We start from the raw sequence: 115343 nt of genomic DNA on the forward strand, positions 1-115343 counted from the left end.
AGATGGACGGCGCCTTCGTCAGCACCCCGGGCGCGACGCCGCTGACCCTCAAGCGCGGCGACCGCTTCGCCCTGTCGCTGTCCGGCGACCGGATCACCTCCTACGCCGAGAGCGGCGGGACCTGGCGCCGGCTGGGCACCGCCGGCATCGGCGACATGCTCACGACGGCGGGGGCACGGCAGCAGTACCGGTACGGCTTCGGCCTGCGCGGCACGACCGGCACGATCGGCATCACCAGAACGGAAGGCCGCAGCGCCCAGGACTAGGGCATGGGAGTCGGTGGGCGACAATCGGGGTTGTGCGGTTTCGGGTACTTGGTCCTTTGGCGGCATGCCGTACCGACGGGAGCCCGATGGCGACCGGCGGGCCACGGCTGCGGGCGCTGCTCGCCCTGCTGCTCCTGGACGCGGGCCGGATCGTCACCGGCGAACGCCTGATCGACGGCCTGTACGGCGAACAGCCCGGAGCCGTGAACGCCCTGCAGTCCCAGGTCTCCCGGTTACGCAGGGGGCTCGGGTCGGACGCGCCCGTGGAGTTCCATCCGGCGGGATACCGGCTGGCCGTCGATCCGGCCGAGGTCGACGCGCTCGTCTTCGAACGGCTGGCCGCCGAAGGCCGTGCGGCGGGGTCCGCCGAGGAGCGGGCCGCCGTGCTCGGCCGGGCGCTCGGGCTGTGGCGCGGGCCGGCGCTGGCGGACGTACGTGACGCGCCGTTCGCGGCGACGCAGGTCACGCGGCTGGAGGAGCTCAGGCTCGACGTCACGGAGGAGCGGATCGAGGCGGAGCTGGCGCTGGGGCGGCACCGCGAGCTCGTCCCCGAGCTGCAGGGCCTGGTCGCGGCCCACCCGGTGCGGGAACGGCTGCGCGGGCAGCTCATGCGGGCCCTGTACGGGAGCGGGCGCCAGAGTGAGGCGCTGGCCGCGTTCGAGGCGGCCCGGAGCACGCTGGCCGAGGAGCTCGGGGTGGATCCGTCGCCGGAGCTGGCCGCCGTCCACCTGGCCGTACTCCGGGGCGAGCTGTCCGTTTCGCCGGTACCTGCCGAGCCGCCTCCGGCTTCTCGGGGTGCGCCGTCCCAGTTGACCAGCTTTGTGGGCAGGCAGGAGGATCTCGGCGCGCTCGCGGACCTGCTCACCGCCGCCCGGCTGGTCACGCTGATCGGCCCCGGGGGCGCGGGTAAGACCCGGCTGGCGATCGAGGTCACCGTACGGCATCCGGGTGAGGTCGCCTTCGTCGAGCTGGGCGAGCTGGCCGAAGGCGGTGACGTGGCGCAGGCCGTACTGGCCGCGCTCGGCCTGCGCGACGGCCTGCTCTCCGCCCAGGAACAGCGCTCTCCCGGCGAACGGCTCGTCGGGGCCCTCTCGGACCGCCCGATGCTGATCGTGCTCGACAACTGCGAACACCTCATCGAGGCCGCCGCGGCCCTCGCCCATCGGCTGCTCAGTGCCTGCCCCGGCCTGCGTGTCCTCGCCACGAGCCGGGAGGCGCTCGGTGTCACGGGCGAGACGCTGTTCCCCGTCAGCCCGCTGGCGCTGCCGGAAGAGGGCGCTCCGCCGCTGTCCGCGCCCGCCATCCGCCTGTTCGCCGACCGTGCCGCCGCCGTGCGCCCCGGGTTCGCCGTCGACGGGGGTAATGCGGGTGACGTGCTGCGGATCTGCCGGGCGCTCGACGGGCTGCCGCTGGCCATCGAGCTGGCCGCCGCCCGGCTCCGCTCGCTGCCGGTGGCCGAGGTCGCCGTGCGGCTGGACGACGCGTTCGGCCTGCTGTCCCGGGGGAGCCGTACGGCCCAGCCGCGGCACCGGACGTTGCGCGCGCTGGTCGAGTGGAGCTGGGAGCTCCTGGACGTAGCGGAACAGCGGCTGGCCAGGAGGCTGAGCGTGTTCGCGGGCGGAGCCACGCTGGAGTCGATCGAGGCCGTGTGCGGGGATGCCGATGCCGATCCCGTGGAGGTGGTGGCGGGGCTCGTCGACAAGTCGCTGGTCGATGTGGTCGGCGATCGGTATCGGATGCTGCGTACCATTCACGCCTTCTGTGCTGAGCGGCTCGCCGAGGCGGGGGAGACCGAGCGGCTGCGGCAGGCGCACGCCGAGCACTTCCGGGCCCTGATGAGCACGGCCGCGCCGCACCTGCTCCGTGCCGAACAACTCGGCTGGCTCGCCCGCATCGACGCCGAACACGACAACCTGCTCGCCGCCGTCCGCTGGGCCGTACCGGCCGATCCCGAGCTGGGGTTGCGGCTGGTCGCGGACCTGATCACGTACTGGTGGCTGCGTGGTCGCCGCGCGGAGGGCGTGGGTCCCGCCCGCGCGCTGCTGGCCGCCGTCGGCACCGAGCCGCCCGCCGAGCTGGCGGCCGAGTACGTCCTCTGCGTCCTCAGCGCCGCCCACGGCGGCGGCGTCGAGCCGTGGCCGCACGTGGCGACGGCCAAACGGCTCATGGCCTCGAGGAACCTGGTCGAGCACCGCCCTCAGCTCATCTTCTTCTGGGCGACGTTCGCCGGTCCGTCGGACGCGGCCTACCGCGACGCCATGGACGAACGCATCCGGACCGGTGCTGATCCCTGGACGGACGGTCTCGGCCACCTCGGCCGCGGCGTGCTCGCGCAGCTACTGGCCGGTGACGTGGCGACGGGGGAACGCGAGTTCGAGCTGGCGCTGGTGGGCTTCCGGTCGCTCGGGGAACGCTGGGGCCTGCTGACCACGCTCTCGGAGTTCGCGGAGCTGGTGTGCTGGCGGGGGGACGGCGAGCGGTTCGCGGCGCTGGTGGCGGAGGCGTTGCGGCTGGCGGACGAGCTCGGCGCTGTCGAGGACCGGGCCGACCTGCTCTGCCGGCGCGGGGAGGGCACAATCCTGCTGGGCGACCTGGACACGGCCCGCGCCGACTACGAGGAGGCACTGGACCTGGCCCGCCGGACCGGTGCCCTGGAGGTCGCGGGGAAGGCCCGGCACGGGCTCGCGGAGGTCGCCCGGCTGAGCGGGGACGTGGCAGGGGCGCGGCGCGCGTACGAGCAACTGCTGACCGAGCACCGGACCGGTACCGGACGTCTGACCGAGCATCGGACCGGTACCGGACGTTTGGACGAGCCCGCGGACCCGGTGCCGGTGGCGGGGCCGGACGGTGCGTCCGGGAGGTCGTTCGGGGCCGACCTCGGCCATGTGCGGGTGTTGATCGCGCTGGGGTGGATCGCCGTGCAGGAGGGTGCGGCGGTGCGGGCGGCGGCGCTGCAGCGGGAGGCGGTGGACCGGGCGCTCGGTCTGCACAGCCGGCCCCTCATGGCGTTGGCGGTCGAAGGGCTCGCGGGTGTAGCGGGGCTGACGGGGGATCACGAGCGGGCCGCCGCGCTGCTGGGCGCCGCCCGTACCTGGCGGGGCACGGCGCTCACGGGTGATCGTGACGTCGCCCGCGTGTCGGCCCTGGCCCGTGAGCGGCTGGGTGACGCGGCTTATGAGAAGGCGTACGGCCGTGGCGACAGGTTCGACCGCGACGGCCTGTTGGCGATCATCACCTCGGATGGCCCGCCCCGGAACTCGCAGGCTGACCCTGGCTAGGGTGTCTGGCGATGAGTGGTGACCGGGTCATAGGCGGGTACGCGCTGCGGCGCGTGCTCGGGCGGGGTGGCATGGGTGAGGTGCACCTCGCCACCACGCCTACCGGTGGCCTGGCCGCGGTCAAGGTGATCCATCCCGAGCTGGCTCGCGATCCCGCGTTCCGGCGGCGGTTCGAACGCGAGGTGGCCGCGGCTCGCCGGGTGGCCAGGTTCTGTACGGCTCCGGTGCTGGACGCCGGGATCGACGGAGATGTCGCCTATCTCGTCACCGAATACGTCAAAGGGCCGGATCTGGCGCAGGCCGTACGGGAGCAGGGGCCGCTGTCCGGCTCCGACCTGGAGGCGCTGGCGGTGGGCATCGCGACCGCGCTCGGCGCCATCCATGGGGCGGGGGTCGTTCACCGGGACCTCAAGCCGTCGAACGTCCTGCTGTCGCCGCTCGGTCCGCGCGTGATCGACTTCGGCATAGCGCAGCTCGTCGACGCCGACAGTCTGGCCAGCCAGGCGATCCTGGGGACGCCCGCATTCATGGCGCCTGAGCAGGTACGCGGGGAGCCGCTCGGGCCGGCGGCCGACGTGTACGCGTGGGGTGGGGTGATCGCTTTCGCGGGGACCGGGCGGTTGCCGTTCGGGGGCGGGGCTCCGGCTGAGGTGCTGTACCGGATCGTCAACGAGGGGCCGCGGCTGGACGGCCTTGATGCGGGTCTGCGGGATGTGGTGGAGCGGGCGATGGCCAAGGAGCCGCGCCTTCGTCCTACGGCTCAACAACTGCTGGCGTCCCTGATGGGAGGCACGCATCTCACCCCGGCCACAGCCACGCAGGTGGTGGAACGCACCTGGACCGGGCCTCGTGGCTTGGCGGGACCGGTTGACGGCGCGTCCGCGCGGAGCGCTCATGGCGTTGGCGCTTCCACCCAGGGGCCGCCAGATGTGAGCGGAACCGCCCGGATCGCTCCTGATGCGAGGACGTCCGGACGGATCGCTCCTGATGCGAGCGTTTCCGGCCTTATCGCACCTGGTACGAGCGCGTCCGCTCTGATCGCTCCTGGTACGAGCGTGCCCGCACGTATTGCTCCTGGTACGAGCGCGCCCGGCCAGATTGTTCCAAGCGCGAGCGGTGATGTCCGGGATACGGCTGTGCCGAGCGCACCTGGCTGGAATGCGCTGTCGGACGGAGGATCCCCGCAGGCCAAGCGGGCCCGTGGTGGGGTGGTGCGGCGGCGGTGGCCGTGGGTGGCAGGGGTTGTCGCCGTTCTGGCAGCTGTGGTGGGGGTTGTCGTGGTGGTGCCTTGGGTGTGGGAGGGGCGGCCGTACACGGCGGGGTTCGGCGACTCCTGGGCTACCGGGGCGTCCGATGGCGGGGACGCGCGGGTTGCCGGGAGCGACTACGTGCTGACCGCCAAGCCGGGCTGGCGGCTGTGGAAGTCGGCGCCCGCTCGGGAGCCGGACGGCGGCGTGGTGGTGAGCGCGAAGGCGCGGCGCGAACAGGGGTCCGGCGATTACGGCGTGTGGTGCCACGGCTCGGCGAGCTCGGGGGACCGCTACGAGTTCGGGGTGAGCGGCTCGGGGCAGGCCACGATCGTCAAGCGCCGTACCGGGCAGAAGGGCACGCCGTTGTACGGTCCGGCAGCGATCAAGGGGGCGACCGGAAGCAGCCGGATCGTCGCCGAGTGCGCCGACGCCGGCGGCAAGGTGGGACTGCGGATGTGGGTGAACGAGAGGCTCGTAGCCGAGGTGTCCGATGCGAGCGATCCGCTCGGGTCCGGTGAGGCCGGGCTTTATGCGGCACCGGACGCCAAGGAGGCGCTGCGCGTACGCTTCGAGTCGTTCGCCATCGACCACACGAAGGACTAAGCCCCCCAAATGCCGAATTTCCCGGCACCGCCCGACGAGGAGGGCCGCAGTCCTGTGCGGTTCCGGGTACTGGGTCCGCTCCGCGTCGAGAGCGGACCGCAGTCTGTGCCGCCCTCTGGGCCGGAGCCGGGGCCGGGACCGCAGTTGCAGCCGGGGCCGGCGAAGCATCGGGCGGTGTTGGCTGCGTTGCTGGTTTCCGCCGGGCGGGTGGTGCCGATTGAGCGGCTGATGGCCGTGGTGTGGGATGACCGGCCGCCGGCCTCCGCGGAGTCGGTGCTCAGGGTGTACATCAGCGCCCTGCGCAAGCTCATCGACGGCATCAGGACCGTGCCCGGTGGCTACCTGATCGACGTCGAGCCGGATGAGGTCGACTGCCACCGGTTCGAGCGGCTTGTCGGCGAGGCCCGGCGGGCCAGGGAGGCGGGCCGGGCGGAGGTGGCCGTCGAGGGGTTCCGGGCGGCGCTGGCGCTGTGGCGAGGGGACGCCATGGCCGATATCGAGTCCTCTTACCTGCGCAGGACGCGGGCCGTACCCCTGGAAGAGCTTCGCCTGACCGCGCTCGAAGAACGTGTGGAGCTGGACCTGCTGCTGGGCAGGGGCGGTGAGGTGGTCGGCGAGCTGCGGGCGCTCGTCGGGGCGTACCCGCTGCGCGAGCGGGCATGGTCGCGGCTGCTCGACGCACTGTGCCAGGCCGGGCGGCGAGCGGAGGCACTGGCGGCCTACCAGGAGGCCCGCCGCGTGCTGGTGGATGAGCTCGGCTTGGAGCCGAGCACCGAACTGGTCGAGGCACACCGGCGAGTGCTGTCGAGCGAGGAACCGCGGAACACGCCGATGAGCGAAGAGGCGCACCCTGGGTCGGGAGACGAGGGGCTACGACATTCGCCGATAAATGATGCGCCGCCGGATATTTCGGATTTCACGGGGCGGGTGGCTGTCCTCGACTGGATCGCCGCCGGAGTGCCCGAGCAGGGGAACGCCCCCGTGCACCTGGTCGTCCACGGGCCGCCGGGATGCGGCAAGTCCGCCGTGGCCGTGCGTGCCGCCACCATGATCGCCCTCCCCGGCGGCCGCCTCTACGCCTCGCTGCGCGACCGGCAGCCGGGCGCCGTGCTGGAAGACCTGCTCCGATCCCTGGGCTGCCCCGACGGTGCTGTGCCCGCCGCGCTGGATGAGCGTGTACGGCTATATCGCGGTATGACGGCCCCCCGCAGCCTCCTCGTCGTGCTCGACGACGCCACGGACGAGGCCCAGGTACGCCCGCTGCTCCCCACCGGTCCGGGCAGCCTGACGCTGGTGACCAGCCGTTCCCCGCTCGCGGGGTTGGAGGCGGCCAGGGCGTACGAGCTGGGTGTCTTCGAACCCGGCGAGGCCGTGGCCATGCTCGCCGAGGTGGTGGGCCGTGAACGGGTCGACGCCGAGCCGGCGGCCGCCGAGCGCATCGTACGGCTCTGCGGCGGTCTGCCCCTGGCGCTGCGCATCGCCGGATCCCGCCTGGCGAGGAAACCGGGCTGGACCCTCGAACACCTGGCCGGACGGCTGGGTGACGAGCGGCGACGACTGGACGAGTTGAGCGCGGGCGATCTGGCCGTACGTGGCAGCCTGGCGCTCGGTTACCAGGGGCTGGCCGACTCCGAGCGGCGGCTGCTGCGCAGGCTCGGTGCGCTGTCCGCGCCCGACTTCGCGTCCTGGGCGCTCGGCGCTGATCTGGAGCCGCTGGCCGAGGCGGGCCTGCTCCAGTCACGCGGCCTGGACGAGGCGGGCGACGAGCGGTACGGCTGGCATGACCTGACCCGGCTGTACGCCGCCGAACGCCTGGCCGCCGAGGACGGAGGCCCGGCAGCAGTGCTGGCCGAGATCGCGGGCGAGATCCTCGACCGAACCCGGCAAGCCAGAACGGCCCTGCTCCCCGCCGAACCCGGCTCAGGCCGCACCCTGGCCCGCACAGCGGAACAGGCGCTGAAGCCTGGTTCGGGGTGGGCGGGAGAGTCGAGCCTGGGGTGGACGGGTGATGGCTGGGCGTTGGAGACGGGGCGGTTGCGGGCGGACGCTCGGTGGTTGAGTGCCGAGCGGCGGTTTCTCGTGGCGACCGTAGGGGACTTTCATCGGGCCGGGCTGCACGAGGCGGCCTGGCGGTTGGCCTTCTATCTGACTCCGCTGTTCGAGTTGGGCGCGCATCACGACGACTGGCACGTCACCGCCGCCACCGGTCTCGACTCGGCGCGGGCGGCGGGGCATCGGGAGGGTGAGGCGCTGCTGTTGCGGGGGCTGGCCGATCTCCATCGGGCGGAAGGCCGTCCCGAGTCTGCCGCGGCCGCGCTGAGGGCCGCTCAGCCGCTGGTCGAGGGGCTGGAGCTGGCCCGGATCATGCTGCGGCTCGGCCTGGTCGAGCGCCGTCCGGCCGAGGCGGAACGCGCGCTGGTCAGGTGCCTGCGGGTGTTCGAGGAGGCCGGTGATCGGCGCGGCACGGCCGACGCGCTCCGGGCCCTGGGTGCCGTACGCGGCGATGCGGGGTTGGTCGAACGGAGCCTGGACGCGTACGGCGACCTGGGTGACCCGCGCGGAGAGGCGGAAGCCCTGCTCGATCTGGCCAGGCTGCACCTCGACGCCCACCGATACGCCCGGGCGCGCGACTGCGCCGAGCGGCGGATAAGGATCAACCGGCGCCTCGGTGACCGGCTGCCGGAGGCGGCCGGTCTGCTCGTGCTGGCCGAGGTCGCCGGCGCCGAGGGCGATCCGGAGGGGGCGGCCAGGCTGGCCGGGGAGGCCGAGGCGACGTTCACGGCGCACGGCGACCGGAGAAACGCCGCAAAAGCCCTGATTATCCGGATAAAAGCGCTGCTCGACCTTGATGAGATTGATGCTGCGGTTGATGGTCTTGCGCGTGTTATGGGAGAGTCTGACAGCTTCGGTGAGCCCCGGAGCGCCGAGGTCGAGCTTCTGTCGCAAGAACTGCGCAGACGCCGCGGCCTGCGGATTTAGACACGGTCTGCGGGTGAAGCGGTGTGCGAAGTCCGTGGCCTGCGGATTCAGTCGCAGTCCGACGGACTATGCGGATCCTGAAGGTCGCCCGGCTACCGTCGGCCCACGAGTTACACCCCTACCGGCAAAGGTGATCAGAACATGCGGAAGACGATCGCGCTGGCCGTCGCGGCCGCCGCGTTGACCGGCTGCGGGATGCTCCCTGCCCAGCAGGGCGGCAGCGGCGAGGAGCAGACGGGCCAGACCAGCGAGACCGCGCCACCCGCGCACCCCATCGAGCAGACCACACCCGCCGAACAGCAGCAGACCGCGCCCCCGCAGGAGACCAAGGCGATCGCGAGCCGGGAGACCAAGGTCGGATCGGCCGGTCAGTACGGCAAGGCCCGCGTCGACATCACCTCGCTCAAGCGGCAGGGCCGGACGATCAGCCTCAACTGGACCGTCACCGCCACCGACGGCAAGGTCAACCTGCACAACGGCATGGGCAGCGGCACGCTCGACTACACGGTGTCGGCCGTCTCCCTGATCGACCCGGTCAACGCCAAGCGCTACCGCGTCGCCCGCAACGGCACGGGCGAGGACGCCACGTGCGTCTGCTCGGGCACGCAGGGGCAGTTCCTGGAGTCCGGTGACGCCACCACGCTCTACGCGGTCTTCGCCGCTCCGCCGCCGGACGTCACGAAGATCAATGTCGAGATGCCGATGATGGGCGTGTTCACCGATGTTCCGATCTCTTAGCGTCGCGCTGGCCCTCCTCCTGTCCCCGACCCCCGCTCCGCCCGCCAACGCCACCGGCCCGGTGGAAGACCTGGTGCTCCCCGTCGAGGACATCATCGGCGAGGTCGAGTCGCTCGACGGCACCGAGAGCGAGACCAAGCTCGGCAAGCAGGTCACGGTCGCGCTCACCAGTGACGTGCTGTTCGCGGTGGACAAGTGGGTGCTGACCGCCGAGGCGAGAAAGCGTCTCCAGGAGGTGGCGCGCAAGATCGACGCGGAGGGCGCCGGGGGTGTCGTGCAGGTCGAGGGGCACACCGACGACCAGGGCACCGACGCCTACAACGTCACGCTGTCACAGCGCCGGGCGCAGGCCGTACAGCAGGCCATGCGCGGCCTGCTGACCGGCGGCGACGCGGACCTCCAGGCGAAGGGGTACGGCGAGAGCCGCCCGAAGGTGCCCAACATCGTCGAAGGCAAGCCCGTCGCCGCGAACCGGGCGAAGAACCGCCGGGTGGAGCTGGTCTTCACCGTCAAGCAGTGAGCTCGGCCAGCCCGTCGCCCATCGGGGTGCGGCTGTAGAGCACCGACCGGCCGCTGCGCGTACGCGAGACCAGGCCCGCCCTGCGCAGCACGGCCAGATGGCCGCCCACGCCCCCGAGCGTCATCGAGAGCTGGGCGACGAGCTGGCTGGTGCTGGCCGGGCTGTCGAGCGCGGCGAGCACGGCCGCCCGGCCCCGCCCGAGCAGCGCGACCAATCCGTCGGCGGCCTTGCCGAGCAGGATGCGCTCCTCCTCCAACGCCATGTCGATGCCCAGGCGGCCGAACACCTCCGCCCAGCCGTACCCCGCGAGCCGGCCCGCCCGCCGCACGATGTCGCGCTCCAGCAGGGCGCGCAGCCGGGGCCAGTCAGGGGCGAGCAGCTCGGTCCAGAACGCTTCGAGCGCGTCGGCGACCCGCACGGGAACGTCGGGAACGTCGAGCGCCGGATCGACCGGCCGGCCCCGATGGCTGAGCCGCAGGTCGGCGGCGGCCCGGCCGGTGGGCGTACGCCGGACCGCGGCCAGCTCCCGCTCGAAGGTGACGCCCACGCCCTTGGGCGGCACGCAGTAGAAGTCGGGCGCGTAGTCGGTCACCCGGTGCAGCCGGATCAGGGCCCGCAGCACCGGGCTGCCCGCCAGCAGCCGCTCGTACCGGTCGCGCACGCGGGCCGTCCAGATGGGCAGGCCGGGCGGTACGCTCTGGCCGCTCAGCACGTTCAGCGCGCCGACGACCTGGCTCATCGGCGACAGGCCGAACCTGACCTTCGCCAGATCCTCGGGCGTGCACTCGAGATGAGCCATCCGTTTCGCCTCCCGACGAAAGAGACGAAAGAACGGTCATCCTAGCGAGGCTCAATCGCCCGGCAGCACGCCCAGGGTGACGGTGATCGTCTTGCTCGAGCCGTCCTCCTTGACGACCTCCACCTTGGCCTGCTGCCCCGGCTTGAGCGCGGACAGCGCCTCGGCGAGTGCGGGCATCGTCGCCGTGTCCTCGCCGTTGATGGAGATGATCACGTCACCGGGCCGGATCCCGGCCTTCTCGGCCGCGCTGCCCTTGTCGACCTTGGCCACGGCGACCCCGGCCGGCTCGCCGTCGTCGCCGATGAGCGTGCTGCCCCTGATGCCGAGCGCGGCCCGGTGGCTGTTGGTGACCTTGCCGTTGCGGACGATCTGAGCGGCGATGTCCGTCGCGGTGTTGCTCGGGATCGCGAACCCGATGCCCGGCGCGGCCCCGCCGCCGAGGTCCGGGTCCGTCGCCGCGAGCGTCGGGATGCCGATGACCTGCCCGGACAGGTCGACGAGACCGCCGCCGCTGTTGCCGGGATTGATCGCCGCCGACGTCTGGATCGCGCCGCTGATCGTCGCGCCGGGTGAGCCGGGCTCCTGTGGCTCGCTCACGGTACGGCCCAGCGCCGAGATGATGCCGTCGGTGACGCTGCCCGACAGCCCCAGCGGGTTGCCCATGGCGAGGACGAACTGGCCGACCCGGAGCTTCGACGAGTCGCCGAACTTGGCCGGTGTCAGCCCTTTCGGGTCGTCCACCTTGATGATCGCCAGGTCGCCGCCGCTGAAGCTCTTGACGAGCCGGGCGCTGCGCGAAGTGCTGCCGGTGGCCAGCGTCACGTCCATCTTGGTGGCGTTACCCACGACGTGCGCGTTGGTGAGGATGTGACCCGCCGAGTCGTACACGACGCCCGAGCCGAGCCCCGTCTTGGTGGTGATCTGCACGATCGACGGCAGCACCCGCTGGATGACGCGCTCGTAGGACTGCTCCAGTGGCGTCGCGGGCACCGGGGAGGGGGGCGAGGCCGTGGGCGTCGCCGACGAGGGCGTGATAGTGGCGGTGGGCGCCTGGGCCGAGCATGCGACCAGCAGCATGGCGGCGGCGGTCGCCACGGCGACCTTGTTCATGCAGAGCTAGTGCCCCGCTCGGTGAGGCTCATGCGGAGGCGGTGCCCCGCTCAGCGAGAAAGGTGGGAAAGATATGTCTCACGGACGTTACGCCTGCTCAGCTTGCCCGTGGGCGTACGCGGCAGCGTGTCGCGGAACTCGATGACACGCGGGTGCTTGAGCTTGGCGAGCCGCGGTTCGCAGTGCCGCATCAGCTCGGCGGTGAGCCCGCCGGTCTCGGCCCCCGCGATGGGCTGGACGAGCGCGACGACCCGCTGGCCCCACTCGGGGTCGGGCACGCCGATCACCGCGACGTCGGCCACGGAGGGGTGTTCGAGAAGTGCCGCCTCGATCTCGGCGGGATAGATGTTGACGCCGCCCGAGATGATCAGGTCGGTCCTGCGGTCGAGGAGGAACAGGTAGCCCTCGTCGTCCAGATAGCCGATGTCACCGGGCGTGTAGGCGCGCCCGCGCATGGCGGCCGCCGTCTTGCCGGGGTCGCCGTGGTACTCGAAGCGGTTGACGCCGCCGATGTAGACCAGCCCTGGTTCGCCGGGCGCCACCTCCTCGCCGCCGTCGCCGACGATCGTGAACGTCATGCCGTCGAGCGCCCGGCCGACCGTGCCCGGCCGGGCCAGCCACTCCTGCGACGACACCATGGTGGCCACGGCCGCCTCGGTGGAGCCGTAGTACTCCCACAGCACGGGCCCGAGCCAGTCGATCATGGCCTGCTTGGTCGCGGGCGGGCACGGCGCCGCGCCGTGGTAGAGGTGCGTGAGCGAGGACAGGTCGTACTTCTCCCGATCCGGTACGGCCAGCAGCCGGTGGAACATCGTGGGCACCATGAACGCGTTCGTCACCCGATGCCGCTCGACCAGCCGCAGGGTCTCGGCCGCGTCGAACCGCTCCGGCGCCACGACCGAGTGCCCGAGCTGCAGCGCCATCATCGCCTGCCCGTACGGCGCCGAGTGGTAGAGCTGCGAGCACACCAGGTGCACACCCCCGACCGGCAGCCCGAAGTGCGTCCAGCTCTTGCGCATGAGGATCGGGTACAGCTCCTCGGGCGTCAGATCGAGCAGCCGCCTGCGCACGCCCTTCGGCCGCCCCGTGGTCCCTGAGGTGTAGAGCATCATCGACCCGGCCCGCCGGTGCTCCGGCGCGGTGCCCGGCTGACCGGCCACGAGCTCGCCGACGGTGAGCGCGGTGGGGGAGACCACCGCCTTCGCGCCGCAGTCGGCCACGATGTAGGCGATCTCCTCGTCGGTGAAGTGCCAGTTGACCGGTACGAGGTAGGCGCCGATCTGGTACGTCGCGAGCATCATGGTCAGGGCGTCGAGCCCGTTCCTGAGCACGGTCACCACCGAGTCGCCCCGCGCCACCCCGCGCGCGGCCAGGCCGTGAGACGCCTGGTTGGCGCGGGAGAGCAGCTCGCCGTACGTCGCGCCGTCCGGGCCCAGCAGGGCGGGACGTCCGGCGTCGGCGGCGGCGATCTCGTAGAAACCCCTCATGCCCGTGACCATACAGAACTAGATTCTGCACAGGGAATAGCGGAATTATCCCGCTGCTTCGTGACGTAACCTGAAAGCCATGGCGGACGTCGGTGACCAGATACCTTCCTCGGACTCTCCCACCACCCCGTTCCGGAAGATCGTTCTGCCTACGGACGAGACGGTCGCGGTCTCCCGGCCACCGGAGCCGCTCGCGCCGCTCCCCCCTCTGCCTCCACCGCCCCCGCCGCTCAAGGGCGGGCTGCTCGCCCGGATCGGCGACGTCCCGATCAAGGTCGTCTACCTGCTCGGCGCCATCATCGCGACCGTGCTGGCCGTCATGCTGGTGTTCGTGATCTTCTCTGGGGACGTGCCGAAGGACGCGCAGGAGCCCCCGCGGCAGGTCGTCCCGATCTCCCCGGTGCCGGGGACCTCCGCCTCGCCCAAGCCGTCGGCGACCGCGGTTCCGGCGGCGCCGAAGAACCTCGCCTACCCCCAGCAGGCCGGTACGGCGACCGTCACGATCGGCACGATCTCCGACCTGGCGACCGGGATCAGCTACCCGCGCCTGGGCCTGCCGTGGACGGCCAAGTCGTTCGCGCCGTTCGCCATCGCCCAGCGCGTCGGCAAGGTGGCCATCCCGCACACGGTGATCGCCTCGACGATGCTCCCCGGCGCCACCCCGAAGACCAAGCCGGCCAAGACCGCCGACTACCGCGAGCTCGCCGTCAGGGCCGTCAACTGGTCGCTGCGCACGCAGTATCCGGCGGGCGCCACGCTCACCTGGACCGGATCGCAGAAGGTGCCGGCGGGCAAGGGCTGGATGCTCGGCTACAAGGTCACCTACACGGTCTCCGGCAAGCAGAAGACGTCGCAGGCCATCGTGTCGATCCACGAGGTGGGGAAGACCAAGCCGGCGATGCTGCTCGCATCGATCCCCCAGAGCGGCAAGTCGCACTACCGTGACCTGAACACGATCGTGCAGGGCGTCCGGACCCTCTAGGTCAGAAGCATGCTCTAGAATATGGTTCTGGCATGTGTCGGGCCTGGCTGGAGGATGTGCGATGGCGATCGGGTTGAGCGAGGAACACGAGGCGCTCCGCGAGTCGGTGAGCGGCTGGGCGGACCGGAACATCCCTGCCGAGCTGCTGCGATCCGGGTCGGATGAGCGTCCCGCCTTCTGGCCGGGGCTCGCCGAGCAGGGGCTGCTCGGCCTGCACCTGCCCGAGGAGGCCGGCGGCTCCGGTTACGGGCTGCTGGAGACCGCGGTCGCCGTCGAGGCGCTGGCCGAGCGGATGGCGCCGGGGCCGTACGTGCCGACCGTGCTCGCGAGCGCGGTCATCCACGCCTCCAAGCGCCACGAACTGCTGCCCGCACTCGCCGACGGCACCCTGACCGGCGCGGTCGCGCTACGCGGCTCGCTCAGCGGCACCCGCGACGACGACGGCGCCCTGGTGGTCTCCGGCACGGCCGAGCCGGTCCTGGGCGGCTCGCTGGCCGACGTGCTCGTGCTGCCGGTGTCCACCCCGGAGGGCGAGGAGTGGATCGCGCTCGACGCCTCCGCCGCGACCGTCACCGCGCTCAAGTCGCTCGACCTGACCAGGCCGGTGGCGAAAGTGGAGCTGGACGCGGTGGCCGTGCCCGCCGATCGGGTCCTGGACGGGGTCGAGGGCCCCGACGTGCTCGACCTGGCCGCCATCCTGCTCGGCGCGGAGGCCGCGGGGCTGGCCTCCTGGTGCGTCACCGCCGCGTCGGACTACGCCAAGGTGCGCGTGCAGTTCGGGCGGCCGATCGGCCAGTTCCAGGGCATCAAGCACAAGCTGTCGCGCATGCTGGTCGCGCTGGAGCAGGCCCGCGCCACGGTCTGGGACGCCACCCGCGCCAGCGGGCGCGAGCTGGAGTACGCCGCCGCGATCGCCGCGGTGATGGCTCCCGACGCGGCCGTCCAGTGTGCCAAGGACGCGATCCAGACCTTCGGCGGCATCGGCTACACCTACGAACACGACGTGCACCTCTACTACCGCCGCGCGCTCACGCTCCGCGCGGTGCTCGGCTCGTCGGCCGAGTGGGCGGCCACCGTCACCGCGCTCGCCCTGCAGGGCGTCGCCCGCGAGATGGAGATCGATCTCCCCGAGGACGCCGAAGAGCTGCGCGAGTCGATCCGCGCGGAGGTCGCGTCGCTGAAGGAGCTGGAGGGCAAGGAGCAGAAGCGGGCGCTGGCCGCGCGCGGCCTGGTCATGCCGCACCTGCCGAAGCCGTGGGGCCGCGGCGCCAAGCCGCTGGAGCAGGTGCTGATCGCGCAGGAGCTCAGGGCCGCGCGGGTGAAGCTGCCCGCGATGATCATCGGCGCCTGGGTGGTGCCGTCCATCGTCTCGTACGGTACGCCCGAGCAGCAGGAACGCTTCCTGCCCACGACGCTCAGCGGCGAGATGATCTGGTGCCAGCTCTTCTCCGAGCCCGGCGCCGGGTCCGACCTGGCCTCGCTGCAGATGAAGGCGGACAAGGTCGAGGGCGGCTGGAAGCTCAACGGCCAGAAGGTCTGGACCTCGGTCGCGCACGTCGCCGAGTGGGGCATCTGCATCGCCCGCAACTCCTCCGAGGGCTCCAAGCACGAGGGCATCACCTACTTCCTGGTCGACATGAAGGCGCCGGGCGTCACGGTCCGGCCGCTGACCGAGATGACCGGCGAGAACCTGTTCAACGAGGTATTCCTGGACGACGTGTTCGTGCCCGACGAGCTGGTCGTGGGTGAGGTCGGACAGGGCTGGAAGGTCGCCCGCAACACGCTGTCGAACGAGCGGGTCTCGCTCTCGTCCGGGTCGGGCGGCACGGGCGCGTCCGTGCCGGACCTGCTCGGGCTGGTGGGGCGGCTCGGGCGGGAACTGTCCCCGGTCGAGGCCTACCAGGTCGCGCAGGTGATCTGCGAGGGGCACTCCATCAACGCGTTGTCGCTGCGGGTGACGCTCAAGCAGTTGGCGGGCGGCGAGCCCGGCGCGGACGCCTCGGTACGCAAGCTGCTGTCCACCGCGCACGCCCAGCACGTCTCGGAGTCCGCGGTGGAACTGCTGGGGGCCGCGGCCGTGGTGGCCGCCGACATGAGGCTCGGCGACGCCGGCTACTGGAACCGGGCGGTGCTCGCCACCCGGGCGATGACCATCTACGGCGGCACCACCGAGGTGCAGCTGAACATCATCGGGGAGCGCATGCTCGGCCTGCCCAGGGACCCTGAGCCGGGTAAGTGACGGCGGGGGCCGGGCTCGGGAAGCGGCCCGGCCCTCCACGGGGATCAGGAGGGGTTGACCGGCTGTAGCGGGCTCGGCGTGCCGTCGCTCCACGGTCTCGGGATGCCGATCTTGATCTCCCCGAGGCAGGCGGCCGGGCCGTTCACCGTACGGATGACCAGCTCGGTCCCACCGCCGTTGACCGGGGCGAACGTCCAGCCGAAGCCCTTCTCCGCCGGCACGTCGGCCCGTGCGGTGCCGAGCCGTACCGACAACTGGGTGGCGGCCGGGTTGAGGTAGCCGACCTGGACCGTCCACTCGCCCTGGGGCAGCCGCACCGGCAGCGGGAAGCGGACCGCGCGGGCGCCGACCGGCGTGCAGCCGTCGGCCCGCGCGGGGACCGTCAGGCCGTCGATGCTCACCGGGCGCAGCCGGCCCTGCTGGTCGAAGATCAGCGGGCTGCGTATCGGGCCGCTGAGCCGCCTGGTCCAGGTCACCGGGTGCGGCGCGATCGGGCCGAGCACCTTCGAGGCCAGCGCGTAGTCGTAGAAGAAGAGCGGATAGACGACCTTGGCGGGCACGTGCGTGTCGAGCACGACCGCGTTGTCCGGGACGCGCTTGAGCGCCAGCCTGCCGGTCTCGACGTAGCTCTTGACGTGCGTGCCGAGCGGCAGGCGGGTGTACGCGGTGACCGACCAGACCGAGCCGAGCGCGAACGCGGCGGTCAGCGGCAGCCAGGCGAACCTGAGGCGCGGCCAGGCCCGCAGCCAGGGGCGTTCCTCACCGGCGAGCGGGATGAACGCCAGCCCGATGGCGATCGCCACGACCATGGCCGTGGAGGAGACGTAGCGTAGTTCGGCGCCGCTCAGGTCCGGGCCGAGCTGCTGGATCCGGCCGATCATGACGGGCACCACGTCGGCGAGCGTGAAGTAGGCGAGCAGCACCAGCCACGCCAGCCAGGCCCGCCGCCTGAAGAGCACGGAGACCGCCAGCACGACCACCGCGACGCCGAGCCCGGCCCAGACCGCCGCGGGCGGCGTCGCCGCGGTCGCGTAGTCCTCGCCGATCGGCAGCCACTGCCAGGGCCCGCCCAGAGACGTCGGCACCAGCGAGGTGGACAGCAGCGTCCAGGCGAACCGCGCCGCCAGCCCCGTGTCGGGCAGGGTGGGCTGGATCGTGTCGTTGGTGAGCTGCACGGAGGTGAGGAGCTGGCGGAAGAACACGCCCGCGTAGACGGCGAGCACCCCCGCGTAGAGCAGCCAGGCCCGCCACCGCCCCCGCCAGCCGAGCCAGCCCACGCTCAGCGCGAGGGCCAGCAGCAGGATGAACGGCGCCTTGACGAAGAACGCCATCCCGAACACCGTCCAGCCCGCCGCGGCCAGCGCGTGCCTGAACCGGCCCGTCCTGGTGTAGAGGACGTGCGAGCAGAGCGCCATCGGCAGCGCGATCTGGAACGGCAGCGTCTCGATCACCACCGCCCACCACGACAGCGACGAGATCGTCATCGGGGTCAGCAGGTAGAACGCCAGCGGCACCAGGATGGCCGGGCGCGCCCCGAACAGCAGCCGCAGCAGCCGAAGCAGGGCCAGGCTCGCCGCGCCCAGCAGGCTGATCGTCACGACGTGCGCGAGAACGTCGTTGTAGACGCCCAACCGGCCCATCGCCCACTGGATCGCGAACGGTCCGGGCACCAGATGGCCGTAGTCGACCCGCATGAGGTAGTCCCACGTCAGGTCGTGCTCCAGGCCGCGGGCGATGAAGGTGAAGTCGTCCTGGCGGAAGTACGTACGCCTGACCAGGCCGAACTTCCACACGAGCTGCACGGCGATCATCACCAGGGCGGCGGCCACCACGGCGTCGCCGCCACGCAGCCAATGACGGGCGCCCACCGTCGTCTCGCTCGTCGCCACCCCGCCCCCCTCAGCCGGAAGCGTAGTCATTGGTGGGATTTATGCGGAATGGTCGTTGTGTGGTTGTGATGTCATAGCGGGATGCCGAACACGACCCGAGCAGGACCGCTGTCGGCCGTGCTCGGTCTCGCCCTCGGCTGCCTCGCCCTCGGACCCGCTCTGGGCTGGGGTTTCGTCCTCGTGCAGGACATGGTCTTCGTGCCGGACCCGGCCTTCTCGCGTTTCACGTTCGGGCTCGCCGGCGGGGCGCCGCGGGTGGTGCCCAGTGACGCCGTGGTCACCGCGCTGGCCTCCGTGCTCCCGGCCGAGCTGGTGCAGAAGGCGATCCTGCTGGGCATCTTCGTGCTGGGCTGCTCGGGCGCCGCGCTGCTCGTGCCGGCGGGCTTCCTCGGGGCCCGGCTGGTGGCCGGGGCGTACTACGTGTGGAACCCGTACGTGGCCGAGCGGCTGCTGATGGGGCAGTGGGCGCTGCTGCTGGGGTACGCGGGCCTGCCGTGGGTGGTGCGCGCGGTCCGTGCGGGGCGCGGGCTGCTGCCCGCCGTGCTGCCCGCCGCCGTGGGGGGCTTCGCGGCCATGACCGTCACGGCCCTCACGGCGCTGCCCGTCGCGGGCCGGCGGGTCCGGGTGGGAGCGGTGCTGCTGGCCGTCAGCCTGCCGTGGCTGCTGCTCGCGCTCCTGCGGCCGGGCGGGCTGAGCGGGGACCCGGTGGGCGTGGACGCGTTCGCGGCCAGGGCGGACGGGCCGTTCGGGGCGGTGGGCAGCCTGCTGTCGCTGGGCGGGATCTGGAACGCCGGCGCCGTTCCGGCCGGGTACGAGACCGTGGTGGGCTCGGTGGCGCGGCTGGCGCTGGCCGTGGCGGGGATCGTGGGATTCGTCCTGATGAAGGACCGGTCGAGGGGGCTGGGGGTGGCGGCGGCCATCGGGTTCGGGATCGCCTGCCTGGGGGTGACCGAGCCGGGGCGCGCGGCGTTCAGGTGGCTTGTGGGGGTGTGGGGCGGGTTCGCGGTGTTCAGGGACGCCCAGCAGTTCGTCGCGCCGCTCGCCCTGCTGGCCGCGCTCGGGCTCGGCGCCTTGACGGAGAAGGCGGGGCTGGGGCGGTGGGCGGGTGTGATGGTGCTCGTGCCCGTGGCCGTGCTGCCGACCATGGCCTGGGGCGGGGCGGGGGCGCTGCGGGCCGTGAGCTACCCGGAGAGCTGGAACCAGGCCCGCGAGGTGATCCGGCGGGATCCGCGGCCGGGGGACGTGCTGGTGCTGCCGTTCGAGTCCTACCGCCGGTTCCCGTGGAACGGGGACCGGGCGGTACTCGACCCGGCGCAGCGCTACTTCGCCGTGCGGGGGCGGAACGTGGTCGCCAACGACTCCGTACGCGTGGGGAACATGCTCGTCGGAGCCGAGGACACGAGGTCTCGCGAGGTAGAACGCGTACTAGAAGCACCCTCGCCAGACCTGGCCGCAGCGGGCTTCCGGTACGTTGTGGTCGACGCGGGCACGCCGGCCGAGCGGCGGCGGTTCGAGAGCCGGCTCAGCGGAGCGAGCCTGCTTGTGGGCACAGATGAGCTGAGACTGTACCGGCTCGACGGGTAATTTGTACGGTTTTGATAAGACTCAGTCCGTTGATCAGCGGATTTATTAAGATTTCGTAGAGCTACTTCCGAGTAGCAAGAATTGGTTCTAGGTTTGTGACGCCCGTTCATTTGCCGCTCGAGGAGGAACCCCCCGTGATCAAGATCCTCTTAGCAGCGATCATCGGTGTCGCCGTCGCCGCGCTCGTCGCGACGGTTACCACCGTCTCCTTCACCGGGGCCACCGCGACACCCGTCAACCGGCCGCTCTACAACTACGGCGACCGGTAGTCCGAGCCGTTATGCCGCCCTCCCCCCAAGGGGACGAGAGGACGAGCCGACCACCACTGCTCGAGATCGTCGTTCCCGCCTTCAACGAGGAGCGGCGACTTCCCGGGGGCCTCCTGCAGCTGTGCGCGAAGCTTGCCCGCATGCCGTTCCCGACCGCCGTCATCGTGGTCGACAACAACAGCACGGACAGCACCGGCGAGATCGTCAGGACCTGGCCGCGGGGGCCGGTTCCGGTCCGGCTCGTCGAGTGCGCGACTCCCGGCAAGGGGGCCGCCGTCCGCGCGGGGTTGCTCGACACCCGTGCCCCCTTCGTGGGCTTCTGCGATGCCGACATGGCCACCGACCTGAACGCCATCGACGTCGCGTTCGGGCTGCTGCTCTCCGGTGAGCGCGTGGTCGTCGGCTCGCGGGCGCACGCCTTCTCCGACGTGGAGAACCGGCACAGCCGGGTCCGTGAGCTGGGCGCCGTCGGCTTCCGCGCGCTGGCCAGGGTGCTGGTACGCGGGGTGAGCGACACCCAGTGCGGCTTCAAGTTCTTCGACGGCGCGCTCGTCCGCGAGGCCGTCGCCGGGCTGCGTACCTTCGGCTTCGCCTTCGACGTCGAGCTGCTGGCCCGCTGCGTCGCGTTCGGCTCGACCGTGCTGGAGATCCCCGTCAACTGGCGGGACATGCCTGGCTCGCGCTTCTCCCCGGCCAGGCACGGCGCCGGCATCCTGCTGGAGCTGGGCCGGATCTGGCTCAGGCTGCGCGCCGCCCCGCGCCCCGGTGTCAGTCCGAGGTGGGAGCAGCCGCTCGACCCCGTCGGCTCTCCGTGAACGTCGCCGTCGTCAACTGGCGTGATCCGTGGCACCCGGCCGCCGGTGGCGCGGAGACGTATGCCTGGGAGATGGCCCGCCGCTTCGCGCGCGCCGGCGACGAGGTGTGCTTCGTCACGGCGCGGGCGCCGGGTCAGCGCCGGAAGGAGACCATCGAGGGGGTACGGCTGGCTCGCATGGGCGGGCCGTTCACCGTCTATCCCCTGGTGCTGGTCTGGCTGGTGTTCCGCCGTGGTGTGTTCGACGCGGTGCTCGACTGCCAGAACGGCATCCCGTTCTTCACCCCGCTGGTGCTGCCTCGCCGTACCAAGATCATGTGCGTGGTGCACCACGTGCACGACCGGCAGTTCGACGTGCATCTGTCCCGGTGGCTGGCGGTGTTCGGGCGGTTTCTGGAGGGGCCGGTGTCGCGGTGGGCGTACCAGGGGCACGAGAGCGTGGCCGTGTCGCCCTCGACCGTGAGCGCCATGCGCGAGCGGCTCGGCTGGATCGGCCCCATCCACATCGTGCCCAACGGGGTGAACGTCTCCACGAGCGGCGACTTCCCCCGGAGCCGGACGCCGCGGCTGGTCTGCGTCGGCAGGCTGGTCGCGCACAAGCGCGTCGACCTGCTGCTCGACGCGGTGATCCAGCTCAGGAAGCAGTGGCCGGAGCTCACCGTGGACGTGATCGGCCGGGGCCCGGAGGAGGCGCGGCTGCGCGCCCGGCTCCCGGAGGGCGTCACCATGCACGGCTATCTGCCCGAGGCGGAGAAGGAGCGGCTGATTGCCGCCGCCTGGCTCCAGGTCAACGCCTCGCAGGGCGAGGGCTGGGGGCTGTGCGTGCTGGAGGCCGCCGCGCTCGGGGTGCCGACCGTCGCGTTCGACGTGGACGGGCTCAGAGACGCGGTACGGCACGGCGAGACGGGCTGGCTGGTGCCCGAGGGCCTCGGCAGCACTGGCCTGGCCAAGGGCATCGCTGCGGCCCTCGACGAACTAAACGACACCTATAGCGTGAAATGTCGGGAATGGGCGGGGAAGTTTTGCTGGGACCGGAGCGCGGAACGGCTGGCCGCGCTGGTGCATGGCCGGATGGCGGGACCCGGCTGGGAGGAGCCGTGATCGAGAGGGTCCGGCACAGGCTCTGGCTGGCGCTGTGCTGCCTGGGCTTCGCCGTGCTGACGTTCACCACCAAGCCGGGCGACGTCATCTCCGACACCAAGCTCGACCTGGCGCTCAACCCGCTCGGCTGGCTGGAGCGCGCCGCCCACCTCTGGGACCTCCAGCACTTCGGCCAGTTGCAGAACCAGGTGGCCGGCTACCTGTTCCCGATGGGCCCGTTCTTCGCGCTCGGCGACCTGGCCCACCTCGCGCCCTGGGTGACCCAGCGGCTCTGGCTGACGGTGCTGCTGTGCGTGGCCTTCCTCGGCGTGGAGCGGCTGGGCAGGCAGCTCGGCGTCGGCACGCCGGGCACCCGGATCGTCGGCGCGCTGGCGTACGCGCTGGCGCCGCGCACCCTGTCGATCATCGGCGAGATCTCGATCGAGTGGCTGCCCGCCGCGATGCTGCCGTGGATCCTGATTCCGCTGCTCACCGCCACGGAGACGGGCCAGCGGGCCAGGGCGGCGGTCAGATCTGGGCTCGCCGTCGCGCTCTGCGGCGGCGTGAACGCGGTCGCGGTGCTGGCCGTGCTCATCGCCCCGGTGCTCTACATCCTGACCCGTCCGAGCCCGGTGCCCCGCTGGCGGATGCTCGGCTGGTGGAGCGGCGCGGTCGCCGTGGCCACCCTGTTCTGGTGGCTGCCGCTGCTGCTCGTGGGCCGCTACGCGTTCTCCTTCCTGCCCTACACCGAGACGGCCTCGACGACCACGCAGGTCACCTCGCTCACGAACGTGCTGCGGGGCGCCTCCGACTGGGTCCGCTACCTGACCGTCGGCGGCGTCACCGACCAGCCCGCCGGCTACGCGATCGCCACCTCGGCCGTGCTGGTCGTGATCACCGGCCTGCTGGCCGCGCTCGGCCTGGCCGGGCTGGCCCGGCGCGACCTGCCCGCGAAGGGCTTCCTGCTCGTGGTGTTCGTCGTGGGCGTGGCCGCGCTGGTCGCCGGGCACACGAGCGCGCTGGAGCCGGTCGTCGCCGAGCCCGTGCGATGGCTGCTGGACGGGCCGCTCGCGCCGCTGCGCAACCTGCGGAAGTTCGATCCGCTGGTCCGGCTGCCGCTCGCGTTCGGGCTGGCGCACCTGCTGGCCGGGGCCCGGTTGCGGCTGCGCTCGGTAGCCCTGGTGGCCCTGGCCGGGCTCGTGCTGCCCGTCTTCAACCAGGGGCTGGGCGCTCCCGGCGACTTCAAGGAGGTGCCGCTCTACTGGCGGCAGGCGGCGGCCTGGGTGAACGAGAACGCCGGAGACGACGGCGTGCTGGTCGTGCCCGGCGCCAAGTTCGGCGAATATCTCTGGGGCCGGCCGATGGACGACCCCATGCAGCCGCTGTTCACCGCCCGCTGGACCACCCGGCAGGTCGCGGCCGCCGGCTCCGTGGGCCTGACCAGACTGCTCGACGCCATCGACCAGCGGCTCACGGCCGGGTACGGCTCACCGGGACTGACCGAGGTGCTGCGCAGGATGGGCGTGCGCTACCTGGTCGTCAGGAACGACCTGATGCGGGCGAACCTCCAGGGCGCCTGGCCGTCCAGGATCTACGAGGCGCTGCGCGAGTCGCCGGGCATCACGAAGGTGCGCTCGTTCGGTGGGGAGGTCGGCGACACCGTCACCGACGACGTGATCGACTCGGTGGACTGGCCGTTCCCCGCGCTGGAGATCTACGAGGTGTCGGGCAGCTCCGACCTGCTCAGCGTGCAGTCGGCGGGCGATGCCGTACAGGTGCGCGGCGGCCCGGACTCCCTGCTCACGATGGGCGATCTCGGGCTGCTCGGTGACGGTCCCGTGCTGGTGAACGGCGACGCGGGCAAGCGCGAGACGCCGGCCGTGGTGAGCGACGCGCTGCGGCTGCGCGAGCGGCAGTTCGGTGAGATCCGGTCGAACTGGACGCCCACCCTGACGGCCGACCGGCGCGACGACTTCTCCGGGGTCAAGACGCTCGACCTGCTCGAAGACGGCTGGCTGCGCGACACCGCCACCGCCGAGTACGACGGCATCTCCAGCATCACCGCCTCCTCCTCGGTGGCCGACGCCGACGCGGTGCCCGGCCTCAGCGCCACCGGGCGCAGCCCGTGGGCCGCCATGGACGGCGACTACGAGACCGGCTGGGAGAGCGGCGGCTGGCACCGGCCCCAGGGCGAGTGGCTGCGCGTGGACCTGCCCAGGCGGCGGGTGATCCCCGCGTTCCAGGCGACATTCACCAACAACGTGCTGCTCGGGCAGTCGGTCAAGCGCGTGGCCGTGGAGACCGAGGGCGGCCGGATCGAGCAGGACGTCCAGCGGACCAACAGCCCGCAGAGGCTGCGGGTCCCGCCCGGCGCGACGAGCTGGCTGCGCGTCCGGATCCTGGCCACGTACAACGCCGACTGGAGCTTCGTGCAGCGGGTGGGCATCACCGAGCTCACGATCCCCGGCATCCTGCCCGGGCGGACGATCCGGCTGCCCGGCGAGGGCGGCGACGCCTTCGTGATGGACCGGGGGCTCGACTCCCGCCCCTGGTGCATGCGGAACCAGAGCCGCTGGATCTGCAACCCGCTGCTGGCCCGGCCGGGCGAAGAAGGCGCCGGATTCGACCGGACTTTTACCGTTAAGCAGGGACAGAAGGCTGCGGTGCGCGGCTCCGCCATTCTGCGGGATTCCAAGCTCGTCGACCGCTTCACCCGGTTGGGCGGCGGACTGACCAGGGTGATCGGCTCGTCGCAGGCGAGCAAGGACGCGGTGTCGGCGCCGAGGTCGGCGTTCGACGCCGACGCGGCCACCACCTGGATCCCGGCCGCCGGCGACCCTGAACCCACGCTCACGCTCGGCTGGCAGCCCAGGCGCGTGCTCTCGCGGATCCAGATCGCCCGGCCCGGCGGCGACAAGCAGCCGCTCGACGTGGTCCTGACCGGCGACAAGGGCGCCGTGCGCAGCGGCCGGGTGGACGCGAACGGCTACCTGAGCTTCAAGCCGCTCGCCACGACCCGGCTCAAGCTGCGCTTCTATGCCACCTCCAAGCGGCTGCAGGTCACCGAGCTGGTGATCCCCGGCGTCCAGCCGGCCAGCCGGCCGGAGGGCGTGCCGTTCCGGCTGGCCTGCGGGCAGGGACCGAGCCTCCAGGTCAACGGCGTGACCGTGGCGACCAAGGTGACCGGTACCTTCGCCGACCTGCTGGAACAGCGGCCGGTGAGGTTCACCGGCTGCTCGAGGGCCGCGCTCACGGCCGGCGACAACCGGGTCAGGGCCGCCGGCTGGGACCCGTTCGCGGTCGAGAACCTGGTGATCGGCTCGCTCCCCGCCGAGCCGCCGGCCGTGGAGGGCGCGGCGGTCCCGGGCACGTGGACGTTGTCGGCGCGCGAGGCGAAGGTGACCGCGCCGAAGGACGCCTTCCTCGTCGTCAACGAGAACTACAACGCGGGCTGGCGCGCCGAGCTCGACGGGAAGGAGCTGCGGCCGGTCCGGATCGACGGCTGGAAGCAGGCGTGGGAGCTGCCCGCCGGCACGTCGGGGACCGTGCGCATGGAGTACCTGCCCGACCGGCCCTACTGGCTCGCGCTCGCCCTGGGACTGGCCGGGATCGCCCTGCTGACGCTGCTCGCCCTGGTGCTGCGCGGACCGCGTCCCGAACACGTCAGAGCGACCGCCGTCGCCGGCGAGTCACGGCTGTCCCGCTGGCGGGTGCCGTACGTGATCGTGCTGGGGCTGGCCTTCGGCGGCTGGGTGGCGGACTGGCCGGGCATGCTCGCGGTCCTGGCCGCCGTCGTGACGGTGCTGCTGCTGCGGGTACGGCGGGCGGCGGCCGTGCACTGGGTGGCCGGCTGGCTGTTCGGCGGGGCGACGGCGGCGCTGGCGGCGGCCATGGCGCTGCGGGATCACGGAGTGGACGTTGGGCCGCTGATGGATCAGGTGCCGCAGCTCGTGGCCTGCGCGGCCATGGGCGTGCTCTTCGGGCAGCTCGTCACGGAGCAGGAGCCGCCGGCTCCGGAGCCGGAGCCGGCGAAGGCGGAGCAGCCGCTGGCCGACGCCCGGCGAGCCTGAGCGCGTTCTCCTCGACGAGGTGATAGCTGGCGGCGCTGATCAGGAGCGAGGCGATGAACGTCAGGATCGCGACCTTCACGAAGTCGCCGGTGAACGGCTGGTCTCCGGTGATCTTGTAATAGAGGGTGATCACCGGCGCGTGCCAGAGGAAGAAGCTGTAGGAGATGCGGCCCAGGTAGGCCGTGACCGGGTTGCCCAGCACCCGGTGCCTCAGTGAGTCGTGCCTGGAGGCGAGGGCGAACGGCGCGATCACGAGGACGGCCACCGACGTCTCCAGGATCATCCGCCAGAGCGACTGCGACAGCGTGGGCAGCGTGAGCGTGCGCGGGCCGGCCAGCTCGGTGCTCAGCACCGCGTACAGCAGCAGCGCCAGCACCAGGAGCTGCGGCGCCAGCGCGTCGACCACCTTGCTCTGCTTGATCCACACCGACAGCACGGCCATGGCCATGCCGGCGGCGAAGTAGATCAGGTGATGCGGCAGCCAGAGCGCCAGTTGCGGCTGGTCGTAGGCGTGCGAGACGACCACGCTGGTCAGCGAGACCACCGGCAGCACGGCGATGCCCGCCAGCAGCCTGACCGGCCGGTTGCCGCCGCGCGCCCAGCCGTGCAGGGCCCAGACGTTCAGGACCCAGGCGAGCACCGGCAGCAGCAGGTAGAACGCCATCTCGATCGGCATCGTCCACATCTGGTAGAGGCCGTCGGGGGCGCGGTTCTGCTCGGTGTAGTTCTGCAGCAGGAACAGCCACTTCGCCCAGCCGGTCCAGTCGAGCGAGCTCCACGCCCACAGGGCCAGCGCCGTGACCAGCCAGTAGGCGGGCAGGACGCGGACCAGCCGGCGCCAGAGGTAGCGCCCCGGCCTGGGGCGCGGCGTGTCCTCGATGACCGCGCGGGCCCACGGGCGGTAGAGCAGCAGGCCCGACAGCAGGAAGAAGATGGGTACGGCGATGCCCAGCCGGGTGGTCATCCAGGCGAACATGCCCTCGCGGTAGATGATGCCGGTGTTGCCACCGACGTGCAGCACCCAGACGCCGAGCGCGGCCAGGGCGCGGATGCCGTCCAGCGCGGCGTCCCTGCCCGCCAGTGGATCCGCTGCCGGCTCCTTCACGGCTGCGCGCACGGCACTCATGGGCGTTTCCTGAGCACGAGGACCAGGTTCCACGTCGCGAACTCCCTGACGATCGGCACCTTCAGCATCGGCCGCCACCACCAGGGCAGGTAGCGGGGCAGCACGTCGACCAGGTCGGCGTCCGTACGAGTCCGCGCCCAGCGCAGCCCGTCGGCCACCGACACCGGATAGAGGCTCTCGCCAAAACGGTTCTTGGGCGGCTTGCCGTACTTATCCTCATATTTCCGGGCGGCCCGGTCGCCCCCCAGGTAGTGCCAGGGCGAGGTCTCGTGGCCGCCCCAGGGGGAGAGCCAGTTCGTGTACGCGAGGAAGATCAGGCCGCCGGGCCGCGTGACGCGCGTCATCTCGGCCGCCATGCGCCACGGGTCTGGAACGTGTTCCAGGACGTTGGACGAGAAGCACACGTCGAAGGAGGCGTCGGCGAGCGGCAGGTCCAGCGCGCTGCCGAGCACCCCGCCGCCGGGCGTGCCCTGCCCGGCCAGCTCGCCGGCGTCGACGTCCACGCACAGACAGCGGGCGCCGTCACGCCTGAAGGCGTCGGCGAAGTATCCCGGCCCGCCCCCCACGTCGAGCACGGTCTTGTCGGCCAGCGGGCCGTAGTGCCGGAGCTGCGCGGTGGTGTCGGCGGCAAGCGTGGCGTAGTAGGCGCTCGGCGTGGCCTGCTCGGACCTGAACGCGCGGAAGAGGCGGACGGATCTGGCCAGATCGGCGCGCATGCTCGTGGCTCCCGGGGGTTGACGGGCTCCCACAATAGAACGAAGCTCTGGCCGAGGCGAGACCGATGAGGGGGCGGCGCGGTAACATCCCGCTCTGACCGGCTTCATCGTAGAACCTGTTCCGATTCGTTATGCGGATGTAGCTGCAGCGATCTGTCGTCGAATGCTACTTTCCAGTAGCGATCATGTTGCGGGTGTATCACACCCGCGGTTGATGTCCGGGGGGACAAGTAACCGGTTCTCGTATCCCTCGACCGCCAGGAGGATCCAGAATGCGACGCACACCTGTACTCGTTCTCGTTGCCGTCGGGGCATTTCTGGTGGTACTCGCGGGCATGGTCCGCTACTGGGCGGCGGACAAGATCATCGCTGCTCCGGCGGCCCAGTACAGCGTCACCAAGCTGCAGGCTCCGGGAGCCCAGTACTTCTCCATCGCCGACGGCAAGGTGCTGACCGCCGACCTCAGCATGCTCGTCACGACCCGTGGCGACGTCAAGGAGGCCACGGACAACCGGGTGGTCTGGGACCAGTTCACCGTGGTGGACGACGTCACCAACAACAAGCCGCAGATCAGCCTGTCGGAGCGGCGCAGTGCCTTCGACCGGCGCACCGGAGTGGGTGTCAACTGCTGCGGGGTCAGCGTCGACAAGGAGCCGGTGAAGCTGGAGGGGCAGATCTACCTGTTCCCGTTCGGCGTCGAGAAGAAGACGTACCGGGTCTTCAACCAGACGGCCAAGAAGGCGTTCGACACGACCTTCGTCGGTGAGGACACCGTCAACGGGCTGCCGGTCTACAAGTTCCAGCAGAACATCCCGGCCACGAAGGTCGCCACGCTGACCGCCCCCGGCTCGATGTTCGGCGTGACGCAGTCGGGCGACATCCAGCTCGACCGCTGGTACGAGGGCACCGACACCTACTGGGTCGAGCCCACCAGCGGCGCCCCGGTCAAGCAGGAAGTGCGGCGCAACGAGACGCTCAAGACCCAGGACGGCATCGAGCGCGCCAAGGCCCTGGTCGCCACCGCCTCGTTCACCCCGCAGACCATCACCGAGATGGTGCGCACGGCGACCGACGCCAAGAACCAGATCTCGCTGCTGAAGACCACGATCCCGATCGTCCTGCTGGTGCTCGGGCTGGTCGCGCTGGTCGTCGCGGTCATCCTCGGCCGCCGTCGCCGCGAGAGCGAGTAACCGGAAACTCCTACGAGGGCGCCCCTGATCAACGGGGGCGCCCTCGTTCGTTTCCCCGACCGACGAAAAGTTCTAGTACTAGAACACGTTGCAGTTTCTTCGCCGCCGGTCGTATTGTCGGGCCCATGCGGACACGTGTGACGGACATGTTCGGTATCGAGCTCCCGATCTTCGCCTTCAGCCACTGCCGGGACGTGGTCGCCGCGGTCAGCAAGGCCGGCGGCATGGGCGTACTGGGAGCCCTCTACTTCACCCCCGAAGAGCTCGAAATGGAGCTCAAATGGATCGACGACCATGTAGACGGCCACCCGTACGGCGTCGACGTGGTCATGCCCGCCTCCTACGAGGGCGCCGACTTCGCGCCCGAGGAGCTGGTGGGCCGCCTGCAGACGATGATTCCCGAAGGTCACCGGAAGTTCGTCGAGGATCTCCTGGCCGGCCACGGCGTGCCTGCCCTGTCGTCGGACGCCGACGCGGGCAAGGTCCTGCTCGGCTGGACGGACGCCACCGCCCGTCCGCAGGTGGAGGTGGCACTGCGGCACCCGATCGCCCTGCTGGCCAACGCGCTGGGGCCACCGCCCGCGGACGTGGTGGAACTGGCCCACTCGCACGGCGTCAAGGTCGCCGCCCTCGCCTCCACCCCGCGCCACGCGCTCAAGCAGGTCGAGGTCGGCGTGGACGTCGTGGTGGCGCAGGGCACGGAGGCCGGCGGGCACACCGGCGAGATCTCCACCATGGTGCTGATCCCGCAGGTGGTGGACGCGGTGGACGTGCCCGTCCTGGCGGCGGGCGGCATCGGCAACGGCCGCCAGATGGCCGCCGGCATGGCCCTGGGCGCCGAGGGCGTCTGGACCGGCTCGCTCTGGCTCACGGTCGAGGAGGCCGACACTCCGGAGATGGCCAAGCAGCGCATCCTGGAGGCCACCTCACGCGACACCGTCCGCTCCCGGAGCTGGACGGGCAAACCGGCCAGGCTGCTCAAGAACGAGTGGACGGACGCCTGGGAGTCGCAGGAGTCACCGGGGACGCTGCCGATGCCGCTGCAGTTCATGCTGGTCTCGGACGCGCTGCGGCGCATCGGCCGCTCGGATGCCGCCGAACTGGCCACCTTCCCGGCCGGCCAGATCATCGGCATCACCAACCAGGTACGTTCCACGCGCGACGTCATGTACTCGCTGATGGAGGAGTACGCGGAGGCCATGGAACGGCTCGGCCGCATCACCGGGGACTGATGATCGTCCGCGAGGTAGCGGGCGCGGTCCCGCTACCTCGCCCGCGCTCAGTGGCCCTTGTAGACGGCGGGCCGCTTCTCCTTGAAGGCGCGGGCGCCCTCGCGGGCGTCCTGGGAGCCGATCACCGGCCAGCCGATCTCGTCCGACACCTTGAGCGCCTCCGGCTCCGACAGGTCGAGCGTCTCCCGGTACGTACGCAGGATCGCCTGCACGGCGAGCGGGCCCGAGGCGGCGATGTCGTCCGCGATCTCCCGTGCCACCGCCAGCGCCTGCCCATCCGGTACGACCCGATTGACCAGCCCCATGGACAGGGCCTCCGCCGCGGTGATGGCGCGGCCGGTGAGCAGCAGGTCCATGGCGTGGCAGTAGGGGATCTGCCGGGGGAGGCGGATCGCGCTGCCGCCCATGGGGAACAGCGCCCGCTTGGCCTCGAACAGGCCGAGCGTCGACGACTCCGCCACCACCCGCAGATCGGTGCCGACCAGCAGTTCGGTGCCGCCCGCCACCGCGTAGCCCTCGACCGCCGACACGATCGGCTTGGTCGGGAGGTCTTCGCGCAGCAGGCCCTTCCAGTGGAAGTTGGGGATCTGGGCGGCGCGGGCCTGCACCTCGGTGTCCGTCGAGGGCTGTCCCATGGCCTTGAGGTCGGCGCCGGCGCAGAAGGTGCCCTCCGCGCCCGTGAGGATGGCGGCCCTGACCTCCGGCTCGGCCGACACGTACGCCCAGGCCGAGGCCAGGCCGATCAGCATGTCGGAGGAGAGGGCGTTACGGGCCTCCGGCCGGTTCATGGTGACGATCACGACATGGCCGTCGCGTTCCACCCGGCAGTGGGGGGTGCTGATCGGCAGGAGCTCCACGGACGCCTCCAGGTAACGAATCAAGCGCTTGTTAGGCAGCGATCCTACCGCGTGGAGGGCACGCGGACGAAGATGACGGCAGGACCACGATCAAGCGCTTGCTACAGCCTGGGCGCCGGGATACGCTGCCCAGGCAAAACGAGAACAAGTTCTTGTTTATCGGGGCCTCGGACCACCTGAAGAGGAGTTTCGATGGGCACGCTCGGTTTCTGGCGGCTGGCGCAGGCGGATCCGGACTGGATCGCCTCCGTCGATCCCGACGGTACGGAACACCGTGCGGGCGACCTGCTGGCCCGGTCGAACCGGCTGGTGCACGGCCTGCGCGCGCTCGGGCTGAAGCCGGGAGACGGCATCTGCGGGCTCGTGCCGAACGGCGTGGACGGGCTCGTCATCTACCTGGCCGCGTTACAGGCCGGCTGGTACTACACGCCGATCAACTGGCACCTGACCGGACCTGAGATCGCCTACATCGTGGCCGACAGCGAGGCCCAGGCGTTCTTCGTGGACTCCAGGTACGCGGTCGAGGGCGCCAGGGGCGCCGAGGCCATCGCGGCTGAGCGGCGCTTCGCCGTACAGGATGCTGATATTCCGGGATTCCGGCGGATCAGTGAGCTGACCGACGGGCAGCCGGACACCGCGCCTCCCGACCGTACGGCCGGGCTGACCATGCACTACACCTCGGGCACGACCGGCAAGCCCAAGGGCGTCCGGCGGCCACTGAACGGACTCGATCCGGACGACGCCGCCGAGATGCTGTCGTTCCTGCCGGGCCTGTTCGGCATCACCCGGGGGCAGCCGAACGCGCACCTGATCACCTCGCCGAACTACCACACCGCCGTCACCCAGTTCGGCGGCACGGCCCTGCACATGGGTCACACGCTGGTCTACATGGACAAGTGGGACGCCGAGGAGATGCTCCGGCTCTGCGAGAAGTACCAGGTGACGAACTCGCACATGGTGCCCACGCACTTCAAGCGCCTCCTGGCCCTGCCGGAGGAGACCCGCCACAAGTACGACCTGTCCTCGCTCAAGTGGATGATCCACGCGGCCGCCCCCTGTCCAGTGCCGGTGAAATGGGCGATGTTCGAGTGGTGGGGCGACTGCGTCTACGAGTACTACGCGGCCACCGAGGGCGGCGGCACCCTGGCCACGCCGGAGGGCTGGAAGGCGCACCCGGGCACGGTCGGCTCGGCCTGGCCGATCAGCGAGCTGCTCATCGTGGACGACGCGGGCGAACCCGTGCCGACCCGGACCCCCGGGACGATCTACATGAAGATGCTCGGCACCGCGTTCGAGTACAAGGGCGACCCCGCCAAGACCGCCGAGAACCGGCTCAAGGACCACTTCACGGTCGGCGACATCGGCTACCTGGACGAGGACGGCTTCCTCTACCTGTGCGACCGCAAGGCCGACATGATCATCTCGGGCGGGGCGAACATCTACCCCGCAGAGATCGAGAACGAGATCATGATCCATCCCAAGGTCGCGGACGTGGCGGTGTTCGGGATCCCGGACGAGGACTGGGGCGAGCAGATCAAGGCCATCGTCGAGCCCGCGGCGGGCTCGGCGGCGGGCCCCGAGCTCGCGGCCGAGATCCTCGCCTCGCTGGAAGGCCGCCTGGCCCGGATGAAGTGGCCCAGGTCGATCGACTTCATCGAAGAGATGCCCCGCGAGCCCAACGGCAAGCTGCTCAAACGCAAACTCCGCGCACCTTACTGGGAGGGACACGACCGTGCCATCTGAACCGCTGGTGGCGGAGCACGTACTGGAGTTCCCCGGTGGATACGCGCGCACGACCGGGCCGGTGATCGGGCGGTTCCTGACCGAGCTGCGCGGTGGCCGGATCGTCGGCGTGCGGACCGCCGAGGGCAAGGTGCTGGTGCCGCCGCTGGAGTACGACCCCGCGAGCGGCGAGGCCGTCACGGACGAGTTCGTCGAGGTCGGGCCCGCCGGGACCGTGACCGCGTGGGCCTGGGTGGCCGAGCCGCGCGACAGTCACCCGCTCGACCGGCCGTTCGCCTGGGCGATGATCAAACTCGACGGCGCCGACACCGCGCTGGTGCACGCGGTCGACGCGGGCAACGCCAAGGCGCTGCAGATCGGCAGCCGCGTGTGGCCCGTCTGGCGGAGCGAGCGCACCGGTCACATCAGCGACATCTCCTACTTCGCGCCGGAGGTCACGAAGATCGTGTCCAACGTGCGCGCCGACTACCGGCTGCAGGTGGGCGGAGGGCTGCTGACCTTCCTGGAAGGCGTCGAGCGCGGCGTGTTCCTCGGCGGCCGGTGTCCGACCTGCGACAAGGTGTACGTCCCGTACCGTGTCTTCTGTCCCCAATGCGGCGGCCCGATCGGCGACCAGCTCGAAATACCCGACACCGGCACGATCACCACGTACGCCATCAACAACCTGCCCGACCCGCGCGCCCCCGAAGTGCCCTTCGTGTCCGCGTACATCCTGCTCGACGGGGCGGACATCCCTATGATCGCGCTCGTCGGCGGCGTCCCGGCGCACGAGGTGCGGCAGGGCATGCGGGTCAAGGCCGAATGGGTGCCCGAGGACAAGCGGACGAAGTCGATGGCCAACGTCCGATGGTTCGCCCCCACCGGCGAGCCGGATGTGGAGCTCTGATGCGTGAGGTAGCCGTCGTCGCGTTCGCCCAGACCCGCCACACCGACCACGACGGCGGCCTGAGCGAACCCGAGCTCATCCTGCCCGTCATCAACGAGGTCAAGGAGCTGACCGGGCTGAAGAGGTTCGGCTTCACCTGCTCGGGTAGCTGCGACTACCTCGCGGGCGCGCCGTTCTCGTTCGTCTCCGCCCTCGACGCGCTCGGCGCCTGGCCGCCGATCTCCGAGAGCCACGTGGAGATGGACGCCGCCTGGGCGCTGTACGAGGCCTGGGTACGCCTCCAGCACGGTGACATCGACTCCGCCCTGGTGTACGGCTTCGGCAAGTCGTCACTCGGCGACCTGCGCAAGATCATGACACTCCAACTGGATCCCTACTACCTGGCGCCCCTCGGCCTCGACCAGCTCTCCTTCGCCGCCCTGCAGGCCAGCGCCGCCGGCGCCGACAGGAAAGAGCTCGACGAGATCGTCCGGCGCAGCCGGGCCGACGGCCGGAACAACCCGTACGCGCTCGACCTGCCCGAAGACGTCACCGACGAGTACGCGGTCGAGCCGATCAGGACAGCGGACGTCGCCCCCATCACGGACGGCGCGGCGGCGATCGTCCTGGCGACCGGGGACCTGGCCAGGGAGCTGTGCGCCAAACCCGCGTACATCAGGGGCATCGCGCATCGAATAGAGCCGCATTACCTGGGTATGCGGGACCTGGCCCGGTCGGCCTCCGCGGCCGACGCCGCACGTGCCGCGGGGGTCGGCAAGGGTCCCGTCGAGGTGGTCGAGCTGCACACCCAGTTCGCCCACGAGGAGCCGATCCTGCGCCGGGCGCTGGAGCTCCCCGACGGCACGGTGATCAACCCGTCCGGCGGCCCGCTCGCCGCCAACCCGGTCATGGCCACCGGCCTCATCCGCATCGGCGAGGCGGCCCGGCGCATCCACGACGGCACGGCCGCCCGCACGGTCGGCCACGCCGCCGGCGGCCCCTGCCTGCAGCACAACCTTGTGACCGTCCTGGAGGCATGAAAATGGGCAACAGGTGTGCCGTGATAGGCGTCGGCCAGACGTACTACACGACCAAGCGCAGGGACGTGTCGATCGCCGGCCTGGTCCGCGAGGCGGCCGTCAGGGCGCTGGACGACGCCGGGCTGACGTTCAAGGACATCGACGCGGTCGTCATCGGCAAGGCGCCCGACCTGTTCGAGGGCGTGATGATGCCCGAGGCGTACCTGGCCGACGCGCTCGGCGCGGCCGGGAAGCCGATGATGCGCGTGCACACCGCGGGCAGCGTCGGCGGCTCCACGGCGCTGGTCGGCGCGAGCCTCATCCAGGGCGGCGTGCACGACCGGGTGCTGGTCGTGGCCTTCGAGAAGCAGTCGGAGTCCAACGCCACCTGGGCGCTCTCCACCCACCTGCCGTTCAGCGCGTCGCTGGTGGTCGGCGCCGGCGGCTACTTCGCGCCGCACATCAGGGAGTACATCCGCAGAACCGGCGCGCCCGAGCACATCGGCACGCTGGTGGCGGTCAAGGATCGGCTGAACGCCCTCAAGAACCCCTACGCCCACCTGAAGATCCCCGGCATCGACCGGCGGATGGTCGAGTCGACGCCGATGCTGTGGGAGCCGATCCGCTACCTGGACACCTGCCCGTCCAGCGACGGCGCCTGCGCCATGGTCCTGTCGTCGGAGTCGGCCGTCACCGGCACACCCGCCTGGCTGCACGGTACGGCCATGAGGTCCGAGCCGATCTTCCGCGCCGGACGCGACACCGTCAGCCCGGACGCGGGCAAGGACTGCGCCGCCGACGTCTACCGGCAGGCGGGCATCACCGACCCGCGCCGCCAGATCGACGTGGCCGAGGTGTACGTGCCGTTCTCCTGGTACGAGCCGATGTGGCTGGAGAACCTCGGCTTCGCGGCCGAAGGCGAAGGCTGGAAGCTCACCGAATCGGGAGCCACCGCCCTCGACGGCGACATCCCGTGGAACGCCTCCGGCGGGGTCCTGTCCAGCAACCCCATCGGGGCGTCGGGACTGATCAGGTTCGCCGAGGCCGCGCTCCAGGTGCGCGACATGGCGGGGGAGCACCAGGTGGACGGCGCCCGGCTGGCGCTCGGCCACGCCTACGGCGGGGGAGCCCAGTTCTTCGCGATGTGGATCGTCGGACGGGAGAAGCCCTGATGGAGTTCAACCACGCTGACCTGTTCGAGGGGATCGCGGACGCGATCGGCGACCGGGTGGCCGTCATCTGCGACAACGAGCGCCGCACCTACGCCGAACTGGACGCCGAGGCCAACCGGATCGCCCACTACCTTCTGGAGCTGGGCATCCAGCCCGGCCAGCACGTGGGGCTGCACCTGTACAACAGCATCGAGTACATCGCCGGGCTGCTCGCCGCGCTGAAGATCCGCGCGGTGCCGATCAACGTCAACTACCGGTACGTCGAGTCCGAACTGCTCTACCTCTACCGGGACTCCGACATCCGGGCGCTGATCTACGACGTGGAGTTCGACGCGCGGGTGGCGGCGGTCGTGGGAGAGGCGCCCCTGCTGAACCACCTGATCTCGGTCGGCGGCCAGTCGTCCGTCGCGACCGCCGTGCCGTACACCGAAGCCCTGCAACGCGGCGCGCCCTCGCGCGGCTTCGAGCCGCGCTCCGGACAGGACGTCTACATCATCTACACCGGCGGTACGACCGGCATGCCCAAGGGCGCGATGTGGCACGTCGAGGACCTGTTCATGGCCTTCGGCGGCGGCAACCCGTACGGCGATCCGCTCCCGACGCCGCAGGCGGTGGTCGACCAGGTGACTCAGAAGGAGCCCATGGTGATGATGGCCGCCGCGCCGCTGATGCACGGGGCCGCGCAGATGGGCACGTTCATCAGCTGGTGGATGGGCTCGACCGTGGTCTACGTGCGCCGGTTCGACGCCGACACGGTGTGGCGGGCCGTCGGGCGCGAACGCGTGTCCACGATCACCATCACCGGCGACGCCATGGCCAGGCCCATGGCGGAGGCGATGGAGACAGGCGACTACGACGTGTCCTCGCTCATCGTGATCAGCTCGACCGGGGCCATCCTCACCGGAGCCGTGCGCGACCGGCTCCAGCGGGCCCTGCCCAACATCATGATCCTGGACAACTTCGGCTCCACGGAGTCCGGCTTCACCGCCTCGGGCGTGGCGGGCTCCTCGCCCGAGAAGGGCCTGCGCTACCAGCCGAACGCCACATCCGGGCTCGCCGTGCTCGACGAGAAGCTGCGCCCCGTCGAGCCGGGCTCGGGCGAGCTGGGCACGGTGGCCAAGTCGGGGCGGGTCGCCTTCGGCTACTACAACGACCCGGAGAAGACCGCCCGTACGGTCGTCACCGACGCCGGGGGCACCCGGTGGCTGCTGACCGGCGACCTGGCCAGCGTCGAGGCCGACGGCACCGTGAACGTGTTCGGACGCGGGTCGCAGTGCATCAACACCGGTGGGGAGAAGGTGTTCCCCGAAGAGGTGGAGGCGGTGCTCAAGGGGCATGAGGCGGTCTTCGACGCCGTGGTGACCGGGATCCCGGACGAGCGGTGGGGCAACCGGGTGGCGGCCGTGATCGAGGCGCGCGAGGGGGCGGGGGTGACGGCGGACGAACTGGACGCGCACTGCAGGCAGCGCTTATCGGGGTACAAGGTGCCTCGTACGTACGTGTTCGTGGACGAGATGGTCCGATCACCGGCAGGCAAGGCCGACTACCGATGGGCCCGCACCCAGGCGGAATCCGGCGGCGCGTGATTCCTGGGTTCAGCGGCTCGTGTAGTGGCCCAGATCGCGCTCGACCTGGGCCGCTTCGTCGGTGTGACCTGCCTGCTTCAGCAACTCCAGCCGGCCGCGCAGTACGTCGCCCAGCATGGCGCCAAGATCCCCGTCACCGGTGCTGTCGCGGGTCAGCAGCAGTCCGCGTAACAACCGGTCGGCCGTGCGCAGCGCGTCCTCCGCCGCCTCGTGGTGGCCCAGCTCCGTCCGGCAGAAGCCGAGCTGAGCGTGGGCCACGGCGCTGAGCAGATCGTCCTCGATCACCTGGGTACCCCGATGCAGCACGACGCTGGCCTCCAGCGCCCGCCCCGCCTCGATCAACGCGTCCCCGAGCATGAGCATCCCCTTGGCCAGCTGCCCCTTCAGAACCGGATCGCCGGCCGCGAAACGTTCCAGCGCCGCCACCGCCTCACCCAACGGCCGCACCGAGTCGGCGTGCCTGCCCTGCAGGGCGAGGGCGGCGCCCAGCGACATCCCGGCCACGGCCCGCCCGGTATGCACCCCGGCCGCGTCAACCCCCTCAGCCAGCAGCCCGTCGTAGACGGCGACGGCCTCCCTGGCGTAGCCGATGGCCTCATCCGTCCTGCCGTCCGCCAGCAGGCCGTCCACCAGCACGGTCGCCGCCTCGGCCGCCAGCAGGAGCCGGGCCGGGGTGGGCGGGAGCTTCTGGAAGGTGTTCACGGCCTGGGTCAGGTGGACCATGGCCTCCTGCTGCCTGCCATACCCGTGCAAGACCATCCCCCGCAGCTGAGCGGCCCTCGCTTGGACAGGAAGCAACGCGACCCGCGCCCGCTGCTGCTCGGCCTGTGACCAGGTGATGGCCTCCAGCGCGTCGCGCGGCCGATCGAGCGCGGCCAGCGTCGCGCCCAGCACCGCGTACGTCATGGCCGCGACAACCGGCTCGTCCAGCTCGTCACAGAGATCGGCGGCCCGCTCGACATGCGCCAGAGCTTCAACGCTCCGATGCCGCCCAAGCAACGCACGGGCGTAGACGCACAGGGACCGCACCAGCATGCCGCGTTCTTCGTCCTCAACGGCGTCGCCCAGCAGGTCGATGGCCTGCTCAACGGACGCCGTCCCGGGCCGCCCCAACTCGTACTCCAGATCTCCCAGCACCCCCAGCGCGAGCCCGAGCCGACCTCGATAGCGATCGGGATGGACCGCGGCCAACCTCCGGAACACCCGAACGCCCAACTCCGCCCCGGCCACCTCACTGTCACCCGCCGCCACCGCTCCACGGACGAACGCGTCGAGGCACTCACCCAGCGACTCGTACAGGTCACTCCACCCACTCAGCGGCGCCCGCTCCTCGGCCACCTCAAGCGCCTCGACAGCGGAGACCAGATACGGCACAACCTCCTCGAACCGCCCGTCAACACCCTCTGCCTGCTCGTACGGAAGGGTGGCGGCGAAGATCTCGGCCGCCTCCGCCGAAGCCTCCTGGGCCTCGCCCACTCTGCCCACTGCCACCAGCCACACCGTCACCTCGACCAGCGCACCGGCCAGGGCGATCCGGTCGCCGCCGGCCCGCAGATGCCCGACCCGGAGCTCGGCCAGCGTCGCCTGCGATCGGAGCGCAGCATCAAGCTGATCACCGAGGCGGGATCGGATCGCGGTGCCGTGCTCGTCGCCGACCCCCGCGGACGGCTCAGCCGCCGCCTCCAGCAGGTCGCCGAGCCGACCGGTGAGCAGCGACCGCAGCGCCGAACGTACGGCAGGCCGCTCGCTCGACAGCCGTAAGACGTCCAGCATCTGCACCAGGTGCCCGGCCGTCCTGGCGGGATGGTCGTATATGGCCAGTACCAGCGCGGCGAGGCCCTCGGTCTCGGCCAGAAGCTGCTCAGCCACGACCTCCGGCCCCAGAGGCGCCAGCCCAGCCTCAGTACCTCCAGGACCGACGGGCGGCAGGGGCGAGGAGGTGCCTGGGAAAAGCCTGGTCAGCCAGTCGCCCAGGGCCAGTCTGCGGTCATGGGCCTGGGGCACCGCCGACAGCAGTTCGTGCAGCTCTTCGCGGGTAGGCGTGGTGAGCGTGACCAGAGCCACCGCCTGCCGGGCCGTCGCGGCGTCCACCGGCTCGTGCCCGTCCGGCCATACCGTCATCCACTGGTCCAGCTCGTACATCAGGAACCGGCTGAGCAACTCCCCGTCCGCCGCGACGTCGTCCCCCCGCAGCCGCATCAAGGCAGCCAACTGTAACCGCAGCGGATCGTCATACCCCGGATCACCGACATCGGGCAGAACAGCCCGGGGCGGTGCGAATGCCCGCATGGCCGCCGCCGCGTGCGCGACACGCTCGGCGGCCGTCAGCGGACGGCGGCCGAGCTGGACGGTGATGGGGAGCAGCCCTTCCGACGGGTCGGCTGCCATGCACAGGCGTCGCCACCACTCGCCGTCGGTGGATTCGCGGGTGAGCAGCAGGATCCTGACCCGGGGACGGTGCCTCTGGCCGGCCAGGTGCCGGACGAGCTCGCCGATGGCCGCCGCCGACGGTTCCGGGTGGTCGAGGGCGAGGAGGGTGGGGCGGAGTACGTCGAGGCCGGTGGCGCGGCGCGGGTCGGGGAGGAAACCGGCTTCCCATCCGACCGCCGTGAGTTCGGTGCAGAGTTCGCCTGCCAGCCGGGTCTTGCCCATGCCGCCCGCGCCCGTCAGCACCGCGATCGACAGCGGGCTCGGGTTGTCGGCCCAGGCGCGCAGGGCCGCCCGTTCCTCGTCGCGGCCCAGGAAGGGGACGACCGCGTGGTCCGGCGTCAGCAGCGGCCAGTCGGGGCAGTCGGGCGGCAGCGGTTCGCGGGCGGGCAGCAGCAGGCTCGACAGGGGGAGCAGGCCGTCGTGACCTGCGTAGACCTCGACAAAGCACTCGGCCCCGAGGCGGTGCGATGGCCTGTCCATGGGGCCCGCCTAGTCGCTACGTCCCGATGTGTCGTCCTCGACGAGGGTGCCACCACTATCGCATCAGGGATCGCCCCCGGGCAGGGAATTGCCCCGCTTGCTAGGCCTTCTCGCCTGTGAGCAAGGCCGCCAGGCCGAGGTAGACGAGGCCGCTGCCGATGTCGAGGCGGCGCCGCGCCCGCGTGGAGCGGCGGACCCGGCCGGCCAGGGCCGAGGAGAGCAGGGCGTATGTGCCGTCGGTGGTCATGCCGAGCGCCATCCACAGCAGTCCGAGCACCAGGATCTGCGGCGCGATCGGACCCGCCGCCGGGTCCGTGAACTGCGGCAGGAACGCCAGGAAGAAGATGGCCGTCTTGGGGTTGAGCACGTTGACCACGAACCCCTCCCAGAACATCCGCCGCCTGGAGTGCACCTCCACCTCGGCCGCTTCCTCGGCGGGGGCCCGGTTCATCAGCTTGCGCACCCCGAGCCAGACCAGGTAGACGACGCCTCCGTACTTGATCACGGTGAACGCCGTGGCCGAGGCGGCCACCAGCGCGCTGATGCCCAGCGCCGCGGCGATCACATGCACCACCGAGCCCGTGTGGACGCCGAGCACCGAGACCAGGCCCGCCGACCTGCCTTGCGCGACGCTCCTGGTGACGATGAACAGCACCGCGGGACCCGGCACCAGGAGGAGGGCGAGGGTGGCCGCGCAGAAGAGAGCGAACGTCGCGAGATCCGGCATGTCGCTCATGGTAGGCGTACGGCCCTCAGCGCGGTCAAAGGGGTTTCCGCGCGAACGATCGGACGCTCTCCAGCAGAGCGGACAGCACCGCCTCGGTGGCCGGTGGGTGGGGCGGGTCGCCGTAGACCGCCGCGTACACATGCCTGGTGGACCCCGGGATCGCGGCCACCTCCACATCCGGATGCTGGTGCGCGGAGAGCGCCAGCCCGGGCAGCATGGTCAGCCCCATGCCCGCCGCCACCAGCGCCTGCACGGCAACGATGTCGTCGCTGGTGAAGGAGATGCGCGGCTCGAACCCGGCCTTGGCGCAGAGATCGAGCAGATGGCTACGACACCGGTCACACCCAGCGATCCAGGAATCACCGGCATGTGATCTCAAATCCCCGGAAACGGTAGAAGACACCAGATAGCTGGGGTCGTCGAGCAGGTGGATCATCTGGATCCCCGGGTCCTCGGGCGCCGTGTCGTCGTAGCGGAACATCACCGCCACATCCACCCGTCCCGCCCGCAGCAGCCGGAGCGCCTCCGGCGGCTCGGTCTCCGTGAGCTGCAGTCGCAGCCCGGGATGCGAAGCCTCCAGCCGGGTGGCCGCCTTGGGGATGAACGTGCCCAGCGCGGACGGGAACGCGGCCAGCCGGGCCCGCCCCGAACGGAGCCCCACGTGCGCGGCGAGCTCGTCGGAGGTGGCGTCGAGGCGCCCGATGATGTCGGCCGCCCGCGCGGCGAGCAGCTTGCCGGCCTCCGTCAGCCGGATGCCGCGTCCCACGCGCTGTACGAGCTTGGCGCCGGTCTCGGCTTCGAGGCGCGCCAGGTGGTGGCTGACCGACGGCTGCGAGTAGTGCAGCTCCTTGGCGGCGGCGGTGAGCGAGCCCCTGCGCGCGACGGCGACGAGCACGCGGAGCCGTACGACATCGAGCATTCATCAATCATATCTATTGATGAGCCAAAAGACTTCTGTTGGACCTATGGATCGAAACGTAGCACGGTAGAAGGAGAGAGCGACTTTCAGGGAGACGACATGGAAACAGTCCTGATCCGGCCAGGGCTCGACGACCTCGTGTCGGATATCAGCGACATCACCGCCCGGGGTCTCGCCCCGCGGGAGACCGCGTTCGCGGTGGCGGACCTGCTCCGGCCCCGGCTGTCCAGGCTCGACCTGCTGACGCCGGCGGAACGAGTGGGATCGCCCGACACGTACGTGTCCCAGGCGCTGTACGCGAGCGACGACTTCTCCGTCGTGGCGGTCGTGTGGCGGCCGGGCCAGTTCACGGTGATTCACGACCACGTGTCGTGGTGCGCGTTCGGTGTGATCAGCGGGATCGAACACGAGACGCTCTACCGGGACATGGGAGATCACCTGCTGGAGATCGGGCAGGCCGCCAACCTGCCGGGCGAGGCGAGCGGGTTCGCGCCGCCCGGCGACATCCACAAGGTGATCAACGTGAGTGACGAGGTCGGGGTGTCGGTGCACGTGTACGGTGCCGACGTGAGCCGGCTCGGCAGCAGCGTGCGCCGGGTCTACGACCTGCCCGTCAGGTAGTCCTCCAGGTGCCAGTCCCAGGCGCTGCCACCACCGCCGTGGATCAGTACAAAGGTCGTCATGTCTGTATGGACCGGTCGGCGACGGGAAACTCATCGATGAGTTTCCCGCACGCGGGTGGTCTGTATCCATGTACGCCCATCAAGGAGAAGCGATCATGGAACCGATCACCGAGCTGGACGCCAGATACAGCGCCGAGAGCGCCACCGCGACCGGGTGGGCCGAGGCACGCGACACCCTGGAGCGGGCCCAGACGTTCTGGCTCGCCACCGTCCGCCCCGACGGCAGCCCGCACGTCACGACCCTGCTGGCCGTCTGGCAGGACGGCGCGCTCTGCTTCTGCACTGGCGCGGGCGAGCAGAAGGCCCGCAACCTGGAGTCCAACCAGCGCTGCACGCTCACGACCGGCACGAACTCACTGGAAGAGGGCCTGGACGTGGTCGTGGAGGGTGTCGCGGAGCGGATCACCGACTCCGGCCGGCTCAAGCGGCTCGCCGACGCCTACGAGGTCAAGTACGGCGGCGGCTGGCGCTTCGAGGTGGGCGACGACGCCTTCCTGAACTCGGGCGGCGACCGGGCACTGGTGTTCGCGGTGACCCCGGTCAAGGCGTTCGGCTTCCGCAAGGGCCACTTCAGCCAGACCCGCTGGAGCTTCTGAGCCTGGCCGCACTGGGGCTTCCCGCACGGCTACGCTGAGCCGTATGCCCGCACAGCGCCCCAGGCGGGCGGACGCGCGCCGCAATCACGACGCGGTGCTGGCCGCGGCCAGGAGACTGTTCGCCGAGCGCGGCGTGGACGCGCCGCTCGACGACGTCGCCCGCCTCGCCGGGGTCGGCAACGCCACCATGTACCGGCACTTTCCCACCCGCCAGGACCTGATCATCGCCGTGTACGCCGACGAGGTGACGGAGCTGTGCGAGAGGGGCGAGGCTCTGCTGGCGGCCGATCCGCCGGGCGACGCGCTGCACGAGTGGCTGGGCGCCTTCGTCGAACACGTAGCCGGCAAGCGCGACCTGGCGCTGGCCCTCCCACGGGACGGCTCGGCGCTGTTCGGCGAATGGCACGAGAAGATGCTGGCCACCGCATCGGCACTGCTCACCAGGGCGCAGGACGCGGGCGAGGCCCGCGCCGACCTGACCGTCCGCGAGCTGATGACCCTCGCCAACGCGATCGCCCTGACCGGCACGGGCCAGTCCGCACGGCTCCTCGACCTGCTCAGGTACGGAACCGTCGGCGAACGCTGAACGGGCCGTAGCGGGAAAAACTGTACACTTGTTGAGATCTCGCAAGTGGTCCTTTACTCTCAGCCAGAGGCGCGCGTCAGCCGCTGGAAACGGGAGGCACGGAAATGCTGAAAGTGATCGGCGCGGGTTTCCCGCGTACCGGAACCAGCTCGATGAAGGCCGCGCTGGAGCGGCTCGGATTCGGCCCCTGCTACCACATGTACGAGATCATGACCCATCCCGAACAGGTCGACCGGTGGGCGTCCATCGTCTCCGGCGAGTCGCCGGACTGGGACCAGGTGTTCGACGGCTATCAGTCGGCGCAGGACTGGCCGGCCAGTGGCTTCTGGCGCGAGCAGGCGGCGGCCTATCCCGAAGCCAAGGTCATCCTGACCGTCCGCGACCCCCAGCGCTGGTACACCAGCATGCAGAACCTCCTCGCCAACGGCCCCCGCCGGCTCCAGAACATGGACCCGTCGGCGCTGCCACCGGCCGCGGCCAAGGTCTTCGGCGCGATGCGGAAGATGGGCCCGGTGATGGCCAAGCTCGGGCAAGACGCCTTCGGCCAGGGCTGGTCCCCCGTGGGTGGCCTGCCCGAGGAGGAGGTCGCCATCGAGGCGTACCACCGCCATGTGGCCACCGTCCAGGCGAGCCTGCCCGCCAGCCGGCTCCTGGTGTTCGACGTGCGCGAGGGGTGGGCGCCGTTGTGCGAGTTCCTGGACGTCGAGGTCCCCGCCGATGAGCCGTTCCCGCATCTCAACGACTCCGAGTCGATGCAGCGCATGCTCGAAGGGATGATGGCCGGGGACGGCCTCCACTCGCCCTTCGGCCAGAGCCACTAGATCGATCGCCGCCTCCCGCCCGGCCTCCCGCTCCCAGTACCATCGGAGGCCAGCAGGAGGTGGTGATCGATGTCAACCGGTGAGATCGCCCCTGACCAGGTGTGGGAGCCCGAAAGCAAGGGACAGCGCACCCGCCGCCGGATCCTGGAGGCCGCCCGCCGCACCTTCGGCGAACTCGGCTACGAACGCGCCACCATCCGCGCGATCGCGGCGGAGGCCGACGTCGACAAGTCCTCGGTCATCCAGTACTTCGGCACCAAGCAGCAGCTGTTCCGCGAGTCCCTCGACTTCGGCATCGACATCGACTCCCTGACCACCGACGACCCGGGTCGCTCCGCCGAGAACCTCCTGCGTGCCATGCTCGAACGCTGGGCCGCCGCCCCCGACAGCCCGATGGCCGTACTCCTGCGCACGAGCATGACCAGCGAGGAAGCCGCCCAGATGCTGCGCGAACACGTGACCTCGGTGGCGATCGACCGGATCGCGCCCGGGATCCACGGGCCCGACGCGCGCCTGCGGGCCGCGCTGGCGGGCGCGGTGATGTTCGGCATCACCGTCCACCGCCACCTGCTCCGCATGCCCGACCTGGCCGAGGCCGACCTCGACGACGTCCTCCGCCTGGCCGTACCCCTCATCCGCTCACTCCTCGACGCCGACACCGACTGACCTCAGACCACGGAACAGATCGGGCCGTTGCCGGCGGACCCGGTCGCCCATCGGACCGTGTTCCCACAGCGGGTCGACGACGCCAAGAGGGATGCTCAGTTTCGGCAGTCCAATGACCGGATCGACCGGCAGCCGATCCAGATGGGATATCAACCAGCCGGGGGCGCGGGGAGAAAGCTGGTATTCACCCCAGCCGACCACGCCGACGCATTTCCTGGTCCCGGTCCGAATGTGGGTCCCGTCGGCCCTGATGACCGTGTGAGGGCTCGGTACCCGGCTGTCCACGACATCGATGCCCTCAATGTTCCGCCAGGCCAGACGCACACGTGACCCGTACGCGTCTGTCATCTCCACACCTTGGGCTGAGAAGCGTACGACCGTGTCAGTGACCAGCTGCCGGTATCTGGCCAGCCGTACGCCCATGGCGATCATCGTCGCCGCGGCGGCTATGACCCCCACCTCGATGTCAGAGCCCGGGATGGACCTCAGCACAAGAAATACCGGGATCAACAGCACGAGAGGGGTGCATAACCGGATAGCGGTCGAGAGAGAAAATTCGTGAACCATTCGAAATTCATCCATAAACCCAAACTGCGGCCTCGGTCATACACGTGTCAATGCGGCGACTGACCGCCCCCCGGTCAGTCGCTGAAGTCGGCCGCGTGGTCGGTGGCCCATTGGCGCAGTGATCGGGCCGGCGCGCCGGTGACGTCCTGGACGGTGGAGGTCAGGGTGGGCGGCGGCCCGGCGAGCATGGCGGCGTAGCCGTCGAGCAGCACGTCGACGAAGGAGTCGGGGAACCTCTCGTCGGCCAGCAGTCGCCGGCGGGCCTCCGCGCGGGTGAGCTCCCGCCAGCGCAGCGGCCGGCCCAGCGCCTCGCCGATGACGCGGACCTGGTCGGCCTGAGTGAGTACCTCGGGGCCGGTCAGGGTGTAGGTGGCGCCGTCGTGCCCCGGCTCGGTGAGGGCACGGACCGCGACGGCGGCCATGTCGGCCTCGTGGATCAGGGACATCGGCAGCGCGCCGTAGGCCCCTTCGACGATGTCGCCCGCGCGGATCTGGTCGGCCCACCACAACGTGTTCACCGCGAAGGTGCTCGGCCTGATCATGGTGGACTCGATTCCGCAGCCGTGGACGAGCCGCTCCTGCTCTTCGAAGCTGAGGTCGGGGACGCCGCCCGTACCCAGGAAGACCACCCGGCGGGCCTGCCGCGCGACGACCTCCAGCACGGCGGGCAGGTGCTTGCCGGTGTGCAGCGGCCAGAGCAGGAACACCGCGTCGATGCCGTCCAGGCAGGCCGCGATGGTGTCCGGTTCGGACAGGTCGCCGCGCACCACCTCGACGTCGGCGGGGAAACGGGCGGCGTGCGGATCGCGGGTGACCGCCCGCACGGTGTGGCCGGTCTGCTTGAGCTGGGTGATGATCTGGCCGCCGACGTTGCCGGTAGCGGCGAGGATGAGCATGTTCATGCCCTGAGCGTCGCCCACGACCCCGTATCGGGGCCAACCACGCGGCTAGGATCGCCGGAAACCGTCACTACACCGGGATTTGTGGATGGATACTGTCGACCGAGGCCTGGTTCACGCGCTGCAGATCGACGGCCGGGCCTCGTTCAGGGCGATCGCCGACGTGCTCGAGGTCTCGGAGAACACCGTGGCCCGCCGCTATCGGCGGCTGCGCGGCCAGGGCGTGCTGCGGGTGGTGGGCCTGGTCAACGGCGGACGGCTGGGGCACACCCAGTGGACCATCCGGCTGCGCTGCACCCCGGACGCGGCCGGACCGGTCGCCAAGGCGCTGGCCGCCCGTGACGACACCTCGTTCGTGTACCTGCTGTCCGGCGGCACCGAGGTCTCCTGCACCGTGCAGACCCGCGGCACCCAGGACCAGGACGCCCTGCTGCTGGGCAGACTGCCCCGCACCAGCGGGGTCGTCTCGGTCTCCGCCCACCTGCTGCTGCGCGGGTTCGTCCTGCCGGACGGCTGGCAGGGGCTCGCCTGGCTGGCACCCGAACAGGCCGACCGGCTGCGACCGCCGCCGGTCGAGGCCGGCGACGGCCCGATCGAGCTCGATGAGGGCGACAAGGCGCTGCTGCGGGCACTCAACCTGGACGGCCGCGCGCCCTACGCCGAGCTGGCCGCCGCGACCGGCTGGTCGGAGACCACGGTGAAACGCCGCCTGTACGCGCTGCGCAGCCAGGGAATCGTGAGCTACCAGCTCGACATCCCGCCCTCGGCGGTCGGATTCGGCACCCAGGCGCGGCTGTGGATCACCGCCCGGCCGGCCAAGGTGGTCGAGGTCGGTGAGGCGCTGGCGCGGCATCCAGAGATCGCCTTCGCGTCCCTCACCACCGGCCCCACCAACCTGCTCGCGGCCCTGAACTGCCGCGACCCCCTGGACCTGGGCCATTACCTCACCGAACGACTCGCCCCGCTGGAAGCGATCACCACCATGGAGACCGCTCCCATCATCCGCACCGTCAAACGCGGCGGGCCGCTGCTGCTGTAGCGGAATCAGACGCCGAGGGCGGAGGGCAGGCTGAGCTCCCGCAGGAACAGCGCCTCGGCGGTGGCGATGCGCCGCAGTTCCTCGAGGTCCACCCGCTCGTTGGGCGCGTGGATGGCCGCGTCCTCGTCCTCGGCCCCGAACAGCAGGATCTCCGCCGCGGGGAACTGCTTCAGCAGCGTGTTCACCAGCGGAATGGACCCGCCGGCGCCCACGTCACGCGGCGGCCGCCCGAAGGCGCGTTCCATCGCCCGGTTGAGCGCCGCGCGGGCCTTGCCGCCCGAGTCGGCCTGGAAGCCCGACCCCACGGTGAAGTCGCCGAACGAGACCTGCGCGCCCCACGGCGTGACCTGCCGGAGGAATTCGACCACCGCGTTCACGGTCGTCTTGGGGTCGCCTGAAGGGGGAGTGCGGACGGTGACGCGGGCGCGGGCCACCGGCTGCACGGCGTTGATGGCGCCCGACACCGGAGGCGCGTCGATGCCGGTCACGGTGATGGCGTACGACGCCCACAGCCGGTCCGCCAAGGAGCCGGAGCCGACCAGCGAGACGCCCTCCAGCACCCCGGCGGTCTTGCGGAACTCCTCCTCCGACGGTCCCTGACCGAGGAAGCTGCCACGGGGCAGGCCCGGCACCCGGATGTCGCCGTTGTCGTCGTGCAGCGAGGTCAGCATCCGCATGAGCGCCTCGAGCGCGTCGGGGGCGGCACCGCCGAAGGAGCCGCTGTGCACCGGCTCGCGCAGCGTACGGACCTCGATGGTGAAGGCGGCCATGCCACGCAGGGAGGTGGTGACCGAGGGGTCGCCGATCCGCGGGTTGCCGGTGTCGGCCACCACGATGGCGTCGGCCCGCAGCAGGTCGGGGTTGCGCTCGACGAACGCCTCCAGGCGCTCCCCGGCGTACTCCTCCTGGCCCTCGATGAGGACCTTCACTCCGACGGGGAACTGCCGCTGGAACACGCGCAGGGCGGTGACGTGCGAGATGATGCCCGACTTGTCGTCCGCGGTGCCCCGGCCGAAGAGCTGACCGTCGATCAGGGTCGGCTCGAACGGCGAGGTACGCCAGGCGGCGGGATCACCGGCGGGCTGCACGTCGTAGTGCGCGTAGAGCAGCACCGTGGGCGCGCCGGGCGGTGCGGGCACCTCCCCGTACACCGCGGGGAAACTGCCCTCGACGGGGACCCGCTGCACGTGCGACAGCCCGGTGCTGCGGAGTAGTTCCTCGGTCAGGGCCGCGGCGGCGAGTACGGGCTCCTCGGGATGCCCGGGGAAGGCCACGGACGGGATGGCGGCGAGCCGCCTGAGGTCCTCGACGGCCTGCGGCATCGCGGCCGCGACGGCGCTCTCGATCTGTTCAGGAGTCACGGCTGTCCCCCGGGGTCTTTCTCGGTAGTTGTCGTTCTCGATAGTTAACGTCTCATTGGATCACAGAAGGTTCCACAGCGCGTGAAACAGGCATGACCCGCGCGCTAATCTACCTGCGGATTTCGTGGTTGTTACATACCGTTCCTGCGGATCTCGGATTTCTTGCATACTGTTGCGACGCTTTCGCTTGGCAAACCCGAGGTGAACATGCAGACTGTGGGGAGATCGGACACGAGGGAAGATAAACATGACGCAGCCGGAAAACGAGATCCTCAAGGCCGCGCAGGATCACCTGTGGTTGCACTTCACGAGGCACAGCGCCTACCAGCAGGCGGAGATCCCGACCATCGTTCGCGGTGAGGGCTCCTATATCTACGACATCCACGGCAAGCGCTACCTGGACGGCCTGGCGGGACTCTTCGTGGTCCAAGCCGGTCACGGCCGGAGCGAGCTGGCCGAGGCGGCCGCCAAGCAGGCGCAGGAGCTGGCCTTCTTCCCGCTGTGGTCCTATGCGCACCCGAAGGCGGCCGAGCTGGCCGAGCGGCTCGCGAGCCTGACCCCGGGCGACCTCAACAGGGTCTTCTTCACCACCGGCGGCGGCGAGGCGGTCGAGTCCGCCTGGAAGCTGGCCAAGCAGTACTACAAGCTGGTCGGCAAGCCGCTCAAGCACAAGGTCATCAGCCGCAACATCGCCTACCACGGCACCCCGCAGGGCGCCCTGTCGATCACCGGCATCCCGGCGTTCAAGCAGATGTTCGAGCCGCTCGTGCCCGGCTCGGTGCGGGTGCCGAACACGAACTACTACCGCGCCGACGAGATCACCGGCGTCAAGGGGATGAGCGCGGAGGAGTACGGCATCTGGGCCGCCGACCGGGTCGCCCGCGCGATCGAGATGGAGGGCCCCGACACGGTGGCCGCCGTCTTCGCCGAGCCGGTACAGAACGCCGGCGGCTGCTTCCCGCCGCCGGCCGGCTACTGGCAGCGGCTGCGCGAGATCTGCGACGAGTACGACGTGCTGCTCGTCTCCGACGAGGTCATCTGCGCCTTCGGCCGGCTCGGCACGATGTTCGGCGGCCAGAAGTTCGACTACGTGCCCGACATCATCACCTGCGCCAAGGGCCTGACCAGCGGCTACTCGCCCATCGGGGCGATGATCGTGCACGACCGGCTGTTCGAGCCGTTCAAGAACGGCGACGAGATGTTCGCGCACGGCTACACCTTCGGCGGCCACCCGGTCTCCGCGGCCGTGGCGCTGGCCAACCTCGACATCTTCGAGCGCGAGGACCTGCTCGGCCACGTCACCAAGAACGAGCCGCTCTTCCAGGCCACCCTCGACGGGCTCAAGGACCTGCCGATCGTCGGCGACGTCCGGGGCGCCGGCTATTTCTGGGGCATCGAGCTGGTCAAGGACAAGGTCACCAAGGAGACGTTCACCGCCGAGGAGTCGGAGCGGCTGCTGCGCGGGTTCCTGTCGAAGGCGCTGTTCGACGCCGGGCTCTACTGCCGCGCCGACGACCGTGGCGACCCCGTCATCCAGCTCGCGCCGCCGCTCATCGCGGGGCCGAAGGAGTTCGACGAGATCGGGTCGATCCTCCGCAACGTGCTCACCGAAGCGTGGGCTCGCCTCTAAACAGCGCTGATTACCGAAAGGATCCACGATGAAGATCGGCGTGCCTGCCGAGGTCAAGAACCACGAATATCGAGTCGCCGCAACCCCGGCAGGCGTGCACGAGCTGGTCCGCCACGGCCATGACGTCACCGTCCAGCGAGGCGCGGGCCTGGGCTCGCACATCCCGGACGAGGAATACCTGGCGGCGGGCGCGAAGATCATCGACAGCGCCGACGCCGTGTGGGGCGAGGCGGAGATGGTGCTCAAGGTCAAGGAGCCGATCGCCGAGGAGTACCACCGGCTGCGCGAGGGCCTGGTGCTGTTCACCTACCTGCACCTGGCCGCCTCCCGGCCGTGCACCGACGCGCTGCTCGGCGCGAAGACGACGGGCATCGCCTACGAGACCGTGCAGGTCGGCAACACGCTGCCGCTGCTCGCCCCGATGTCCGAGGTCGCGGGCCGGCTGGCCCCGCAGGTGGGGGCCTACAACCTGATGCGCTTCAACGGCGGGCGCGGCGTGCTGCCCGGCGGCGTGCCCGGCGTGGCACCGGCCAAGGTGGTCGTGATCGGCGGCGGCGTCTCCGGACTGAACGCCGCCCAGATCGCCGTCGGCATGGGCGCGGACGTCACCGTGCTCGACACGAACGTCGACCGCCTGCGCTTCATCGACGCCATCTACCAGGGCCGGCTCAAGACGCTGGTCTCGACGTCGTACGCGATCGAGCAGGCGGTGCTGGAGGCCGACCTGGTCATCGGCGCGGTCCTGATCCCGGGCGCCAAGGCTCCGACGCTGGTCTCGAACGACCTGGTCTCGCGCATGAAGGCGGGTTCGGTGCTCGTCGACATCGCCATCGACCAGGGCGGCTGCTTCGAGGACTCGCGCCCGACCACGCACGCCGAGCCGACCTACACCGTGCACGGCTCGATCTTCTACTGCGTGGCGAACATGCCGGGCTCGGTGGCCAACACCTCCACCTACGCCCTGACCAACGCGACGCTCCCGTACGCCGTCAAGCTGGCCGACCAGGGCTGGCGGGAGGCGCTCAAGGCCGACGCCGGCCTGGCGGGCGGGCTCAACACCTACGCCGGGCTGCTCACCAACGGCCCGGTCGCGCAGGCGCTCGAACTCCCGTTCACGCCGGTGGCCGAAGTCCTCGCCGCCTGAGCCCCTTCAGGCAGTAGCTTGAGCGTCCGATAGCGAGCAGCGCTATCGGACGCCGAGCCGCTGCCGCAGGTCGCGGGCCGTGGCCAGCACGTGGTCGATCTCGCCGGGGCTCGGCCAGGGCGCGCTGCCCGGACGCAGCAGCGTGCCGCGTACCGACGCCAGGTACTCGATCGCGCTGGAGTGCAGCCCGCTGCGCCGTACCAGCCAGCCCAGCACGTCCGCGTGGTCGTGCAGCGGCCTGGTCGCCAGGTCCCAGGTGCCGAGGATCTCGGCCAGCTCGGGTACGCCCAGCGAGACGCCGCCCCTGCGGCCGGTGGCCGCCGCGGCCAGCTCGGCCCGCGCGGCCAGTTCGGGCTCGGCCAGCCGGTTCCACGCCGGAGGCGGCGGGTCGGCCAGCCACCGCGCGGCCTCGTCCATCTCTCCGGACGCCGACAGCAGCCCGGCCAGTTCGATGGCCGCCTGGTGATGCCCGGCCAGCGCGGCCTGGCGGAACCAGTGCCGCCCGCCCGCCAGATCCCTGAACTCGGCGATGAGCAGCAGCCCGAAGTGGAAGGCGGACTCGGCGTCGCCGCTGGCCGCCGCCCGGCCGAACCAGTGGCCGGCCCCCGCGGGGTCGCCGAGCTCGACGCAGACGAACCCGGCCATCCGCTGATCGGCCAGCCGGCCCGCGTTGGCGGCCCGCTCGTACCAGGCGCGGGCCGTACGCAGGTCCCCGTGGCCCAGCGCGATGCCGCCGAGCTGCGAGGCGGCGCCCGGATGCTCGCTCTTGGCGGCCAGCCGGTAGTAGGCCTCAGCTCCCTCGGGGTCGCGGCTGGCCTGCAGGAACAGCCCGAGACAGTAGGCCGACTCGGCATGGCCCTGGCGCGCGGCGCACTCCCACCAGTGCAGGGTCTCCTCGTCCTCACCCGCCGCGTACGCCAGGAAGCCCAGATCGTGCGCGGAGGCCGCGTCGCCGTCGGCGGCCGCCCTGCGGTGCCACTCGCGCGCCGCCGCGACCTCGCCGCCGTCCTCGCAGATCAGCGCCAGTCGCCGGGCGGCCGTCCTGGAGCCCTCGCGGGCCGCGGTCTCGAACCACCTTCTGGCGGCTTCGACGTCTCCGCGCTGCTCCAGCAACAGCGTCGCCAGGTTGACCGCGGCCTCGACGTCACCGGTGGCGGCGGCCAGTTTGTACCAGGAGACGGCCTCCTCCAGGCTGCCGTGCTTCTCGTGCCAGACGCCCAGGTTGTAGGCGCTGTCGATGTTGCCGCCCGCCGCCGCCCGTTCCCACCACTCCTTGGCCGCCGAGCGGTCCCCGCGCTGCGCGCAGAGCCGGCCGAGCCGGTGCGCCGCCTGCGGGTCGCCCGTCTGCGCGGCCATCAGCAGCTCAGGCTCGTCTCCTACGCGTGGCGCCGGAACGGCCGGCGCCGCCACCTCCTCTTGCCACCACGCCATGCGCACAGGGTGCCAGGTAATCGAGAGAATGCGAACAGTAATCGCCGACGCTAGGAGAAGTTGATGTACCCGCTGTACATCCCCATCCCGCATACGTAGCGAAGCGACCCTGGGCGCTGTGGCGGCAGCCGTACCGTCGCGGGCAGGGCGAAGTCCCGCCCGGCGATCGTGACCGTCCGCGTGCAGCCCTGGTCGGCCAGCTTGAAGACGACCTCGACGGACACTCCGGCGCGGGCGGTCACCATCCCGGGCCGGTAGCCGTCGCGGGTCGCCCAGACGGTGACCGTACGGGCGCCCTGCCCTGCGGCGGCTGTGGATTCGGCGGTGGCCGCGCGTGTGTATTCACCGGCGGCCGTCCCCGGAGTCGCGAGCCAGCCGCCCAGGCTGACCCCGGAGCCGACCGTCCACAGGCCGGCCACGAGCGCCGCCACCCCGGCCAGCCTGGCGAGCCTGGTCCGCGAGACCCGCCGCAGGACCCAGCCGAGCAGCGCGAAGGCAGGCGCGGTGCCGAGCACGAACCCGGCCATCACCGCCGCCCCGCCCAGCGGCGAGCCGCTGGAGACCGCGACCATCTCCATGCCGAGCGTCACGCCACAGGGGATGAGGATGGTCGCCGCGCCCAGCAGGGGCGCGCTGCGGGCCGCACGCCTGGGGGCCTCGTCGCAGCCGGATCGCCGCCTGCGGAGCAGCCTGATCGCGTACGCGATGACCGTGATGCCCGCCGCCACCAGCAGCAGCGCCCGCACCTCCGGGGGCAGGCTGACAGCCGAACCGGCCAGGCCAAGCAGCACTCCGGCGGCCGAGTAGGAGACCAGGCGGCCCGTGAGGAACCAGGCCACGAGCACCGGATCGCGCGACGGCCGCTCGCAGCCGCCCGAGGTGAGGCCGACGAGCAGACCGCCCTGCACCGCCGTACAGGACGCGGTCCCCGCCACCAGTCCGGCGGCGAGCCCGCTGGCGAGCAGAGCGAAAGGCTGCACGCTCAGTAGCTGCTCTGGCCGCGGAACCGGGCGATCGACTGCATAAGGGTCCCCACTTCTCGACAGTCCCTAGAAGCAACGTAACGTTGCGAATCGGATGCGGCCAGTAACAGTTCTTTCACCCACCGGGACGGTTAGCTCTTGAGCACCGACATCCGCTCGAAGTACTCGTCGTCGGTCATCTCGCCGCGAGCGTATCGCTCGGCGAGGATCCGCTCCGCCGACCCCGTCGCTCTGACCTCGGTACGCCACCGGCCCTTCTGCCAGGCCCGGGCGCCCAGAGCGACGACTGCCACCCAGAACAGGCCCCAGAGAACCGGAATGATCGGCCAGAAGCCAGCGCCCCAGCCCCAATGCGTCATCGTGTTCATGTATTCCAGGGTCGCCGCCGGATGAGCCCGGCACATCAGACCCATGGCGCGTCCTGACCTCCACCCAGGGGAGTGTTCGGCCTCGTTCGTCGTACACCCGCGGTGGTAGCCGGCTAGCACTCCAGTGACACTTCGCGATCATGGCTCGGATCTGCGCTGGTAGGGGCAGCGTCGGGCGGTGGCCTGGTGTCGGCGGCGCCAATCTGACCAGCGCAGAATGTCCGTGATAGAGCGGTGCCTGGTCAGCTTGAGTGTGTCCAGCGGCTGGCGGATCTCGGGCAAGGTCAGCGGGATGCGGTCGTCGGTGGTGCTGGGCGGCTGGGCGGCGGCGATGGCTGTCAGGAGGGCCAGGGCGAGCCCACGCCCTCAGCCACCGGAATCAGGCCCGGCGACCGGCCTCTACAGAGCGCGCCGCGCCTCTATAGAAGGTGCTGGAGCACGATTCGAGAGTACTTGGAGCGCCCCGGCCGAGCCTTTCTCACAGAGGTCAGCACCCCTGGAGAAAGGACCCGCCATGAGCGAGCAGAACCCCCCGGCACCGACGTCCAAGAACGTCGCCGGACTCCTTTTACGGCTGGGCGCGGGAGCCACGGCCACGGCGTTCCTGGCTTCGGCGCTGGTCGCCGCGACGACCGCGCCCGCCGCGGCCGTGACGCGCGGCGACATCGTCGGCGTCGCGCAGAGCCAGTTCGCCAACGCCTCCCGCAACCACGAAGAGCCGATGGGCAGTGGTTGCAACTACTACACCGGGTACTTCCGGTCCTGGAAGCCGGCGGGTGGCTGCCCGGCCACGGACGGCGTGCAGTGGCGGGACAGCGACTGGTGCGCGGACTTCTCCAAGTACGTGTGGAAGAACGCGGGAGTGCCCGACGCCGACGTCTCCGAGACCAATGGCGGCGTGCTCACCGGCTGGGCCAGCTCCTTCAAGGACTACGGCACCAAGCACGGGACCTGGCACGCGCGTTCCACCGGTTACGCCCCCCAGCCCGGCGACGCGGTCGTCTTCGACTGGGACCAGAGCGGCGACATCGACCATGTCGGGATCGTCAAGTCCTCGAACGCCACCACCGTCTACACCATCGAGGGCAACAGCGGCGACCGCGTCAAGGAGAACAGCTACTCGCGCACGAACATCGACATCGTTGGCTATTCCGCGCCGTTGGGCGCCGAGGATGGTCCGCCCGCCACTCCCGCCACCGACGCGAGCGGCACCAGTGACGTTCGGGCCGACTTCAACGGTGACGGGCTGGACGACGTGGCCGCGTTCTACGACTACCCGGGGGCCCGGACGGTCCTGTTCGTCTGGTCGGCCAAGGCCGGGGGCGGCTTCAACCCGCCGGTCAGCATGTGGGACTCGGGTGCGGGCAACTTCGAACAGCCGCGCGCCAAGGCCATCGCGGGTGACTTCAACGGTGACGGCCTGGCAGACGTCGGCACCTTCTACGACTACTCCGGCGCCCGCACGGGCCTGTGGATCTGGACCGCCAAGGCTGGCGGCGGCTTCAACGCGCCCGTCATGTCCTGGGATTCGGGCGCGGGCAACTTCGAACAACCCCGCGCCAAGGCCGTCACCGGCGACTTCAACGGCGACGGCCTGGCAGACATCGGTACGTTCTACGACTACCCCGGCGCCCGCACCGGCCTGTGGACCTGGACCGCCAAGGCCGGGGGCGGCTTCAACGCGCCCGTCATGGCCTGGGATTCGGGAGCGGGGAACTTCGAACAGCCGCGCGCCAAGGCCGTCGCGGGTGACTTCAACGGTGACGGCCTGGCAGACGTCGGCACCTTCTACGACTACTCCGGGGCCCGCACGGGCCTGTGGATCTGGACCGCCAAGGCCGGGGGCGGCTTCAACGCGCCCGTCATGGCCTGGGATTCGGGAGCGGGCAACTTCGAACAGCCCCGTGCCAAGCCCGTCGTCGGTGACTTCAACGGCGACAACATGACCGACATCAGCACCTTCTACGACTACCCCGGCGCCCGAACCGGCCTGTGGACCTGGACCGCCAAAACCGGCGGCGGCTTCAACGCGCCCATCATGACCTGGGATTCGGGAGCGGGCAACTTCGAACAGCCCCGCGCCAAAGCCGTCACCGGTGACTTCAACGGCGACAACATGACCGACATCAGCACCTTCTACGACTACCCCGGCGCCCGAACCGGCCTGTGGACCTGGACCGCCAAAACCGGCGGCGGCTTCAACCCGCCCACCATGACCTGGGACTCCGGAGCGGGCAACTGGGAGCAGTTCCGTACCAAGCCGATCTAAGGTCCTCACCACACGCGACCGCCGCGGTGATCATCGATCACCGCGGCGGTCGAACTCATGTACGCGGCGACCACTCGATCAGGGGGTACAGGGCCGCGGGAGCGCCGGTGGTCATGGCCCAGTAACGATCGCCGTACGACCAGTGCCACCACTCCGTCGGGTAGTTGACGAACCCGGCCGCGGACATGACGCCGATGAGGATCTCCCGGTTGGCGCGGGCGTGCTTGGAGATGTTCGGCGCGGCCGTGTAGCAGGCGTCGTCGCTCTCCTCCGGGCTGGCGTTCACCTCGGTGCCCATGTCCAGCTCGGCGCCGTCGCCGGTGCACAGGGTGAGGTCCACCGCCGCGCCGCAGACGTGCGGGCCGATGTGGGGCGGCGCCAGGGAACGGCTGGCCTGCACGTACACGTGCTCAGGCGACCAGTCGGGGTTGTCCGCGCCGAGCTGCGAGGCGTACCGCTGGAAGTACCGTTCCTGCAGCGCGGGCGGCCGGTACGCCTCGACTACGAGCAGCCGCAGCCCGTCGGGCAGGCCGTTCTGGGCGCGCAGGAGGCGCTCGACGTGACCTTGGCGGACGTGCGCGTACGCTCCGCCGGGGTCCGCCATCCGCTGGTCCAGCCGCAGGCCGGGGACGGTGCGCAGGTCTGCCAGCGGCTCCGCGCGATCCTCGACGGGAATCTCGCTGATTCTGGGGTCTGACATGAGGATGATGTCCGGCACGACGCTCTCCTTGCACAGAAAAGGGGCTGTTTAGGAGGACGTTGAGCGAGGGCACTCCAAATTCACTCCAGAAAAGCACCAGACGAGCGCAGTTCGCCGTACTCGCGGGTGCCGTACTCGGCGAAGACGGCGAGCGCCGCGGCTCGCATGGAGGCGGCGGCGGGGGCGTCCCCGGCCGCCTCGCGGGCGGCGGCCAGGTCGCGCAGGGTGCGGGCGCGGAACAGCGGCAGCCCCAGCCGGTCCCACAGCGCGACGGCCCGGCCGAGATGCTCCTCGGCCTGCGCGTGCCTGCCGTGGGCCAAATGCAGCTCGCCGACGGTCCGCTCGACGAGCGCCATCCCGAACCGGTCGTCGTTCCGTTCGCACACCTCCATCGCCTCCCGCAGCTCGGGCAGGATGCCGGCGTCGCCGCCGAGCCGGATGCGGGTCTTGGCCAGGGCCTGCACGCAGTACGCGAGCATCAGCGGGTCGCCCGCCTCACGCAGCAGGGCCACCGCCCGCGCGCTCATCTCCTCGGCCCGGCCGAACTCGCCGACGGCCCGGTGGACCAGGCCGATGGTACGCAGCGTGATCCCCTCGCCGCGCTTGCTGCCCAGCCTGCGGAAGGCGGCCAGGGCGTCGTCGAGCAGTTCGCGGGCGGCGGCGAACTCACCCTGTTCGAGCAGCACCGATCCGGCCAGCCGGTTGACGTGCCCGATCCCGGCGTCGTCGCCGAGCGAGCGGAACACCTCCGCCGCGTCCCGCAGGTGGGCCAGCGCCGCGGCCAGATCGCCCAGCTCGCGGCAGGCGTTGCCGATGCCGGCGACGGCCACCGCCTGCCCGTGCGCGTCGCCACCCGCGCGCAGCAGCGGCAGCGCCTGGTGGAAGAACGCCTGCGCCTCCGAATAGCGGTCCTGCCGGTAGCGGAGCTGGCCGAGCCCCACCAGAAGCGTCGCCTCGGCCAGCGGATCGCCCGCCCGCCGTGCCGCGCCCAGCGCCGACTCGTGTGTACGCCGCCACTCCTCGAAACGGGTGTCCACGGAGAACGAGGAGGAGCACAGGGCGGCGGCCACCTCGCAGGCCACCTCGTGCAGGTTCATGGCGGCCGCCCGCTCCACCGCGACGACCAGGGCGGGGCTCTCGGCGCTGAACCACGTGACCAGGTCGGCCACGTCCGCGTCGACGGGCCTGGCCATGGCGTACTCGCGCCGCAGCGTCAGCGCGCCCAGCGGCCGGGCGGCGGCGGCCCGGGTGATCAGCCACAGCCAGCCGCCCAGGGCGCGGTTCACGGCCGCCGCGCGCTCCTCGGGCGGCTCTTCGGCCTCGGCGCGTTCGGCCGCGTACACGCGCAGGAGGTCGTGCAGGCGGTAGCGGGCCTGCCCGGCCGCGTCCACGGCGACATCGTCGAGGAGCTGGGCGTCCATCAGGCGTTCGACGGCCTCCTCGGCCTCGGTCTCGGGCACGTCCAGGAGCGCCGCGGGCACCCAGGACGCGAAGTCGGGCACGCCCAGCAGCCCGAGCAGGCGGAACGCCCGTTTCGCTCCCTCGTCGAGCCCCCGGTAGCTGAGCGCGACGCTGGCCCGTACCTCCAGGTCGCCGGCGGTGAGCTCGTCCAGGCGGCGGTGTTCGTCGGCCAGCCGTCCGGCCAGCGTCGCGAGCGGCCAGTTCGGGCGGGCCGCCAGCCGCGCGCCTGCCGTGCGCAGCGCGAGCGGCAGATGACCGCAGAGGCGGACGATGTGCCCGGCCGCCTCCGTCTGCGCCCGTACGCGCTCAGGACCGGCGATGCGGGCGAGCAGGTCCACTGCCGCAGGGGTGTCGAAGACGTCGAGGTCGCTCACCCGCACCCCGTCCAGGCCGGCGAGCCTGCGCCTGGCCGTGATCAGCACGGCGCAGGTGGGGCTGCCCGGGAGCAGGGGGCGTACCTGCTGCTCGGAGCCCGCGTCGTCGAGCACCACGAGCACCCGTCGGCCGTGCAGGGCGCTGCGGTAGGCGTCCACGCATTCGGGCACCGTCGACGGAATCGCGGACGGCGGCAGGCCGAGCGCCCGCAGGAAACGGCCGAGCACCTCCAAAGCCGGGGCCGGAGAGCCGGTGACGCCGCGCAGGTCGGCGTAGAGCTGCCCGTCGGGGTAGGCCGGGGACGCCTCGTGAGCGGCCTTCACCGCGAGCGTCGACTTGCCGACCCCGCCCTTGCCGGAGATGACGCACACCGTGACCGTGTCGCTGGGGGCGCCGAGCAGGGCGGTCAGCTCCGCGAGCTGGCGCTGCCTGCCGGTGAAGTCGGCGACCCCGCGGGGCAGGTGCGCCGGGACCGGCTGTGATTTGGGCAGCGCCGGAGCGGGGTCCAGGGCGGGGTCCGCGCGCAGCACCGCCTCGTACAGTTCCTGCAGCTCGGGGCCGGGATCTACGCCCAGCTCGTCGGCCAGCGCCTTGCGGCCCTCGTGGTAGACCGCCATCGCGTCGGCCTGGCGGCCCAGCCGGTACTGGGCCCTCATGAGCAGGGCGCGGGGGCGCTCTCTGGTGGGGTGCAGGCGGACCAGCTCGGTGAGCTCGCCGGCCGCCTCCGCGTGCCTGCCCAGCGTCAGCTCTGCGTGAAGCAGCTCCTCCTGGACGAGCAGCCGCGTCTCGTCGAGGCGGGCGGCCTCGCCGCGCAGCACGTGCCCGATGCCGCCGAGCGCCGATCCGCGCCACAGCGCCAGCGCCGCGCGCAGGCTCTCGGCCGCGCGGTCGTGCCCACCGTCCGCCGCGTGCCGCCGGCCTTCGGCGACCATCCGCTCGAACGACTCCACGTCGAGCCGGCCGGGCTGGAACCGGGCCGCGTACCCGGGCGGCCTGGTCTCGATCACCTCCGCCTCGCCGCCGTCCGCGAGCGTGCGGCGCAGGCCGTACACGTACGTCTGGACGAGCGCGGAGGCGCTGCGCGGCGGGTCGTCGCCCCACAGCACGTCCACGAGCCGCTCACTGGAGACGACCTTCCCGTCGGCCAGCAGCAGCGCGGCCAGGAGGGCGCGGGGTTTCGGGCCGCCCAGTGCCAGGCGCTTGCCGCCGTCCCAGGCTTCGACGGGGCCGAGCAGACGGAACTCCACTGATCCCCCTCGGGGCGGTGACCTTGTCCCCGCAGTGATAACACCGCGGGACCCCGTACGCCACCGCCCCGAGGAGGAAATCGGTCAGTCAGTCAGCCTGCAGTTCCTTGCCGCGCCACACGAGCGACTTGTCCAGCTGACAGCCATCGCCGCCGCCCAGCACCACCGACACCAGGCCACCGCCCGACGCCGCCACTACCAGCGCAGATCCGAGCCATGATCGCGAAGTGCCACTGGAGTACTAGGCCCTGGCCTCGATCAGAAAACGGGTGGAATGGGCGACGAACGGCCCCTCTTCCTGGATGCGTTCGTGCAGCTCGCGCAGCTCTTTCCGGTAGCGGCCGACCGAGAAGCCCGGCACGGTCCAGATGACCTTGCGCAGGAAGTAGATCACCGCGCCGATGTCCCGGAACTCCATCCGCAGCGACTCGGCCCGGAGGTCGGCCACGGTGAGCCCGGCCTGCTCGGCCGCCGCCCTGGCCTTCTCAGGGGAGCGGCCGGAGCCGTCCTGCGGGCCCAGGAAGTATTCGCTCAGCTCGACGACGCTGCGCGAGCCGACCTGCTGCGAGAAGTAGGTGCCGCCCGGCCTGAGGATCCGGGCGATCTCCGCCCACCAGGTGTGCACCGGATGGCGGCTGACGACCAGGTCGAAGGTGTCCGCGCGGAACGGCAGGCGCGGCTGGTCGTCGTCGGCCACCAGCGCGGCGCCGCGGGGACGCAGCCGCCTGGCGGCCAGGGCGAGGTTGGGCGGCCACGACTCGGTGGCGACGGTGATCGGCGGGAGCTTCGGGACGCCGGCCAGGACCTCGCCGCCGCCGGTCTCGATGTCGAGCGCGGCCTCGGCCGTGGCCATCCGGCCGGCCAGGAGCCGGGCGTACCCCCAGGAAGGGCGGGCCTCCGTCGCCCGGCCGTCGAGCCAGGAGAAGTCCCAGCCGTCCACGGAGACCGATGCGGCCTCTTCGACCAGGTCGTCGAACGTGCGGTTCATCATTCGAGCCTGTCAGGGGGGTAGGTCGCGATCAACCCGATTTCCGGCCCTTAGGCGGCCAGCCGGTCCCGGACCTCGGCGCGGTCGATGCCGAGGTGGTCGATCAGCGCGGCCACCGGATCGGGCCGTCCCTGGGCGAGCAGGGCCAGCAGGAGCTGGGCCGGGCCGGCGGTGTTCCTGACCTTGCGGGTCGTCGCCTTGATCGACTGGTTGATCGCCGCCCGCGCGCTGGAGGTCAGCGCGGTGCCCGGCACCGCCGGATGCTTGCGCGGCCGGGCCGGCGGCACCTCGCCCACGTCGATCCCGAGCGCCCGCAGCGCCGCCCGGTCGAGCTCTTCGAGGGCCGCCCGCGCCCGGTCCAGATCCACGCCGAGCGCCCGGGCGGGGGCCTGGCCCGGATCGCGCAGCAGCCCGAGCAGCAGATGCTCGGTCCCCAGCCGCCGATCACCCCGCTGCCTGGCCTCCTCCAGCGCTGCGGTCACGACTATCGCGAACGGGCTCTTCTCTATCCCGAACATACGAACCTCACTTCCCGTACTTCGCGTGCACCGACTGCCGTGACATGCCGAGCGCGTCGCCGATCTGCTCCCACGTCCACCCCTGCTCCCTGGCCAGGGCCACGGAGACGGCCTCGACCTGCTCGGCCAGCCGGTGCAGGGCGCCGACCGCGCGCAGTCCCATGGCGGGGTCGTTCGACTTGATGCGCTCAGAGAGTTCTCCCATGTCCACGACGTCAGGCTAGATTGACAGAATCGCCTTTGTCAATCTAGCCTGACGGCCATGGAAGAAGTAGTGATCATAGGAGCGGGCCCCGCCGGGCTCATGCTGGCGTGCGAGCTGCGCCTGGCCGGCGTCCGTACGATCGTGCTGGAGAAGAGAGCCGAGCCTGGTGACCTCCCCAAGGCCAACGGCCTGGGCGGGCAGATCGTCCAGTTGCTCGACCACCGGGGTCTGCTCGAACGGTTCAGCGCGGGCAGCCCGTTCGCCGGGCCCGCGCCGGGCTTCCCGTTCGGCTCGGTGCCCCTGAACTTCGCCGAACTGGGCGGCGATGTCCCGTTACACCTGCTGATGATCCAGCAGCCGCGCCTGGAGCGGCTGCTGGGCGAGCGCGCGGCCGAGCTCGGCGCCGAGGTCAGATGGGGCCAGCGGCTGAGAACGCTCGCCCAGGACGACGAAGGCGTGACGCTGGAGGGTGACGGCTTCCGGCTCCGGGCCCGCTATGTCGTCGGCTGCGACGGCGGCCGCAGTCTGGTCCGCGAACAGGCGGGCATCGGCTTCCCCGGCACGACCGACGACGAGGTGCTGCTGCTCGGCCACTTCAAGGCCCCTCATGCGTCCATCTTCGACAGCCCGCAGGCCAACGGCCTGCAGCCGGGCTGGAACCGCACCCCGAACGGCCGCCTACTGCTCACCTCGCTCCGGCCCGGCGTCCACATCGCCGCCGTACGCGAGAAGGCCGTCGTTGGTGGCGTACGCGAAAAGGGGGCGGCGGCCGGGACGGTCGTCACGCTGGCGGAGTTCGAGGACGCGGTGCGCCGGGTCATCGGCGTCGATCTGCCGCTCGGCGAGCCCATCTGGCTGTCGAGCACGGTCTCGCAGGCCCGCCTCGCCGACCGTTACCGCGAGGGCCGGGTGTTCCTGGCGGGTGACGCCGCCCATCTGTTCCCGGCGGGCGGCTCGGCCCTGAACGTCGGCCTGATGGACACCGCCAACCTCGCCTGGAAACTGGCCGCCCACCTGCACGGCCATGCTCCGACCGGCCTGCTCGACACGTACGAGGCCGAACGCCGCCCGGTGGCCGCCCACACCCTGCGCCACACCCGCGCCCAGGCGACCCTGGAGCGCCTCACCGACGAGGACGGCACGGCCCTGCGCGACCTCCTCACGGAACTGTTCGCCCTCGAGCAGCCCCTGCGCCGCCTCGGCGAAATGCTTCAGGGCTCCGACATCCGGTACGGCACCGCACCCCACCCACTGACCGGCCGCTTCGCCCCCGACCTGCCCCTGACCACCGCGGACGGACCGACCCGCGTGGCGGAGCTCATGCGATCGGCCGACTGGCTGCTCCTCGACCTGCGCCCCACGCCCTCGGACCCGGGCGGATTGGTCGGCCGGCGTCCGGTGGCGTCGGACCTGGGGGAACTGGTCGGCGATGGCCGCCTCCGCGTCGTCGGCGCTCACTGTGCGGCCCCGCCCGCCGACGCCCTCCTCATCCGCCCCGACGGCTACGTGGCCTGGGCGGGTACGGACGGCCTGCCCGAGGCGGTGACCACCTTGCTCACCCCTTGACCTTGGCCGGTGGGATCGTTCGTACTCGGCGGAGTTCTTGAACGTCAATGAGCGATGGCCATCGCGAAAGGCACGGGCCCGAGCGCGCGGACAAGGCCACCGACCATCAGCAGGAACGCCTCCGGCGCCCGCGCCGTCTCCACTCCGCCGAGGTCGATGATCCACTCCGGCGCCCAGCCCAGCTCGGCCAGCAGCCCGCCGACGACCTTCTTGGCGTCGGCGTCATCACCGGACAGGAAGGCGGTGGGCGGCGTGGCCGGCAGGGCCGGATCGGCCATGACCGACGAGTGCATGGTGTTGAGTGTCTTCACCACGCGTACGTCCGGCAACGCCCGCTGGATCTCCTCGGCGAGACTGCTGCCCGGATAGAGGAGCGCCGAAGCGAAGCCGTACGAGTCGGATGCGGTGGCGTTGGCGATGTCGACCAGCACCTTGCCCGCCAGCTCCGCCGCGAGCCCGGTCAACACCTCCACCGACACCTCGCCGGGCATGGCATTGATCACCACCTCCGCCGACCCCGCCGCCTCACGCAGACCGGCGACCCGTACCCCGAAATCGGCGGCGACCTTGTCCGGGGCACGAGAGCCCACGATGACCTCGTGCCCCGCGTCGCGCAGCCTGCCGGTAAGGGCCCGGGCCACGTTGCCCGAGCCGAGGACGGTGATCGTCGTCATGGTCTCTTCACTCCTTGATCGGGCGGGGTTCGCCCTGTTCATGAGCGAAGTTAGGCGGTGCTACGGTCGAACGGCAGTACGCACTTCAAAGTGTCCAGCGCACGCGAAGGGATGCCATGACCACGCGCACCGCCGCCCAGCGGCGCGTCGAGGGCCGGGTCTCATACCAGGCCCGTTTCACCGCCTGCCCGACCAACCGGCTGATCGACCGCATCGGCGACAAATGGGTAGCCGTCCTGCTCAACGAACTGGCCGAGGGCCCGCGCCGCTACGGCGACCTGGCTCGGACGATCGCGGGCGCGAGCCAGAAGATGCTCACGGAGACACTGCGCCGCCTCGAACGCGACGGGTTGATCTCGCGTACGGTCACTCCCGCGGTGCCGGTCCGCGTCGACTACGCGCTCACCGAGCTGGGCCGGAGCCTGCTGCCGGTGATCGCGGTCATGAAGCGATGGGCCGAGGAGAACATCGACCGGATCGACAGCGCCCGCGAGGCGTACGACGCACGCGACCGCTGAAACCCCCGGGCAGGCCCGGGTCGGCGTCAGCCGATCCGGACGATGCTCTTGCCGTGGGTCGCTCCACCGGCGAGATCGGCGATGGCGGTCTCGACGTCGGCCAGCTCGTATTCGGCGGTGATATCGATGCCGACCGTGCCGTCCCCGACCAGTTCCAGCGCGCGGCGTACGCTGTCGGCGAGCCGCTCGGGATGGGTCTGGCTGAGCAGGTTGCTGTTGTAGGTCAGCATCGACGTGCCCTGCATCAGCAGATCGTTGGCCGAGACCGAGACCGGCTCGAAGGTGGCGATGTTGCCGTAGACCACGATCCGGCCGTGCGGTGCCAGGCGTTCCAGGTTGACCAGCCGGGTCGGGCCGCCGATGGGGTCGAGAATCACATCGAACTGCTGCCCGTCCAGAGCTTGGGGGAACTCCTCGCGGCTGAGCACCCGGTCATAACCGAGCTGCCGCGCGTAGTCGACCTGCCCCGGATTGCCCACGACACCTACGACCCGCCCCGCGCCGGCGGCCCGGGCGAACCGCCCCGCGAGCGTACCGACCCCGCCGGCCGCCGCGTGGATCAGCACGCTCTGGCCCGGTCGGACACCCGCGACAGTGTTGATCAGGTCGTAGGCGGTGGAGGTGACCCAGCCGAACGCGGCGGCGGTCCGCGAGTCCACGGTGGGCGCCGCTATCGCCAGCACCGAGGAGACGACAACGACTTCCGCGAAGCCGCCCGAACTGGTCAGCGCGATGACCTGCTCACCGACCCGTGCCGGATCGACACCCTCACCGACCGCGATGACCTGCCCGGACGCCTCGAAGCCGGGCACGAAGGGACGAGGAGTCGGGAAGTGACCGTCACGGACGAGCACATCCCCCCACTGCACACCCGCATAAGCGACCCGGATCGCCACCTCCCCGTGCCCCGGGACGGGCTCGGCGATCTCGGTCACGCGGAACTGGTCATCGGTGGCGAGCACTGCAGCCTTCATAGTTCACAACCTTCTTGCTTGACTCAGTATCCTGATACTCGGAAGGTAGCGAGTCTCAGGTAACTGAGTCAAGTGAGGAAGCTGTGACAGACGTGGTCGACGTGTCCGCCGAGGAATACCTATGCACCAGGATCCGCCGCGCCGAGCAGGCTCTGACGGCCCACCACGAAGCCGTCCTGCGTACCTATGGGCTCACCATGACCCAGTACGCGGTGCTGCTCACCCTCTCCCGCGATGAAGGCATGTCCGGCGCCCAACTGGCCCGCGCCTGCGGCGTCACCCAGCAGAGCATGGCCACGGTCCTCACCGGCATGCAGTCCAAGGGCCTCATCGACCGGCAGCCATCACCCGTGCACGCCAAGGTCATGATCGCCAACCTCACCGACGCCGGCCAGGGCCTCCTCGACAAGGCCTACCAAGAAGTCAACGTGCTCGAGAAAGCCTTCATCGACAAGTTCACCCCCGCTGAGCACCGGCAGTTCTGTGACCTCCTCGACCGAGCCACCGAAACCCTGGTCGAACAGACCCTCCGACCCCCGAAGCCGACATCCCCTCGCCCCCTATCGACCTGAGTCGGGGGAAGACGGCAGAGCATGACTGCCCGGCCGCCACGGGAGGAAGTAGCGGGACCTGATCTCCCTGCGGGCGATGCGCCACCGCCCGTCCTCATGCACGTAGTCGTCGTGGTAGTACACACCGGCGAGCAGGCAGGCACCATCCAGGCCATGCTCGGCGTGAGCGCTCACGATTCCGGTCGCATTGAGGTGGTCGTCGGTGATCTCGAAGACGTGCGAGTGCGGATAGTGAAACGTGAACTCGTATGCACCCACCCGTTCGGCATAGAAGTCTCTCAGCGCCGCATGGCCGGCAACGGAACCCCCCTCGAAGGCCAAGGCGCCGTCCTGCGCGAAGCACGAGACAACGCCGTCCCAGTCTCTGGCGTCGAGTACGTAGCCGTAACGGGCGACCAGGTCGGACAGCTCGGCCCGGATCTCAAGGCGGTGAATCCGGGCCGCCATGGCGCCACCGGTGTCCTTCATGTGCTCAGCCTCCGCCTGGTCGACACAGCAAGTTGTCATGCGGAACATGTTCAGCCAGCATGAATGCCGATGGAAGAAGGCACTATTTTGTCCCGCAGTAACAGCGATGTGTCATCCCCGGTCAGCGCGGCGTGCCCGGTTGCCGAAGTGCTTGATCGGGTCGCGGGCAAGTGGAGCATCGGGATCCTGGTGGCGGCGGCGCGAGGACCGGTCCGGTTCAGCGAACTGGAGCGCACCTTGACCGGCATCAGCCGCCGGATGCTGACGCTGAACCTCCGCAAGTTGGAGCGCGACGGACTCCTTGTCCGCACGGTGTATCCGAGCGTGCCGCCCAAAGTCGAGTACAACCTCACCGACGCAGCGAAAGAGCTTCACGACGCACTGCTGGCGTTGACAGCTTGGGCGGAGCGGCACAGAGACACGATCGCCACTGCCCAAGCCGTTTACGATGGTGATAACGGCTGAACGTTGGGATTGCGAAAATCCGTGGCTGCGTAGCGACGACAATTATGTGCTCGGTCTGACTAATCTTCAGCCTTTATCTTCTTCTTTCGCTTGTGCCGAAGCCCCTTCAGGACCTGCGGTATCCAATCCGACACCGACACGCTCCAGCAACACCACGATGTTGTGACCTGCTGCCGATGCGGAATGCTCCAGGATGGACGTCGCCGAGCGCGACAACATAACGGTGTACGTCTTTTGCGAGTCGGGTCTGGGGATGGTGATCAAGGCGCGGACGACACGCTGTTCAAGGGCATCGGGAAATCCAGTGATCTCGCGATAGAGAGGTTCAGAAGCGATGCGGGGGCGAATTGGTCAGAGAGCCCCCGTATTTCACGGCGCGCAGCACGGGTGCCGTTTCCAGGTGGTGAATGCCGCGCAACGGCGCCACCCGGCTGGTGAGGTAGTCGTACAACGCCGCCCCGTCCTCGCAGGACACGCTGACGCACAGGCCGGAAGATCCGGTGGTGGCCACGACGAAGGCGGTTTCGCGGTGCCCGGCCAACGCCTGCCCTATGGATTTGAGATTCGCGGGGGAGACGGTGAGCCAGATGATGGTCCGCAGCCCGAGCCCGAACAACCGCGGGTCGAACTCCACGTCGAAATACATGGCGCCGCTCAGGCGCAGCGCGGCCATTCTGTGCCGCAGTGTGATCGCTGACATGCCCGTCTCCGAGACGAGTCGCGTGATGGGTACGCGGGCGTCATGGCGGAGAACGGCCAGGATCCGGCGGTCGGCGGCGGTCAGTTCGAGATCGACGAGCGGCGTGGCCGGCTCGACGTGCTCCTTCAGGCGTTCCACCTGCTCCTCGCTCAGGGCGGGGTACTTCTCCAGCAGGCTGAGGGAGCCGCCGTAGAACAGATGCAGGACACGGTGCGCCTCCACAGAGAGCAGCCGAGGGGTGTGGGGCAGCCGCTTGAGCAGTTCCTCGCCGCCGCTCTCATCCGGCTGGGCGCGTACCGCGCAGAAGATCTCGGTGCCCACCGAGGTGAGGTAGACCCAGGAGGTGTCATCGCGGCGAGCCAGCGCCTCCGCCATCGGAGGCGCCGCCCCGGGAGCGCACCGAAGTCGCAGGAACCAGTGGACATGCCCGGTCAGCAGCGGGTTGGCCAGCCCGACGACCCGCAGCAGGCCGGCGGAGCGAAGCCGGGCATACCGGCGGGCCACCGTCTGGTCCGATACGCCGAGCACCTCGCCGATCCGGCTGAACGGCGCGCGAGCGTCGACCTGCAACGCGTGGGTGATCTGGCGATCCAGGTCAGTGAACATGTCGGATTCCATCGCTTCTTCTTGCTCCATTGGGGAAAAAGGATGATCTATGGCCTACGGATGGGAACAGGGTGTCACCCCGCAGCACAGTGGGCGCGGAATATCCCCGACCCTTGAGGAGATGGCCCCATGGCCACCAACAGCCGCTCACATACGGATGTGATCGTCGCGGGCGCCGGCCCGGTCGGTCTGACGCTGGCCGCCGAGCTACGCCTGGCCGGGATCGACGTCCTGGTCGTGGAACGTGCCCTCGAACCCAGCCGGCACTCTCGCGCGTTCGGCCTACTCCCGCGCACCATGGAGGTCTGGGAGCAGCGCGGCGTCGCCGATCGATTCACCGGCCTGCGGCTACCGCACGCCGACCTGGCCGCCGACATGGTCGATCTCGACTTCACCCGTCTCGACACCCGCCACGGTCAGATGCTGCTGGCCCAGGCGACGACCGAACGGGTACTCGCCCAGTGGGCGGACGAACTGGGCGTCAAGCTGGTCCGCGGACACGAGGTCGTCGGCGTCGAACAGGACGCTGGCACAGTGACGGTCGACGTCCTCACCGCAGGCGAACGTCGGCGCATCCACGCCGACTATCTGGTGGGCTGCGACGGCGCGCGTAGTGCGGTCAGGACCTGCGCGGGCATCGACTTCCCCGGTGAGTACACCCGGGCGGAGTTCGTCCTGGTCGATCTCGTCGAGGTCGACCGGAGCGACCCGCGTTTCGGACGGTTGCCGCTGTTCGAGCGGGGGCCGAACGGGCTGCTGGTCATTCTGCCGATCTCCGCCGACACGGTACGCGTGGTGGCCCATGAGTACGGCGCGCCGTACCGAGGGGGGCGCGGCACCCCGACCTGGGAGGAGGCCAAGCAGGTGTTCGTCAGGGCCGCCGGGTTCGATCTAGCCGCCGGCAGGCCCGTGTGGATCAGCCGTTTCGGCAATACCGCTCGCCAGGCCACGGCGTACAGGCTGGGCCGGATCCTGCTGGCCGGCGACGCCGCGCACACCCTGCTACCCGCCGGCGGTCAGGGGCTCAACCTGGGCGTGCAGGACGCCGTCAACCTGGGCTGGAAGCTGGCGGCCGAGCTGGGCGGCTGGGCTCCGCCGGGGCTGCTGGACACCTACCACAGCGAACGCCACCCGGTGGCCGGGCAGGTGCTGCGGAACGCCAAGGCGCAGTTCGCGCTCATGCTGGGCGGTCCCGAGATCGACGCGCTACGCGAACTGCTGGGCGAGCTCCTGGCCTTCGAGCACGTCAACCGCTTCCTGGCCGGCCAGGTGGGCGGTACGGCCATCCGGTACGACGTCGGCGAGGGTGACCATCCGCTGACCGGGTGCCGTCTGCCGTACCGGCCACTGACCGTCGAGGGCGAGCGGACCGACACCATGCGGTTGCTGCACCGGGCCCGGGGCGTGCTGCTCGCACTCGCTCCTGGACCGTGGGCGGTGGCGGACGACTGGACGGACCGGATCGACATCGTGCGCGCACACGCACTGGACACTGACGCGGGGTACGCCTGCGCGCTGATCCGCCCTGACGGTCACGTGGCCTGGGCCGCCACCGCGGAGAAGCCCGACGCGAGCGGCCTCGACGCCGCCCTGCGCCGCTGGTTCGGCGCACCACGAGGTGAACGAACGACGGACAGGATGAGCGAGCGCCCTGTCGAGCTATGATCGACGCAGTTCCCAGCTCCTGGTTCCACCTCGACGCCGTCGCTTCGGAGTACCGGCTCCATCAGGTGCACAGGTCCGAACTCGAGCTGGAACTCCCCATCCGGGCCACCATCCCGTTCCTCACCCTGACCGCCCCCTGACGCGCGGCTGATGGAAGAGCTCCCTATCCAGCGGTGATGCGGCGAGCCAGGGCCTCGCCGGCGGGTCGGCCGGCGACGAAGGCTCGGAGAAACGCGGTGATCGCAGCGAGGTCGTGGCCTTCGGCCGCGGCGTCGATGGATCGATAGAGGTCGTCCTCGATCTCGATGATCTGCTGGGAGAGGCGCAGGCCCTCTTCGGTGAGGGACAGCTCGATGTGGCGGCGGTCGTGCGCCGACACCTGGCGGTCGACGAGGCCCACAGACGTCAGCCGATCGACCAGGCGACTGGGGCTGTTGCCGCTCTCGCAGACCAGCAGGTCGCCGAGACCGTTGAGGGTGAGCGACTGGCGATCCTGCAGGATGCGGATCACTTCGGCCTGAGAGGGGGTGATGCCGAGCGGGCGCAGGGCTTGGGCGAGCAGCCGGTTGCCTTCTCGCTGGGCGGCCAGGATCAGGTATCGGAGTTCTTCAGCCGGTCGCACGCGAACGCACCTCCTGTTTCCCGGCGAAGCCCCCGCTCACGGCAGCCAGACGTGCGGCCGCTCCAGGATCGTGCGCCGGCAGTATCACCAGACCCGGGTTCTGCTCCCGCAGTGTATTGATCGCCTTGGTGGTGTCGTTCAGTTGCCGTCTCTCCCCGACTCCCGGGACGAGGCCCTCCTGCAGTAGGCGAGCGTCGTACGTCAGGTCGCCGACCATGAGCAGCGGCGGATGTACGGCACCGCGGACCAGCAGTGACAGCGACCCGGGAGTGTGGCCGGGGGTGGGTAGCAGGACAAGGTCACCGTCGCCGAACAGGTCGTGGCCGGTCGTGAAGGGCGCGAGCCGAGGGTCGTCGATGGGGCCGGGATCGACATGGCGCCAGCGCAGCCCGGGAAGGTCGATGTGGGATCGCAGGAGCCCGCGTAGTTCGGGCAGGGGCTCCTGGAAGGACCGCCATTCCTCGCCGCTGACCACGATCTCGGCATGGGTGAGCTCGCGCAGCCCCCCGATGTGATCCTGGTGCAGGTGGGAGAGCACGGCCGTGTGCACGTCGGCGATGTCGTAGCCGATGGTGGCCAGCCGGCCCCTGAGGGTGTCGGCGGGGCCGATGTCGAAGCGTGCCAGCCTGTCGTACATCACACCGGTGATGCCGCCGGGAAAGTAGCCGGGGTCGGTAACCGACGCGCGGTCCTGACCGGTGTCGAACAGCACCAGCCCGTCGCCGCGCTCGATCACATAGACGTTGATCGGCAGCGGCGGGGTCCACCTGCGCGAGGTGAACAGCCACCAGTACATCGGCTTGCGGGTAGGCCCCACGTGCTCGGGGTGGATAGACACCCTTCCCGTGCTGACCACCGACACCTGCTTGATCGTGCTCGTCGCACCGTTTCTCATGGAGATTAGATTACACGACATGTATGTCGTGTCAACTATCTACCGGGATCTGAGGCGCTGGGGCCCCGGCCCGCCAGGGGTGGGCGGGCCGGGGAGTGCCGGCTGTCAGGCGCAGGTGTAGCCGGACGGGAGGGCGGTGTTGCCGTTCGGGCGGGTCGCCTGGAAGCCGATGCTGGCGGTGGCGGCTCCGGGGGCGAGGGTGCCGTTGTGGCCGACGTTCCTGATCGTCACGGTCTGCCCGCTGACGGTGACGGTGCCGTTCCACGAGCCGGTCAGCGTGTGCCCGGCCGGCAGCGTGAAGGTGGCCGTCCATCCGGTGATCGTCGAGGTGCCGGTGTTGGTGATGGTCAGGGGCTGGATGACGTACCCGGTGTCCCATTGGGTCTGCACGGTCGGAACTGCCGTGCAGGTTCCGGTGGACGGGCCGGGCTGGGTGGTGACCTGCGAGGTGTTCGAGACGGGCGAGGTGTTGCCCGCGGCGTCCCGTGCCCTGACCTGGTAGCGGTACGTGGTGCTCGGGGTCAGGCCCGTGTCGCTGAACGCGGTTGTGGTCGAGGTGCCCACCTGGGTGAACGTGCCGCCGCTCGCGCCGGGCGCGCGCAGGATGTCGTAGCCGGCGACGCCGTTGTCGTCGATCGAGGCCGTCCAGCTCAGGTTCGTGCCTGTGGACGTGGTTCCCGAGGCCGCCAGGCCGGCCGGGGTCGTGGGCGGGGAGGTGTCGTCACCGCCGGTGGTCGTGGTGAACGTGACCAACTGCGAGTTGCCGGACAGGTTGCCCGCGCCGTCACGCGCCCGCACGTACACCTGGTACTGGGTGTTCGCGGTCAGTCCGGTGAGGGTGATCGAGTTGGTGGTGGACTGGCCGAGTTGCGGGTCGGTGGCGCCCTGCTCGCGGTAGACGTTGTAGCCGGCCAGGCCGGAACCGCCCTGGTCGGTGGAGGCGGCCCAGGTCAGCGTGGCGCTGGTGGCGGTCACGTTGGACGCGGCCGGGGTGCCCGGTGTGCTCGGCGGGGTGGTGTCGCTGGAATCGTTGAGGGTCGGAGTCTGCCAGTCTCTCCACTCAGACAAATTGCCAAGCGCCTTGGCCGAGATTCTGATCGTGCCAGGAGCATTGCCCGTCTTCAGTAAGAACTTCTGGATGTTCTGCTGCAACGGGGTCCTCCATTCAGGTCTGTTGGCGCAGTGGTTGCCGTCCTGAATGTCGGACCAATAGGTGATGTTGTCTCCCGCACCGAGCGCCTTGTAGACCTCCGCGCCACCCAAGGCCGCGACGCTCGCAGACTTAGGACCCAGATTAGTAATGTGCGGATTATCCATGATGAATAGTCCTCGTGGCGCGACCATGGCCACCATTTCATGCGTGTCCACCGGCAGCCTGTTCGGATTGCCGGTGAAGGAGCCGAACGCGTCGCCCAGCCACGGCTGCTCTCCATAGGCGCTGCTCAGACTCTGGGCGCCTTCCCCGGGGATCCCGCGGAAGATGGGAACACCGGCGCTACCCGACTCGATCGGCATGGTCAAAGCGATGCGCTGGTCGAACGCGCCGATCACGAAGGCGCCCTTTCCGAACCGCGAGCATCCCGTGACGCCGGTCGCATCCGCCTTGAGAATGCTGCCGTCCGACTGCTCAATGACGTCGATGATCCGGCTCACCCCCCAGGCCCAGGCGAGTAGCAGCCCGGTGCTGCTCGAAGAGCCGTAGATGCTGTAGAACGCGCCTTGCTTGTTATTGCGTGGCGTGCCCTCTCGCCCGACCGCGTAGGGGTCGTAATTGATGACGGCGGCACCGGCGGCGCTGATGGCGGCCGTGTCCGCGCCGAATCCTCCCACGACGACGACGGCCGGGAAAGGCCCGGAACCACTGGGCAGTGAGACGCTCGCTGAGAAGCTGGAGTTTCTGCCGTTGTGGTTCACGTTCACGGTGATGCTGGTTCTCGAGACCGTTCCCGTGACACTCGACGGCTTTCCGGGCTTCTCGCCGTAGACGAACCTCTCCGCCAGCTTCTTGATCTCTTCCCGTCGGCACCGCCATTCGGACTTGGCGGAGATGCGCGTACCGTCCAGCTTCTTGAAGGGATCGGGAAGCTTGGAGTTGGTAGGTAAGGATCCTTCGTCGGGCAGGCCGGCCACTGCGCAGTCGGCGCCCTCGTCTTCAACTCCACCAGCCGCGGCGGCCACGGTGGATGGTGCCGCTACCATTCCAGCGACTGAGAGCGCCACCGCTACCGTCAGCGCCACGACCCGTGAACGGATCTTTGAGCGGGCCAAGCTGATGATCACTAGGGCTCTCCCTTCCGCGTGGGGTGTTGGCGATGAGTCTGGGAATCCTCCCGAAACATGTCAACGCAGATGCCGAAATGTTTCGGTGATTGGCTCAGTGCCATTCCGTTGAACTGGAGATATTCTTGTGTCGGATGTCAAAACTTTCGGAAACTAGCTGAAAACGAGGCAGGTCCTCTTCGGTCAAGCCTGTCATTCCGAAACTTTCGCTTCAGTCTGGCGGTACGATCCGCCCCCCGTATCCGATCGATCAGAGGGGCTCTGGGGAGACGGGTCTAGCGTAGAACTCGGCCCACAGATCGACCGCCTCTTCCAGGTCGAGAGCAGCCACCTTCTCTCGGGACAGGCCGGCGGTGTAGATCAACCGATGGGCAAGCCATTCCGGAACGGGTTCCCGGGGTGGCGGTTCATCGATATGGATGAGGTTGGCCAGAGTTCGCAGGTGCTCGATGACCTGCCCGAGCTGAACGACTTCGGGGCGATCATCGCCCGCCGACCGGACCCTGGCAGTCGCCTCCGCATAGACCTCCGCGTCGGCCCTTTCGCCGACAGCCCAAACCTCGCAGATCTCAACCGACGTGTCCGCGGTGATGCGGTAGACAACCCGCCAGGGGTTGCGCCCGACCACAAGCTTTCGAGAGCCGGTCAACTCCCCGCCCAGGGGATAACCGGCCTCGGGGTTGTCGAGCAGAAGAAGGATCTTCTTGAGGACCTTTGGCGCGGCGTCGGGGCCGATCCGCCGGAGATCGTCCACTGCCGGAGCCGTAAAGACGACATCAGTCATCTGGCATCGCGGCCAGCGACTCGCGGGTGTGACCGAAGGCGGCGATCACCTCATCGAGCGAGACCAGCGAACCCAAGGGCCGAAACTGCCCATAGGTCGTGAAGACCCATCGGTTCAGTCCGATAAATCTTCGGTTCGCATGAACTCTGGGAATCCAGGAAAGGCGAGAGTCGGCCCCGCCAGTGATGCGGCTGGCGCGGATTTGTCGGCGGCGCATGGGAGACTCCCGCTTCATGACGAACTGGCCCGAGCGCGTTCGACGGTTGATCGCTGCCAAGCATCCGTCCCGCGAGGTGCTGGAGACGCTGCGTACGGATGCGGCGAAAGACCCGGAGGCGGCACGAGAACTGGGGCACATGCTGCTGCAGGTGTCATGGTCGGAAACGCAGACCGACGGCTATGGCTACGTGCCGGGAGCGGAGAAGTGGCTGCGGCAAGCGGCGGCGGCACGGCCGCAGGACGTTGAAGCGACTCTCCTCTTGGCGACCCTGCTGTCGATTCAGTGCCGACAACTCTGGGACATGGCCTTGGAGACGCGTCACTCGAAACGGTGGGATGAAGCAAGGAAGCGGCGGAGCGTCGAGGCGTGCGGCCTGTACGAAAGGGCGCTCCAGCTCGATCCCCATTCGAGCGCCGCCGCCGGCGGGCTGGCTCTCCTACGTGAGAATCAGAGCATCGCGGGCGATGGCCGCTCGGCCGTCACCGAGGCCGGAGACCTTGACGAAGCTCGATCTCACCGCTTCGACTACTTCGTCCTGCGGGTTGAACTGCTGGTGACCAACAACGGCGACACGGTCACCCGATGGGTCGTGCTGCGCGACCTCGAACAGCTCTGGGGCTTCGACACCTGCGCCTGGGAGATCAGCAAGCCGGTGGCCTTCCAGTACGAGCGCGGAATCCAGGTCGCAACGCACCGGCCTGCCCGGCTATCCAGCAGATCACTCGCCCAGGTCGCTGAGGAGTGGCATGCGAAGAGGGACATGGCGTCACAGGACGCGCTCCTTCCCGTCGGACATCCGGCGCGCCATGACGGCAAGACCCTCCATTACGGCGTCAACGGCGCCCAGATGGCGGACGGACCTCTGTGAGGATTACGGCCCTGGCCTGCTGCGCCTGGGGCGATATTCGCCACAATCTCGAGACCGCAGTACGCCAGAGCGCTTCTGGCGACCGCGGCCGGCGAACAAGATCCTGGCGAGTTCCCGCGAACTCAAGGATCAGAACCGTCCGCAGATCGTGGAGACCCTTGGGTTCGCCTGAACTTTTGGCTTTCGAGGGTCGCAGACCAAGTACGTCAGAAAGGGGCAGAGGCGGAGCCCTCCCAGACCCTGATCAAAATGCGAGATCCCACACGCGGACCACACCGTCCTGGCCGGCGGTCAGGACGACCGGGCGTTCTTGGATCTCCGTCATGGTCACCGCGGTGATTCTGCCCTCGTGGCCGGTCAGGGACCCTCCAAGCTGGACGCCGGGGATGAGGTCCCAAATTCGCGCCGTCCCGTGATCGTCGCCGGTCACCGCCAGCGCCCGACCTCCAGTCACCGTGGCGTCCATGGCCAGGATCTCGGTCTCGTGCGCGTTGATCGGGTCCCCGATGGGTCTGGCGTCGGCCAGGCTCCAGCGCCAGAGAACACCGCCGTCGTTCGCCGCCGCCACGATGGTCTCCGACAGTGCGACCGCGCGGAACAGCCCCGCACCGACCATCGTGTGCAGCCGCTCGCCGCGCTCCAGGTCCGTCACCAGCACCTCCTCGCCGCACACCGATGCCACGAGCACCCGCTCGCCTACCCGTGCGACCGCGATGTCCCCCATGTCGTCCGAGTGCCCGGGGAGCTCCCGGCACCGCTCATCGATCCACTCCGGGGACGACGGATCCCACTCGAAATGGTCGGGAGCGGAACTGCCCGCGATGAGGGCCAGACGCCCGCCCAGAACGGTCGTGTCCAGGGCATGGACGCCGCCATGGCTCAAGATGACACCGCTGATCAGCTCGCCGCTCATCAAGTCCCACAGCGCCGGGCCCTGGTGGTGGCCGCCCGTGGCCAGCACCACCCGGCCGCCGACGGCCTCCGCACCCACGAACATGAAGTCGGGGTAGAGGTGAGGGGCGATCGCGTCGTCTTCGTCTTCCTCTTCGTCTGCTCCCTCGTCGTCGTACTCCCTAAGATCCTCCAGTGCGCGCGCGGTCCACTCGTCCTCGCGCACGTCCCAGGTCCACACGTCGTTCCGGGAGTCCGCGCACACCACCAATGCGCGCCCGTCCACCTCGACCACCGCAAGATCGTTGACGGGGCCTCTTCCGGAGGGGAGTACGCCGCTTTGGAGCAGTCGTTCGGCAGACATGCGGAAGATCGTATTACCCATCGGCCCCATAGCGACCGGAAGATCAATATTCAGGGCTATCTATGGCCGAGCGAAGGGTGTCGCAACGACCGCTCGCGGTGCCGTCATCGCTCTTGGTGAGGTGAGCGCTTTCAGGTGCGGCTTTACGGCGCACGTTCGGGCTTGGAGCCCTCATCCGAGATTGCTTCGGGGCCTGGTGGCGGTGTGCGGTGTTGTCCATCTCGCGCCCGCCTGTCGGGGGCGCGCAGGACGATCCGCAGTACCTGGACGGCGCGGTTCTGGCGCTTGGCGGAGGGGGCCCATAGGGCGGTCAAGCCTGCTGCTATAACGATGATCGCCAAGGCGAGTGGCAGTACCGAGGCGCTTAAGCCCACGGTCTTGAAGAAGTCGAGCAATGACGGCCTCCTGGCAGCGCAAAGCTTGCCAGAGGTCTCTCCCGCCCGGTTCAGGTGCGGACCAGCAGCCCCGGGGGCCCCGTGGAGCGGGGCGACACCGTGATGACGAGGCTGCTGAGAAGGGATACTCCCCCCTGTATTGCGCAGAGTAAGGCCGGGCGAACTCGCCGTCTGTATGCAAGGGAGTAAGGCTTGGCGAACTCCTGTCGATGACCGCCGCCTTCCGCACAGGCGGGCGCCAACGTGGACTTCGACGATGGCCGGCCGGCCGAGGTCGACATCCTCGGGGATCACTCAGGCCAGGGAGAGTTCTCGATGACCTCGACGAAGTCGATGTGCCGAAACCCGGGGACGAAATGCTCAAGCACGTCGGCGTTCACTGTGCCGAACGTCGTGTCCGGGCGGTGCTCGAAACCCTCCTTGAACGCCTGGAGAATCTGCCGCTTGAAGTCGGGCCGCGGGTGCACGGCGGTCACGGAGTCGATCTCCTCCCGGCTCAGGTTCCCAAGGCGCATGCCGAGCACGTCGGTCTCCACACCCGCGGTCGTCGCGGCGATCTCCGGGGCCAGCTTGTAAGGGACCTCGGGGGTCGTGTGAAGGGCGATCGCCATCCACACGAGATCGGCATCGGCATCCGAGAAGCCGTGGGAGCGGAGGAACGCGCGCGCCTGATCGGCGCTGTCGAGCTCGAAACGCTGATCGTCGCTCCGATAGGGCGACACGAGACCCGTGTCATGGAAGAGCGCCGCGATGTAGAGGAGCTCCGGATCGGGTGTGATCCCGAGGGCACGGGCTTGCATGCTGCCGAACAGGAACACCCGGCGCGAGTGGTGGAAAAGGAGTGGGGTCGTCGTCTCCCGTACGAGCGAGGTCGCCTCGGCGGCGATCGGGCTGTCAGGGATGACGACCCCGGCGATCGTCTCGGACATGGGCGGCTCCCATCAAAAACGGTCGTGACGCCCCAAGATCATGGAGGCGCCAGACAATCCGAGGGATGGATACCCTTCACACCGCACATCAGAGTCAATCATGAGTAATCGGCGGTGTGATCATGCTTGCCATACGGGGTCGGCGCGTTTGATCGGTGAGGTGCGGTGCGGCAGGCGGGCGGCCCCATTGAGAGAAGCGCTGACCAGGCGAAGGCTGTGCTGGGGGGTTAGAGCCAGCCGGGTTTCACCAGGCCGGATTCATAGGCGATGACGACGAGTTGGGCGCGGTCTCGGGCGTGGAGTTTCATCATTGCCCGGCTTACGTGGGTTTTTGCCGTCGCAGGAGACATGAAGAGGTTCGCGGCTATCTCGTCGTTCGTCTTGCCGGTGCCCACCAGGGACAGCACCTCGCGTTCGCGGTCTGTCAGTTGGTCCAGGTGGTTGGTGGCGGAGGGTTCTTTGGCGCGGGTGGCGTACTCGGCGATCAGGCGGCGGGTGACGCTGGGGGACAGGAGGGCTTCGCCGGCCGCGACCACGCGGACCGCCTGGATGAGTTCGGCCGGTTCCGTGTCCTTGACGAGGAAGCCGCTGGCGCCGCCGCGCAGGGCCTCGAAGACGTACTCGTCCAGTTCGAAGGTGGTCAGGATGATGACGCGCGGGCCCGGTGGCATCTGACGGGTGGCGGCCAGGCCGTCGGTTCCGGGCATGCGGATGTCCATGAGCACCACGTCCGGCGCGTGCTCGCGCGAGAGGCGCACCGCTTCGGCGCCGTCGGCGGCCTCCGCGACGACCGTCATGTCGGGCTGGGCGTCGAGCAGGGCTTTGAAGCCTGCTCGTACCAAGGCTTGGTCGTCGGCGAGCAGGAGCTTGATCACGAGGTCTCCTCGGGGAAGGGCAGTTTGGCCTCGACCTGGAAGCCGTTGCCGGCCGGGCCGGCGGTCAGGGTGCCGCCGAGGGCTGAGGCGCGTTCGCGCATGCCGGGGATGCCGTTGCCGCTGCCTGCTTCGGCCAGTACGGCCGGTTTCGTCGCGCCGGTGTCCGCGATCAGGACGCCCAGCTCGCTCGTGCCGTACTCGAGCCGGACCGTCACCCGGGAGCCGGGCGCGTGGCGGGCGGCGTTCGTGAGGGCTTCCTGGATGATCCGGTACGCGGCGCGTTCGAGTTGCGGCGGTAGCGGCCGGGAGCCGACGTGTTTGAGCGTCACGTCCAGGCCGGAGCGGGTCACGAGTTCGTCGAGGCGGTCGAGGCCGGCCGTGGGGGAGCGGGGGGCGCCTTCGCGCAGGACGTTCAGGACAGAGCGCATCTCGCCGAGAACCTCCTTGGAGGCGGACTTGATGGTGGTCAGGGCGGTACGTGCCTGCTCGGGCTGGTCGTCCATGAGGTGCAGGGCGGTGGACGCCTGAACGTGGATCAGCGAGATGTTGTGCGCGAGTACGTCGTGCAACTCCTGCGCCATCGTCAGCCGCTCCTCGCTGGCCTGCCGCCTGGACTCCTCCTCGACGACCCGCTGGTGCTCGGCGCGCCGCTCACTGCGGATCCTGAACAGCTCGGCGATCACCATGAACAGCAGGATGAACGCGGTGATCGCCAGCGTGTGGAAGACCCACGAATTTCGACCTTCCTGCAATGAGGCATAAATCAGGAAAACGGCGAGCGTAACTCCCGAGAAGATCCACGCGATCAGTCGCCGCCCGCCCAGGACGAGCGACCAGAGCATGAACCCCGGCGCCAGAAAAATTGGCCCATACGGATAACCGCCCACTACATACACATATGTCGCCAAAAGCGTGACAACGGTAGAGGAGACGGGAAATTTCCGGCGGCCTAGTATCGCCACCGGCCCCAGCAGCAGCAACACGTACGCCAGCGAATCCAGCGGCTCCCTGAAATCTCGCTGCCCCCAGGCCGCCCCCTGCGACAGCACCACCTGGACCACCGCGACGATCAACGCGACGTAGACGTCGTTCCCGGGCTTCTTGCGCACCCCCCAACGCTAGGCCACCTACCTGACCTGCGCATCATCCTCCAGCCGCAGGGGGCCCTACCGCGATGGGCGTACCTGGTCCATCGTGGAACACATGCGCCGAGTGATCGTTCCCGCAGCAGCAGTCCTCCTCTCGCTGGTGTCCACCCCAGCGCTGGCTGCCACACCCACGCCGCCACAGAAGGCCCCGGTCGCCGAGGGGTACGGCGGCGCGGCCGCCACGGTGGACTTCGACGCCAGCAAGGCCGCCATCGCCGTACTCAAGCAGGGCGGCAACGCCATCGACGCGGCCGTCGCCGCGGGTGCGGTGCTCGGCGTGACCGAGCCCTACTCCGCGGGCCTGGCCGGCGGCGGCTTCATGGTCTACTACGACGCCCACAGCCGAAAGGTGGTCACGCTGGACGGCCGCGAGACCGCCCCGCAGGCCATGACCGCCACCACGCTGGAAGGCATCCCGTTCGACGAGGGCGTCACCAGCGGCCTGTCGGCCGGCATCCCCGGCACGCTCGCGCAGTGGGACCTGGCCCTGCGCAGGTACGGCACGCTCTCGCTGAAGCAGGCGCTCCAGCCGGCCATCGAGGTGGCGTCCAAGGGCTTCGTCGTCGACCAGACCTTCTACGACCAGACCGCCGCGAACGCCGCCCGCTTCAAGGACATCACCTCCACCGCCAAGCTCTATCTGCCCAACGGCGCGCCGCCGCCCGTCGGCTCCGTCTTCAAGAACCCCGAGCTCGCCGCCACCTACCGCGAGCTGGGCAAACGCGGAATCGACTGGTTGTACGACGGGCAGCTCGGCAGGGAGGTCGTCGCCACGGTCAAGCAGCCGCCCGTCACCCCCGGCGCCACCCGCAACGTACGGCCGGGTCTGATGGAGCTGTCCGACCTGCGCGCCTACCGCGTGCTCCAGCGCGAGCCCACGCGCGTGGACTACAACGGCATGCAGGTGTACGGCATGGCCCCCCCGTCCTCCGGCGGTTCGACCGTGGGGGAGGCGCTCAACATCCTGGAGTCCCTGCCGAGCGTGGGCCTGCACGAGTATCTGGAGGCGTCCCGCCTGGCCTTCGCCGACCGCAACAAGTACGTCGGCGACATCCCGAACGTACCGCTGAAGGAGCTGCTGTCCGACGGCTTCGCCAAGGAGCGCGCCTGCCTGATCGGCGAGAAGGCGATGGCCCACCCGGCCCCGCCCGGCAATCCCGACGGCGGCTATGAGGCGTGCGCCACCCCGGCGGGCACGGCCACGGCGACCACCGACGAAGGCCCCGAGACGACCCACATGACCATCACCGACCGGTGGGGCAACGTCGTCGCCTACAACCTGACGATCGAGTCGACCGGCGGCAACGGCATCGTGGTCCCGGGGCGCGGAGTGCTGCTCAACAACGAGCTCACGGACTTCACCTTCGGTCCCGCCCCCGGCGACCCGAACCTGCCGGCCCCCGGCAAGCGCCCGCGCTCGTCGATGGCGCCCACGCTGGTGTTCGACCACGGCAGGCCGGTGCTGGCGGCCGGGTCGCCGGGCGGCTCGACGATCATCACGACCGTGCTGCAGATCCTGGTCAACCGCTACGAGTTCGGGATGAACCTGCCCGAGGCGGTCGCCGCGCCGCGGGCCACGCAGCGCAACACCGAGCAGACGCTGGCCGAGCAGGCGTTCCTCGACAAGTACCGGGCCGAACTCGAGGCGCGCGGGCACAAGCTCGCGCTGACCACGGAGATCGGCGCGGCCACCGCGCTGGAGTTCCTGGGCCGGGGCAAGGTGCAGGCGGTCGCCGAGCCGGTCAGGAGGGGTGGCGGCAGCGCTCTGGTGGTGCGGCCCGGCTAGTAGATCAGTTCGTACGCGCCGGGCTTCATCTTGCGGGTACGCGCCCAGTACTCGAAGGTGAAGCCCGGCCAGATCGTCCGGTTCACGCCGTGCTCGTCCAGGTACCAGGACGTGCAGCCGCCCGCGTTCCACACCAGCGGGTCGAGCCGTTCCCGCAGCCGCCGGTTGAACTCCCGCTGCCGTCCCGGCTTGACGTCGATGGCCCTGGCCCGGGTCTTGGAGAGCAGCCGGAGGCAGTCCATGACGTACCGCACCTGTGACTCGATCATGAAGACGACCGAGTTGTGGCCGAGGCCGGTGTTCGGGCCGAGGAGGAAGAACAGGTTCGGGAATCCGGCGGTGGAGATGCCGTAGTAGGTCTCGATGCCGTCCTGCCAGGCGTCCTGGATCTTGAGCCCGTCGCGGCCGACGATCCGCTGCCGCTGGAGCGCCTCGGTCACCTTGAACCCGGTGCCGTAGATGATCACGTCGACCTCGTGCTCCACCCCGGCGGCGTCGACGATCGAGTGCTCCCTGATCTCGGTGACGTCGTCGGTGACCAGCGCGACGTTCGGCCGGGTCAGCGCCGGATAGTAGTCGCTGGACAGCAGGGTGCGCTTGCAGCCGATCGTGTAGTCGGGCGTCAGCCTCCTGCGCAGCTCCGGGTCGGGGATCTGGCTCTCCAGGTGCTTGAGCGCCAGCTTCTCGTGCGCCTTCATCAGCCTCGGGTCGATGGTGAAGCCCAGCGCCCTGGTCTCCAGCAGCCAGTAGAGGGCGGTGCGTACCGCCCTGGCGGCGCCCGGCAGCTTCATCAGCCGCCGCGTCCGGGGCGAGAAGGCGACGTCCGGCTTGGGGTGGATCCAGGGCGGGGTGCGCTGGAACACGGTGAGCCGCGCCACGCGCTCCGCGATCCGCGGCACGAACTGGATGGCCGAGGCTCCGGTGCCGATGACCGCGACGCGCTTGCCGGTCAGGTCGACCGAGTGGTCCCACTCGGCGGAGTGGAAGGCCGGCCCGGCAAAAGCCTCACGTCCCGAAATTTCGGGGAACGATGGGATGTGCAGGGCGCCGATGCCCGACACGACGGCATTCGTGCGCAGGGTCTCGCCGTCGTCCGTGGTCACCGTCCACCGGCGGTCGATGTCGTCGTACTCGAGCGAGGCGACCTGCTTGCCGTACCGGATGTGCGGGGTGACGCCGTACTTCTCGCCACACGCCCGCATGTAGTCCCAGATCTCCTCCTGTGGGGAGAACAGCCGCGACCAGCCGGGATTGAGGTCGAACGAGTAGGAGTACATGGGCGAGGGCACGTCGCACGCGCAGCCGGGATAGGTGTTGTCGCGCCAGGTGCCGCCCAGGTCGGCGGCCTTCTCCAGGATGACGAAGTCGTGGTGTCCGGCGGCCTTGAGCTTGATCGCCATGCCGATCCCGGCGAACCCGGCGCCGATGATCACTATCCCTGGCTCGTCCACTGCTCCTCCGCATTATTAGACGCAATGTCCAATGTAGTGAGAGATTTGGAGGTCCGTCCAGAGTGACCCGTATCACACCGACTGGTCGGTATGTTATCCGGCCCCAGAGCGCACGAAAAGCGCCGAGAGCGGGTTGCCGTCGGCGCTCTGGAGTGCGCGGGGTCAGCGCAGGATCAGGAAGGCGGCCACGCCGATGATCACGACGACGGCGATCACCGCGATGATCGGGAGAAGGGGCGACTTCTTGCTCGGCGCCGCCTCCTGCTCGGACCGCTGCGCGAACGCGCGGAACTGCTGAGTATTGCCGGCAGGGTCGATATGCTGGTCAGACATGCCCAGCAGCTTAGCGTGATCGTCTGGTGTGTTTGCGGCTTTTGGTGTGATCTGTAGACATGGGCTGATTAGGGGACCGGCCTGGTGGGCGGATAGCTTTGAAGCATGCTCCGGACCCTGTTCTCCCCACGCGTGGTGGGGTTGCACCTGCTGACGATCGGGGTCCTCGTCGCCTTCATCCTGCTCGGGCGCTGGCAGCTCGGCGTGTTCCAGGATTCGGGCAAGCCGCACGCGGTCACCGATCCCGCCCCGGTCGGCGTCGCCACACTGTCCCAGGTGGGCGCGCAACTGACGGGGTCCGCCGTGGGCCGTAAGGTCTCGGCCGAAGGCGTCTACGACGCCTCGCGCCAGTTGCTCGTCGCCGACCGCCCGGCGGACGTCGACGCGCCGGGCGGCAACGTCTCGCGCGGTGAGGGCTACTGGGTGCTCACGCCGCTCCGGCTCGATGACGGCACGCTGATGCCGGTCGTACGCGGCTGGGTGGCCAAAGCCGGCGACCCGGCGGCGGCCGTGCCGGGCGGCAAGGTCGCGGTGACCGGACGGCTGCGCCCGCAGCAGAGCACCGACAGCGTGCAGCGCCGCACCGAGCAGTTGCCCGCGGGGCAGGTGCAGACGGTGTCCACCGGTGAGCTGGTCAACCTGTGGAGCGGGCAGAAGGTACGCAACGGCTATGTCGTCGCCCAGCCGCCCTCGGGGCCGCTGGTCCAGGTGAAGGTGCAGCCACCGGTCGTCGGTGGCGAGCTGACCTGGCGTAACCTCGCTTATGCCGCCAACTGGTGGATCTTCGCTGGGTTCGCCGTGTTCATGTGGTTCCACTTCGTACGCGATGCCGTACGAGCGGATCGTGATCGGGACCGTGGCAAGTCCCCCGAAATGATTCTGGAAGGTTAACGGTGGAATCGGCTCTGAAGCCCTTCCGGGTGCTCGCCTACATCGTCGGCGTGATGCTGCTCGTGCTCTGCGTGGCCATGGTGCTCCGCTACGGCTTCGGCATCGTGGGCATATCGAAGATCGTGGCGCCCATCCACGGCTTTCTCTACATGATCTACCTGGTCACGGTCATGAACCTGGGCATGAAGGCCCGCTGGAACTGGCCGTACATGCTGGGCATCATGCTCGGCGGCACGGTGCCGTTCCTGTCGTTCTACATCGAACGCCGGGTGACGAGCCGGGTGCACACGGCCCTGGCCGCGGCGGCGGCCTGAGGCCGCGCCGCGTACCCGGCCCAACTCGGTTACGTTCTGCTCAGTTGCCGATCCCGCGTCTGCGGGCTCGCTTGAGCCGCTCGCGCTGCGACGGGTCCAGCATCAGGTAACCGACTACCGGGGCGGCGACCACGCCGAGGACGACCAGCATGGTGATAAAGCCGGGCCCGAAGAAGATCAGCGAGAGCAGGACCGCGGCGCCTGCGCCGATGGCGTACTTCTGGACTGGTGACATCCTCAACTTCCTCCGAACGCGGAGCGCGCGCCCCGCCTCTCCCACATTGTGCGTCGTGTGTTCAACGCATGGACCATCCTGGTGGTTCCAATCGCGATGTATCTCAAAATAGGTCGGCGACGGCTTGCAGGTCCTTGCGGAGCGCGTCCGGCCCCGGCCGGTGCGCGGGGAAGCCCGACAGCAGGCGGAACAGCACCGGAGCCAGCGCGCCCGCCTTGGCCAGCGGGGCTCCGGGTACGGGCGGATGCCCCTCGACAGCCGCGAACAGCGTGGCGCCCAGCGACCACAGATCAGCCGCCGGTCCGGGCACCCGCTCGGGCGCCGTGTAGGCCGCGATCGTCGCCGGCATCACGGGGGCGAGTGACATCGGCGCGGGCAGCGGTGTCGTGGCCAGCGTGGCCCGGCCGTCCGCGTCGATCAGGACGTTGCCCGGCTGTACGCCGCCGTGATGGGCTCCCCGGGAGTGCAGTTCGGCGAGCTGGTCGAGTACGGCCAGCCCGATCTCGGCCACCCGGGCCGGAGGCAGCGACCCGCCGGCGGCCAGGACGTGGCCGAGCGTCTGCGCCACGGCGAGCCGGTCGAGCATCTCGGCCACCATCTCGACCGGCGGCGGCCCGGCGGGATCCAGCATGGCCCGGACCAGCCACCGGAACGCGTCGGTGCTCTCCGCGGGCGCCCGCCCCGGCGGCCGGCCCTCGACGGCGAAGTGCAGCGTCGCGGCCATCGACCACATGTCGGCGGACGGCCGCATGCCGAGCCCCGGCAGCCCGAACCCGGTGAGCACGGCCCGGCCCGTCGAGGTGAGCAGCACGTTGCCCGGATTGACCCGTCCGTGGATGATCCCTGTCTCGTGCGCGGTCCGCAACGCCGACAGCAGGCACACGCCCACTCTGGCGGCCTGCTGGACAGGCAAGGGGTGCCGCGAGTCCACGGTCTTCTCCAGCGAGGTGCCGGAGACGAACTCCATGATCAGCCACGGCTCGCCGTCCTCCACCACCACGTCGAGAACCGGCACGACGGAGGCATGGCGAAGCCCCGCGGCCCGCTGCGCGTCCTGCAGCGCGGCCCCGCGTAACTCGGCGGGCACGCGTAGCTCTCTGACCGCGACGTCCCGATGCTCTACCTCGTCGAACGCCAGCCGTACCGAACCCGAGCCCAAGGGGTTCAGCAGCCGGTAGCGACCGGCGAGCTTCCTGGTCTCTCCCATCCCGAGGTGCACGATAGCGCCCCGGATCAGACCAAAGCCATGGCTAGGCCTGGGTTCCCGCCAGCCACTTCTCGTGAGCGTCAGAAACCTTCCCGAACAGGGCGTCCTTCTCCTCTTCGGTCACGTCATCCAGCTGCAATCCGAACACGTCGGACAACGCCGCGTAGTAATCACGGGCCGTGTGCAGAGTGACGGAATGAGCGCCGTTGCCCAGGCGCGACAGGACGAGCCCGCGGACGAGGTCGACGCCGGAGGCGTCCCGCCGGGCGACCGTCGCGACCCGCACGAAACCCGACTCCGGTGACGTCGACAGGTGCTGATGCATCGCATTAAAGGCGGACATGTCGGTCGGGGCGGGGTCGAAGTCCATGCCGAGGAACGAGCCGCTCGGGTCGTGGTCGAGCCGCCAGCCTCCTGGCGCGACCTCCGAGTGCCGCAGACCGTACGAGAAAGGGCCCTGCCGGTAGACGCCCGCGACCAGCGGGAGCGGCTCGTGCAGCGCGTCGCCCAGGCCCAGGTCGGCCAGCCACTCGCCGCCCGGATTGTCCTCCGACGGCAGCCCGCGCACGGTGAGCACCAGGTGGTTGGCGGTGATGCCGGGCGCGCCGCCGTTGCGGCCCTGCACGCCGCCCACGTGCCTGGTCACGGCGTAGCCGAGCTCCTTGAGCAGTAGGGAGAACGCGCCGTTCAGGTGGTAGCAGTAGCCGCCGCGGCCACGGATGATCCGCTCGGCCGACTCGGCGGGATCGACGGTGGTGGGGCGGCCGAGCCAGATCTCCAGCGCCTCGTAAGGGACGCGCTCGATGTGCGCGACGTGCAGGCGGCGGAGGTTCTCGGCCGTGGGCGGGGCGTCCAGCAGGTCGGGAAGCGCGAGGCGGCGCAGGTATCCGGCGGTGTTCACCGGCCAAGTCTGCACCGGATGTGCACACATTGGGGAGTGCCGTCTGCACAGTGCCCTTCTAGGCTTTCGTCCGTGGCAGAGCAGCGACGCATTCTCCTGGTCGAGGACGACGAGACCATCGCCTTGGCGGTACGCAATCGGCTGGCGGCCGAGGGTTTCGACGTCCGGGTGGCCGGTGACGGGGAGACGGCCCTGGTCGAGTACGGCAGGGCGGAACCCGATCTGGTGATCCTGGACCGGCTGCTGCCGGGACTCGACGGGCTGGAGGTGTGCCGCCGGATGCAGTTGGCCCGGCCGGTGCCGGTACTCATGCTGACCGCGCTCGGCGAGGAGACCGACGTCCTGGTCGGGCTCGGCGTGGGCGCGGACGACTACCTGGCCAAGCCGTTCAGCATGCGTGAGCTGGTGGCCAGGATCCACGCGCTGCTGCGCAGGGTCGAGCGGGCCGTCCAGCTCGCCTCGGAGGACACGGTGATCAGGGTGGGCGAGGTGGAGATCGACACCGCGGCCCGCCGGGTGTTCGTGCGCGGCGCCGAGGCGCAGCTCACCAGGACCGAGTTCGACCTGTTACGCCGCCTGGCCGAGCGGCCCGGCCAGGTCTTCGAGCGCGACCGGCTGCTGTCCGACGTGTGGGGCTTCTCCGAGGCCGCCGCGACCAGAACCGTCGACAGCCACGTACGGGCGTTACGCCGCAAGCTCGGCTCCGGCGTCGTGCGCACGGTGCACGGCGTGGGCTATGCCCTGGTGCGCCGATGAAGCAGCCGCTCGACTTCCTCGGCCGGATCAAGGTCAAGCTCGGCCTGGTGATCGTGCTGGCCGTGGGCACCGCCTTCGTGGTGAACGAGGTCGGCATCAACTCCGGCCTCTCCCGGGGCATCAGGATCGCGGTCGCGCTGGTCCTCGCCCTGATCATGGTGCAGGTGCTCGCCATGGGCATGACCAAACCGCTGCGCCAGATGGCCAGGGCCGCCCAGACCATCGCCAAGGGCCGCTACACGCTGCGGGTCCGCGCCACCTCGCGCGACGAGGTCGGGGAGCTGGCCAGGGCGTTCAACGCGATGGCGGCCGACCTCGGCGAGGTCGACCGGCAACGACGCGAGCTCGTCGCGAACGTCAGCCACGAGCTCCGCACCCCGATCACCGGCCTGCGCGCCGTCCTGGAGAACGTCGTGGACGGCGTCTCCCCGGCCGACCCGGTCACGATGAAGACCGCGCTCGCCCAGACCGAACGCCTCGGCCGGCTCGTCGCGCAACTGCTCGACCTGTCACGGCTCGACTCGGGCGTCCGCCTCATCGAACCCGACGCGGTCGAACTCGCCCCGCTGCTGGAGCAGGCCGTACGCGAGGCCGCACTGGCGCGCGAGGACGTCCGGCTCGACCCTTCGGTCCCCGCCGACCTCGTCGTCCGCGCCGACCCCGACCTGCTGGCCCAGGTCCTGGCGAACCTGCTCGACAACGCGGTACGCCACAGCCCGTCCGGCGGCTCGGTCACCGTGACGGCCGCTCCCGACGGCGACGGGGTCCGCATCGCCGTCGCCGACCAGGGGCCGGGGATTCCCGCCTCGGCTCACGGGCGGGTGTTCGAGCGCTTCTCCCGGCTGGACACCGGGCGGACGGCGGACGCGGGAGGTGCCGGGCTGGGGCTGGCGATCGTGAAAGAGATCGTCGAACTGCACGGTGGTTCGATCCGTATCGGCGACTGCGCGGGGTGCCGCATGATCGTCGATTTACCAGGGAGGACGACTATGGCGGACACGCCGTTAGAACCTGAGCAGGCCGCGGGGGCGGGCGAACGGGTGCCGGTCGGTCCCGGTCCTGTCGCGGCGGGTGGCGGGGGTGATGACGTGCTCGACGGCCAGTCCGATCTTGTGGCGTCGGGCGGCGGCGGGGGTCTGCCCGAGGCGGGGGCTTCTGGGGCTTCGCGCGTTGAGGAGGAAGGGGAGGTCCCGCTGTCGGCCCGGCCGGTGTCCCCGGCCTCGACGGCGCAGCCGGACTCCGTGGCGCTGCTGGTGTCCTTGGCCCAGCCGACGTCTTCGGCGCAGTCGCCGCCTTCGGCTCAGCCGGTCGCTGGGGCGCAGCCGGTTGCTGTGGGGGAGCCGGTGCCCTCGGGGCAACCGGTCGCTTTGGGGCAGCCGAGCTCCTCGGGACAGCAGGTTGGGCTGGGGCAGCCGACGTCCTCGGGGCAACCGGTCGCTGTGGCCTCATCGGCGGCGCCGATGCAGGGGGTCACGCAGCCTGCGCCGCTGGCCGATGGGCGGCGGCTCGCGCGGATGGTCGCGGGGGGAGTCATCGGCCTGCTCCTCGGGTTCCTGATGGGGCTGTTCGCCGCCGTGTTCGTCAGCGTGGCCCTGGGCAGCGATACGGCCGCGCTCATCACGCTCGTGCTGGTCACCGCGCTCATGGGGGCCGTCGGGGTGTCTCTGGGAGCGGGCACTGGGCGACGACCTGCCGGCGCCCTGCCGTACCAGCCCGCTCAGGGCCGCCCGCCGGGCCAGCCGTACGAAGGTCAGCTCTCCCAGGGACCGGCATTCCAGGGGCCGGTCGGCCCGCAGGTTCATGGGCCGCAGTCGCCGCCACCGCCGTACGTCCCGCCGCCGCTGTTCCCACGCCCCGACCTGCCTGAGACGCCGCGCTGGCTGCTGCCGGCGGCGGCGGGGGCCGGCGTGTTCTCGGCCGTGGCGTTGCCGGACGCGCAGATGGGGCTGGGCGTCGTGCTGGTGGCGATGGTGCTGGGCGCCGCGGCGCTGCCCGCGGTGCTGCGGCGGATCACGCCGTGGACGGTGATGTTCGGCCTGACCGCCTACTGGCTGGTCGCGATGGCCGCCGTGCGGGACGCCGACTGGCTGGTGGCGATCCTGTTCCTCGCCGGGTGCGGGCTGCTGGCGCTGGCCGTCTCCGGCGCCGGGTTCGGCTGGCTGGGCGTGATCAGGGGCGGCGCGTCGGTGCTGCTCGCGCTGGGGCCGGTGCCGTGGTTCCTGGCCAAGCCGCTGAAGAGGCTGACCGCCAAGCGGCGCATCCTGCCCATGCTCACCGCGCTGGGCATCACGGCGGTGTTGCTGCTGGTGTTCGGCCTGCTGTTCGCCTCGGCCGACGCGGTGTTCGCCACCTATCTGGAACGCCTGACCACGACCCCGGACTGGGCCGAGTCGGTGCCGCTGCGGATCTTCCTGTTCGTGGTCGGAGCCGTACTGCTCGCCGCCGTGGTACTGGTCGCGCTGCGGCCCGTGGTGGACCCGGTCGGGCCCGAGGTGAAGTTCGCTGTGACCAGGAGTATCTGGCTGGTGCCGCTGACCGCGGTGAACCTGCTGTTCGCGGCGTTCGTGGCGGTCCAGATCACCGCGCTGTTCGGCGGCAACGCCTGGGTGCTGAAGACCGCCGGCCTCACCTACGCCGAATACGCCAGGCAGGGCTTCTTCCAGCTCGTCATCGTCAGCCTGTTCGTGCTGGGCATCGTCGCCGTCGCGGGCGGACTGCTCCGGACCGAGCGGCGCGAACGCTGGCTGCTGGCCGGGCAGCTCGGCGTCCTCTGCGCCCTCACGATGGTCGTGCTGGCCTCCGCACTGCACCGCATGGACCTCTACACCGACGCGTACGGCCTGTCGCGGCTGCGCCTGTCGGTGCAGGCCACGGTCTGGTGGCTGGGCGCCCTGCTCGCACTGGTCATGCTGGCAGGCGCGGCACGGCTGCTCGGCCGCGGCTCCGGCTGGCTGCCACGCACGATCGTGCTGGTCACCGGGCTCGGGCTGGGCGCGTTCGCGATCGTCAACCCGGATCTCCAGGTGGCCCAGACGCAGGTGGAGGTACGCGGCGTGGCCAAGCTGGACGCCGACTACCTGGGCGACCTCGGCGCGGAGGCCGTACCGGCCCTGGACCGGCTCCCCGAACCGCAACGCAGCTGCGTACTGGCCGACGTGGTCGCCGCCAACGGCCTGAACCGGGCCGACGCGTGGAACGGCTGGAACCTGGCCAGATCCCAGGCCCGCGAACTGCTCGCCAAACGACCGGTCGCCGCCACACCCACCGGCTGCGACCGCCCAACAAACCGAAACGACTGAGGGGCCCGTCGCCTAGCTGGTCTCTGGCCGGTCACTTGGTTGGCCGGGACGCCTGGTTGACCGGACGCCTGGTCGGTTGGCGGCGGTCGGCGGTCGGCCGATTGCTTGGCGGTCGGTTGGTCGGCCTACGGTCGGCCGTCTGGCTTACGGCCGGTCGGTGGGGCGGTTGGTCGGCTTACGGCCGGTCCGGGGTGTCGGCGGGCCAGTTGGTGGTCAGCGGTCAGTGGTCGCTCGGTCGCTCGGCCGCTCGGCCGCTCGGCTTTTGGGCGTCCGCGCGGCTGTCGGCCGGTCGGTTGGTGGTTGGTCGCCTCGGTGGTGGTCGGCTGTCGTGTCACCGCGGTGCCACTCGGATCAGGTTTAATCCTTGAGTGGCTTTCGATGTGATCATCAGCGGCGGACGTGTGCTCGACGGGACGGGAGCGCCGCCGTACCGGGCCGACGTGGCGGTTAGCGGCGACCGGGTCGCGGCGGTGGGCCGCCTCGACGGCGCGGAAGCCGCCTCCGTCATCGACGCGAACGGCCGGTTCGTCGCACCGGGGTTCATCGACTGCCACGCCCACGGCGACGCGGCCATCTTCGACCCCGCCGTACAGCTGGCGGCGCTTCGCCAGGGGGTGACCACGTTCGTACTGGGCCAGGACGGCCTGTCCTTCGCCCCCGGCTCCGCAGCCACCGTCGCCTACGCCGCCCGCTACTTCGCGGCCGTGAACGGCCCGCTTTCCGGTCGCAGCCGTACGGGCGGCGGGCCCTCGGGGAGCTCGCCTTCGGGTCGCGCACTCTCCGATGGGCCGCATTCCAATAAGCCGTTCTCCGGCGGCGCACCTTCGGACGGCGCACCTTCGGACGGCGCACCTTCGGACGGCGCACCTTCGGGCGGCCCGCCGTCGGGCGGGGCACCTTCGGGCGGCGTGTTTTCCGATGGCGCGCTGACGGTCGCCGAGCTGCTCCAGGGCTATGACCGTGCGGTCGCGCTCAACGCCGCCTACCTCCTCCCGCACGGCACCATCCGCTACGACGTCATGGGCCCCTCCTCAGGCACACCCGCACGCGACGACCTGGCCCGCATGCTCACCCACGTCGAACGCGGCCTGTCGGACGGCGCGGTCGGCCTGTCGAGCGGCCTGGAGTACCTGCCAGGCCGCTACGCCTCCGCCGAGGAACTGGCCGCCCTGTGCGCACCGCTCGCGGGCCTCCCGTACGTCACCCACATGAGGGCATACGGGTCACGAGCCGGAGTCGGCATGTCAGAGGTCGCCGAGATAGCCCAGCGCTCCGGTACGGCCGTACACGTCTCCCACCTCCATGGACCCGCGGACGTCCTGCTCCCGCTGGTGGAGGAGGCGCTCGCCGGGGGCGTTGACCTGACCTACGACTCCTACCCCTACCTGCGCGGCAACACCATCCTGGCGATGGTCGTACTGCCGCCCGAGGTCCCGGCCGCCGAGCCGGAGCGTGCCCTGGAGATGCTGGCATCCGGAGAGCTCGACGCCTGGTGGCCCGGGCTGGCGCAGACCTGGCCGCGCCTGACCATCTCCCACGCCCCGGGCCTGGAGTGGGCGGAGGGCCTGGGCATGGTCGAGGCGGCCGAGCGGGCGGGCTTGGCGCCGCATGAGTTCTGCCGCCGCCTGCTCATCGAGACCCGCCTGGAGGCCGGCTGCGTGACGGCCCGTCCCGACGAGGGGCCGGAGGGGGAGGAGTCGGTACGCCGCATTCTGCGCCACCCTGCGCAGACGGGCGGCTCGGACGGCATCTACGTGGGCGGTCATCCGCATCCGCGGGGCTTCGGGGCGTTCGCCCGCTTCCTGGGACGGCACGTACGCGAGCTGGGGGACTGGACGTGGGAGCAGGCCACCGTCCACCTGTCATCACACCCGGCACGCCGCTTCGGCTTGACGGACCGCGGCCTGCTCCGGCGCGGCTTCGCGGCCGACATAGTGGTGATCGACCCGGCGACGGTAACGGACCTGGCCACGTACGAGACTCCCCGCACACCGGCAACGGGAGTGAGCGACGTGCTCGTGTCCGGGGTGCCGGTGCTGGCGAACGGCGCCTTGACCGGCAAGACTCCGGGACGAGCCCTACGCCCGAACTAGCCGGATGACCCGCTTCAGGCAGGTCGTCCTGCTGGCCGTGTGAGCAGCTTCGGACAGGTTGTCGGGCTTGGCTGTGTGAGGAGCTTGGAGCTGGTCGCCGACTGGGCCGAGTGGAGAGCTTCGGGCGGGTCGTGGGGCTGGGCCGAGTGGAGAGCTTAGAACTGGTCGCCGGGTTGGACCGCGTGGGGTTTGTCCCGCCGGTCGCCCGGGTCGGTCGGGTAAGGAGCATCATGCCGATAGAGGCCGAGATCAAGGCGCGTGTCCGTCGGCCGGAGGCGGTACGTGAGGCCATGCGCGGACGTGCGGCCGCCGAGATCCGCGTCTACACCGACGCCTACTACGACGCCCCCGGCCACCCGCTCACCACCTCCGGCCGCGAGCTACGCATCCGCACTGTGACCACGCCGACCGCCGGCCGGGGTCACGACCCCAAGACGCCCACGACACCCGCCAGCCGGGCTCACAGGGCGGACACCACCACAACGTCCTCAAGCCGCACGATCCTCACCTACAAGGCGCCCAGCGTGCACGAGGCCACCGGCTCAAAGCCGGAGTCCGAGACGGAGGTGGCCGACCCCGAGGCGTTGGACGCGATCCTGCGCGGTCTGGGGTACGAGCCGGTCATCTCGTATGAGAAGCACTGCACGAACTGGAGCTACACCACCTCCGGCCGCCGCCTGCTGGCCACCCTCGTGACGGTTCCAGACCTGGACGGAACGTTCTTGGAGATCGAGACCCTGACCGACGACCCCAAGGACTTGCCGGCGGCCTTGACGGTGGTACGAGCGGAAATGCTCGACTTGGGAATCGAAGAACACGACTTCACCACCGAGCTCTACACCGAGGCAGTGGCCCGAAGCCGCACGGGCTGAACGCTCGACCACGGACGAGGCCAAGAAGGCGCACGTCACGGCGCTCAGCCACCTCCACCGGAGGAGCGTGTCCCTGGACAGGGCCCAGCCACGTATGGCGGGTGGGGCCCACCGGGCTGGCCGTAAAAGTCAGATCGAAAGAAAAGGAGGCGCCCAGCTATCTCCACCGGAGGAGCGTGCCCCTGGACAGAGCCCAGCCACGTATGGCGGGTGGGGCGCCCGGTCGCATCCATCTGAGGGGCAACCCCCTACGGTGGGTGGGGTCGCTGGGCAGGCTGTGCAAGATCGAAGAAAATGATGCCCATGAGATAGGGTCAGACGCGGACAAATGGGGGTGTTGTGCAGGGTTTCCAGGAACACGACGGGTCCGTCTTCGACGGCGCATCCCTCCCGCTGATGGTCGTGCATCGGGAGGCGTTGGAGCACAACATCGCGACCATGGCCGCCTTCGCGCGTGATCACGGCATGGAGCTGGCGCCGCACGCGAAGACCCACATGTCCGGAGAGATCGCCACCATGCAGCTCGAAGCGGGCGCATGGGCACTCACCGTGGCGACGCCGAGGCAGGCGATGGCCGCGCGGGAGTTCGGGGCGCCCAGGGTCATGGTGGCCAACCAGGTTGTGGACCCGGTCGGGCTGGAGTGGGCGGCGGCGGAGCTGGCCGCGGACCCGGGCTTCGACTTCCTGTCCTTCGTGGACTCGGTGGCCGGGGTGGACATCCTGGCCCGGCACGCCTCGTCACGGCCGTTCAGCGTGCTGGTCGAGCTCGGGCATGAGGGCGGGCGGGCCGGGTGCCGGACCCTGGACCAGTTGCTCGAGGTGGCCGCCCATGTGCAGCGGACCGACGGTGTGGAGCTGGCCGGGATCGCCGGGTACGAAGGGGCGCTGAAGACCGCTCCGGAGGTCCGGAAATATCTGTATCTGTTGCAGGAGGCGGTCGAGCACCTCCGCGTCAAGAACCCCATCCTGACCGTCGGCGGCAGCCAGTGGTTCGACGTGATCGGGCGCGAGCTCGTCACCACCCAGGCCAGGGTCGTGCTGCGCGCCGGAGCGTACGTCACCCACGACGACGGCTACTACCGCGAGCGCACGCCCTTCAACCGCGTCCCCGGCGAGCTGCGGCCCGCGCTGGAGGTATGGGCGTACGTCCTGTCCACGCCCGAGCCGGGGCTGGCGATCGTCGGCCTGGGCAAGCGCGACGCGCCCTACGACGAGGGCCTGCCCGTCCCCAGGCGCGGCGGCGTCACGATCGTGAAGATGCAGGATCAGCACACGGTCGTACGCGCCGACGGGCTCAAGCCGGGTGACCTGCTCGCCTTCGGCATCTCGCACCCGTGCACGGCCTTCGACAAGTGGCGGACGCTTCCGGTGGTCGACCAGGACTACCGTCGCGTCGGCACGATTAACACCCGTTTTGGTTGATCAATAAGGAGCTGTTGTGAAGAAGGAATTGAAGACCACCGAGGGTGCGCCCCCCGTCGGCGCGTACTCCCAGGGCCTGGTCGTGGGCGACTTCGTCTACACCTCGGGCGCGGGACCGCTCGACCCGGAGACTGGTGAGGTCGTCGGCGGCGACGACGTGGCCGCCCAGACCCACCAGGTCATGCGGAACCTCGGCGCCATTCTCGCCGCCCACGGCCTCGGGTTCGACGACGTGATCAAGGCCACGGTCCATCTGCAGCACCTCAAGCGCGACTTCGCCGCCTACAACGAGGTGTACAAGTCGTACTTCAGCCAGCCGTACCCGGTCCGTACGACCGTCGGCTCGGACCTGCTGGACATCCTGGTGGAGATCGACTTCGTCGCGCACAAGAGCGCGTAAGGTCGGTCCGTGGACAGTTCGGTGTACGTTTTCGTCGAGGATCTGCGCGGCGAGGGCGTCGAGCGGGTGCTCGACAGGATCAGCGGGTACGGCGTGGCGGGCGTCACCATCGGCGCCGTGCACCACGCCTCCCGCGACGTCACCCCGCACGGACTGTCCAGGCTCACCCTCCGCCACGACGGCGCGCACTTCGTCCCGCCGTCGGACCTGTTCTCCGGCCTGCGGCTCAGGCCGACGGCCGGATATCAGAACGCGCTCGACGGCCTTCGCGAAGCCTGTACGGAGCGGGGGCTGAAGCTCCACGGCTGGACTGTTTTCCTGCGCAATGCCACGATCGGCACCCAGCATCCGGACGTGACCGTACGCGATTGCTTCGGCGATCGCGGCTCACTCACCGACCTGTGCCCGGCGCATCCCGATGTGCGGCAGTACGCCGTCGCGCTGTCCAGAGCGGTCGCCCGGCTCGGCGTCGACAGTGTCGTGGCCGAGTCGCTGCACTTCAGGCCGCTCAAGCCGCAGCGTTCTTTCGTACCGCTCGGGCCGATGGACACCTACCTGTTCGGCTTGTGCTTCTGCGACTACTGCATGCGCCGGGCCACCGACCTGGGCGTCAACGCCGAGGTGGCGCGCGAGGAGTGCGCCAGGATCGTGGGCGGCGTGTTCGACGGCGACCCGCCCGCGCAGGGCGAGGTGACCCGGGCCGCGCTGACGGCGTACGCGGGGCCCGAGGTGGTCGCCTACGCTCGCGCCCGGTCGGAGACCGTCACCACGCTGGTCTCCGAGGTGGCGTCCGCGGTGGCGGAAGAGGGCTCCAAGCTGGTGTTCATCGACTCCACCGGCGGGGTCAAGGGCTACACCGACGGGCTGCCGTCGCCCGGACTGGCCGCGCACGACGCGTGGCAGCTCGGGGTGGATCTGGTGGCGCTCGGGGATCTCGTGCCCGCGTTCGGGGTGCTCGCGTACGCGCGCGACGCCGCTCGGGTGGCCGACGACGTGGGCGCCTACCTGCGGTCGGTGGGTAAGGATCGTGAGGTACGTGCGGTGCTGAGGCCTGGTTACCCCGACAGCGACTCGGCCGATCGGCTGGTCGCGAAGGCTCGAGGGGCGAAGGCCGCGGGGGCGTTGGCGGTGGATTTCTACGCTTACGGGCTGATGCAGTACCCGGTGCTGGACCGCATCCCCGCCGCCCTGGCTGAGGCTCTTTGAGGCGCTGCGGCGGGTCGGCGGGTGGGCGCTGGCGCGGCGGGCGGCCGGATTTATCCCGCTAAGTCGCAACACCGCCAAGCACAGCGGACACCGCCTGATTCGCGAAGTCGTCCGTGAGCGGCAACCCCCGGAACACCGCCCTGACCCACACCGCCCCGGCCAGTAGATCGATCACGAGCATCGGGTCCACCGACCCCTTCAGCTCGCCCCGCCGTACCGCCCGCTCGAAGACCTGCCGCTCCCGCACGAACCGGTCCGCGAAGAACCTCCGCGCGTCCAGTTCGGGATGGCGTACGGCGGCGCCGAGCGCGGCCACCGCGATGTCCCTGGCCGGCGGCACGGTGAGGAGCCGCCTGATCCCCTCCACGAGCGCCACGAGATCGCCACGGAGGCTTCCGGTGTCCGGCGGCTCGAACCCCAGCAGGTCCGCCTCCACCAACGCGGCCCCCAGCAGCGCGGCCTTCGACGGCCACCAGCGGTAGATCGTCGTCTTGTTGACGCCGGAACGCTCGGCCACACCCTCGACGGTCAGACCGTCATAGCCCTTCTCCGCGACCAGCCGCAGCGTCGCGTCGAAGATCTCCTGCTGCTTCCTCGGCGCCATGCGGTCATTTTCTCCCGGCGAACGCCGTGAGCACGCCCAGCCCCAGGTACACCACGCCGCTGAAGTGACGCAGCGCCCTGGCCCGGCTGGCGAGGCGGGCCCCGAGCGCCCCGGCGGTGAACACGTACACCATGTCGGAGATCAGCCCCAGCAGCAGGAGCGTGGCGCCGAGCACCACGATCTGGAGCGCCGGCGACCCCGCCGCCGGCTTCACGAACTGCGGCAGCAACGACAGGAAGAACAGCGTGACCTTGGGGTTCAGTACGTTCACCACGAGGCCTTCGAGGAACACCTTGCCGAGCGGCTGCGGCGGCGGCGCCTCGGATTCGGCCTCCTCCTTGCCGGTGAACGCGCGTATCCCCATATAGACGAGATAGGCGACCCCCGCCCACTTGACGATCCCGAACAGCGTCGCGGACTTGGTGATCAGGTACGAGAGCCCGGCCGCGGCGGCCGCGATGTGCACCAGCGTTCCGGTCTCGACGCCGAAGGCGCTGGCGAACCCGGCGGCCCGGCCCTGAGCCAGGCCCCTGGCGGTGATGTAGAGGTGGTTGGGACCCGGAATGAGCACCAGCGCGAGCGACGCGCCCACGAAGAGCACGTACGTAGACCAAGGGATCATGAAATATCAGCGTAAAGCGGCGTTGGTCCGCCGTTAAGGGCCAATCAGGCATGCGGTTTCTGGGCCAATCGGAATGTCGGCCGGGCGTGGCATAGTTGCTGCCGTGAAGGGTCTCCTGGTCGGGCGCGCTGCTGAGCTGGCGAGACTCGCGCGCGTGCTCGAATCCGCCGCCGACGGCACCGCCGAGGTGGCGCTCGTCGGCGGTGACGCCGGCATCGGCAAGACCCGGCTGGTGACCGAGCTGGTCGCCGAGGCCCGCTCCCGTGGCTTCAACGTGCTGGTCGGGCAGTGCGCCGAGCTCGGCGACACGCTGCCGTACCTCCCGCTCGCCGACGCCCTGCGCGGTGCCGAGCCGGCCGTGCGCGAGGCGGCCGCCGCCCACCCCCTGCTCGGCCAGTTGCTGCCGGGAGTGGAGAGCGCGCCTCCGGCGGGGCTCACGCAGCAGCGGCTGTTCGGCTCGCTGCTGGGGCTGCTGGCCGAGGTGCAGCCGGTGCTGTTCGTGATCGAAGATCTTCACTGGGCCGACCGCTCGACGCGTGACCTGCTGGTGTTCCTGAGCCGCATGGTGCAGACCGAGCGCGTGTGCGTCGTCGGCACTTACCGCACCGACGACCTGCACCGCCGCCATCCCCTGCGGTCGGTGCTGGCCGAGCTGAAGCGCCTGCCCAGCGTCGCCCACCTGGAGCTGGGCCCTCTCGGCTCCGGCGAGATGTCGGACTATGTTGCGACCCTGGGTGATCTAGATGCCCAGGAGCTTGGCGTGATCATCGCTCGGGCGGGTGGTAACCCGTTCTATGCCGAGGAGCTGTTCGCCGCCGTGGCCGAGGGCGACAGCCTGCCCGACGGGCTGGCCAGCCTGCTGATGTCCCGGGTCGAGGTGCTGTCCGAGCCCGGCCAGCGTGTGCTGCGCGCCGCCGCGGTCGCCGGACGCCGCGTCGAGGACCAACTGCTGCGCGAGGTCTCAGGGCTCCCGCTCGCCGACTTCGAGGAGGCCGTACGCGAGATCGTCTCGCGCGGCCTGCTCCGCGTCGACGGCTACGGTTACGCGTTCCGGCACGCTCTGCTGCAGGAAGCCGTCTACACCGACCTGCTGCCCGGAGAGCGCACCAGGCTCCACGCCGACTTCGCGCGGCTGCTCACCTCGCCCGCCGAGCTGGCCCACCACCACCTGGCCGGCCACGACCTCGCCGGAGCCCTGGCCGCCTCAGCGGAGGCCGGCAGGGTGGCCGAGCGCCTCGGCGCGCCCGCCGAAGCCCACAGCCACTACGACCGGGCGCTGAGCCTGTGGGAGCGGGTCCCCGACGCCGCCGAGCTCGCCGGCGAAGGGCGGCCCGCGCTGGCCTTCCGCAGCGCGGTCATGGCGGCCGACAGCGGCGACAACCACCGCGCCGTCCAGCAACTGCGCGCCCTGCCCCTGACCTCCGAGGTCAGCGAACGCCTCGCCTACTACCTGATCGAGCTCGACGACCAGGACGGCGCCATCGCCGCGGCCGAACGCGCCGTCGAAGCCGCCGCCGACCAGCCCACCCTCGCCCGCGCCCTGGCCACCTACGCCCGTACGATCACCTGGAGCGCCCGCCACGCCGAAGCCCAGGACATCGCCCGCCGCGCCATCGAGACCGCCAGAGCCGTCGGCGCCCGCGACGCCGAAGTAGGCGCCCTGCTCTGCCTGGCCCTGCACGCCGAGCACGAAGGCGACATCGCCAGGGCCCACTCGCTCGTCCGGACCGCCACCGCCGAAGGCACCGGCCACCTGGCCATGGACCTGCGTGCCCACTTCCACCACGGGCGTCTCCACTACGAGGAGGGCCTGCTCACCGAGGCGGCCGAAATGGCCGACGAGGGCATCCAGCTGGCGGTCGAGACCGGCCTCAACTGGAGCACATACGGCACCGACCTGCGCTTCCTCCGCTTCCTGATCCACTACGTGGCCGGCGAATGGGACCAGGCCGAGGCCATGGCCGCCGGCTTCGGCGCCCGAGTCGGCACGCTGCCGGAGGCGGTCCTGTCGTCGTTCGCCCTGTTCATCGAGGTCGCCCGCGGGCTGCCCGCCGTCGAAGCCCGGCTCAACTGGCTGCGGCCATTCTGGTCCGACCTGCTCGTCGTCTACATGTCCCGCGGGCTGGCGGCCGAGCACGCTCTCTGGCGCGGCGAGCCTGCCGTCGCCCTCGAACACGTACAAGCCGCCCTCGCCACCCTCGAACCCGGCGAGACGGGCACCCTGCGCGTCGCCGCCATCGGCCTGTGGGCGCTCGCCGACCTCGGCCAGGTGGAGGGCGCCGACGACCTGCTCAACCGCGTCCGCTTCGCCGTCGAAACCGGCCTCGTGGGCGAACGCGGCCCGATGGGCCCGGAAGGCCAGGCCTGGGCCCTGCGAGTGGAGGCCGAATGGCACCGCGTACATGGTCGGCTCGACGTCGAGCTGTGGCGGCGGGTGGTGGCGGCGTTCGACTTCGGCTTCGTCTACGAGGTGGCCCGGGCCCGGTGGCGCCTCGCGGAGGCCCTGCTCGCGGCAGGTGACAGAGCGGCAGCCCAGACTGAGTGGGAACTGGCCCGCGAGACGGCCGGCAAACTCCGGGCAACGCCACTGGAGAACGCACTGGGCGACTTCGGCCGCCGAGCCCGGTTCACCGGCGGACATGGGGACGGGGGATTGACGGCCCGGGAGATCGAGGTCCTACGGCTGGTGGCGGAGGGGCTGACCAACCGGGAGATCGCGGAGCGGCTGTTCATCGCGCAGAAGACGGTCAGCGTGCACGTGTCCAACATCTTGGGCAAGCTGGAGGTGTCCACCCGCACTCAGGCGGCTGCGGCGGCCCGGGAACGCGCACTGCTCTGACATGCGTGGGCCTCCCCCTTAGGGGGTCGGGCTGTGTTTCCCAGGGGCTCACGCCCCCTTCGACCCCCCGAAAAGCGTGGTCCTCGCTTTCGCTCGGGCGCCTTACCGGGGCTGCGCCTCTGGGCGAGGGGCTTTCCAGCCCCTCGCACTCCCCGGCGTCGACCGATTCACCCTCGCTTCTGGTGGACGGCCACTGAGCAACCGATTGCGGACGGTGAACCCGTCAGGCCCTGGGGCTCGACGCGAGATCACGTACCACCTCAATGAGCTCCGCCGGATCAAACGGCTTGGTGAGGTAGGCGTCAACGCCAATGCCACGTCCGCGCCGCTTGTCATCATCCTGCGCCCTGGCGGTGATCAACACGACCTTGATATGACTGGTCGCCTCCTCGGTACGCAACTTCTGCGCCGTCACCCAGCCGTCAAGCAACGGCATCATCACGTCAAGCGTGATGACATCGGGCATGACGTCGAGCACGCGCTCGAGACAGTCCTGCCCATCGGTGGCGGTGGCGACCTCGAAGCCTTCCAGGCTCAAGTTCACCGCGATCAACTGACGGATGACCTCGTCATCGTCCACGACCAGTACTCTGCCAAGAACCTCTCCCACGGCCGCAAAGCTACCTGTAGTGACGCAGTCACGTGCGGTTTTCCTGGATGTGTGGCTGGACCTTTATCGTGGTGCGGAGTGGTGGGCTGGTACTGGTAGCCTTATCACTCGTTGAGCCCCCTTAGCTCAGGGGATAGAGCACCGGCCTCCGGAGCCGGGTGCGTAGGTTCGAATCCTACAGGGGGCACTCTTCGCCAGCCAGGTCAGACATCGTCTGACCTGGCTTTTTGCGTGATCGCTGCGACGCGCGGCTTTGCCATCCCGCGACACGGTGTGACGCCGGATGACGGGCTCTTCGGGCAGGACGCGGGCAAAGATCATCTCGGCCCATCACTGCGGCAGGGCGGGCACGGGGGTGCGCCATCAAGCCGGGACATCCGCCGGAGGGGACCCTGCGTCCCACGCATGCGGCCCGGATCCCTCCACAGTCCGCGAGGGATCCGGCATGGGCGCTGCGATGGCGGCCCACGATGCCGCGGACACGGAACCGGGCGCCCAAGATGATGCCCCGCCTTCTGACGGGCCCGTGTCGGCCCGCGGTGGGTATGTCCAGGTGCCATCGGCCTTGCTGCGCTCGCCACTGCACGGCGCTCTGGCGGTGGCCGCGTGGGCGATGTACGAGACGCTGATGCCCCGCGGTCTGGGCGGTGGCCGGGCTCCGGCGCGTGCGCGGCGCTGCTGGGTGGCCGATGCGCTGGGCGTGAGTGAGAAGACCTTGGACGGTGCCCGCCGCGAGTTGCCGGCCGACGTCGCGGGCGGGGTCATGGCTGGCTCGCTCCGGTCCGCTGGGGGCCAAGCGGGCGGTCCGGCATGCGGCGCTGCGGCTGCCCCGCGACACCGGCGGCTCCTACGTTAAAGTGTCGTCCTGGACGCTGGACCTGCTGTCAGCCTCCTACGAGGCGCGCCGGAGCATCTCGCCGAACGCCTGGCGGCTGTACGCGCTGGTGCTGCTGGCCAACCAGGGCAAGGCCAACCAGCCGCTGGAGACCTCCGTCGGCTACCTGGGCGTCTTGCTCAACGCCTCGCCTGACACCCGGCCGCCGCAGGCTACAGGAACTGGAACGCGCCGGTCTGACCGAGCTCACCTAACGCCGCGGCGGCCGCCTGCAGGTGCGCCCCGTACTGGACCCGCCGCTTTGCGGCCAGACCGCCATCACGCTCCCCTGGCGAGCTTCCATCACTTCTTACCGAGGATCGCGCGGATCACGGTAGCTACACCGTTGAGCACTGCAGGAAGATCAGCCGAGTTCGCGCGGCTGACTGTAAGCCAAACCATCACCATGGCTGCGATTGCGCAGATCAAGACCATGCCGACGGCCGTCAAAGCGGCCAGAACCACCGGATCCATCCGAGCCCTTCCCATCCCGAGGCATTGCTGATGGAATCCCAGCCAAGGACAGAAGGAACAGGAAAGCCACGTAAGTCGTACGGGTCAGATTTCCGCCGTGCTCTAGCAGGTCGTTGGGTGACCACGGGTATGAGCACTCGGATGGTTCGGATGAACGAGGTCAGGTGAGGGGCTAGGTGGGCGAGGCGCGCGACCGTCATCCACTCCATCGCGAGCTTGTGCGACTTGAAGAACGGGCCAAGCGGCCGGGCCGATACAGTAGAAAGAAGCTTCTCGACGAACTTCACGACGAAAGAAACGGACCGAAGCTGAGCCCACAGACTGTGTCGGGATGGATGGCGCGAGGACTGGTCCCGGATGAATTCGCCGACATGTGGGCGTTTGCACGTGAGTTGCTTCGAAGAACGTCCGCCAGCGGACCAGAAAGCCACTACTGGTGGGTTCGAAAAGAGAATGAATTCAGAGGGCTCTGGGAAGCAGCCAAAAAAGAAGCTGCGCACCGTGCTGCTGACCGAGCATTCAAGGCAGAGGCCGCACTATCCGAAGAACTCATTGACTTCCTAAACGCTACGCGGGTCATTTCAGTCGAGCATCCATACCCTGCCGTCCTTCCGGGCGCCACTCTTCCTCCGCTATCTCAAGTCTACGTGCGACAACAAGCTGAGCTGCAACGAGCCGATAAGTCTGAACGGGATTCCGATCAATCGAGAATCGCCTGGGATAGACGGCCGGCCGAGGATATCATCAAAGGCGAAGCGCCTATGACATGGCTTCTCGGCGGGCCAGGCGCAGGGAAATCTAGCCTTCTGCGGATAATTGTTATTACCCTGACGGGTCAACGTCTCGATGACGATAAGACCCAAGCTCCGCAAAAACCTAGACGGACGATGCATCCTGGCGTGATTCATACATTGTCATCCGAAGATAGCCGACCGCATGATAAGCCTCTCGTTCCTGTCTATATCCCAGCGCACACTCTTACTCGGTCAGGTTCATTTACACAGCAACTGGCCAACGCGATTCACTCGCAGTTTAAAGGCCATGTCTATGTCCCGCCGTCCGAGGAGTTCTTCCGTAGTCCACCTTACCCGGGGGCGAGGTGGCTGATTCTTATAGATGGACTCGATGAGATAGCGGATATTGATGAACGACTTCGTGTGCTCCGAGCCCTGAACTCAAATAAGGATGGGATCTACCGATTTATAATCGGGAGTAGACCTCTGCCAGAATCTGAGCTGGCAATCCTTGATGAAGAAATCACGGTTGGTCGGACGGAAAGAAAAATTGGCCCCGCGGGAAGATACGAACTACTCCCTCTTGATGTGAATGAGCTACCCACGTTTGTCAGGGGATGGATGGAAGTAGCTCGCGTACCAGACCCTGCGCTGGCTGTGGCGGCTTTTATGGATCAGGTCAATAGTGGTCGGCTGCGTGAGCTGGCCAGAAATCCGCTTATGGCGACCATCCTCTGCCAACTTCACGCAGCCGACCCCGCGCATCCTCTTCCGAAGGGCAGGTATGCCGCTTATCAGCGATTCTATGAGCTACTAAACGACAGATTTTACGACCGCTCCTCGGCAGGAATAAACCATCAGCTAGATACTCAACTCCGGCGTTACGGCACGCAATCTGCGGCCGCCATAAACGATCTACCGAGTGGGATTCTAGGTGCCCTTGGGCAGGCAGCATTCCATCAGCAGGATGAACGCGCTTCTCGCTCGCTGGAGCAGATCAAAACAAACGTCTCATGCTTGCGTCCCCAAGATATGCCAGCAAGCAGATGGGACGCACTTATAGCGCAGGTTTTGCGCCGTACGGGCTTAGTGGTCATCAAAGTAAACGATCTAGCCTTCATTCATCAGACCCTAGGTGAATTTCTGGCTGCTAAGTATGCTGCCTGCGATACAAACTGCAGCGAGGAGGAATTGTTCAGGCTCACAAACCAAGACGGTGTCCGCTCATTTTCATACCTCACCTCATATGACCGTTTTCTTATCGCCGCATGGATTGCGGAAGACCGCCGCCCATCCGGGTTGCACGATTTGATGCTGAAGCTTTCTGCAAGCTTCAGTTCTGCTGCCGGGATCGCAGAGCTGATTCGCGACGGTATCGATCTGCCCAAGGATGTTCGCGAGTCGGTGACTGGCACTCTTAGAAAGATGGCCAGCGGTCGTGACCTCTCAACGGCAATAGTGGCCGCAGAGAACCTGGCATCGCTCGACCTCCCATCGGCTGTTGAGGTGTTGTCCATAGTCCTCAGAAGCCCAAGAATCTCCTTCCTAGATCGCGCCAGGCTATCAAAGAAGATAATCGAGTTTGATCCGCTCCGTGCGGTTGATGTTTTCGCCGAGCTGTCCATGACTCGGCAACTCAATATAATGTATCGCGATCTCGCATCTGACTACCTGATAGAACTCGATCAAGCTCGCGCCTCCTCGGTTATCTCTGAGATGATTAGAGAGCGGACGGGCAATGTCGATGAACTAATCGTGCTGACTAACAAGCTCGCGAAGCTAGACAATCGCCTCGCCATTACTATAATGACGGACATCATGTCTCACTGCACCTGGAAAGAGGCACATCACCTCAGACTCTTGGAATGGCTGACTGGGATTAGAGGTGCTATCTGACGTTACATCCTCAAAAGGGCTGGCTGCCTCGGCGTGAGAATTGTGGCTGCCGGGGTGCCAGGGGTGCCATGGGAGATGCGGCCACTGGCCTTGCGATGTTGTCGGTTCCAGTCAGGTGTAGGGCGCCGATGGTGGGTCTGCGGAGGGTGGTGGCCATGGAGGCGGGGGTCACCCCGGCCGCACCCGCAGGGCAGGGCAGCGGCCAGATCTGGGCCGGCAGCGTCGACAACGTTCCGGCGGCACGCGGGCGAGTATCGCCGTACCCGGCGGGAAGCTGGCCGACGGGTGGAAGGTGCCTGGCGCGGTCGCTGGCGACGCCTACTCGGCCTGGTCGGACTGGCGGCAGGTCACCGTCGACGTCATCCAGCCCGGCGAGGAGCCCCTGGCCCAGACCGCCGGACCGGTGATCCGCACCGACCAGAGCTTTATCGCCGCCGCGTGGCTGCGGTGGAGTGTGATCGTTCGAACGCGTCGAGTTTGGCGGGGTTGACGATCCGCATGAGGTGGTGGATGCCCTGCGGCGAGGCCTTGATGGTGAGAAGGGTGACGTCGGCGTGGCAGCGGGGGACGAGCACGCCGGCACGCCAGGTTTCGAAGTCACGGCGCTTGATACGGAGTTCGCCGTTGGGTAGTCGTGGCAGCGTGGGGCTACGCCGAGGGTGCGCCATCTCTGCCAGGTGCGGCGCTTGATGTAGTTCGGCGAGGAGCGGGAACGGTCATCCACGTGCCAGCGCGGTTGCTGGCGTGGGCGATGCTGACGGCGGTTGGGTTCACGGGCCCATCCCTGTTGGTTCGGGTCGTGCAGGCAGGGGGGCGCGTAGGCGGGTGAAGGGCGGCGGCCGGGGCTGGTGCGGGGCAGCTCAGATTCGCGGCGGATCCAACCGAGTTGCTCCAGTAGATCGAGCGGTGTTTCCAACTCGGCGACCTTGCGGAAGCGGTTGCGCGGTAGGGCGGTGAAGGCTTCGCGGACGGTGAAGCGGGTGGTGCTAGTGCGGTGCAGCCAGGCGTAGACGGTGCGGGCGGCTTCGAGGTCGGGGTCGGATGGCCCAGATCAGCCGATCCGCTTCAGCCGGCGGCCGGAGTGCCGTAGACGCCGAGTTCGTAGATGCTGCCACCCGAGGAGCTCGAGTTGTTGATCGTGATGCGGACATAGCGGGCGGTCACCGCGCTCGGGGGCAGGGAGTAGGTGGTCTGGGTCGTGGTCGGGGCGACCGTGTGGTCCTCCAGGGTGGTCCAGCCGCTCGGATCGGTGGTGTCGGCCGGGTCCGCCGAGTACTCGATCTTGTACTTGTAGCCGGACGGCTTCTCGAAGGTCGTCACGACGCCGGTGATCTTCCGTACCGATCCGAGGTCGACCTGGAGCCAGGACGGGTCGGGCAGGCCGGCTCCCTGGGCCCACCGGCTCGACATGGAGCCGTCGAAGGCCATGGCCGGGGTGTAATCGGCCGAGTACATGGACGAGGCGGTGGCGGTCTTCCCCAGCGCGAGGTTGACGCTGTTCGGCGTCGTCACCGACACCGAGGCGCTCTCCGCCGACAGGTTGCCGGCCGCGTCGCGGGCCCGCACGGTGAACGGGTAGGTGTCACCGGCGGTCAGTCCGCCGATGCGTACGGAAGGCGTTGCCGTGGCGCTGACGAGTCGGCCGTCGCGGTAGATCTCGTAGCCGGTCACCGCGGTGTCGTCTCGTGAGGCGGTCCAGCTCAGGTCGGCGACCGTGGGCAGTGCGGCGGACGCCTGGAGGTCGGTGGGCGCGGTCGGGGAGTTTCGGTCACCGGCCGGCTGCGCCGGGTCGAGGTCACGGTAGGCCGGTTCGAGCCCGGCGGCGGCGGTCACCGACGCCGGGAGCGCCTCGCAGCCGGGCACCGTGACGTTGTTGGCGAGGACGTTGTTGGGGCTGCCCTGCAGCGCGGTCGCGGGATTGTCGGTGAAGTTGTATTCAGCCTTGTTGTGCCGGGCTGCGCCCCCGTTGATCAGGAGCCATCTGACGTCGAGGTCGCACAGGGCGTTCTCGGTGACCTTCACATAGCGGCTGCCCTCGTCGAGGTACACCGGACCGTAGCCGTCCGGTCCGAGGCTGCGGATGTAGTTGCCCGAGATCACCGTTCCGGGGTCGGCGCCGAGGTGGTAGATCCCGCCGCCGTCGGCCATTCGGGTCATCACGTCGTGGATCAGGTTCGCCTGGATGGTGTTGCCCATGCTCGTCGTCGGAGTGTCGTAGATCGGGGTGCCCAGATTGCCGTCATAGGCAGGGTTGCCGCCCGGGTCGGTCAGCCCGAATCCCCAGCCGACGGAGATCGCGCTGTACGGGAGCGCGTACAGCACGTTGTGGGTGGCGGAGGTCCTGGTCGTGTAACCGATGAAGATGCCGACCGCGTCGGCGTGTTCGGCGCCCACGTCCGTGAGCACATTGTTGGACACGGTGTTGTCCTCGGTCACCAGCCGGGGGTCGTCCGGGTGGTGGTCGACCACGGCGATGCCACCGACCTGGATTCCGGCGGAGGAGACGTCCTGGAACCGGTTGCCCGTGATCGTGGCGCCCTTGCTGCCGGTGTCGAAGTTCAGCGCGGCGGCGCCAAGGTGGGTGAAGACGTTCCGATGGAAGGTGATGTCGCGGTCGTTGGCGAACGTCACCGCCGCGGGGGTCTTGGCCCACGAATCGCGGGTCGAGTCGAAGGTGGGGTTACCGCTGCCGACGATGTGGAAACCGGCCTGGACGTCGGCGTAGCCCTCGTCGGAGTTCGGCGCCAGCCAGGTGGCATGCGAGAAGGTCAGTCCCTCGAATCGGATGTCATGGGTCGGCCGGCTGACCGTACCGGTGCCCTTGATCAGGGCTTCCAGATCTCCCGCCACCACGTCGGCGGTCCGGGGGTCCTGACCGGGCAGCGGGATGTAGTACAGCGCGCCCGCGCTCTTGTCGAGGTACCACTCGCCCGGCTGGTCGAGCAGTTCGTAGGCGTTCTCGAACCAGGTCGGCCTCTCCATGCCGAGCCCGGTGTGCAGGTTGGCGTTGTGCCAGCACGGTTCCTGTACGGTGACGGCCGTCCCGGCGATCGACGCGACCGGGCAGCGGAGCAGTTTCCAGCCGATGCGGGCGACGACCTCGATGTCGGACTGGTTTTTCCAGCCCGCCATCGCCGGGTCGGACACGGTGAATCCGGTGGCGGTCTTGGAGAACGTCACCGGATCGTCCGGCGTGCGTGCCCTGGTGGCTCGCTTTCCGTCGACGTACAGCTGCCGCGTGTCGAGGTCGCCTGCTGCGGCGCGGTAGATGTTCTTGCCCGCGTCCTGCAGCGTCCAGCCGGTGACGGCACGGCCGCCGCTGATCACGGGATGGCGGCCGGGAATCGCGCGCCAGATCACCTCGTGGTCGTTGGCGCCGGAGTCGGCGGCGGTGAGGTCGAGGGGCTTGTCGAGGACGTACGTGCCGTCGTCGATGTTGACGATGACGTCCTTGCGCATTTGTGCGTTGACCTTGCGTACGGCGTCGCGGGCTCGTTCCAGGGTCTTGAACGGCCGGCCGCGGGTTCCCGGAGCGGAGTCGTCACCACGAGGGGAGACGTAGAAGTTCGTGCCCACGTCGGCCGTGGCCGGGGAGGCGACGTGCGGAATCACTACGAAGGGGACGAACATCGAGCTGAGCAGCAGTATCGAACGGCGAAGGAGGCGTGGCGGAAGGACCATCGGGCTCGCTCCAGGGAGAACTGGTGGGGGGTGTGGGAGCGCGATCAGGTGAGGCGGGTGCGTTCAGACGCGGTCGAGATCGCCGAAACCCGGGGCGGCGCCGGCGCGGACCATGCCGTCGGCGCCGACGGAGTCATCGGTGCTGATCGGGTTTCCCCAGACCAGCGCCTCGTAGTAGGTCGTGTTGGGAATGGCCATGCACAGGTGCTGGTTGACGAGCCCCATGCCGTGAACCTCGGCGCGGAGCCCGAAGCTCTCGGCGAGATGGGCGATGCGCATGGCTCCGGTGACGCCGCCCTTGAAGATGGCCGAGGTGCGTACGTGCGTGGCGGTGCCGGCGCTGATGAAGTCGGCGATGTTCATGTGGGAGCCGTCGCTCGTCTCCCCGACCAGCAGTGGCACCGACACCCGCTCGGCCAGCCAGCGGTGGCTCGTGATGTTGAACTCCCGCATCGGCTCCTCGTACCACAGGAAGTCGAGGTCGGAGAGCGCCCGCCCGAGGTGGATCGCGTCGGCGAGGTCGAACCCGGCGGAGCCGTCGTACATCAGCGGGAAGCCGTCCCCGACGTGCTCGCGCAGCCGGCGGGCCAGTTCGGCGTCACGGCGGCCGTCGCCCCAGGCGTGCAGCTTGATAGCGCCGAAGCCCCGCTCGACGCACTGGTCGGCGATATCGAGGTACTCCTCGATCGAGGAGTAGGTCACGGTCGACGCGTAGGCCGGGATGGCATCCCGGAAGTTGCCGAGAAGTCCGTGCACGGGCAGCCCCGAGAGCCGGCCGGCGATGTCCCACAGCGCGACGTCCACCAGGCCGAGGAAGTAGAGCGGGAACTCCTCGATGCGGTCGAGCTCCCACATGCGGTGCCACAGCCATTCGCGGCGCAGCGCGTCCTGGCCGATCAGCTCGTCACGGACCCGGCGCTCGACGAGGTCGGCGGCGATGACGCCGCGAGGTGTCGGCGCGCTGCCCACCACACCGTCCTCGGTACGGACCCTCAGGACGCCGCCGGTGCGCTCCGGCTCGGATCCGGGCAGACCGTCACGCCAGCGGAACGGCTGCTGGGCGGGCAGTCGCACCTGATCGACCCAGACGTCCTGGATCGTCGTTCCGCTCAAGAGCGCTCCTTCGGGTCGTCGACGACGTTGAGCAGCCGATCTCTGATCCTGCGCTCGAACTGGGCCTGGGTCGTGTCGATATGCGCGATCATGGCGGCGGAGGCCTCCTCGGGCTCTCCCGCGGCGACAGCCTCCGCGACCGCGAGGTGCTCGCGCGCGGCGACCGTGAGCGATCCCGGAAGCTCGCCACGGAACAGCAGCAGGTCCGACTGCTGGGCGAAATCGCGCAGGGTCGTCACCGAGGCCTGCAGGAACACGTTGCCGGAGGCGGACGCGACGGCGTCGTGGAAGAGCCGGTCGAAGCGCGCGAACTCGCGGTGGTCGGATCCCGGCGCCGCGACGAGCGACTGCTCAGCCGCCTCACGGATCGCGCGCACCTGCAAGGGGGTGGCCAGGGTGGCAGCCCTGCGCGCCGTCTCGGCCTCGATGAGCCGGCGATGATCGAACATCATGAGCACGTGCTCAAGGTTGGTGGGCTGGAAGTAGGCCACCTGTTCTTCGGCCACGGCGTTGGAGGGAACGGCGACGAAGATGCCCGCGCCCTTGCGCACCGTGATCCGCCCTACCGCCGCCAGGACCTTGATGGCCTCGCGGGTCACCGTCCGGCCTGACTGGAAGATCTCCGCGAGCTGTTGCTCGGTCGGAAGCCGGTCACCCGGTTGCAGCTTTCGCTCGGCGATGTAGACCAGCAGCCGTTCGGCCACCAGCTCGTAGCCGGGGCGGTAGCTCGTGGCCGCACGAGCGGGTTCGGGAGCGGGTTCGGACGGGGAGGCCCCCTCGTCGGGGGCGGCGCGTGGGCTCATGTGACCCTCTCTGGTGTTCTTCGGCGCCGGGCGAAGCATCCGGTTCTAACTGGCGAGAAGCATGCCACATCGAGCGTGGATTGAAAATAGATCAGATCTATCTGGGGAACAGAGCGTTGACATCCCGGCCTTTGGCTCAAATACTTACGCTCCAACAGCCACAGATCGTGTTGGTTAGCCAAATAGATCTGATACTTCATCGGACGGCTGCGTCCTCACCCGAACGAAGGGGTCCCCATGAGCAGTCGACCAGGCGGTCGTGTCGCAGTGATCACCGCGACAGGCGCCACCCTCGCCGCACTTCTCTCGCTGACCGCCTGCGGCGGCGGCCGGAGTGCCGACAAGCAACCCGCCGCCGACCCCAACGCCAAGATCGTGGTGTGGGCGGACGCCACTCGCGTCCCGATGGTCCAGGAGTACCGGAAGTCGCACCCGGCGGCGAAGATCGATCTGGTCACCATCCCGAACGAGTCCGGCTACATCGAGACGAAGGTCCAGCTCGCCAACCGTGCGGGACAGGGCTGGCCCGACGTCGTGTTCACCGGGGAGAACCTCGCGACGTTGCAGGCGAAGCCGTACGAATGGGCGGCCCCCCTCGACGGCCGGGTGAAGCAGGACGTCGTCGACGCGTTCGCGAAGAGCTCCGTCGGCAACTGCACCATCGCGGATCATCTCTACTGCCTGCAGAACGACATCGCCCAGACGGTGCTCTGGTACGACAAGGGCCTCATGAAGCAGTTCGGGTACACCGTCCCGAAGACCTGGAAGGAGTACCAGGAACTCGGCGCGAAGGTGGCCGCCGAACACCCGGGCTACGTCGTCGGAGCGCTCGGCGCCCACGGCATGCTGTTCACCTACTACCAGTCGAGCGGATGCCCGCTGACCGACGTCAAGTCGGACACCACTGTCCGGATCAATCCCGCTGCGGTGGAGTGCACGCGCGTCGACGAGCTGCTCCAGCCGATGCTGGACAACGGGTCGGTCTCGCGGCTCGATGAGTTCGACCCCGCCTTCGTCGCCCTCGGAACCCAGCGGAAGATCCTCATGCTTCCGTTCGCGTCGTGGGCGGGCGACTTCGCGTTCAAGCCCACCTACAAGACACCGCCAGGCCAGCTCGCGGCGGCCCCGATGCCCACCTGGGAGGGCGAGAGCATCGGCTACTCCGGCGCGGTGGGCGGCGGGGTATGGGCCATGAGCAGGCACGCCGCCAACCCGCAGGGTGCCGCCGACCTCATCACCTGGCTCACCACCGACATCGGTCTGCAGAGCAAGCAACCCACCTACCCTGCCTACCGTCCGGCGGCGCAGGCATGGATGGCCGGCAAGGCGAATGACTCCTACTACGCCGAGGACCCCTCTCCGGTGTTCAAGGCGCAGGCTGACCTCATCCGCGAGAACTGGAAATACACCCGGTACGCGGCGACAGTCATCAACGGCTACAACGAGACGGTCGCCAAGGGCATCCAGGACAAAGGCAAGCTCGCCGACCTGATGCCGAAGTTCGGCGAGCAACTGACCCAGGCGGCCAAGGACGCGGGCTACACGGTGACCCCGTGACCGAACCACGGAGGCGGCACGTCGCGCCGTACCTGTTCCTCGCGCCGTATCTGGTGTTCCTCCTCATGTTCGGCGTGGTGCCCGCCGTCTACGCCGTGGGTATCTCGTTCGAGACCCCCGACGCGGCCTTCGCCGGGCTGGAGAACTGGGCGGCGGTGCTGACCGACGCCCGGCTCCTGCCGTCGGCGCGGAACGTCGTCACCTACCTGGGCATGTGGCTGCCGACCATGCTGCTGTTCGTCACCGGGCTGTCGCTGCTGGCCCACCACCACGGCGGCCGGATCTCGGCGGCGAGCCGCTTCGCCTGGTACCTGCCGGGCGCCGTCACCGGCGCGGCGGCGGCGCTGCTGTGGCTGTTCATGCTGAGCCCGGGAATCAGCCCGTTCTCGCCGCTGCTCCGGCTCGCCGGCGTCAGCTCCGGCACCGACCTGCTGGGCGGGCAGGGCCTACCGGTCGTGCTCACCGTGATGGCCACGATGGTGACCGCCGGCGGCTGGATCGTCGTGGTGTACGCGGCGCTCAACACCGTGCCCGGCGAGATCCTCGAGGCCGCGAGGGTCGACGGAGCAAACGGCTGGCAGGTGACGATGCGCATCAAGGCGCCCCACATCCGGCCGCAGCTCGCCCTCATGCTGATCTCCAGCTTCGCCTACGGGACGCAGATCTTCGTCGAACCCCAGGTGCTGCGCTCGGCGTTCACCAGCCAGGTGAGCGAGACGTGGTCGCTGAACCAGCTCGCCTATTTCTTCGCCACGCAGCGCGGGAACTTCGGCATGGCCGCCGCGCTGTCACTCATGCTGCTCGGCGTGGGCCTGCTGGTGGCGGTCTTCGTGATCGCCAGAACCGATCTGTACGCGACCGGCAGCAGGAAGGGCTGACATGACGAGCGACTCCGTGCCGGAACCAAGGGCGGACATGACAGCCGGCACCGGACCACCGCTGCGGCGCCGGGCGAGCGCGGTCATCGGGGCGACCGTCATGCTGGTCTCCGCCGCCGCGTTCGTCATCCCGCTGCTGTGGCTCGTGCTGGCGCCGACTCACACGCGCGAGCGCCTCACCGCCGGCGCGTCGCTGACGTTCGGATCCGTCGCCGACCTCGGCCGCGCCTGGTCCAACCTCATGACCTTCGGCGATGGCCTGGTCCTGGACTGGCTGGCGAACTCGATCGGCTACTCGGTGGCCGCGGTGATCCTCGCGCTGTTGATGGCGGTCCCCGCCGGTTACGCGCTCGCCATGTACGACTTCCCCGGGCGCCGGGCCGTGTTGAACGCCACCCTGGTGACGATGATCATTCCTCAGGCGGCGCTGATCCTTCCCCTCTACCTGGAGATGGTC

The 115343-nt window shown here is 69.7% G+C and carries 98 protein-coding genes and 1 tRNA gene (2 of these 99 running past the window's edge); 52 read left to right on the forward strand and 47 right to left on the reverse strand.

What is annotated here, in order from left to right:
• The 6 genes from KLK06_RS02680 to KLK06_RS02705 all read left to right on the forward strand — a co-directional run.
• Positions 1-266: the 3' end of a serine/threonine-protein kinase gene (locus tag KLK06_RS02680; protein WP_214633625.1), read on the forward strand. The gene continues 1429 nt to the left of window position 1, outside the view; the window shows 266 of its 1695 coding nt (coding positions 1430-1695); its start codon lies off the left edge, out of view; the stop codon is at positions 264-266.
• Positions 267-352: 86 nt separating this feature from the next.
• Complete coding sequence (locus tag KLK06_RS02685; protein ID WP_214633626.1) at positions 353-3544, forward strand: BTAD domain-containing putative transcriptional regulator; 3192 nt, start codon at positions 353-355, stop codon at positions 3542-3544.
• 11 nt (positions 3545-3555) lie between these two features.
• Positions 3556-5397, forward strand: coding sequence for a serine/threonine-protein kinase (locus tag KLK06_RS02690; protein WP_214633627.1), 1842 nt, complete (start codon positions 3556-3558; stop codon positions 5395-5397).
• Positions 5398-5406: 9 nt separating this feature from the next.
• A complete protein-coding gene (locus tag KLK06_RS02695; protein WP_214633628.1) occupies positions 5407-8376 on the forward strand; it encodes an AfsR/SARP family transcriptional regulator in 2970 nt (989 codons plus the stop codon).
• Positions 8377-8517: 141 nt separating this feature from the next.
• Positions 8518-9114, forward strand: a complete 597-nt coding sequence (locus KLK06_RS02700; RefSeq protein ID WP_214633629.1) for a hypothetical protein — start codon at positions 8518-8520, stop codon at positions 9112-9114.
• Entirely contained in the window at positions 9098-9634 is a 537-nt protein-coding gene (locus tag KLK06_RS02705; protein WP_214633630.1) for an OmpA family protein, read from the forward strand. The genes KLK06_RS02700 and KLK06_RS02705 overlap by 17 nt, the downstream gene beginning before the upstream one ends.
• Here the strand turns inward: KLK06_RS02705 and KLK06_RS02710 are convergent.
• The 3 genes from KLK06_RS02710 to KLK06_RS02720 are packed head-to-tail and all read right to left on the reverse strand — an operon-like array spanning position 9624 to position 13030.
• Complete coding sequence (locus KLK06_RS02710) at positions 9624-10433, reverse strand: helix-turn-helix transcriptional regulator (RefSeq protein ID WP_214633631.1); 810 nt, start codon at positions 10431-10433, stop codon at positions 9624-9626. The two genes, KLK06_RS02705 and KLK06_RS02710, sit on opposite strands and share 11 nt — an antisense overlap.
• A gap of 51 nt (positions 10434-10484) precedes the next feature.
• On the reverse strand, positions 10485-11543 hold the full coding sequence (locus KLK06_RS02715) for a S1C family serine protease (protein ID WP_214633632.1): 1059 nt from the start codon (positions 11541-11543) through the stop codon (positions 10485-10487).
• Between the two features lie 50 nt (positions 11544-11593).
• Positions 11594-13030 carry an AMP-binding protein gene (locus KLK06_RS02720; RefSeq protein ID WP_214633633.1) on the reverse strand — a complete coding sequence of 479 codons (1437 nt, stop codon included), beginning with the start codon at positions 13028-13030 and terminating at the stop codon, positions 11594-11596.
• Between the two features lie 79 nt (positions 13031-13109).
• On the opposite strand from KLK06_RS02720, the gene KLK06_RS02725 reads away from it, so the two are divergent.
• Entirely contained in the window at positions 13110-14012 is a 903-nt protein-coding gene (locus KLK06_RS02725) for a hypothetical protein (protein WP_214633634.1), read from the forward strand.
• A gap of 61 nt (positions 14013-14073) precedes the next feature.
• Positions 14074-16251 carry an acyl-CoA dehydrogenase gene (locus KLK06_RS02730; protein WP_214633635.1) on the forward strand — a complete coding sequence of 726 codons (2178 nt, stop codon included), beginning with the start codon at positions 14074-14076 and terminating at the stop codon, positions 16249-16251.
• 44 nt (positions 16252-16295) lie between these two features.
• Here the strand turns inward: KLK06_RS02730 and KLK06_RS02735 are convergent, their stop codons facing one another.
• Positions 16296-18170: a hypothetical protein gene (locus KLK06_RS02735; protein ID WP_214633636.1), complete on the reverse strand. Its 1875-nt coding sequence runs from the start codon at positions 18168-18170 to the stop codon at positions 16296-16298.
• 51 nt (positions 18171-18221) lie between these two features.
• Between KLK06_RS02735 and KLK06_RS02740 the strand changes: the two genes are divergently transcribed.
• The 5 genes from KLK06_RS02740 to KLK06_RS02755 all read left to right on the forward strand — a co-directional run bounded on the left by KLK06_RS02740 (position 18222) and on the right by KLK06_RS02755 (position 25957).
• On the forward strand, positions 18222-19724 hold the full coding sequence (locus KLK06_RS02740; protein ID WP_214633637.1) for a hypothetical protein: 1503 nt from the start codon (positions 18222-18224) through the stop codon (positions 19722-19724).
• Between the two features lie 134 nt (positions 19725-19858).
• Positions 19859-19993, forward strand: a complete 135-nt coding sequence (locus KLK06_RS61270; RefSeq protein WP_263655675.1) for a hypothetical protein — start codon at positions 19859-19861, stop codon at positions 19991-19993.
• An 11-nt stretch (positions 19994-20004) separates the two neighbouring features.
• A complete protein-coding gene (locus KLK06_RS02745) occupies positions 20005-20808 on the forward strand; it encodes a glycosyltransferase (protein WP_214633638.1) in 804 nt (267 codons plus the stop codon).
• Entirely contained in the window at positions 20805-21908 is a 1104-nt protein-coding gene (locus KLK06_RS02750) for a glycosyltransferase family 4 protein (RefSeq protein WP_214633639.1), read from the forward strand. Before KLK06_RS02745 ends, KLK06_RS02750 begins: the two co-directional genes overlap by 4 nt.
• Complete coding sequence (locus KLK06_RS02755) at positions 21905-25957, forward strand: alpha-(1->3)-arabinofuranosyltransferase family protein (protein ID WP_214633640.1); 4053 nt, start codon at positions 21905-21907, stop codon at positions 25955-25957. The genes KLK06_RS02750 and KLK06_RS02755 overlap by 4 nt, the downstream gene beginning before the upstream one ends.
• Here the strand turns inward: KLK06_RS02755 and KLK06_RS02760 are convergent.
• Together KLK06_RS02760 and KLK06_RS02765 are read right to left on the reverse strand one after the other, a co-directional pair.
• On the reverse strand, positions 25878-27083 hold the full coding sequence (locus KLK06_RS02760; RefSeq protein ID WP_214633641.1) for an acyltransferase: 1206 nt from the start codon (positions 27081-27083) through the stop codon (positions 25878-25880). The two genes, KLK06_RS02755 and KLK06_RS02760, sit on opposite strands and share 80 nt — an antisense overlap.
• Positions 27080-27799, reverse strand: coding sequence for a bifunctional 2-polyprenyl-6-hydroxyphenol methylase/3-demethylubiquinol 3-O-methyltransferase UbiG (locus KLK06_RS02765; protein WP_214633642.1), 720 nt, complete (start codon positions 27797-27799; stop codon positions 27080-27082). Before KLK06_RS02765 ends, KLK06_RS02760 begins: the two co-directional genes overlap by 4 nt.
• 272 nt (positions 27800-28071) lie before the next feature.
• Between KLK06_RS02765 and KLK06_RS02770 the strand changes: the two genes are divergently transcribed.
• The gene (locus KLK06_RS02770) at positions 28072-28989 is read left to right on the forward strand and encodes a DUF3068 domain-containing protein (protein ID WP_214633643.1); all 918 of its coding nucleotides are present in this window, start codon (positions 28072-28074) and stop codon (positions 28987-28989) included.
• A 125-nt stretch (positions 28990-29114) separates the two neighbouring features.
• Positions 29115-30221, forward strand: a complete 1107-nt coding sequence (locus KLK06_RS02775; protein WP_214633644.1) for a nitronate monooxygenase family protein — start codon at positions 29115-29117, stop codon at positions 30219-30221.
• A gap of 47 nt (positions 30222-30268) precedes the next feature.
• On the opposite strand, the gene KLK06_RS02780 is transcribed toward KLK06_RS02775, so the two are convergent.
• The gene (locus tag KLK06_RS02780) at positions 30269-31078 is read right to left on the reverse strand and encodes a crotonase/enoyl-CoA hydratase family protein (RefSeq protein ID WP_214633645.1); all 810 of its coding nucleotides are present in this window, start codon (positions 31076-31078) and stop codon (positions 30269-30271) included.
• A 192-nt stretch (positions 31079-31270) separates the two neighbouring features.
• Here KLK06_RS02780 and KLK06_RS02785 point away from each other — a divergent pair, with 192 nt between their 5' ends.
• The 5 genes from KLK06_RS02785 to KLK06_RS02805 are packed head-to-tail and all read left to right on the forward strand — an operon-like array spanning position 31271 to position 37463.
• The gene (locus KLK06_RS02785; RefSeq protein ID WP_214633646.1) at positions 31271-32821 is read left to right on the forward strand and encodes an acyl-CoA synthetase; all 1551 of its coding nucleotides are present in this window, start codon (positions 31271-31273) and stop codon (positions 32819-32821) included.
• The gene (locus tag KLK06_RS02790) at positions 32811-33707 is read left to right on the forward strand and encodes an OB-fold domain-containing protein (RefSeq protein WP_308168076.1); all 897 of its coding nucleotides are present in this window, start codon (positions 32811-32813) and stop codon (positions 33705-33707) included. The genes KLK06_RS02785 and KLK06_RS02790 overlap by 11 nt, the downstream gene beginning before the upstream one ends.
• Positions 33707-34726, forward strand: a complete 1020-nt coding sequence (locus KLK06_RS02795; RefSeq protein WP_214633647.1) for a thiolase domain-containing protein — start codon at positions 33707-33709, stop codon at positions 34724-34726. The genes KLK06_RS02790 and KLK06_RS02795 overlap by 1 nt, the downstream gene beginning before the upstream one ends.
• Positions 34727-34728: 2 nt before the next feature.
• Positions 34729-35877: a thiolase domain-containing protein gene (locus tag KLK06_RS02800; RefSeq protein WP_214633648.1), complete on the forward strand. Its 1149-nt coding sequence runs from the start codon at positions 34729-34731 to the stop codon at positions 35875-35877.
• Positions 35877-37463: an acyl-CoA synthetase gene (locus KLK06_RS02805; RefSeq protein WP_214633649.1), complete on the forward strand. Its 1587-nt coding sequence runs from the start codon at positions 35877-35879 to the stop codon at positions 37461-37463. The genes KLK06_RS02800 and KLK06_RS02805 overlap by 1 nt, the downstream gene beginning before the upstream one ends.
• A 9-nt stretch (positions 37464-37472) precedes the next feature.
• Here the strand turns inward: KLK06_RS02805 and KLK06_RS02810 are convergent, their stop codons facing one another.
• From KLK06_RS02810 to KLK06_RS02820, 3 genes are all read right to left on the reverse strand, one after another.
• On the reverse strand, positions 37473-40373 hold the full coding sequence (locus KLK06_RS02810) for a tetratricopeptide repeat protein (protein ID WP_214633650.1): 2901 nt from the start codon (positions 40371-40373) through the stop codon (positions 37473-37475).
• A 100-nt stretch (positions 40374-40473) separates the two neighbouring features.
• Positions 40474-41100 carry a LysE family translocator gene (locus tag KLK06_RS02815; RefSeq protein ID WP_214633651.1) on the reverse strand — a complete coding sequence of 209 codons (627 nt, stop codon included), beginning with the start codon at positions 41098-41100 and terminating at the stop codon, positions 40474-40476.
• 34 nt (positions 41101-41134) lie between these two features.
• A complete protein-coding gene (locus KLK06_RS02820; protein WP_214633652.1) occupies positions 41135-42019 on the reverse strand; it encodes a LysR family transcriptional regulator in 885 nt (294 codons plus the stop codon).
• A 99-nt stretch (positions 42020-42118) separates the two neighbouring features.
• Here KLK06_RS02820 and KLK06_RS02825 point away from each other — a divergent pair, with 99 nt between their 5' ends.
• The 5 genes from KLK06_RS02825 to KLK06_RS02845 all read left to right on the forward strand — a co-directional run bounded on the left by KLK06_RS02825 (position 42119) and on the right by KLK06_RS02845 (position 45371).
• Positions 42119-42640, forward strand: a complete 522-nt coding sequence (locus tag KLK06_RS02825; protein WP_214633653.1) for a cysteine dioxygenase family protein — start codon at positions 42119-42121, stop codon at positions 42638-42640.
• A gap of 157 nt (positions 42641-42797) precedes the next feature.
• A complete protein-coding gene (locus tag KLK06_RS02830) occupies positions 42798-43298 on the forward strand; it encodes a pyridoxamine 5'-phosphate oxidase family protein (RefSeq protein ID WP_250904758.1) in 501 nt (166 codons plus the stop codon).
• Positions 43299-43341: 43 nt separating this feature from the next.
• The gene (locus tag KLK06_RS02835) at positions 43342-43884 is read left to right on the forward strand and encodes a TetR/AcrR family transcriptional regulator (RefSeq protein ID WP_214633655.1); all 543 of its coding nucleotides are present in this window, start codon (positions 43342-43344) and stop codon (positions 43882-43884) included.
• A gap of 104 nt (positions 43885-43988) precedes the next feature.
• Positions 43989-44705 (forward strand): sulfotransferase family protein, encoded by a 717-nt coding sequence (locus tag KLK06_RS02840; protein ID WP_250904759.1) that lies wholly within the window; start codon positions 43989-43991, stop codon positions 44703-44705.
• Positions 44706-44774: 69 nt separating this feature from the next.
• The gene (locus KLK06_RS02845) at positions 44775-45371 is read left to right on the forward strand and encodes a TetR/AcrR family transcriptional regulator (RefSeq protein ID WP_214633656.1); all 597 of its coding nucleotides are present in this window, start codon (positions 44775-44777) and stop codon (positions 45369-45371) included.
• Here KLK06_RS02845 and KLK06_RS02850 read toward each other — a convergent pair.
• Positions 45345-45953 carry a hypothetical protein gene (locus KLK06_RS02850; protein WP_214633657.1) on the reverse strand — a complete coding sequence of 203 codons (609 nt, stop codon included), beginning with the start codon at positions 45951-45953 and terminating at the stop codon, positions 45345-45347. The genes KLK06_RS02845 and KLK06_RS02850 overlap by 27 nt on opposite strands.
• 59 nt (positions 45954-46012) lie before the next feature.
• Positions 46013-46840 (reverse strand): NAD(P)H-binding protein, encoded by an 828-nt coding sequence (locus KLK06_RS02855; protein ID WP_250904760.1) that lies wholly within the window; start codon positions 46838-46840, stop codon positions 46013-46015.
• An 85-nt stretch (positions 46841-46925) separates the two neighbouring features.
• On the opposite strand from KLK06_RS02855, the gene KLK06_RS02860 reads away from it, so the two are divergent.
• On the forward strand, positions 46926-47876 hold the full coding sequence (locus KLK06_RS02860) for an Lrp/AsnC family transcriptional regulator (protein ID WP_214633658.1): 951 nt from the start codon (positions 46926-46928) through the stop codon (positions 47874-47876).
• A 5-nt stretch (positions 47877-47881) separates the two neighbouring features.
• Here KLK06_RS02860 and KLK06_RS02865 read toward each other — a convergent pair whose 3' ends face one another.
• The gene (locus KLK06_RS02865; protein WP_214633659.1) at positions 47882-49237 is read right to left on the reverse strand and encodes a dipeptidase; all 1356 of its coding nucleotides are present in this window, start codon (positions 49235-49237) and stop codon (positions 47882-47884) included.
• 247 nt (positions 49238-49484) lie between these two features.
• Here KLK06_RS02865 and KLK06_RS02870 point away from each other — a divergent pair, with 247 nt between their 5' ends.
• On the forward strand, positions 49485-50867 hold the full coding sequence (locus KLK06_RS02870; RefSeq protein WP_214633660.1) for an aspartate aminotransferase family protein: 1383 nt from the start codon (positions 49485-49487) through the stop codon (positions 50865-50867).
• 28 nt (positions 50868-50895) lie between these two features.
• Positions 50896-52011: an alanine dehydrogenase gene (gene ald, locus KLK06_RS02875; protein ID WP_214633661.1), complete on the forward strand. Its 1116-nt coding sequence runs from the start codon at positions 50896-50898 to the stop codon at positions 52009-52011.
• Positions 52012-52053: 42 nt separating this feature from the next.
• Here the strand turns inward: ald and KLK06_RS02880 are convergent, their stop codons facing one another.
• From KLK06_RS02880 to KLK06_RS02890, 3 genes are all read right to left on the reverse strand, one after another.
• Entirely contained in the window at positions 52054-53442 is a 1389-nt protein-coding gene (locus KLK06_RS02880; RefSeq protein ID WP_214633662.1) for a tetratricopeptide repeat protein, read from the reverse strand.
• A gap of 50 nt (positions 53443-53492) precedes the next feature.
• Complete coding sequence (locus KLK06_RS02885) at positions 53493-54422, reverse strand: sulfite exporter TauE/SafE family protein (protein ID WP_214633663.1); 930 nt, start codon at positions 54420-54422, stop codon at positions 53493-53495.
• A 134-nt stretch (positions 54423-54556) separates the two neighbouring features.
• On the reverse strand, positions 54557-54793 hold the full coding sequence (locus KLK06_RS02890; RefSeq protein WP_214633664.1) for an SHOCT domain-containing protein: 237 nt from the start codon (positions 54791-54793) through the stop codon (positions 54557-54559).
• A gap of 514 nt (positions 54794-55307) precedes the next feature.
• On the opposite strand from KLK06_RS02890, the gene KLK06_RS02895 reads away from it, so the two are divergent.
• Positions 55308-57062: an FG-GAP-like repeat-containing protein gene (locus KLK06_RS02895; RefSeq protein WP_214633665.1), complete on the forward strand. Its 1755-nt coding sequence runs from the start codon at positions 55308-55310 to the stop codon at positions 57060-57062.
• A gap of 55 nt (positions 57063-57117) precedes the next feature.
• Here KLK06_RS02895 and KLK06_RS02900 read toward each other — a convergent pair whose 3' ends face one another.
• The 5 genes from KLK06_RS02900 to KLK06_RS02920 form a co-directional block, all read right to left on the reverse strand.
• Positions 57118-57780: a M15 family metallopeptidase gene (locus KLK06_RS02900; RefSeq protein WP_214633666.1), complete on the reverse strand. Its 663-nt coding sequence runs from the start codon at positions 57778-57780 to the stop codon at positions 57118-57120.
• A gap of 62 nt (positions 57781-57842) precedes the next feature.
• Complete coding sequence (locus tag KLK06_RS02905; RefSeq protein WP_214633667.1) at positions 57843-60845, reverse strand: AfsR/SARP family transcriptional regulator; 3003 nt, start codon at positions 60843-60845, stop codon at positions 57843-57845.
• Positions 60846-61086: 241 nt separating this feature from the next.
• On the reverse strand, positions 61087-61833 hold the full coding sequence (locus KLK06_RS02910; RefSeq protein WP_214633668.1) for a class I SAM-dependent methyltransferase: 747 nt from the start codon (positions 61831-61833) through the stop codon (positions 61087-61089).
• Between the two features lie 50 nt (positions 61834-61883).
• Positions 61884-62351, reverse strand: coding sequence for a Clp protease N-terminal domain-containing protein (locus KLK06_RS02915; protein ID WP_214633669.1), 468 nt, complete (start codon positions 62349-62351; stop codon positions 61884-61886).
• 7 nt (positions 62352-62358) lie between these two features.
• Positions 62359-62556, reverse strand: coding sequence for a helix-turn-helix domain-containing protein (locus KLK06_RS02920; RefSeq protein WP_214633670.1), 198 nt, complete (start codon positions 62554-62556; stop codon positions 62359-62361).
• Between the two features lie 57 nt (positions 62557-62613).
• Here KLK06_RS02920 and KLK06_RS02925 point away from each other — a divergent pair, with 57 nt between their 5' ends.
• Entirely contained in the window at positions 62614-64122 is a 1509-nt protein-coding gene (locus KLK06_RS02925) for an FAD-dependent monooxygenase (protein ID WP_214633671.1), read from the forward strand.
• A gap of 44 nt (positions 64123-64166) precedes the next feature.
• Here the strand turns inward: KLK06_RS02925 and KLK06_RS02930 are convergent, their stop codons facing one another.
• Positions 64167-64796: an NADPH-dependent F420 reductase gene (locus tag KLK06_RS02930; protein WP_214633672.1), complete on the reverse strand. Its 630-nt coding sequence runs from the start codon at positions 64794-64796 to the stop codon at positions 64167-64169.
• Between the two features lie 116 nt (positions 64797-64912).
• Between KLK06_RS02930 and KLK06_RS02935 the strand changes: the two genes are divergently transcribed.
• Positions 64913-65314, forward strand: coding sequence for a helix-turn-helix domain-containing protein (locus KLK06_RS02935; protein ID WP_214633673.1), 402 nt, complete (start codon positions 64913-64915; stop codon positions 65312-65314).
• A 26-nt stretch (positions 65315-65340) separates the two neighbouring features.
• On the opposite strand, the gene KLK06_RS02940 is transcribed toward KLK06_RS02935, so the two are convergent.
• Complete coding sequence (locus tag KLK06_RS02940; RefSeq protein WP_214633674.1) at positions 65341-66288, reverse strand: zinc-binding alcohol dehydrogenase family protein; 948 nt, start codon at positions 66286-66288, stop codon at positions 65341-65343.
• An 83-nt stretch (positions 66289-66371) separates the two neighbouring features.
• On the opposite strand from KLK06_RS02940, the gene KLK06_RS02945 reads away from it, so the two are divergent.
• Positions 66372-66860 (forward strand): MarR family winged helix-turn-helix transcriptional regulator, encoded by a 489-nt coding sequence (locus tag KLK06_RS02945; protein WP_214633675.1) that lies wholly within the window; start codon positions 66372-66374, stop codon positions 66858-66860.
• Here the strand turns inward: KLK06_RS02945 and KLK06_RS02950 are convergent.
• Entirely contained in the window at positions 66849-67328 is a 480-nt protein-coding gene (locus KLK06_RS02950) for a nuclear transport factor 2 family protein (RefSeq protein ID WP_214633676.1), read from the reverse strand. The two genes, KLK06_RS02945 and KLK06_RS02950, sit on opposite strands and share 12 nt — an antisense overlap.
• A gap of 69 nt (positions 67329-67397) precedes the next feature.
• Here KLK06_RS02950 and KLK06_RS02955 point away from each other — a divergent pair, with 69 nt between their 5' ends.
• Positions 67398-67793 (forward strand): helix-turn-helix domain-containing protein, encoded by a 396-nt coding sequence (locus tag KLK06_RS02955; RefSeq protein ID WP_214633677.1) that lies wholly within the window; start codon positions 67398-67400, stop codon positions 67791-67793.
• Between the two features lie 66 nt (positions 67794-67859).
• Here the strand turns inward: KLK06_RS02955 and KLK06_RS02960 are convergent, their stop codons facing one another.
• Complete coding sequence (locus KLK06_RS02960; RefSeq protein WP_214633678.1) at positions 67860-68057, reverse strand: hypothetical protein; 198 nt, start codon at positions 68055-68057, stop codon at positions 67860-67862.
• Positions 68058-68118: 61 nt separating this feature from the next.
• Positions 68119-69111, reverse strand: a complete 993-nt coding sequence (locus KLK06_RS02965) for an Lrp/AsnC family transcriptional regulator (protein WP_214633679.1) — start codon at positions 69109-69111, stop codon at positions 68119-68121.
• 117 nt (positions 69112-69228) lie between these two features.
• Here KLK06_RS02965 and KLK06_RS02970 point away from each other — a divergent pair, with 117 nt between their 5' ends.
• Positions 69229-70764 carry an FAD-dependent monooxygenase gene (locus tag KLK06_RS02970; RefSeq protein ID WP_214633680.1) on the forward strand — a complete coding sequence of 512 codons (1536 nt, stop codon included), beginning with the start codon at positions 69229-69231 and terminating at the stop codon, positions 70762-70764.
• The gene (locus KLK06_RS02975; protein WP_214633681.1) at positions 70761-70904 is read left to right on the forward strand and encodes a hypothetical protein; all 144 of its coding nucleotides are present in this window, start codon (positions 70761-70763) and stop codon (positions 70902-70904) included. The genes KLK06_RS02970 and KLK06_RS02975 overlap by 4 nt, the downstream gene beginning before the upstream one ends.
• Positions 70905-70927: 23 nt before the next feature.
• On the opposite strand, the gene KLK06_RS02980 is transcribed toward KLK06_RS02975, so the two are convergent.
• From KLK06_RS02980 to KLK06_RS02995, 4 genes are all read right to left on the reverse strand, one after another.
• Entirely contained in the window at positions 70928-71386 is a 459-nt protein-coding gene (locus KLK06_RS02980) for a MarR family winged helix-turn-helix transcriptional regulator (protein ID WP_214633682.1), read from the reverse strand.
• Positions 71373-72281, reverse strand: coding sequence for an N-acyl homoserine lactonase family protein (locus KLK06_RS02985; RefSeq protein WP_214633683.1), 909 nt, complete (start codon positions 72279-72281; stop codon positions 71373-71375). The genes KLK06_RS02980 and KLK06_RS02985 overlap by 14 nt, the downstream gene beginning before the upstream one ends.
• 105 nt (positions 72282-72386) lie before the next feature.
• Positions 72387-74480, reverse strand: coding sequence for a fibronectin type III domain-containing protein (locus KLK06_RS59480; protein WP_250904761.1), 2094 nt, complete (start codon positions 74478-74480; stop codon positions 72387-72389).
• Between the two features lie 331 nt (positions 74481-74811).
• A complete protein-coding gene (locus KLK06_RS02995; protein WP_214633684.1) occupies positions 74812-75345 on the reverse strand; it encodes a type II toxin-antitoxin system RelE/ParE family toxin in 534 nt (177 codons plus the stop codon).
• A gap of 233 nt (positions 75346-75578) precedes the next feature.
• On the opposite strand from KLK06_RS02995, the gene KLK06_RS03000 reads away from it, so the two are divergent.
• A complete protein-coding gene (locus tag KLK06_RS03000) occupies positions 75579-76433 on the forward strand; it encodes a hypothetical protein (protein ID WP_214633685.1) in 855 nt (284 codons plus the stop codon).
• 244 nt (positions 76434-76677) lie between these two features.
• Here KLK06_RS03000 and KLK06_RS03005 read toward each other — a convergent pair whose 3' ends face one another.
• The 4 genes from KLK06_RS03005 to KLK06_RS03020 all read right to left on the reverse strand — a co-directional run bounded on the left by KLK06_RS03005 (position 76678) and on the right by KLK06_RS03020 (position 80996).
• Positions 76678-77688, reverse strand: coding sequence for a WD40 repeat domain-containing protein (locus KLK06_RS03005; RefSeq protein ID WP_214633686.1), 1011 nt, complete (start codon positions 77686-77688; stop codon positions 76678-76680).
• 685 nt (positions 77689-78373) lie between these two features.
• Positions 78374-79012, reverse strand: a complete 639-nt coding sequence (locus KLK06_RS03010) for an HD domain-containing protein (RefSeq protein WP_214633687.1) — start codon at positions 79010-79012, stop codon at positions 78374-78376.
• Positions 79013-79239: 227 nt separating this feature from the next.
• The gene (locus KLK06_RS03015; protein WP_214633688.1) at positions 79240-79887 is read right to left on the reverse strand and encodes a response regulator transcription factor; all 648 of its coding nucleotides are present in this window, start codon (positions 79885-79887) and stop codon (positions 79240-79242) included.
• Positions 79884-80996, reverse strand: a complete 1113-nt coding sequence (locus KLK06_RS03020; RefSeq protein ID WP_214633689.1) for a sensor histidine kinase — start codon at positions 80994-80996, stop codon at positions 79884-79886. The genes KLK06_RS03015 and KLK06_RS03020 overlap by 4 nt, the downstream gene beginning before the upstream one ends.
• 94 nt (positions 80997-81090) lie before the next feature.
• On the opposite strand from KLK06_RS03020, the gene ggt reads away from it, so the two are divergent.
• On the forward strand, positions 81091-82821 hold the full coding sequence (gene ggt / locus KLK06_RS03025; RefSeq protein ID WP_214633690.1) for a gamma-glutamyltransferase: 1731 nt from the start codon (positions 81091-81093) through the stop codon (positions 82819-82821).
• Here the strand turns inward: ggt and KLK06_RS03030 are convergent.
• Both KLK06_RS03030 and KLK06_RS03035 read right to left on the reverse strand, forming a co-directional pair.
• Positions 82818-84272: an NAD(P)/FAD-dependent oxidoreductase gene (locus KLK06_RS03030; protein ID WP_214633691.1), complete on the reverse strand. Its 1455-nt coding sequence runs from the start codon at positions 84270-84272 to the stop codon at positions 82818-82820. The genes ggt and KLK06_RS03030 overlap by 4 nt on opposite strands.
• Before the next feature lie 162 nt (positions 84273-84434).
• Positions 84435-84605 carry a hypothetical protein gene (locus KLK06_RS03035; protein ID WP_214633692.1) on the reverse strand — a complete coding sequence of 57 codons (171 nt, stop codon included), beginning with the start codon at positions 84603-84605 and terminating at the stop codon, positions 84435-84437.
• Between the two features lie 105 nt (positions 84606-84710).
• Between KLK06_RS03035 and KLK06_RS03040 the strand changes: the two genes are divergently transcribed.
• Positions 84711-85496 (forward strand): SURF1 family protein, encoded by a 786-nt coding sequence (locus tag KLK06_RS03040; protein ID WP_214633693.1) that lies wholly within the window; start codon positions 84711-84713, stop codon positions 85494-85496.
• A 2-nt stretch (positions 85497-85498) separates the two neighbouring features.
• Positions 85499-85810 carry a DUF3817 domain-containing protein gene (locus tag KLK06_RS03045; RefSeq protein WP_214633694.1) on the forward strand — a complete coding sequence of 104 codons (312 nt, stop codon included), beginning with the start codon at positions 85499-85501 and terminating at the stop codon, positions 85808-85810.
• Positions 85811-85850: 40 nt separating this feature from the next.
• Here KLK06_RS03045 and KLK06_RS03050 read toward each other — a convergent pair whose 3' ends face one another.
• The 3 genes from KLK06_RS03050 to KLK06_RS03060 all read right to left on the reverse strand — a co-directional run bounded on the left by KLK06_RS03050 (position 85851) and on the right by KLK06_RS03060 (position 88153).
• A complete protein-coding gene (locus KLK06_RS03050; protein WP_214633695.1) occupies positions 85851-86045 on the reverse strand; it encodes a hypothetical protein in 195 nt (64 codons plus the stop codon).
• Positions 86046-86148: 103 nt separating this feature from the next.
• Positions 86149-87252, reverse strand: coding sequence for a protein kinase (locus tag KLK06_RS03055; protein WP_214633696.1), 1104 nt, complete (start codon positions 87250-87252; stop codon positions 86149-86151).
• A 43-nt stretch (positions 87253-87295) separates the two neighbouring features.
• A complete protein-coding gene (locus KLK06_RS03060) occupies positions 87296-88153 on the reverse strand; it encodes an arylamine N-acetyltransferase (RefSeq protein WP_214633697.1) in 858 nt (285 codons plus the stop codon).
• 72 nt (positions 88154-88225) lie between these two features.
• On the opposite strand from KLK06_RS03060, the gene KLK06_RS03065 reads away from it, so the two are divergent.
• The 7 genes from KLK06_RS03065 to KLK06_RS03100 all read left to right on the forward strand — a co-directional run bounded on the left by KLK06_RS03065 (position 88226) and on the right by KLK06_RS03100 (position 98201).
• On the forward strand, positions 88226-88909 hold the full coding sequence (locus KLK06_RS03065; RefSeq protein ID WP_308127352.1) for a response regulator transcription factor: 684 nt from the start codon (positions 88226-88228) through the stop codon (positions 88907-88909).
• On the forward strand, positions 88906-92208 hold the full coding sequence (locus tag KLK06_RS03070; RefSeq protein WP_214633699.1) for a DUF4153 domain-containing protein: 3303 nt from the start codon (positions 88906-88908) through the stop codon (positions 92206-92208). Before KLK06_RS03065 ends, KLK06_RS03070 begins: the two co-directional genes overlap by 4 nt.
• 368 nt (positions 92209-92576) lie before the next feature.
• Positions 92577-94301, forward strand: a complete 1725-nt coding sequence (locus KLK06_RS03080; RefSeq protein ID WP_308168077.1) for an amidohydrolase family protein — start codon at positions 92577-92579, stop codon at positions 94299-94301.
• A gap of 230 nt (positions 94302-94531) precedes the next feature.
• Positions 94532-95173, forward strand: a complete 642-nt coding sequence (locus tag KLK06_RS03085) for a class IV adenylate cyclase (protein WP_214633700.1) — start codon at positions 94532-94534, stop codon at positions 95171-95173.
• A 339-nt stretch (positions 95174-95512) separates the two neighbouring features.
• On the forward strand, positions 95513-96595 hold the full coding sequence (locus KLK06_RS03090) for an alanine racemase (protein ID WP_308168078.1): 1083 nt from the start codon (positions 95513-95515) through the stop codon (positions 96593-96595).
• Between the two features lie 16 nt (positions 96596-96611).
• A complete protein-coding gene (locus tag KLK06_RS03095; RefSeq protein ID WP_214633701.1) occupies positions 96612-96995 on the forward strand; it encodes a RidA family protein in 384 nt (127 codons plus the stop codon).
• A 9-nt stretch (positions 96996-97004) separates the two neighbouring features.
• Positions 97005-98201 carry a hypothetical protein gene (locus KLK06_RS03100; protein ID WP_214633702.1) on the forward strand — a complete coding sequence of 399 codons (1197 nt, stop codon included), beginning with the start codon at positions 97005-97007 and terminating at the stop codon, positions 98199-98201.
• Positions 98202-98259: 58 nt separating this feature from the next.
• On the opposite strand, the gene KLK06_RS03105 is transcribed toward KLK06_RS03100, so the two are convergent.
• Positions 98260-98805, reverse strand: coding sequence for a TetR/AcrR family transcriptional regulator (locus KLK06_RS03105; protein WP_214633703.1), 546 nt, complete (start codon positions 98803-98805; stop codon positions 98260-98262).
• 4 nt (positions 98806-98809) lie between these two features.
• Entirely contained in the window at positions 98810-99427 is a 618-nt protein-coding gene (locus tag KLK06_RS03110; protein WP_214633704.1) for a LysE family translocator, read from the reverse strand.
• Positions 99428-99530: 103 nt separating this feature from the next.
• Here KLK06_RS03110 and KLK06_RS61275 point away from each other — a divergent pair, with 103 nt between their 5' ends.
• Complete coding sequence (locus KLK06_RS61275) at positions 99531-102266, forward strand: AAA family ATPase (RefSeq protein ID WP_308168079.1); 2736 nt, start codon at positions 99531-99533, stop codon at positions 102264-102266.
• Between the two features lie 223 nt (positions 102267-102489).
• On the opposite strand, the gene KLK06_RS03120 is transcribed toward KLK06_RS61275, so the two are convergent.
• A complete protein-coding gene (locus KLK06_RS03120; RefSeq protein ID WP_214633706.1) occupies positions 102490-102876 on the reverse strand; it encodes a response regulator transcription factor in 387 nt (128 codons plus the stop codon).
• A gap of 115 nt (positions 102877-102991) precedes the next feature.
• Between KLK06_RS03120 and KLK06_RS03125 the strand changes: the two genes are divergently transcribed.
• Positions 102992-103063 (forward strand) — tRNA-Arg (locus tag KLK06_RS03125).
• A 990-nt stretch (positions 103064-104053) separates the two neighbouring features.
• Here KLK06_RS03125 and KLK06_RS03130 read toward each other — a convergent pair.
• Positions 104054-104224: a hypothetical protein gene (locus KLK06_RS03130; RefSeq protein ID WP_214633707.1), complete on the reverse strand. Its 171-nt coding sequence runs from the start codon at positions 104222-104224 to the stop codon at positions 104054-104056.
• Positions 104225-104400: 176 nt separating this feature from the next.
• Here KLK06_RS03130 and KLK06_RS03135 point away from each other — a divergent pair, with 176 nt between their 5' ends.
• Positions 104401-106854, forward strand: a complete 2454-nt coding sequence (locus tag KLK06_RS03135; protein WP_214633708.1) for an NACHT domain-containing NTPase — start codon at positions 104401-104403, stop codon at positions 106852-106854.
• Positions 106855-107279: 425 nt separating this feature from the next.
• Here the strand turns inward: KLK06_RS03135 and KLK06_RS03140 are convergent, their stop codons facing one another.
• The 4 genes from KLK06_RS03140 to KLK06_RS03155 form a co-directional block, all read right to left on the reverse strand.
• Positions 107280-107522, reverse strand: coding sequence for a hypothetical protein (locus tag KLK06_RS03140; protein WP_214633709.1), 243 nt, complete (start codon positions 107520-107522; stop codon positions 107280-107282).
• Between the two features lie 397 nt (positions 107523-107919).
• Complete coding sequence (locus KLK06_RS03145) at positions 107920-110535, reverse strand: discoidin domain-containing protein (protein WP_214633710.1); 2616 nt, start codon at positions 110533-110535, stop codon at positions 107920-107922.
• 63 nt (positions 110536-110598) lie between these two features.
• Positions 110599-111648, reverse strand: a complete 1050-nt coding sequence (locus KLK06_RS03150) for an enolase C-terminal domain-like protein (protein ID WP_214633711.1) — start codon at positions 111646-111648, stop codon at positions 110599-110601.
• Entirely contained in the window at positions 111645-112451 is an 807-nt protein-coding gene (locus KLK06_RS03155) for a FadR/GntR family transcriptional regulator (RefSeq protein ID WP_214633712.1), read from the reverse strand. Before KLK06_RS03155 ends, KLK06_RS03150 begins: the two co-directional genes overlap by 4 nt.
• A 237-nt stretch (positions 112452-112688) precedes the next feature.
• Here KLK06_RS03155 and KLK06_RS03160 point away from each other — a divergent pair, with 237 nt between their 5' ends.
• The 3 genes in view from KLK06_RS03160 to KLK06_RS03170 are tightly spaced (at most 1 nt apart) and all read left to right on the forward strand, a layout consistent with a single transcriptional unit that may run on beyond the window.
• Positions 112689-114008 (forward strand): ABC transporter substrate-binding protein, encoded by a 1320-nt coding sequence (locus tag KLK06_RS03160; protein ID WP_214633713.1) that lies wholly within the window; start codon positions 112689-112691, stop codon positions 114006-114008.
• Positions 114005-114886: a carbohydrate ABC transporter permease gene (locus KLK06_RS03165; RefSeq protein ID WP_214633714.1), complete on the forward strand. Its 882-nt coding sequence runs from the start codon at positions 114005-114007 to the stop codon at positions 114884-114886. The genes KLK06_RS03160 and KLK06_RS03165 overlap by 4 nt, the downstream gene beginning before the upstream one ends.
• Before the next feature lies 1 nt (position 114887).
• On the forward strand, positions 114888-115343 hold the start of the coding sequence (locus KLK06_RS03170) for a carbohydrate ABC transporter permease (protein WP_214633715.1). 474 nt of this gene lie beyond the right edge of the window; the window shows 456 of its 930 coding nt (coding positions 1-456); it begins with the start codon at positions 114888-114890; its stop codon lies beyond the right edge, outside the window.

This window comes from Nonomuraea sp. NEAU-A123 (assembly GCF_018603905.1).
GTDB lineage: Bacteria > Actinomycetota > Actinomycetes > Streptosporangiales > Streptosporangiaceae > Nonomuraea.

Excerpts from the sequence above, each read along its gene's own strand:
- KLK06_RS02730 (WP_214633635.1), top strand. The coding sequence starts at position 14,074 with ATGGCGATCGGGTTGAGCGAGGAACACGAGGCGCTCCGCGAGTCGGTG.
- KLK06_RS02890 (WP_214633664.1), bottom strand. The coding sequence starts at position 54,793 with ATGAACACGATGACGCATTGGGGCTGGGGCGCTGGCTTCTGGCCGATC.
- KLK06_RS03000 (WP_214633685.1), top strand. The coding sequence starts at position 75,579 with ATGACGAACTGGCCCGAGCGCGTTCGACGGTTGATCGCTGCCAAGCAT.
- KLK06_RS03110 (WP_214633704.1), bottom strand. The coding sequence starts at position 99,427 with ATGATCCCTTGGTCTACGTACGTGCTCTTCGTGGGCGCGTCGCTCGCG.
- KLK06_RS03105 (WP_214633703.1), bottom strand. The coding sequence starts at position 98,805 with ATGGCGCCGAGGAAGCAGCAGGAGATCTTCGACGCGACGCTGCGGCTG.
- KLK06_RS02920 (WP_214633670.1), bottom strand. The coding sequence starts at position 62,556 with ATGGGAGAACTCTCTGAGCGCATCAAGTCGAACGACCCCGCCATGGGA.
- KLK06_RS02880 (WP_214633662.1), bottom strand. The coding sequence starts at position 53,442 with ATGGCGTGGTGGCAAGAGGAGGTGGCGGCGCCGGCCGTTCCGGCGCCA.
- KLK06_RS03085 (WP_214633700.1), top strand. The coding sequence starts at position 94,532 with ATGCCGATAGAGGCCGAGATCAAGGCGCGTGTCCGTCGGCCGGAGGCG.
- KLK06_RS02695 (WP_214633628.1), top strand. The coding sequence starts at position 5,407 with ATGCCGAATTTCCCGGCACCGCCCGACGAGGAGGGCCGCAGTCCTGTG.
- KLK06_RS02910 (WP_214633668.1), bottom strand. The coding sequence starts at position 61,833 with ATGAACCGCACGTTCGACGACCTGGTCGAAGAGGCCGCATCGGTCTCC.
- KLK06_RS03010 (WP_214633687.1), bottom strand. The coding sequence starts at position 79,012 with ATGTCCGAGACGATCGCCGGGGTCGTCATCCCTGACAGCCCGATCGCC.
- KLK06_RS02965 (WP_214633679.1), bottom strand. The coding sequence starts at position 69,111 with ATGGAATCCGACATGTTCACTGACCTGGATCGCCAGATCACCCACGCG.
- KLK06_RS02685 (WP_214633626.1), top strand. The coding sequence starts at position 353 with ATGGCGACCGGCGGGCCACGGCTGCGGGCGCTGCTCGCCCTGCTGCTC.
- KLK06_RS03145 (WP_214633710.1), bottom strand. The coding sequence starts at position 110,535 with ATGGTCCTTCCGCCACGCCTCCTTCGCCGTTCGATACTGCTGCTCAGC.
- KLK06_RS02940 (WP_214633674.1), bottom strand. The coding sequence starts at position 66,288 with ATGAAGGCTGCAGTGCTCGCCACCGATGACCAGTTCCGCGTGACCGAG.
- KLK06_RS02815 (WP_214633651.1), bottom strand. The coding sequence starts at position 41,100 with ATGCCGGATCTCGCGACGTTCGCTCTCTTCTGCGCGGCCACCCTCGCC.
- KLK06_RS02740 (WP_214633637.1), top strand. The coding sequence starts at position 18,222 with ATGCCGAACACGACCCGAGCAGGACCGCTGTCGGCCGTGCTCGGTCTC.
- KLK06_RS02860 (WP_214633658.1), top strand. The coding sequence starts at position 46,926 with ATGGATACTGTCGACCGAGGCCTGGTTCACGCGCTGCAGATCGACGGC.
- KLK06_RS02985 (WP_214633683.1), bottom strand. The coding sequence starts at position 72,281 with ATGAGAAACGGTGCGACGAGCACGATCAAGCAGGTGTCGGTGGTCAGC.
- KLK06_RS02915 (WP_214633669.1), bottom strand. The coding sequence starts at position 62,351 with ATGTTCGGGATAGAGAAGAGCCCGTTCGCGATAGTCGTGACCGCAGCG.
- ggt (WP_214633690.1), top strand. The coding sequence starts at position 81,091 with ATGCGCCGAGTGATCGTTCCCGCAGCAGCAGTCCTCCTCTCGCTGGTG.
- KLK06_RS03130 (WP_214633707.1), bottom strand. The coding sequence starts at position 104,224 with ATGGATCCGGTGGTTCTGGCCGCTTTGACGGCCGTCGGCATGGTCTTG.
- KLK06_RS02870 (WP_214633660.1), top strand. The coding sequence starts at position 49,485 with ATGACGCAGCCGGAAAACGAGATCCTCAAGGCCGCGCAGGATCACCTG.
- KLK06_RS02760 (WP_214633641.1), bottom strand. The coding sequence starts at position 27,083 with ATGAGTGCCGTGCGCGCAGCCGTGAAGGAGCCGGCAGCGGATCCACTG.
- KLK06_RS02975 (WP_214633681.1), top strand. The coding sequence starts at position 70,761 with ATGATCGACGCAGTTCCCAGCTCCTGGTTCCACCTCGACGCCGTCGCT.
- KLK06_RS03035 (WP_214633692.1), bottom strand. The coding sequence starts at position 84,605 with ATGTCTGACCAGCATATCGACCCTGCCGGCAATACTCAGCAGTTCCGC.
- KLK06_RS02895 (WP_214633665.1), top strand. The coding sequence starts at position 55,308 with ATGAGCGAGCAGAACCCCCCGGCACCGACGTCCAAGAACGTCGCCGGA.
- KLK06_RS02800 (WP_214633648.1), top strand. The coding sequence starts at position 34,729 with ATGGGCAACAGGTGTGCCGTGATAGGCGTCGGCCAGACGTACTACACG.
- KLK06_RS02690 (WP_214633627.1), top strand. The coding sequence starts at position 3,556 with ATGAGTGGTGACCGGGTCATAGGCGGGTACGCGCTGCGGCGCGTGCTC.
- KLK06_RS59480 (WP_250904761.1), bottom strand. The coding sequence starts at position 74,480 with ATGGTAGCGGCACCATCCACCGTGGCCGCCGCGGCTGGTGGAGTTGAA.
- KLK06_RS02950 (WP_214633676.1), bottom strand. The coding sequence starts at position 67,328 with ATGAAGGACACCGGTGGCGCCATGGCGGCCCGGATTCACCGCCTTGAG.
- KLK06_RS02925 (WP_214633671.1), top strand. The coding sequence starts at position 62,614 with ATGGAAGAAGTAGTGATCATAGGAGCGGGCCCCGCCGGGCTCATGCTG.
- KLK06_RS02705 (WP_214633630.1), top strand. The coding sequence starts at position 9,098 with ATGTTCCGATCTCTTAGCGTCGCGCTGGCCCTCCTCCTGTCCCCGACC.
- KLK06_RS03070 (WP_214633699.1), top strand. The coding sequence starts at position 88,906 with ATGAAGCAGCCGCTCGACTTCCTCGGCCGGATCAAGGTCAAGCTCGGC.
- KLK06_RS02855 (WP_250904760.1), bottom strand. The coding sequence starts at position 46,840 with ATGAACATGCTCATCCTCGCCGCTACCGGCAACGTCGGCGGCCAGATC.
- KLK06_RS03155 (WP_214633712.1), bottom strand. The coding sequence starts at position 112,451 with ATGAGCCCACGCGCCGCCCCCGACGAGGGGGCCTCCCCGTCCGAACCC.
- KLK06_RS02850 (WP_214633657.1), bottom strand. The coding sequence starts at position 45,953 with ATGGATGAATTTCGAATGGTTCACGAATTTTCTCTCTCGACCGCTATC.
- KLK06_RS02720 (WP_214633633.1), bottom strand. The coding sequence starts at position 13,030 with ATGAGGGGTTTCTACGAGATCGCCGCCGCCGACGCCGGACGTCCCGCC.
- KLK06_RS02725 (WP_214633634.1), top strand. The coding sequence starts at position 13,110 with ATGGCGGACGTCGGTGACCAGATACCTTCCTCGGACTCTCCCACCACC.
- KLK06_RS02770 (WP_214633643.1), top strand. The coding sequence starts at position 28,072 with ATGCGACGCACACCTGTACTCGTTCTCGTTGCCGTCGGGGCATTTCTG.
- KLK06_RS02825 (WP_214633653.1), top strand. The coding sequence starts at position 42,119 with ATGGAAACAGTCCTGATCCGGCCAGGGCTCGACGACCTCGTGTCGGAT.
- KLK06_RS02970 (WP_214633680.1), top strand. The coding sequence starts at position 69,229 with ATGGCCACCAACAGCCGCTCACATACGGATGTGATCGTCGCGGGCGCC.
- KLK06_RS02805 (WP_214633649.1), top strand. The coding sequence starts at position 35,877 with ATGGAGTTCAACCACGCTGACCTGTTCGAGGGGATCGCGGACGCGATC.
- KLK06_RS02700 (WP_214633629.1), top strand. The coding sequence starts at position 8,518 with ATGCGGAAGACGATCGCGCTGGCCGTCGCGGCCGCCGCGTTGACCGGC.
- KLK06_RS02840 (WP_250904759.1), top strand. The coding sequence starts at position 43,989 with ATGCTGAAAGTGATCGGCGCGGGTTTCCCGCGTACCGGAACCAGCTCG.
- ald (WP_214633661.1), top strand. The coding sequence starts at position 50,896 with ATGAAGATCGGCGTGCCTGCCGAGGTCAAGAACCACGAATATCGAGTC.
- KLK06_RS02930 (WP_214633672.1), bottom strand. The coding sequence starts at position 64,796 with ATGACGACGATCACCGTCCTCGGCTCGGGCAACGTGGCCCGGGCCCTT.
- KLK06_RS02995 (WP_214633684.1), bottom strand. The coding sequence starts at position 75,345 with ATGACTGATGTCGTCTTTACGGCTCCGGCAGTGGACGATCTCCGGCGG.
- KLK06_RS03040 (WP_214633693.1), top strand. The coding sequence starts at position 84,711 with ATGCTCCGGACCCTGTTCTCCCCACGCGTGGTGGGGTTGCACCTGCTG.
- KLK06_RS02820 (WP_214633652.1), bottom strand. The coding sequence starts at position 42,019 with ATGCTCGATGTCGTACGGCTCCGCGTGCTCGTCGCCGTCGCGCGCAGG.
- KLK06_RS03050 (WP_214633695.1), bottom strand. The coding sequence starts at position 86,045 with ATGTCACCAGTCCAGAAGTACGCCATCGGCGCAGGCGCCGCGGTCCTG.
- KLK06_RS02775 (WP_214633644.1), top strand. The coding sequence starts at position 29,115 with ATGCGGACACGTGTGACGGACATGTTCGGTATCGAGCTCCCGATCTTC.
- KLK06_RS02955 (WP_214633677.1), top strand. The coding sequence starts at position 67,398 with ATGGAAGAAGGCACTATTTTGTCCCGCAGTAACAGCGATGTGTCATCC.
- KLK06_RS02765 (WP_214633642.1), bottom strand. The coding sequence starts at position 27,799 with ATGCGCGCCGATCTGGCCAGATCCGTCCGCCTCTTCCGCGCGTTCAGG.
- KLK06_RS02810 (WP_214633650.1), bottom strand. The coding sequence starts at position 40,373 with ATGGACAGGCCATCGCACCGCCTCGGGGCCGAGTGCTTTGTCGAGGTC.
- KLK06_RS02830 (WP_250904758.1), top strand. The coding sequence starts at position 42,798 with ATGGAACCGATCACCGAGCTGGACGCCAGATACAGCGCCGAGAGCGCC.
- KLK06_RS03160 (WP_214633713.1), top strand. The coding sequence starts at position 112,689 with ATGAGCAGTCGACCAGGCGGTCGTGTCGCAGTGATCACCGCGACAGGC.
- KLK06_RS03140 (WP_214633709.1), bottom strand. The coding sequence starts at position 107,522 with ATGGCGCACCCTCGGCGTAGCCCCACGCTGCCACGACTACCCAACGGC.
- KLK06_RS02710 (WP_214633631.1), bottom strand. The coding sequence starts at position 10,433 with ATGGCTCATCTCGAGTGCACGCCCGAGGATCTGGCGAAGGTCAGGTTC.
- KLK06_RS02735 (WP_214633636.1), bottom strand. The coding sequence starts at position 18,170 with ATGACTACGCTTCCGGCTGAGGGGGGCGGGGTGGCGACGAGCGAGACG.
- KLK06_RS02845 (WP_214633656.1), top strand. The coding sequence starts at position 44,775 with ATGTCAACCGGTGAGATCGCCCCTGACCAGGTGTGGGAGCCCGAAAGC.
- KLK06_RS02835 (WP_214633655.1), top strand. The coding sequence starts at position 43,342 with ATGCCCGCACAGCGCCCCAGGCGGGCGGACGCGCGCCGCAATCACGAC.
- KLK06_RS02785 (WP_214633646.1), top strand. The coding sequence starts at position 31,271 with ATGGGCACGCTCGGTTTCTGGCGGCTGGCGCAGGCGGATCCGGACTGG.
- KLK06_RS02795 (WP_214633647.1), top strand. The coding sequence starts at position 33,707 with ATGCGTGAGGTAGCCGTCGTCGCGTTCGCCCAGACCCGCCACACCGAC.
- KLK06_RS03055 (WP_214633696.1), bottom strand. The coding sequence starts at position 87,252 with ATGGGAGAGACCAGGAAGCTCGCCGGTCGCTACCGGCTGCTGAACCCC.
- KLK06_RS02745 (WP_214633638.1), top strand. The coding sequence starts at position 20,005 with ATGCCGCCCTCCCCCCAAGGGGACGAGAGGACGAGCCGACCACCACTG.
- KLK06_RS02935 (WP_214633673.1), top strand. The coding sequence starts at position 64,913 with ATGACCACGCGCACCGCCGCCCAGCGGCGCGTCGAGGGCCGGGTCTCA.
- KLK06_RS02715 (WP_214633632.1), bottom strand. The coding sequence starts at position 11,543 with ATGAACAAGGTCGCCGTGGCGACCGCCGCCGCCATGCTGCTGGTCGCA.
- KLK06_RS03005 (WP_214633686.1), bottom strand. The coding sequence starts at position 77,688 with ATGTCTGCCGAACGACTGCTCCAAAGCGGCGTACTCCCCTCCGGAAGA.